Genomic DNA, 115,343 nt, shown 5'->3' with positions numbered 1-115,343 from the left:
CAAAAGATGTTTTAGATGCAATGGTTGCAGATTCTGGAATAAACTTAAAATCACTTCGTGTCGATGGCGGAGCTGTGAAGAATAATTTATTAATGCAGTTCCAAAGTGATATTTTAAGAGTTCCAGTCGATCGACCAGTTGTAAATGAAACAACGGCATTAGGTGCCGCATATTTAGCTGGCTTAGCGGTTGGTTTTTGGTCTGGAAAAGAAGAAATTGCGAAACAATGGCAAAATGAAAAAACCTTCGCTCCTGAACTTGAGGAAACAAAACGCGATGAATTATACAATGGCTGGAAAAAAGCTGTCGCAGCAACAAGAGCATTTAAATAGGTGATGGTGAATCTTTTGCTCCTCCACACCACGCATGTGGAGCTCCCTACCACTTTTGAGCAAAAGATTTCCCATTTTTACGATATGATACTATAATAAAATTAAGTTAATATTGTGGATGCAGAATTAGAGAAACCACATCGCTCTATTTAATAATAATAAATAGGGTCGATTTGTGGTTTCTTTTTTGTTTATCTAGTGTGATTATGAGATTGAAGAGGTAAACATCGTGAAACTTTAAATTGGCTAAGAAGGGAACGATGGCAATGAGATTTTCAAATTTAAGGAGAACGGAAATTAAAAGTAAAATGCACGCCGAGAATTTAGACCTCCTTGTTATTGGTGGAGGAATTACTGGTGCAGGTATAGCATTAGATGCAATCACGCGTGGGATGAAGGTAGGGGTTGTTGAAATGCAGGATTTTGCAGCAGGAACTTCTTCGCGATCGACAAAACTTATTCATGGTGGGCTACGTTATTTAAAGCAATTTGAAATTAAAGTTGTTTCTGAGGTAGGGAAAGAAAGAGCCATCGTTTATGAAAATGGCCCCCATGTTACGACTCCAGAATGGATGATGCTACCGTTTTATCAAGGAGGAACATTTGGACCTTTTACGACAAATGTTGGATTAAGGGCCTATGATTTTCTTGCAGGTGTTAAATCATCAGAGCGTAGAAAAATGTTTAATGCTGAAGATGCTCTAAAGCGTGAGCCCTTATTAAATAGGGAAGGTTTGAGAGGTGCGGGCTACTATGTGGAATATAAAACAGATGACGCGCGCTTAACGATTGAAGTAATGAAAAAGGCCGTGGAAAAAGGAGCACTAGCACTAAACTATTTGAAGGTAACGGAACTTCTTTATGAGAAAGGCAAAATTGTTGGAATAAAAGTAGAAGATCTAACAGACGGTACTACAGAAGATTTTTATGCAAAAAAGATCGTCAATGCATCCGGACCCTGGGTGGATGTATTGCGTGAAAAAGATGGTTCCAAAAAAGGGAAGACGATACAGCATACTAAAGGAATCCACTTGGTATTTGATGCTAGAAGATTCCCATTAAAACAAGCAATCTATTTTGACACTCCTGATGGGAGGATGGTATTCGCGATTCCTCGTGAGGGAAAAACGTATGTTGGTACAACCGATACGGTGTATCAAGGAGATATTGCACATCCGAAGATGACGGTAGCGGATAGAGACTATCTATTAAAAGCAATTGATTTTATATTTCCAGAAATAAAAATTTCTCCGGAAGATGTGGAATCCAGTTGGGCAGGGCTTCGTCCATTGATTCATGAGGAAGGTAAATCTCCATCTGAAATTTCTCGTAAGGATGAGATTTTTGTTTCTAATTCTGGATTGATTTCCATTGCTGGTGGGAAGCTAACAGGATATCGTAAAATGGCAGAAAGTATTGTAGATTTAGTAGCGAAACAGTTACATGAAGAAGGAAGAAATTTCCCAGCTACCCTAACAAAGAATCTTCCGATTTCTGGAGGTGATGTAGGAGGTTCAGAAGGATTAAAGAATTTTCTATCTAAGAAAACACTGGAAGGGCAAGAACTTGGACTAACAGAAGAGCAAGCAAGAGCATTAGTGCAACGATATGGTTCGAATGTCGATGAAGTATTTAATATCTATCAAGACAGTAAAGAAAAAGCAGAAGAGGCAAACATCGATCGAGTTGTATTCGCTATGCTTCGTTATGCATTAGATTACGAATTAGCATATAAGCCAGTTGACTTCTTTATACGTCGAACGGGCGCATTGTTCTTTAATATTCATTGGGTATATGCACATAAGGAAGTAGTAATTTCTTATATGGCAAAAGAGTTTAGCTGGTCTGATGAACGTAAAGAACTATATACACAAGAGTTAGAGCAACTGTTGTATGAAGCTACACAACCAATTGAACAAGAGTGAATATGATTATTCCTACCTGTGTTTTTTGTAAAGAAAACACAGGTTTTTATTTCGGGATATTTTACCCACTTTTTATAATATTTAAGATTACACGGCGATACCCAATGAAGGATTATCGTCTGTTCTTGTTGAAGTATTCTACCAGGGCTGTGGTACACATAAACTTAGGGGGGATACAATTTGAAAAATAGACATCTGTTTATGTTTGGAGGAAGCCCGCCGTTTACTGGACAATCAGCGGAAAAGTTTGCAAGTCACATCAATGGAAAAGTTGCGATTCTTTTTCTTGAACGGGATGGATGGAAGGAATACATGCCGAAATATACATCAGTCTTGGAGAACCAAGGAATACGTGACTTTTTGTACCTGCCACTAACATCAAGTCCAGACCAATCAATTATTAATGAGCTAACAACGTGTTCAGGCCTCATCATTGGCGGTGGAGATACAGAGCTATATCGCGATTATATTGTCGATACAGAAATTGGTGTTCACATTAAACGGATGTACCAACAAGGGATCCCTGTGGCAGGTTTTTCTGCAGGAGCCTTGATTAGTCCTTCATGCTGCGTCATCCCACCAATCGATAATTCGAAAAAGGAACATCTTTTTCTACAAGGATTGGGCCTGTTAGAAGATTGTGTAATCAGTGTACACTACACAAAGTGGAATGAAGAGACAAACTTAAAGGCGGCAATGGCGAAGGTGAAGGCTTCTGTTGGCTATGGGATTGATGATGAAGGGTATGTATATTTTGAAAATGAACAGCTAGTCGAAGCGGAGAAATACTATAAATTTACATAAAAAGGAGGAGCTAATGGCAAAAGGAGCATGGAGAGCGTTAATGTGGATTGGATTATCCGAACTATTTGCGTTAAGTTTGTGGTTTAGTGCATCGGTAATTGCACCCGAACTAATTGAAGTTTGGAAGCTTAACCCCACTACAGAAGCTTGGCTATCTGCATCCGTTCCGTTTGGTTTTGTGATTGGAGCCTTCTGTAGTTCTTATTTTGGGTTTGCAGACCGTTTTAATCCTAGAATATTTTTAGCTATATCAGCATTATTGGGAGCCCTAGTGAACGGTCTATTAATCTTTGTTGATTATGCTTCAGTGGGAATTATGCTCAGGATTTGCACTGGAATCACGTTGGCAGGAGTTTATCCGACGGCTGTGAAGATTCTCTCACAATGGTTTCCAAAGCAACGAGGTCTTGCAATGGGGATTTTAATAGCAGCTTTAACAATGGGGTCGTCTTCACCGCATTTTGTAGTGATGTTTTTTTCATCTTTAAATTGGCAGCTTGTCATCATTTGTAGTTCCGTTTTAGCATTCCTTGCAGCGGTGATTGTATATTGGATATTAGAAGATGCCCCAGAAACGTCAAATAGAATCCCATTTTCTTTCAAGCTTCTGAAAAATGTAGTTCGTAATAAGCCAGTCATGCTTGCCAATTACGGGTACTTTGGACATATGTGGGAATTGTATGCGATGTGGACATGGCTTCCAGCCTTTTTGACTGCTAGTTTTTCAACTTATTCACCAGATATATCTCATGAGGTCCTTGCTCTTTCTTCATTTCTTACAATTGGCATTGCAGGGGCAATTGGATGTGTGATTGGAGGAGCTATTTCTGATAAAATTGGGCGAGCCAACTTAACAATCATCTCGATGGTTATTAGTGGAGTCTGCTCCATCTTAATTGGTTTGACCTTTGGACAATCGATTTGGCTAACGCTTATCTTTGCTATCGTATGGGGAATGTCAATCATTTCTGATTCAGCACAGTTTTCCGCAGCTGTTTCTGAAAAGTCGGAAGTGCAGTATGTAGGGACCGCGCTTACTTTCCAAATGTGCATCGGATTTCTAATCACAATTTTTTCGATTAATCTTATCCCTGTTTTGGAACGAGTTATCGGTTGGGAATGGGTATTTTCCCTATTAGCAATTGGTCCTATACTGGGTATTATTTCGATGGTTAAGTATAAACGCTATGAATCTAGCGAAGTATAATGCAACGCACTTCTTGTTAAAAGGAGTGCTTGTTTTGTTTGTAAAATAATAATATTTTATTGTAAAACGATAAATATTGAGCTAAACTAAATACAAAGATTGGAAATGAGGTGCTTTAATGGAGAGGATGACAACACTTCTTCTAAGAATGGTCATTTATATTGTCGGAATGATTGTGCTAGGATTATGTATTCTTTGGTTACCATATCAGGCGAACTTTTTTGCCGAAATGGCACCTGAATTTGCCCATTTGAAATATCCTTTGTTGTTTGGTATATATGCGACTGCTATTCCATTTTTCGTTGCTCTTTTTCAAGGGTTAAAGCTTTTAAGATACATTGATAAGAAGCAAGCTTTCACTGATTTGTCTGTTGGCTCTTTAAAAAATATTTCATATTCCGCCGCCGTGATCGGCATATTGTATATGGTTGGTATTATTTTCGTGGTTTCTCAAAATGCTGGCCATCCTGGAATAGTGTTGATGGGTCTCGTCATTATCTTTACCATGATCGTTATTGCTGTTTTTGCTGCAGTGCTTCAAAAGCTTTTAAAGAATGTAATCGATCTAAAGTCAGAAAATGATATGACGGTTTGATTTTAGGTGATATAAGTGACCTTGAAGATCTACATTAAAAATGGATTTGCTTGCCAATTTGAATTTAGCTGGAATTTATACTGCATAAGAAGTCAACCCTGGAGTTATTCTTGAATATTATAGTAAGGAGTAAATCTATTTTATTAGAGGTGTAGAATGTTAATCTCAAATATAGAAATTGGGCAACTCACAGATGCTCAAATAACAAAGTTGCTATTCTCGGATATTGAAGACGATGGTGCGAATGGAGATTGTATTTTTGTTGCTGGTAGCAGTAAAGCGATTCAATACCGTTTACCAAAAGCACTGGAATTATATGAGCAGGGAAGAGCAAACAAGATACTATTTTCTGGTGGAGTGAAATGGAATGGAAGTATAGATCCAGAAGCAATTGCTTTGAAAAAAGAGGCGATGGCTAAAGGTGTTCCCGAAAAGGATCTATTAATCGAAGACAGATCGCTCCATACACTTGAAAATGTCTTAGCCTCACTCCTGGTATTAAATAGGGTATTTCATTTGTATAATGTAAAACGACTTTTAGTCGTCACATCCTCTTATCATATGAAAAGATTGTATCTAACATTAAAGACTTATATGCCAGATTGGGTTCAGTTCACTCTATGTACTGCTGATGATCTCAATACGAGAAAGGAAAACTGGTTTTTAAGTGAAATCGGCAGAAACCGTGTTCGATCTGAAGCTACAAAACTTGTAACCTATGTTAAGCAAGGTGCTTTGCGTGATTTAGAAATAGACATATGATGGGCTAATCAAGTTGGAATTTTTCTAGACTAGTTGGTGGCCCATTCAGAGAATCGATATAGGCACCAATAACTTTCATATTCGCATCCCCATCGTCTTCAAAAATGATATGCATTCCACTATCATCTTCTGGATAGATTCGGTATGCCCATAATGTTCTTTTGGGTCCTTCAACAGGAACATCCTCTAAAAATTCCTCGTAAGTAACTTTATATAAAGGAAGTTCGTTACTAAAAAGCTCCAATAATTCAGCTTCTGTTAGGCCAATTAATTTACTATCCAACGGCAGTTTTCCTCCATCTGCATTTGACCAGTGTGTATCAACAATCTGCTTAGCAATATCAGAGTTAATAGGAGCGGCATTAGTTTCTGTATAAAAGTAGACTTCTCTGAGGGTTTCTTTAATTTCTATTTTAGGTTCTTCCATCGCAGTCACACAGCCTGTTAACATAATACAAGCTATAAACACTATTAATCTCTTCACAATTTTTCCCCCTAAATTAACCTAAGTTAATTATACAGAAAATTACAAAAAATAATAAGGTAGAAATGATAAAACGGAAGTATTTTACCCGTCCATATCACTTCTACCTTATTCAATTTACCTATGAGGGCAACATATACACTTCATAAGCAGGGAGCTCTGGAATATGGGATTTTTGTAAACGACCTTCCTCTAAAAGTTCGCTAATCCCTCTTTCGATTTCTGTATAATCGACACCGAAAAGGTCCGCCATTTTGACAGTTGAAAAGGAAACGTATTTGGGGGTTTTAGTAGAAGAAATAATCATCGATTCGACACGCTGAAATAACTGCTCTTTATCCATACAGTCCCATTCTCCTTCCTTCATGAATCCTCTAATTAATCTTTCTCCTTAACATAAAAGTCATGCATGTTTTTTCCACCTTTATGAAAATATAAACAATATTGAACAACTATGAATAATCATCTTAGTGAAAGATGGAGGCGGAGATATGGGATTTCATCAACCGCAGCGTATTGCGGAATTAGCAGTTGAAGCGGGAACTAGAAAAGTAAACTTGCCCCTTGTGAACATGCTTGTATTGGGCTTTCTTGGGGGTGCTTTTATTGCAATGGGCTTTTTGCTTGATATTCGGGTTGTGGCAGGATTGCCCGATGAATGGGGAACGATAAAAGCACTTTTGGGAGCAGCTGTTTTCCCGGTCGGTCTCATCCTATTGATTATCGCTGGAGGCGAACTTTTAACGGGGAACATGATGGCTGTTTCGATTGCCTGCTTGTCGCGAAAGATTAAAGTTCAGCAGCTATTAACGAATTGGTTTTGGATAACGATTAGTAATTTTATTGGTTCTCTTTTTGTAGCTTATTTATTTGGACATGTTATTGGATTGACTGAAGGAGAACCTTATCTGGCCACAACCATTTCCATGGCAGGTGCGAAAATTGACGCCGGTTTTTGGGCAAGTCTAATTTCAGGAATTGGCTGTAACTGGTTAGTTGGACTAGCTGTATGGCTATCCTATGGGGCAGATGATATTGCTGGAAAAATCCTTGCCATTTGGTTTCCCATTATGGCGTTTGTCTCGATTGGGTTTCAGCACGTAGTGGCGAATATGTTCATCATCCCGGCAGCTATTTTTGCAGGAAGCTTTACCTGGGGACAATATTTGAGCAACTTCATTGCTGTTTTCATTGGAAATGCGATTGGTGGTGGCGTTTTTGTTGCGATGGTCTACTGGATTGCCTATATCGGAAACGTGCAACCGGCTTTGTCGGAAGGAAGTAATCTATATGAAATGAAAAGTAAACAGAGGAGGTAGGAGATGGAAAATCGAGCATTTTCTATTGAAATAAACGGGAAGGAGTATCCCGCTAAAGAAGGGCAAACGATTTTAGATGTAGCTCAATCTCAGGATTATGTAATTCCAAGTATTTGCTATCATCCGAATTTAGGTTCAATCCAAACCTGCGATACTTGCTTCGTTCAAGCAAATGGAGAAATGGTACGTGCTTGTGTCACAAAAGCGGAGCCTTCTATGCAAGTAGATACACAATCGCCAATTGTAAAGGATGCTCAATATGAAGCGATGTCTCGTATTTTGAAAAATCACGAACTCTATTGTACGGTCTGTGACAACAATAATGGCAACTGTGTTGTACATAATACAGCTGAAATCTTAGAAATTGAGCACCAAAAGTATGAATTTAAACCAAAGCCATATCCACCAGACAACTCACATCCATTTTACCGTTATGAGCCGGACCAATGTATATTGTGTGGTCGTTGTGTAGAGGCATGTCAAGACTTACAGGTTAACGAAACGTTAACGATTGATTGGAGCAGGGAAAATCCTCGAGTCATTTGGGATAATGATGTCCCAATTGACCAGTCGTCATGTGTTTCCTGTGGACACTGTGTTACTGTTTGTCCGTGTAATGCTCTGATGGAAAAATCCATGCTCGGTGAAGCAGGTTTCTTAACTGGAATTCCACCGAAGGTTTTAGAACCGATGATTGATATGACGAAAGAGGTTGAGCCAGGTTATAAAGAGATTTTTGCTATCTCTGAGGTCGAAGCAGCGATGCGGAAATCGCGTGTGAAGCGGACAAAAACAGTTTGTACGTATTGTGGAGTAGGCTGTAGCTTTGAGGTATGGACGAAGGACCGTCACATTTTAAAAATTGAACCGCAAGCAGATGCACCTGTGAATGGGATTTCTACTTGTGTGAAAGGAAAATGGGGCTGGGATTTTGTTAACAGTGAAGAGCGTTTAACCAAGCCATTAATACGTCAAGGAGACGAATTTGTAGAGGCTACTTGGGATGAAGCTCTAGATTTAATTGCTTCAAAACTTCACAGTATTAAAAGACTGCACGGCCCTGATTCAATCGGCTATATTGCTTCGTCAAAGTGTTCAAATGAAGAAAACTTCTTATTCCAAAAGTTTGCTCGCTCTGTAATGGGCACAAACAATATTGATAACTGCTCCCGTTATTGCCAGTCGCCAGCTACAACTGGACTCATGCGCACAGTTGGAATTGGTGGCGATTCCGGGACAATGAGAGATATTGAGCAGTCTGAATTAATTATTGTCATTGGCGCTAATCCAGCAGAATCGCATCCAGTGTTAGCAACAAGAATTAAGCGTGCTCATAAGCTCCATGGGCAAAAAATCATTGTCGCAGATATTCGTAAGCATGAGCTTGCTGAGCGTGCAAATCTTCATGTCCATCCAAAGCCGAGTACAGACCTTGTATGGTTATCAGCAATCACAAAATATATCTTTGACCAAGGCTGGGAGGATAAAGACTTTTTACAAGGAAGAGTCAATGATGTTGAAAAATATAAAGAATCTTTAGAGAAATTTACGCTTGAATATGCAGAGGAAATCACAGGGCTCACTCGCGAGGAACTGATTCAACTAGCAGAAATGGTGCATGAAGCAAAATCCGTTTGTATCCTTTGGGCAATGGGCATTACCCAGCACTTAGGTGGTTCCGATGGTAGTACAGCGATTTCTAATCTACTACTCGTGACAGGTAATTATGGGCGTCCAGGAACAGGAGCTTATCCATTAAGAGGGCATAACAATGTACAAGGTGCATGTGATTTTGGCACGATGCCTGCTTGGTACCCAGGCTATGAGCCTGTACAGGATAAAGAAGTTCGCGAACGATATGAAAAGGCATGGGGCGTTTCTTTACCAGAAAAGCCAGGCTTGAACAATCATCAGATGGTCGAAGGGATTCAAAAAGGGAAACTCAAAGCGCTGTACTTATTTGGTGAAGATATGGCGATTGTTGATTCAAATTCTAATCATGTACACGATGCTTTTGAAAAATTAGATTTTTTTGTCGTACAGGATGTCTTTTTCTCGAAAACGGCCCAATTTGCTGATGTTGTTTTACCTGCAGCCCCAAGTCTTGAGAAAGATGGAACATTCACAAATACAGAGCGAAGAATCCAAAGATTCCATAAGGTGTTTGAACCACTTGGGGATTCGAAACCTGACTGGTTGATTTTTCAGGAGCTAGCGAACAAGCTTGGAGCGAATTGGAATTATCAGGACCCAAGTGAAATCATGGCAGAAGCTGCATCGCTTGCACCGATTTTTGCAGGGGTTAGCTATGAGCGTTTAGATGGCTGGAATAGTTTGGTTTGGCCAGTACACAAAGACGGTACGGACACACCACTCTTATATGAGGATAAATTCTTTTTCCCAGATGGGAAGGCAAGGCTGTATTCAGTCGACTGGACACCTCCATTTGAGGCAGGTGAAGAATACGATTTGCATTTGAACAATGGCCGCCTCCTTGAACACTTCCATGAAGGAAATATGACTTACCGATCCGAAGGTTTGACTCATAAGGTTCCACATCCGTGGCTTGATGTGTCGGAGGAGTTGGCTGCAGAACGTGGATTAGAGGATGGGGCTCTTGTACGATTAACCTCTCCGTATGGACAAGTTAAGGTGCGGGTAATGGTCACTGACCGTGTACGTGGAAAAGAGATTTATTTGACGATGAATTCAAGTGAAGATTACGAAGCAGTTAATCGCTTAACGAGTAGCTATCACGACAAAATTACCCATACTCCGAATTACAAGGAGATGGGGGTAAAAATGGATGTTCTCGAAGCTACTGGCGAGCCACCTCTACCTAAGGTCAATTTCCGTTTTGGAAACCGGATTCCTCAGTTGAGTGTAAGAGTAGAGGAGAAATGGAAGCGTTCAGACTTTATTCCGATTCAAGAGTTATTTGGCGGAGAGGGGGATGGATATGGCGAAAGCGATCAGGCAAATTAATAAAAGTGTGCGGAACCCTGTAGAAGAACAGATTCAGGCCATTTCAGAATTAACGAAAGCCATTGCGGATAATCGGGAAGCACTGATGACGACTTTGGATATTTTAAAAGGGTTACATGAAATGGGCGTTCTGCCGGCTGTGAAGGCGATGCTTGATAATCGTACTGATATTGGGGCGATTGCGATACAGCAAGCCAATCAACCAAGCATGCACAATATGATTAAAAATGCGATGGGTGCAATTAAATTCTTTGGATCGATTAATCCAAACGAAATGCAAGCAATTTTTAAAGGTTTATCGATCGGCTTCGAGCGTTCCGCGGAGGTTGTGCGTAATGGAGAGCAGAAAAGTCTATTTCAGTTAGGAACTAGTCTCCGCGACCCAGATGTCAAAGCTTCACTCACAACGATGGTGGAGTTCTTGCACGGAATGGGAGAAGCTTTTAACCAAGAAAATGCAGAGGTGAACTAGTGAGGGGGTGCGAAAATTGGCGTCTGGAACATGGAAGCTTGAGGGGGTGAAAACCCAAGAGGATGCGGACAAAGTACTTCAGGCATTGAACTCGGTATGGGGTGTACGAAAAGCAGAGGTCAATGTAAACAGTGGGGAAATGGTTGTGAGCTTTGATGAGAAGGCGGCAACCCATGACGATTTTGCCCAAGCTGTTATTGATACTGGTTACAAAGTGGGAGGGTCGAAGGATGAAGGTTTGTGAGGTATGTGGTGCAGAGGAAATGGATGAGAGTCCTTGGTTTAGAAATAAACCGCAAATGGGCGGATTACATGTCTGTGAAAGCTGTCAGGAAGACAGAAAGCATCCATTTTTTGAAGAGAGTGAATAAGAAAGAGTGAATTATTTCATCCTTTCTCTGCTTTTTTCGAAAGGAGATTAGACGTGAAACCGATTGAAGTCAAACGGCAAACATTACGATTTCAAAATGGAAATGCGGAAGCAACAGAAGATCACGTCGTAACAGAATATCCAGTTACTGTGAAGTTGAATGAACAAGAACTAGTGACATTGGTTTGCACTCCAGAATACATTGAAGATTTGGTGATAGGCTTCTTAGCTTCTGAAGGGATTATTAAAAGGTATGAAGATATTCAAGATTTCTGGGTACAGGAGCGAGAGGGTGTTGTTCACATTAAATGTGATAAGGTCAATCCTTTTTACGAAAAGTTTCAAAATAAACGCTATGTCACCTCTTGTTGTGGGATTTCACGACAAGGATTTGTATTTGTCAATGACGCCTTAACGGTGAAAAAGATGAAGGATTTTCGTATCAAGCTCTCGGTCGAGGATACGTTTAGGCTGATGAATGAAATGCAGATGGCTGCTACTGTGTTCCAGCATACAGGCGGTGTCCATAATGCGGCCTTATGTGATGTGAATGGGATGATTTTATCAAGAATGGATATTGGACGTCACAATGCTCTCGATAAGATCTATGGCTATTGTTTAAAAAATCAAATCCCTATTCAAGATAAGATCATCGTATTTAGTGGGAGAATATCTTCTGAAATCTTGTTAAAGGTAGCGAAAATCGGTTGTGAAATCGTGTTGTCGAAATCAGCTCCAACCGAGCTTGCCCTCGAGCTTGCTGAGGAACTAGGAATTACGACAATTGGGTTTATCCGAGGTGATTCGCTAAATGTTTATACGTATCCGGATAGGATATTGATTGGATGAAATGCTTATGGATAATTTGAATAGAGCTGACGATCATCGGTCAGTTCTTTTTTGCGTTTGTAAAATTTTCCAATATAATTTTTTGCTATACAGTTTTTGAATTATATTAGAAAATAGATATAATTTGAAATTAGTTTGTTCGAAACTATTTAAGAGTAAATAACATGATAGCATGTCAACCCGGAGGGCTCATGAAAATTAATGACTCATTTTTCGATATATTTTCTAATATTTCCGATTGTATTTTCGTCGTTAATGAAAAAGGAATCATCCTGTATATGAATAATCAAGCAGAACTCCTTTTTGACTGGAAAGCGAAGGAAACAATGGGAAGGTCTATTAACAACTTTATCCCTCAATTTCAAATAGAGTTGAGAGAGAATCAAACTTTGAAAGTAGAATGTAAGGGAAATAAACAGCCACATCTAATTCAAGTATATCCACTTATGATGGAGAATGTGAGTATGCTGGTGCTCCATCTCAAAAACATACAGGATCGACAAAATCAAAAAATTGATACTTTGAGTAAGGAATTAGCGAATATAAAGCAAGCACTTGATGAATCTACTATTATTGCGATAACGGATAGAAGAGGTAACATAACAAGTGTTAATCAAAAATTTTGCGCACTATCAAAATATAGCGAAGAAGAACTTATTGGACAAAATCATCGAATCCTCAGCTCAAACTATCATCCTAAAGATTTCTTCCGTGAAATGTGGAGAACGATTGGTAAGGGTAAAATCTGGAGAGGGGAAGTTCAAAATAAAGCGAAGGATGGGAGCTTGTATTGGGTTGATACGACCATTGTTCCTTTCGTAGATGAAACTGGAAAACCTTATCAATATGTGAGTATCCGTAACGATATCACAAAGCGTGTTCAGATGGAAAGAGAATTACAGGAATCCATGATGAATGAATTTTTGGATACAGTAAAAAACCTAAATAATGGCATATTTAAGATGAGAAAAGATGAAACTGGAAAAATGTATTATACCATGGGTGAAGGAATGCTCATGGCTAACTTAGGTGCTACTACTGCCATTTTGTTTAATAAATCTCCTTTCGAGGTTTTTGAAAACGAAGTGGCCAATATAAAGCATTACCACTATGAAAAAGCATTTGCTGGAGAACGTTCCAATTATGAGATTGAACTCAATGAGAAACTCGTTTATGTGGATGTTACGCCGATCAAACATGATGGAAAGGTAATTGAAATTGTCGGATCTGTTCATGATATTACTGAATTGAGGTCCACTCAGAAACAATTAGATGTACACCAACAACAATACCAGTCCCTATATGAACATAGACAGGATTATGTCATTACGTATGGAGTTAACGGTAATGTTTTAGAGATGAATTCTAAAACGATGGAGAAATTCGGGTTTACGAGAAAAATGATTTCAACTCAAACGATATCCAAATTGTTTCCTGAACATAAAGAAATTATAGATGGTTTTTTTGAAGAAGTAATTCATGGGAGTACGATGAAATTTGATTATGAATATGTGGATGAACAGGATGGTTATGTCTGCTTAAACATTCATTTTTTCCCAATTGTCATAGATGGAGAAATAAAAGCCGTCTACTCGATCGGAAAAGATGTGACGGAAGAAAGAAAGACACAAGAAATGAATGCGTATCTGGCCGACCACGATGAGTTGACAAATCTATTAAATCGAAGAGGGATACGCAAAAAAGTTGAAGAATCCCTTCAGTATGCTGAACAAAATAAGAGAGAAACAGCTATTTTGTTAATTGACATCGACCGTTTTAAAAAGGTCAATGATACACTTGGTCACTTTATTGGTGATGAACTAATTAAACAAATATCCGAGCGATTAATTGAAGGATTGAATGGTACTAGTCAATTTGTTGCGCGTATGGGTGGGGATGAATTTTTGCTGTTATGCCCAATCATCCAAAATCGTTGTGAAGCTATTAATCTTGCTAAAAATATATTAGAAAAGTTGAAATATCCCTTCAATATCAATGAGTACGAGTTATTTGTGTCAGCAAGTATTGGCATAAGCATTTATCCTACCGATGGTGCGACTCCGGGAGAATTATTGAAAAAGGCGGATATTGCATTGTACCAAGCCAAGGAACAGGGCCGTAATAGGTATCAATTATATGTCGATTATATGGATGAAAGAAGTTTGCATTCCTTTATGATGGAAAGAGAATTGAGAAAAGCACTATTGAATGATGAATTCACACTTCATTTCCAACCACGTGTAAATGCAAAGACAAAGGATATAGTAGCTGCCGAAGCACTGATTCGTTGGAATCATCCGAAGTTAGGGTTGGTGTCACCAGTCGATTTTATTCCACTTGCAGAAGAGACGGGTCTTATTATTCAAATAGGTAAGTGGGTAAAAAGAAAAGTATGCGAACAACTCGTATTATGGAAAGAACAAGGAATTCCACTAATCCCAATCAGTGTAAATGTAAGTTCTCAGCAATTTATCCTAAGAGAATTTTTAAAAGAGATGAAAGAATTGTTGAATGAATTTCAGTTGGATGGAAAATGGCTCGAAATTGAAATAACAGAAAACTCTATCATGAAAAATGAAGAATATATTTTTCAAACTATGCGCGAATTAAAGGAAATGGGGATTAGAATTTACATCGATGATTTTGGTACTGGTTACTCTTCTTTTAATTATTTGAAGACATTTAAATTTGATGGCATTAAAATCGACCGCTCATTTATACAAAATATCTCAACTCAATCAGATAATGCTTTAATCACCACTACCATGATCAAGTTGGCGCAGCATTTAAAAATGGATGTCATTGCAGAAGGGGTAGAAACCAAGAAAGAGTTGGACTTCCTCCTTGAGCAAAATTGCTATTTAGTTCAAGGATTCTATTTTGAAAAGCCTTGTTCGATTGAAGAATTCGAAAATAAATTTATGCGTGTACGTAAAGTGTAATTGAATATGTGTAACCCTCCAAAAATACTGGAGGGTTCTTTTGCGATTAGTGCACCTTTCTTTCTAATGCTTTCGTCGCTAAAAATAACCCAATCTCTTTATTTCGTTCCCATATTGTAGGAAAAGAACTTAAGGGGAGATTGGTGTCCTCTACTAAGTTGCCAATTTCTACTGTTAAAGCAGGTCTTTTAAATTGCTGGACAAACCAATCTGTATAGCCACCGCCTTGCTGATATGTTTCTGGCTCATCAAGTTCATATTTTGTGAGGTCGGCTACTTTTTCAGCAATGTTGTAATAATCTTCTGTGAACTCGGTCGAATGAGTGATGCCCCAATGATGAAATCCCCAAAAAAGCATATTCCCAGATGAATGATAAGAAGCGACAAGCTGAGGGTTGATTTCGTAGGTGAAGTCAACGAGCACTTTTACTTCTTTTGCTTCAAGAGGCGCCGTTCCCTTATAAAACTGATAACTCGGGTTTAAGCTTACTCCTTTTAGACCATCCCAATTCGCAGGGTATTGCCGATTTAAATCAATGCCTTGGAGGTTTGCCTTCCATCGCTTAAAGTCTTTAGAGCCTTTATTCATTTGGATAAGATTTGAATGGATATAAGCAGGAAAGGCATAGAGACCAAACTGCTGCAGTGTCACCCCATCTGGATTCACCATCGGAACAACCCAAATCGAGACTTGATCTAAAATACTTGTTGGAATATTTTTGACTGATTGGCTAGAATCATATGCTTCGGCATAAGTTTCGATCATTTTCATTAAGAGAGCACTGGTTAACCATTCTCGTGCATGATGAGCACCGTGTAAAAGTATGGTTGTCTCGCCATTACCGAGCTTTAGGGCCCATATTTTTCTTCCGAATCCTGTTGAAGTTAATGATTTGTATGAAATGAGGTTAGGGTGAAGGGATGATAGTTCTTCGATATCTTCTGTTAAGGCTTCATACGTATATAATTCCTTTGTGTTTACAATGCTAGCAAGTCCTAGTGATGGGAATGACCAAAAACATAGAAATAACAATAAAGTACGTTTCATCATAAAGTCCTTTTTAAAATTGTGACGTTACAGGTTATTTTGAGCTAAGCTTGGGATTTTCATGTCAATTTTTACAAAGTATGCACATTGTATGAAACACAACATATATTAACTATTGTGTGAGATATTCGGATGGAAGGAAGTATGAGCAATGAAAGACCAAATCGTTTCTATTAAAAAAGAATGGCCAAAGGGAGGGGCTGGATATAAAGTCGTCAGAGTCGAAGTATCTGACCCTAGTGAAAACCTGTATGCGGTTTGCACGCCAATCAAAAAGCAGTAATTATCTTTTATAAAAGCCATCTCAGCGCTAGATGAATGAGGTGGCTTTTACTATGAATTTTCGCAAAATTTTTATTTTGGCATGAATTGCTATTAAAATATAGTTTCTATGTTCCCTGTTTGTACTTCAATTAGTAAAGAAGATAGAAGACGTAATCTTAACATACTATTTTAGGAACACATAGTTTTTTTCGGAAAATTGTAGCATTTCATATTTGTATTTACATAAAAATTTGCCTGTGCTACTATCAGCATGGTTTTGTAATCAGAGAAGAAAATTTGCAGCAAATTATTTAGCAAGGAGTTATGGGAAATGATAGGGAATGAGGTTCAACCAGCCGAGAACATGGAACTTCTGAGCGAGATTATACAATTAAAAACAGAGAAGAATAAATTATATCGCCAAAGTGGTCCGAATAGTTCGGGTTATCTAGATCTAACGCTTCGACTAAATCTACTTATGACCAAGTACATTGACGAAAAGATCGAAAATCTAGCAAAATAAATAGTAAGAATCTAATGTGTGAAAGCAGCTTTCGATAGGAGAGAGGTGCTTTTTTGTTTTACAAGAAACGGGAAAAAGAAGTTATAAAAGGCAGTAGTACCACGGAAGAGAGCTCTTTTAAGACGTGAAATACCTATTTCAAAAAAACTCCATAAAAATTATTTAAAATAAATTTTATTTTTTTGTAGATATTTTTATTAATTGTTGTTACTATAGTGAAGGAATTATTAATGGAAAGCAGATATTTCAATATCAGGGTCTTTCCAAGCAGATAATTTTTGACCACTTTTTGTATAGAAAAGTTAAGGCCATACGGACAGCCGGGTCAAATGCCGATTGGCAACTTAGTTGCCTTATTGATTGAGTTAAAAGCTCAAATTTTATAAGTTGGTTACTTTACAACCAGTGTGCAAATGCATATCAACTTGTGAAACGGTCAATAAGAGTAGTAAAAGTAATTATTTGCTATATAGACTCTGAACCTATTGATATATTCTAATATTGAAAAGCTCTTTCCATGAAAATTGGGTTACTCTGGTTATATACCAGTACTATGTCTATCATGATGCTTTTCTAAAAATGATTATATCTCAAGCAAGTGGATGCGCATGTCATGCGTTATTTCACTTGCTTTTTTATTGTTTAAATGACCGTGAACAAAACCTTTTTTAAGGGCGACCAGTCGTCTGATGCTTCAAAAATTTCTTTTAAAAGGAGATAGGAAAATGGGAAAAGCGCTTATTATCGGTTGTGGAGGAGTGGCACAAGTAGCCATTCATAAATGTGTACAAAACAGTGAGGTTTTCGAAGAGATTTGTATCGCAAGCCGTACAAAATCTAAATGTGATGATTTAAAAGCAAAATTAGATGGTGGAAAAACGAAGATTACAACAGCACAAGTTGATGCTAACAATGTTGATGAGCTAATTGCTCTAATTGAAGAAGTAAAGCCAGATATCGTTATGAATCTAGCATTACCTTATCAAGACTTAACAATTATGGATGCATGTCTTGCAACGAAGACACATTACATGGATACAGCAAACTATGAGCCTGAAGATACAGCTAAATTTGAATACAAATGGCAATGGGATTACAAAGAGCGCTTTGAAGAAGCTGGAATTACAGCACTTTTAGGAAGTGGATTTGACCCAGGTGTAACAGGCGTATTCACTGCTCATGCTCTAAAGCATCATTTTGATGTAATTGAATACATCGATATTCTTGACTGTAACGGTGGTGATCACGGCTATCCGTTCGCAACAAACTTCAATCCTGAAATCAACATCCGTGAAGTATCCGCTAACGGCAGATATTGGGAAAATGGTGAATGGATTGAAACAAAGCCAATGGAAATCAAGCGCGTGTATGATTTCGCTGAAGTTGGCGAAAAAGATATGTACCTTCTATATCATGAAGAGCTTGAATCTCTTGCGAAAAACGTTCCAGGACTTAAGCGTATCCGTTTCTTCATGACATTTGGTCAAAGCTACCTCATGCACTTAAACGCTCTTGAAAACGTTGGAATGACTTCTATCGAGCCAATCGAATTCGAAGGACAACAAATCATTCCACTTCAGTTCTTGAAAGCTGTTTTACCAGATCCAGCTACTCTTGGACCACGTACAAAAGGAAAAACAAATATCGGTTGTATCTTCCGTGGTAAGAAAGACGGCAAAGAGAAAACTTACTATGTATACAATATTTGTGACCATGAAGCATGTTTCACTGAAGTTGGCTCACAAGCTGTTTCTTACACAACAGGTGTACCAGCGATGATCGGTGCAATGATGGTTATGACTGGAAAATGGAATAAGCCAGGCGTATTCAACATCGAAGAGTTCGATCCAGATCCATTCATGGAAGCATTAAACAAGTGGGGATTACCATGGCAAGAAGATTTCAACCCAACTTTAGTTGATGCAGACGAAGTAAAAGAAGCGGAGCTTGTTCGCTAAAATGCGATTTGAAGAATTACCAACACCTAGTTATGTAGTAGATGAAGCACTTTTAGAAAAAAATCTGAAAATCCTGAGCGGAGTCATGGAACGCACAGGAGCAAAGATTATTCTAGCGCAGAAAGCTTTTTCGATGTATTCCATGTATCCACTGATCGGTGAATATTTAAGTGGAACAGCAGCAAGTGGTTTATATGAAGCAAAGCTTGGTTACGAGGAGATGGGGAAGGAGAATCATGTCTTCTCCCCAGCTTATCGTGAAGATGAGATTGATGAGATTATTTCGTATTGTGATCACATTATTTTCAACTCTTTTTCACAGGTTGAAAAGTACCGTGATAGAGTTTTGAAAGCAGGGAAGAAATTCGGACTTCGTATTAACCCTGAGTGTTCAACGCAAGAGGGACATGATATTTACAACCCTTGTGCAGTGGGCTCTCGTTTCGGGGTTACACGTGACCAATTCCGTCCAGATTTATTGGAAGGAATGACTGGTTTTCACTTCCATACCCTTTGTCAGCAGAATTCGGATGACCTCGCAACTACTCTTGATGCCATTGAAGAGAAGTTTGGTGAGTGGCTTCCTCAGATGGAATGGATTAACTTCGGCGGTGGTCACCATATCACCCGGGAAGATTATGATATTCCATTATTGGAAGACTGTATTCGCCGTATGCAGGACAAGTATGGGTTAAAAGTGTATCTTGAGCCAGGGGAAGCTGTTGCTTTGAATGCTGGTTTCTTGATCACGGAAGTACTTGATACGATGAAAAATGGTATTGATATTGCGATTGTTGATACGTCAGCATCTTGTCATATGCCAGATGTTTTGGAAATGCCTTATCGTCCGCCATTACTTGGTTCTGGTGAAGTAGGGGAGAAAGCTTATACGTATCGTTTAGGCGGACCAACTTGCCTATCTGGTGATTTTATCGGCGAGTATTCTTTTGACGAACCTTTGAAAAATGGGGATCGTTTAGTATTTGGTGATATGGCCATTTATTCGATGGTGAAGAATACAACGTTTAACGGTATGGCCTTACCATCGATTGCAGTACGTGATAAGGACGGTGATTGCCGCGTCTTGCACAAGTTTGGGTATGAAGATTTTAAGATGAGATTGACATAAATTTGTGGGGACCACTTTCTAGGAACAGAAAGTGGTCTTTTTCTACTCAGAGATATTTAGTTACTTTATGACTTGCATAGAACTTGCTATTTCAAGCATCATTTCTTTGCTTATACTTGTACTCAACATTTCTATGATTGTACCATCTTGTGACCAGCGCAATATTCCACCTGTAATAAGTTCGCCTTTTTTGTCAAGCTCTCCACTGTTGCCCCAAGCTGTAAAAAAGCCTCTATTTCCATTTATTTTGACTTTTTCTGTGTTCGGTGTTATGGGTTCTTTTAATTTTGTTGTTTCTTTTTGTTGTTTAATGCCAACATGAAAGTAGGTATCATCTTTATTCATATAATGCAATCGAAAATGGGTAAAATTCTTCACTTCTTCCATTGGATATGTCTTTATCTCCAATGTCCAATCATCAGGTATTTTTTCAGGGGACAGGACCGAAAAATCCACTTTTTCTTTAATCTCTGAAAGCGTAAAACTGTTATGGTTATATTCAATTTCCTTTGCTTGAACGAATAATGGTAGCTGTAGAAAAAAGACTAGTAGAAGTGTTGTTTTTAGAGTCAAGATAAGTACCTCCAGATTTGTCTTAGTGATAGTTTTCCTCAATATGTTTGTATTAGTATGGTCGAGTTAAAGCGCAAGTAATTTATTTGGACTGGGCTTATGGGTCAAGATTATTTTCCTAAAATTAATTGTTATACTTTTTTATAATTTCTAAATAAATTGACTACTATTGGTATATTGTAGTAATTTTTAATGTAGAAGCAGATCGTTATCCATCTATAATTTTTTTGGTAAATGACTACTACGAACGGAGGAATGTAATATGTCAAAGATTCCATCAGTTTTAGAGAATTTGAGAATTCCTGTGATTGGTTCACCACTTTTTATTATTAGTAATCCAAAGCTAGTGATTGCACAGTGTAAGGCAGGGATTGTTGGTTCGATGCCAGCGTTAAATGCAAGGCCAGCATATCAGCTTGATGAATGGTTAGCGGAAATTACGGAAACGCTTGCGGAGCATAATGCAAAGAACCCAGAGCGACCAGCTGCACCATTTGCGATTAATCAAATCGTGCACAAATCGAACGATCGTCTTGAGCAAGATATGGAATTATGTGTGAAGTATAAGGTGCCGGTAATCATTACTTCCCTTGGGGCACGTGAAGAAGTGAATGTGGCTGCTCACAGCTATGGAGGAGTCGTATTTCATGATGTTATCAACAATAAGTTTGCACATAAGGCGATTGAAAAAGGGGCAGATGGATTGATTGCTGTGGCTACAGGTGCAGGAGGGCATGCAGGTAGTAAGAGCCCATTTGCATTGGTACAAGAAATTCGTCAATGGTTTGATGGACCGCTTGCTTTAGCAGGTTCGATTGCAAACGGGAATGCTATTTTAGCAGCACAAGCAATGGGAGCTGATTTCGCTTATATTGGTTCACCATTTATTGCTACACACGAGGCTCGTGCAGCTGAAGAATACAAGCAAGCCATTGTTGACTCTAATTCGGATGATATTGTTTATAGCAATCTATTTACTGGTGTTCATGGAAACTATCTAGCACCATCTATCCGTGCAGCAGGGCTGGATCCAAATGCTCTTCCAGAAAGCGACCCATCGAAAATGAATTTTGGTGGGGAAAGTAAGGCAAAAGCTTGGAAGGATATTTGGGGTAGTGGGCAAGGCATTGGGGTTATTGAAGAAATCACCGGAGCTAGTGAATATGTCGATAAGCTTCATCGAGAGTACATTGAAGCTAGAGAGAATTTGTTGAAGGCAAGTCAGGTGTTTGCTTGAAAATAGGAGGAAATACAATCGTTGTAGCCGTTAAGGGCGTTATTTTACACAAAGGCAAAGTTTTAATTGTAAAACGGGCATTGGATGATTATCGTGGTGGCACCTGGGAATGTCCTGGTGGAAAAATTGATTTTGGAGAAGATTTGGAAGTCGCCCTCATTCGCGAAATTGAAGAAGAAGTAGGGTTAGCTGTTACAGTCGATAAGATTCTATTTGCAACTACGTTCAATACTGAGCCAACTCGTCAGGTTGTTATTCTTACATATTTATGTAGAAGCGAAAGCCAGACTGTCGTTCTATCAGAGGAGCATTCTGAATATCTTTGGGCAATGAAAGAGCAATTGAAAGAAATGCTTGTACCTGAAATCGTTGCGGATTTTGAGAAGAATGAGGTTCTCGATTTGGAAGGACTACTATAGGGGGAACGAATGATACTAGAAGCCGCTTTTCTTCAGGTTAAAAGAGGGATGGAACTAGAATTTGAGGAGTCCTTTCGTAAAGCATGTACGATTATCGCATCTATGAAAGGATATATTTCTCACGAATTGCAAAAGTGTATGGAAGTAGAGGGGAAATACTTGCTGCTTGTTCAATGGGAGAGGCTAGAAGACCACACAGTCGGTTTTAGACAATCTCCTGAGTATCTCCATTGGAAAGCTCTATTGCACCACTTTTATGAACCATTCCCAACAGTTGAACATTTTGAAAAAATTAGTCTAAATGAAATCCTTTAAAAGGAGAGTGAGAAGTTGGATTTATTTATCAATCAATATACCTGGATCCAAAAAACAAGGGAATTATTATTTCGATATTGTGAAACTATGTCACCGGAAGATTATGTGAAGGAGCTTGATTCCTTTGGTGGAGATTCGATCCTTAGTCTGCATGCGCATGTAGCAGATTGTTATCGAGTATGGTTAGGGACTCGTGCCCTCGGGAAATCCCTGAGAGCAATCAGACCAGATTCCATTAATAATGTACAAGAGATGTGCGAAGTGTATAGCAAAACGGATGAACTGGTTCATGAATTTCTTCGTGAGTTTAATGGCAAATGGGAACAGAATGTTCCAGTTACTTTTGAAAACGGTAGTCGTGTAGAGTTCACAGCATTATGGCTTTTCACACATACCATCACTCACGAGTTTCATCATAAAGGACAGATTGTAAAAATCGGAAGACAGCTTGGTTATATCCCTCCGGATACGGACCTTATTGCTCCAAGACATATTTGAAAAAGGGGCATGAACTCGTCGTTCATGCCTCATATTTTTACCCCCAAATCTTCTCAATCAATGTCAAAACAATTTCAAAGAGAATGAGGATGACGATAATCCATTCGACAAAAAGGCCTCGAATCGAATGGCTAATATTGGAAAAGCCACCCATAATATTGTACAGAATTTCCGTTTTATCCTTGAGAATTTTGTAGCGGTCGGATAGCTCAAAAAATTCAAGCATACTATCGTAAAATTCATTGGCAGTATTGATCGTCCATGTAATATCGGGCTTGTCTAAAATCATAATATACGAAATTGTATTATATTGATGACGGATAATCTTTGCCATCGTTCTTGCTAATTCCTTATTGCCAATCCGTAGTTTCCCTTTTTCCAGACGGTCAATCATCGTTTCTAGTCGATCATGAATATTCTCAAGCTGTTCTTCAGTTTTCTCCAGTGCTACTGACTTTGCAAGTACAGTTGAAATGAGCTCAGGGTGATAGTCTTCAAATTCAGGAACGACGACATATTCGTCGGTCAATTCACTTTCGACATCGTTGTTAATATGTAGGCTGTAATCGTCTGAATAGCGGTCCACTTGCGAAAGATTAATTTCAGGTTCAAAAGAGCGGACATACTTGAAAAAGGTGTTCATTTCTTCTTTGTTTGTGATATTAATAAAAACAATACTTCCAAAGGAGAAAACGAGCACTTGTTCAGAGTTAGAGATTTCCTTTTTCAGGATTGACTGCAAAATTTCACCTTTCAGAATCAGTGGTTCTTCCCACGTGAATTTCTTGCGGATACGACAATGAGTTGCGATTTTATTCAAATTGATCTCGTTCGTGATAGCAAAAGCTTTGAAGGAAATGGGGTTCATATATTTCACTCTTTTCCGCTTATTTGTTCTATCTCAATAATATTCTAACACGAGCACGAACATGCTAAAACAGGAAAGAAGTCTTGAAAAACAAGACTTCCTTCTGGTTTAACGATTATCAATTTTTTCAGGGTTTAGATCATGGTTCATTAAGCGGTGCATTGCCATTTCTTCAAATTTAGTGCCTGGCTTTCCGTAGTTGCACCATGGGTCTATTGAGATTCCACCACGTGGAGTGAATTTGCCCCAAACCTCGATATAGCGAGGGTCAAGAAGCTTAATCAAGTCATTCATAATGATATTCACGCAATCCTCATGGAAATCTCCGTGGTTTCGGAAGCTAAATAGATAGAGCTTTAACGACTTGCTTTCTACGATTTTTTTATTCGGAATGTATGAGATATACATCGTTGCAAAATCAGGCTGAGCAGTGATTGGGCAAAGACTCGTAAATTCTGGACAGTTGAACTTTACGAAGTAATCGCGATCAGAATGTAGATTATCTACAGACTCCAACACTTCTGGAGCATAATCAAATGAGTATTTTGTATTTTGGTTTCCTAATAAAGTTAAATCCTTTAAACCTTCTTCAGTTTTACGACCTGACATAATAATCCTCCTCAAATAAAAAAGCCACATCCTTTATGGACATGGCGAATAGTCAATGTTCCATAGTTTTTTATAGAGGGTATAAGCTATGAACCTCTTATGATAATTTCCTCTTCATATATTATAGAAACGAGAGTGAATCGTCAATTATTATTTTGTTGGAAAAAAGGGGGTTTTCAGCAAAAAAATAATGTGTTATGATTTTCAAGTCAATTTCATAAAATCCGTTTGATGCAAACGGTAGAGGTTCTAGCTACCCTCTCTAAAAAACTAAGAAATACAGTTGTGCTTTCTTAGCGGACTGTTTTTTTCTATTTATAAGAGATTTGTTAGGACTTTATATATTGACCAAAAAAACATACAAGAGGTGTCAATTATGAGGGTACTACTTTATTTAATTTCAATTGTGGCAGCGAATGTTGTCACGGCAGCATTTGCACCAATGCAATTAGGCGTTTTTATTGTGCCAATGGGAACATTATTAGTCGGGTTAACTTTTATTTTCCGCGACTTAGTTCAGAACCAATACGGACGTAAGAAGACGTATTTATTCATTGCGATCGCATTAGTGTTATCTGCTATTGTGTCATACATTCTTGGGGATACGCTATTAATTGTAACAGCGTCTGCGATTTCGTTCTTGATTGCTGAGACAACAGATACGGAAATCTATTCACGTTTAAATTTACCGATGAATTTGAAGGTATTATACAGTGGGATTGTTGGTGGATTACTAGATTCTGTTATCTTTGTAATCATTGGTTTAAGTCCACTAGGCGCAGGATTCCTTCCATGGGAAGCTGTTCCATACGCAATCTTAGGGCAGGTTATCGTAAAAACAATTATCCAAGGAATCGGCGCAGCAATGTTGAATCCGGTTCAGTCCATGTTTAAGGCGAAGACAAATTAATTCAGAGGGTTATCTTAGGAGGCAGGTTAAGTGCCTTTTAGGATAACCCTTTTTTGTTGGGTGACAGTGTAAGACGCGAGTGGATTGGTATATTCGATTTGCACGCCACGATGGCTTGAATCAGATTTGAGTTGACCGACAAATTGAGTTTGCACGCCAAGATGGAGTGAATGGAGCCAGAGCTGACCGACAAAAAGTGTTTGTACGCCAAGATGAGATGAATGGAGCCAGAGTTGACCGACAAAAAGTGTTTGTACGCCAAGATGGAGTTGAATCAGGCATGAGCTGACCGACAAATTGTGTTTACACGTCAAGATGGAGTGATTCAGCCCGTGGTTGACCGACAAAATCATTACTCAGTTTTCTAAAAAGTCATTTCTCTTCAATTATCGACATTAGTTAACATAATATTTAATTATGTCCACCACATAGCCCCAACAGAATCTTTCATCAAAATTGGTAAAAGATTTCCTGCTGCTTTGCTCAATCCTTCATCAATCGACATCAATCCGTCCTCGTGCTCAATGCTGACTACATAATCATAACCATACAGACGAAGGGTACTGATGATGTCAGCCCAAAATTTTGCGTCGTGACCATAGCCAACAGTACGGAAATACCATGCACGTTTTTGCATATCAGCGTAAGAAGTCATGTCCGTTAACCCATTTCGGTTCATATTTGGTTGATCAATAATGGTATCTTTCGCATGGAAGTGGTGGATCGCTTTTTCACGTCCCAAAATCTTAATCGCCTCAACTGGGTCAATTCCTTGCCACCATAAATGACTTGGGTCTAAATTTGCACCAATTGACTCACCGCATGCTTCTCTTAATCGTAAAAGGGTAGCGGGTGTGTGTACGGAAAAACCGCCGTGCAATTCAAGCCCAATTTTGACATGATGCTCCTCAGCGAACAAAGCTTTTTCCTTCCAATAGGGAATAATTTTTTCTTCCCATTGCCATTTCAAAATTTCTTGAAAATCGTTCGGCCATGGAGCAACCGGCCAATTTGGATATAAAGCATTTTCATGATCACCGGGACAGCCTGAGAAAGTATTGACGACTGGAACACCGAGCTGATTTGCGAGCTGGACCGTTTTCGTAAAAAGTATATCTGCTTCTTCTGCAATCTTCTTCTGTGGGTGCAGGGGATTGGCATGACAGCTTAATGCACTGATGGTTAGCCCATAGCTCGCAACCTTTTCGAGAAACTCCTGTTGTTTCTTTTCATCCCCTAATAATTCATCAAGCTTACAATGGGCATCTCCAGGATAACCTCCCGTTCCTAATTCAACGGCCTTAATGCCTTTTGCTGAAACAGTTTGCAACATCTCATCAAATGCTTTGTCTGCGTATAACACTGTAAAAACTCCTAGCTTCATGAAACTTACCTCCTTAATGTAATGCATTACATAGCATAATTTTAAAAAATGAAACTATCATATAATAACAGTTTATATGTATGTTCGAATAAGTTTAGTATGCCAGAACTGAACAAATTTGTAATCGATTACAAACAATCGCATATATATGGTATGGAAAGTGGGTTATAGCATGGCAAATATACAAGAGGTCGCAAAAAAAGCAGGAGTTTCTGTAGCAACCGTATCAAGAGTACTTAATCACCATCCATCCGTTACCCCAAAAACTAGGGTGAAAGTTGAGAATGCCATAAGAGAACTTAATTATGAGCCAAGTATGCTGGGGCGCAATCTTCGAAACTCGGAAAGTCGTCTCTTACTCGTATTGATTCCGAGTATCTCAAACCCTTTTTACACAGAAATCATTAATGGCATTCAAACGACAGCGATCAAACATCGTTACAATATCCTTCTATGTGAAACGAATTCAGATTCACGGAGGGAAAATATTTTTTTCAACATGGTAAAAAACAAGCTGGCAGATGGCATTATTTCGATGGACCCGACGATTAATCGGCAGAAATTAACCGAGTTAGCAGAACATCATTCAGTAATCCTGTGCAGCGAATATATGGAAGACGGAAGCATCCCATATGTCACGATTGATAACGAACGAGCAGCTTATCAGGCTGTAAAGCATTTAATTATTTTGGGGAAGAAAAAAGTAGCCCTAATCAATTCAGATGAACGGTTCCTCTACGCTCGCCAAAGAAGAAGAGGCTACGAAAAAGCGTTAATGGAGTTTGGACTTCCCATTACAGATGCATTCATCTACAACACGAATGAATTGAATTTTCATGATGGTGTTCAGGCAATGAGAATGCTCCTACGAACAGTGGAAAAACCGACAGCTGTTTTTGCGGTGTCGGATACGTTAGCCATTGGGGCTCTAAAGGAAATCAATGCTAGTGGCTTAAAAGCACCAGAGGATATAGCGGTGGTCGGTTTTGATAATATTAGCTTTTCCAATATGTCCAATCCTACCTTAACAACTATTGCTCAGCCAATGTACAAAATGGGGGCTACGGCTGCCACAATGTTAATCAATCAGATTCAAAATAAGCAAGTAGAAAGCATAGTCCTGGAGCATGAATTAATTATTCGTGAATCGACTATGGGTTAAAAGGAGGGAGTAAATATGGGCATTTCTGTTGGTATCATTGGATGTGGTTCCATCTCAAGATTTCGGCATGCACCTGAGTATAAGGCAAATCGACATGTTGATGAGATTGTTTTTTATGATAAAAGCTTGGGAAGAGCGAAGGATCTTGCCAGAGAATTTGGGGGCCGAGTGGTAGAAACAGTTGAAGAATTATTAAACGATTCCAGCATAATTGCCATTAGTGATTGCTCATCGAATGAAGCACATCATATCAATACAACACAGGCATTGTTACACGGCAAACATGTTCTCTGTGAAAAGCCTTTGGCGATTAACGTTCAATTTGCTGAGGAAATCCTTGAGGCACAAGCAGCATCTGGGAAAAAGTTAATGGTCGATCACAATCAACGTTTTACGAAAGCTCATCAAAAAGCGAAGGAAATCATTGAAAAGAAAGAATTAGGAGAAGTGTTAACCTTTAAAACGAATTTTGGTCATCAGGGTCCTGAAAGCTGGAGTGTAGACAAGTCAAATGCGACTTGGTTTTTTAAAAAGGGACGCTCCCATTCTGGGGTGGCAGGAGATTTGGGCATTCATAAAATTGATTTGATTCATTTCTTATTGGATGACGAAATTGACGAGGTGCACGCTTTTACCGGAGCCCTGGATAAAATTGATGAAAATGGTATGCCAATTGAGGTTTGTGACAATGTTGTTTGTGCCTTGAAAACGAAAAAGGGTCGAATTGGGACCGCTTCTTTCTCATGGACGTATTATGGTGCCGAAGACAACTCAACAACCATCTATTGTCAAAAAGGTATTCTCAAAATCTATCAACATCCTACGAATCAATTAATTGTTGAGAAAAAAGATGGGGAAGTAATCAAATACGAATTAGAAGCGATTCAAACGAATGATAGCCAAACGAAATCGGGCGTGATCGATGCATTTATCGATTGCATCATTCATGATAAGGAGCCGCCGGTGACTGGGCAACAAGCTGTGGCAAGTCTTCGTGTCATCGAGAAAATCTTAGCTGAAAAATAATCTGACATACAATGTAACGGATTACATATGCTTTAATAGGCATCAATCCGTGTGTAATCCAATAACGATGGGAGGGTTGGGATGTTACACCAGCTTGCAATTAATTCGAATACGTACCATGGTTTTTCATTAGAGGATTGTGTAAAAGGAGCAAGTGAAGCAGGTTTCACACAGATTGAACTTGCCGCTGTAAAGGATCACACCCCACATGTGTTACCCGAAATGTCAGCAAAGGAAATTCACGATATCAAGCTTCTGTTGGAAGAAAACAACATGGTCTGTGTTGGGGTTGGAGCCCACAGTAATGTGATGAAAAAGGAAGGAATTGAAAATCTATTGAGAAGTGTTGACCTCGCAGTGGAATTCAATTGTCCATATCTTATTACAGCAACAGGAGATGCCCATAACGATACAGACGTCATTGAGGATGAAAACATTTTAATGAAGAATCTACAACCGATTCTTGAAAAATGTGAGCAGCATCAGAAAGTACTGGTTCTTGAAACACATGGCAATAATTTTGCCACAGGAACATCTCTGAAAAAACTTGTCCAGTCCCTCTCGAATCGAGTGAAGATCAATTATGACACGGCCAATGTGATGTTTTACGGAAATGTATTTCCTTACGAGGATTTAGAGGCTTCCATCGATGCTGTAGAATTCATTCACCTGAAGGATAAGTTGGGAGCTAATCATGAATGGAATTTCCCAGCAATTGGTGAGGGGCATATCGATTTCACTAGAGTTTTTACTACACTTCAAAAAAACGACTATAAAGGGCCAATAAGTGTGGAGATTGAATTTACCCCTGCAGGGCCATCTGGTCTTGAGGAAGTAAACGAAAGTGTGAAAAAATCTTATGCCTATCTTTCGAGAATTATAGGGTGAGTGGAATGAAGAACATTGCGATAGTAGGTATGGGGTTCATGGGAATGACACACTTACAAGCGTATCAAAAAATGGAGAATGTGCATGTAACAGCTATTGAATCGAATGAATTTGATGAATTATTACGAAAAAAAGTGGATGTGATCGATATATGTCTACCTACATTTTTACATGAAGAGTACATCATCAAAGCTGCACATGCTGGAAAACATATTATTTGCGAAAAACCTTTAACTTTAACAACTGAATCAGCAGCAAGGATTATTGATGCTGTTCAGCAAAATAATGTGAGATTATTTGTGGGGCATGTGCTTCGTTTCTGGCCCGAATACGAACAGATTAAGCTTTATAGCAAAAAAGAAAAATTCGACATCGTCCATGCAAAGCGATTGGGGCAGTTGCCAAAATGGAGTACATGGTTTCAATATCCTGAAAAAAGCGGTGGCGCTTTATTCGACTTGCATATTCACGACATCGATTTCCTTTCCTATGTATTTGGTGAGGTAGAGTCTGTTTTTGCAGTGGGTAGTAAAAATCAGTTTGGGGCCTGGGATCATGTGATGTCGACCCTCTCTTTTAAAAATGGCAGCAAAGCCTTTGTTGAAGGGTCTCATAGGATGACGGGAGAATATCCATTTACCTTTGCCTTTCGTGCACAATCGAGAGAAAGCACAATTGAGCTGAACGTAGTGGCCGGTGAAAACATTGAAAGCATCAGCTCGAACCAATTTTTTCGTTATGATACTGGTAAAAAGAGCTCAATCGAGATAGAGAAAAAAGAGCCGTTCGAGAATGAGCTAGCTTATTTTATCCATTGCTTAGAAGCGGATGAAGAGAATAATGTAATTCTGCTAGAGGATGTTTTATATACACTTCGAATACTAGAGGCAATTCAGCAATCTTTGGAAACAGGCAGGGTAGTCCGTATTTAGTGAAAGCGCTTATATCTAAAGGGGGTATTTGTAATGAAGAAGAGTTGGAAGTTGTTCGTGTTGCTCGTGTTGGTTTTCATACCGTTTTTAGCGGCATGTAATAATTCGGCGACGAATGAAGAGCCAGAAGAAGAACCAGCTACACCGACGGAAAACGAGACAGATACAGAAAAGCATAAGATTGGGATTCTTGCACCAGCTGTGACACATGGTTGGGTAGCAGCAGTGGCCTATCATGCAGAAGCACGGGCTAAAGAATTAGGAGATGAGATTGAGTACCAAATTCAAACAAGCACCAATGCAGAGGAAATGACATCACAACTAGATGATTTAATGACATGGGGGGCAGAAGCCATTGTTGCCTTTCCGCAATGGGAAGGGATGGAGGTGCCAATTCAAAGGGCATTAGATGAAGGTGTCAAGGTAGTCAACTTTGATATAGCCATTAATGCTGATGGTGTGTACCGTGTTTCAGGTGACAACGAGGACATGGGGATTCAGGGCGCCAACTACATTGTTGACAAGATTGGAACAGAAGGGAATGTCGTCATTCTTGAGGTACCTTCGTCTGGATCCGTTTCTGAGCTAAGGAAGAAAGGCTTTGTAGAAACGATTGAAGAAATCGCTCCAAACATGAATTTAATCACATACGCTACTCAGTTCACACGAGAGGATGGCTTGAAGGATTTTGCTGATATTTTAACAAGTAACGATAAAATTGATGCCGTTTATTCAATGGATGATGAAACGTCTATCGGAGTTTTACAGGCGATTAGAGAAGCGGGTAGAACAGATATTAAAGTAGTTACAGGTGGCGGCGGAATGCAGGAGTATTTTAACATGATGCCTGAAAATGAGGATATTTGGATTCAATCAGCCCTGTATAGCCCTGCGATGGTTAAAGATGCTGTTGATGTAGCATTGAAGGTTCTTAATGGAGAGACAGTAGATGAGGTCACAATTATCCCGACTACGATTGTAGACAGAGAGAATTATGAAGAATTCCTTGATGAAGGTTCGCCTTATTAAGAATAGAAGAGAGGGTATGGCGCAGCTGTAGCCTCTCTTTCTACCATTACGAAGTGGAAGTGATGGCATGCTTGTTGATATGAAGAACATTGTAAAATCCTTTGGAAGCAATCACGTGTTAAAAGATGTTTCCTTTACAATCAAAGGTGGAGAAATATGTGCCTTACTTGGTGAAAATGGGGCTGGTAAGTCTACATTGATGAATATCCTGGGTGGGGTGTTCAAGCAAGATTCAGGTTCGATTTCTGTAGATGGGGAACTGGTTGAATTCAATGTTCCTGCCGATTCTCAGAAAGCGGGTATTGCTTTCATCCATCAGGAATTGAATTTAATCAATGATTTACCGATCTATGAAAATATGTTTCTTGGCAGAGAGAAGAAAACCAAAAGAGGAAGCTTGAATCTTAATGGAATGGTAGAAGAAACGGAGCAGATGTTTAAGAGAATGAATGTAGAGCTCGATCCGAAAAGGATGGTTCGGGAGTTGGATGCATCTTATAAGCAAATCGTCGAGATCTGCCGGGCAATGATGACCAATGCTTCTATTATCATCATGGATGAACCGACAACCTCTTTAACTGAGCAGGAAACAGCTAGAGTGTTTGAGATGATGAAGAAGCTAAAAGATGAAAATGTAGGGATTATTTTTATTTCTCATAAATTAAACGAAGTGCTAGAGGTTTGTGACAGATACGTTGTCCTTAGGGATGGGAGCTTAGTGGCAGAGGGAAACGTGAATGTAGTTACAACGAATGATTTAGCACGTTTTATGGTTGGATACGATGTGCGAACAGAGTCTTTACGAAGAGAGAAGCACTTAGGAGAAGAAATCATAAGGGTAGAAGACCTCAGTTCCAATTCAAGATTTAGAGATATTAGCTTCTCGATTCGTGCAGGAGAAATTGTCGGTGTGACAGGACTTCTCGGAGATGGTCGGAGTGAACTTTTTCAAGCGATATTTGGAGCGGAACCTGTTACTTCAGGGAAAATCTTTTTGAATGGAGATCAAGTGAAGATTAGGAGTACTACCCAGGCCATCGTAGAGGGAATTGCCTATCTGCCACGGAACCGAAAAGAGAATGGGATTATTAAAGATCTGAATATTATTGAGAATGCCTCGATTGTCACATGGTCGAGATTCTCAAAACGCGGTGTTATTAATTCCCGAAAACATGAGGCGGTCTATGAAGAGCAAAGAAAGTCTCTAAGGATCAAGATGGATAAGCATACGGATCGAATCACCAGTCTTTCTGGTGGAAATCAACAAAAGGTAGTTTTAGCAAAATGGTTAGCTGCCAACCCAAAACTACTCATCTTAGATAATCCGACTCAAGGGGTAGATGTAGGGGCTAAAGAGGATATTTACGATATTATATTGAAGCTGGCAGATGAAGATATTGCGATTGTGGTTTTATCAAGTGAAGCACAGGAAATCATTCGACTGTGTGACCGGGCGATTGTCATGTATCATGGCGTCATTCAAGGGGAAATGGCAGGAGAACTGATGAATGAGCACACCATTATGAATCTCGCAACTGGTGGTGTATTGACGAAGGAAGGGAGGGAGATCCATTGAAATTTTTGACGTGGTTCAAAACGAAATGGAAGAACGAGCCACTTTTCAGCACGGCGATTGCACTCATCATAATGATTATTTTACAGACATTTGTGTTGGGCTTTGATTATGATTCTTTCGGTAGTTGGTTTGAATCTTGGACAAACAATTGGATTAACATTTTGCGAAATAATGCGGGGATTGGCATTATTGCGTTAGGGATGACCTTTGTCATTATGACTGGTGGTATTGACTTAGCAGTCGGCTCGACTTTGGTTGCCACTGGTGCTTTTACGATGATTCTTCTCGATACAGGCACAAAAGGTATTCTAGGTATGCTTGGGATGACAGGAATTCCTGCGTTTATCTTAACAATTATCATCGTATTGATTTTGGGCTATCTATTAGGCGCGCTCATTGGGGTTACAATTACGAAAGGAAATGTACCTCCGTTTATTGTCACATTGGGAGCGATGCTTATCTTTCGAAGTGTAACCCAGCACTTTATGCAAGGCTACAATCCAAAGGTGCCAATGGAATTTTTAGAGATTGCAAGCTTTAGGTTTGGCAATTACATGATTATGCCTATCATTTATTGGGCTGTCATTGCTTATATTCTCTACTATGTTTCGAAGCGAACCACATTTGGAAGACAAATAATTGCGGTCGGTTCAAATGAAAGAGCAGCAAAGCTATCAGGTGTGAATGTGAATAAAGTGAAGTTAAGGGTATATGCACTAATGGGTCTTCTTGTATCGATTGCTGCGATCATTCAGGTTTCACGTGTGGGTTCTATGGACTTTTCGAATGCTGGAAGGGGAATGGAAATGGATGCCATTGCCGCAGCGGTAGTCGGTGGAACGAGCATGGCAGGGGGAAGAGGTTTTATCCTTGGGACAGTATATGGAATGCTGATTATCGCTGTCATGAATAATCTTTTAAACTTATTCGGTGTGCCTCCATTTTTACGAGAAGCATTTAAGGGATTGATTGTGATTGGAGCCGTGTTGCTGCAGAGGAAAGAGAAAACATCCTGATTTAGGAAGGCCGTTCTCAGTATATTTGGGATCGGCCTAGTTATTTGGTATTACAGGGTATGACTTCAGATATTGAGTGGTCAGAAGTTCTCCTTGATAATTACATATCAAGGCACCATTTTATACAGGTGCCTTGAATTGCCTATTTTACTTCTGTTGACAGTTGCCAAATGATGCCGAACTTGTCTTTGACTTGACCATACGAAGGGCTCCAAGGTGTTTCTTGGAGTGGCATGATTGCTTCTCCACCATCTAAAAGTTTCTCATAAACTTCTTTTGATGTCTCTACATCATTGAAAAGGACAGCAACATCTACTTGTGCTCCTGTTTGATATGGTTGACCCGGAAATGTATCTGAGATCATTAGGAATGTATTACCGATTTTTAATTGTGCGTGTAGTACACGGCTTTTTGCCTCTTCAGGAAGAGGAAATTCAGGGTTTTCCGGCATGTCTCCGTAAGTTTGAACTCCTAAATTTTCTGCATTCAAAGCATTTTCATAGAATTTTACAGCTTCTTTCCCATTGCCATCCAGTCTAAGATAAGGATGAACTCCTAAAATCATTAAACACACCTTCTTCTTGATTTTTGTTATGTATCCACTAAAAAGGGAACATACATTCTTATTATATAATACATTTCATATAAATGGAAATACCAACTTAAATTATCCTAACCATATTCGGAGTGAATTATCCTTCCAGTAAATAAATTTAAGAATTTTTCCTTTCCAGATCCTTTCGCTTACTAAGTAAAAGAAGAATTCAGTATATAAAGCCAGATTTTTTAAGAAGGACATATGTTGAATAAGCTCGAAGAATTTCTTTACTTTTTTCAGATTTCAAGTGCAATTTAATTGTTATCTTGATAGGGAGGATTAGCACAGTTTTTGGTGAAATTATATATTAGTCAGACAAATGAAAGGAAGTTGGTTATGATATATATCGCGTTACTTCGCGGAATTAATGTTGGTGGAAAAAACAAGATTGATATGAAGAAGCTTAAACAATCATTCGAACAAGCAGGAATGGAGGATGTGGTGACTTATATTAATACAGGGAATATTATTTTTTCAAGCAAGAGTCAGTCAAAAAATGAGTTGTCAGACATTTTGGAGGAAGCAATACATAAGGATTTCGGTTTGAATATTAGAGTAGTTGTCCGTAGTTTTGATGACATTAAAAGAATAATTAGTGCCATCCCAGCTACATGGAAAAATGATAATGAGATGAAAAGTGATGTTCTTTTTTTATGGGACGATATAGACGAGGAATCTGTACTGGAGAACCTGACCATTAAACCGAATATTGACACAGTAAAATATGTGCCTGGAGCAATTCTTTGGTCGGTTGAAAAGAAAAATGTGACCAAGAGTGGGGTGTCAAAGATAATTGGTACAAAAGTATATAAGCATGTGACAGTGAGAAATGTCAACACGGCTCGGAAGATCTATGAATTGATGAGCAAACTCTAAGTGTATATATTAGATGATATATATAATAATAGCTAAAATAAGGTTTGGAGATCCGATTAGTGTCATACCCATTATCATCTTATTACGACTATTTCTGTCTTCAGAGGATTCAGTAGCATAATTAGCGCGCATACTGTCTCCGCTTACCATAGTGCCGGAAAAGATCATGGATAAGCCAATTAATATGATACAAATGGCACCTGGTATGATATATGATTGATCCATTCCCCATAAAAGTAAGGATATAAAAAAACCGATAGTAGCTAGAATACATCCGATGAAAAAATGTCTCAATTTAATCATCCTTCTCTTCGTTTTAGAAGCTTTTCTTTAATTCGAACAGATTTGTTCAAATGTAAAAAATTATGTCTAGTAGCTGGCATTAGAAGTAAACCTGCAATGTTCTTTTTGCTCCAATAATCAGCTAGCCATTTCGACTTTTCCATTACAGCATTTTCTTTAAATAATCGTTGGATCTTGTTTTGGTCAATGTCTAAATTGAAATCTCCAGGAGTTAGGGAAGAAACAATTTCTCGTGTTCGTATTCCAACAGCTCTACGGTAAGTCAATAGTGATTCAAAATCTATATTTGAACTCAATAAAGCAATTTCTTCTTCGGACATATCATTGCCAGAATGTTTAAAGGGAATGCTCATACTGTCTGAATACTGGGAAGTATCTAGGACTTGTTGTTCATTCGCAATTAAAATATTTGTCGTCATATCCTCAATTCGAGTAATATGCCATAAATGCCAGGCAATAGAGTTTTTCGTATCTGGATTTGAAACGGGATACTCTCTGAATATCGCTTCTTTCAAATTACTTAATAATGAGTCTTCTAGTGTTGTCTGGTTTGTAGTACTGATAGAAGAACTGTGTACCAAAGAGTGTTGAGTTAGGAATAGTTGAACAGCTTTTGAATGTTTATCAGGCTTACAAATAATTTCTTTCATTTTTTTGTGGTTTTCATTCCATATCCTTCGTTGGATCATATCCAAAGAACATCCCCCCCATAAATTAAACGATTCCTCTTCAAGAAGAATCGCCACTGTTATTTATATCTTTTAATACGCTAGTAAAAAGGAATAGGTTTCACAATTAACTCTTATTGTTTTGCAATCAAATGCTCCGTTGCCAGAGGTAACTTAGTTAAGGCCGTTCTCAAAAATTCAGGATACAGTTCTACCTCTTGAAGTTCTGTAATCGGTATCCACTGATAAATCAATCTTTCACCTTCATTGCCATAAAAAGGGGAATTGATAAATTCAAATGAATTTATCTCTGATGATACGAGATAATACATCCCAATTTCGTGAAAATCTTTGCCCCTATATTCAAAAAAGTTTTCTACTACCCAAGCTAATCTCTCAATTCTAATGTCTAAACCAAGCTCCTCTTGAAACTCTCTTATTATACTTGTTGTTGAATCTTCAGCTAATTTAACTCTGCCACCAGGGAGGGACCAGATCTCTTCGTTCACGTCCCTGTGTAACAGGACATGTCCATTTTTGATCCAAACTCCAGCCACACGATAATTAAAAATGGCTATGTCTGTATTAAATACTACATCCAATGAATGTCAACTCCTTTAGATGGAATAATTCGACAAATATTAAAAAAATCCTTTCTGTTTATTTAAGGTTCGATTTTCTTCGAACTGTGAAAAATAAAGTTCCTTCCTTATGGAAATAGTAATATTTATCATTACGTAAGGAGGGTGTTTTTTATGAAAAAACAACTAGAAAATCAGGTTGCATTCGTAACAGGTGCCGGTTCGGGGATCGGCAGGGCAGCTGCTCTTAAGCTTGCTCAAAATGGTGCAAAGATTGCACTCGTCGATTTACACAAAGAACACGTGGAGGAAGTTAAAACAGAAATTGAAGAAATGGGCAGCGAAGGGCTTGTATTAGAAGCAAACGTTGCTCACCCTGATGAAGTTGAAGCCTGTTACCAAAAAACTTTAAAGCAGTGGGATAGATTAGATATCGTATTTGCAAATGCCGGAATTAATGGTGAGGTAACGCCAATTGAAGACCTAGAACCGAAGGATTGGGAATTGACCATTTCTAATAATCTAACAAGTACTTTTTTTACCGTTAAATATGCCATTCCTCATTTAAAAACAAATGGAGGAAGCATCATTATTACAAGTTCTATCAATGGAAATCGAATATTTAAAAATTTTGGAATGTCCGCGTATAGTACATCCAAAATTGGTCAGATGGGCTTTGGAAAAATGGCAGCCCTTGAACTTGCTCAATACCATATTAGAGTGAATATTATTTGTCCTGGTGCCATTGAAACGAATATTAGTGAAAACACGTGGAAAGAAAAAGAGAAGCTAAAAAAGGTGGAAATACCAGTTGTATATCCGGAAGGAAACCAGCCACTGGAACACAGCGCGGGAAAGGCAGAACAAGTGGCTGATTTGGTCCTATTCCTTGCTTCTAGTCAATCTAGTCACATAACGGGGAGTGAAATTTTTATCGACGGAGCAGAATCTTTATTGTAATACAACAATTAGTAGGAATTGTTACATATTTAGCCGGGCATAAACACTTATGCTCGGTTTCCTTTTAAGCTTTTTTCATCTGCAGTGTACAGATTGTGAATGTTTGTCAGGATTTATGATAATTTCTTTTAGTTTCTTGTGGTTTTCATTCCATATCTCTCACATCCTTATTAATCTCATATATAGCATTTCTACTTAATATCAAAATTTCCTTCTAATTCTTCAATGAGGAAATAGAAATCTAGCTAAGCTAGTAAATATCTAGATAAAGATTTAATTATTAATATTTCAAAGGATTTTGGGGCATTTTATACACGTATGTGTTATATCATTTAAAGGGTGTTTGCGATGTACATTGCTATATTTGCCTTAATTGCGTGGATCATTATCGTTGTTTTTATCTTGGTGCCTAAAAGATTAACGATTACTGAGATGATCTTTTTATACTTTATAATTGGAATCCAAACCGTTACCCTATTTACCCTACTTGATGTTAGTTTACAATGGGTACCTGTCACAAGAGATGTGGAAAAATCATTAGCATTACATATATGTCGCTTTATTATCATACCGCTCCTGCTTATTCTAGCTGCAGGTATTCTTAATTCTCCTTTAAGATTCAAATGGAGATGGGGAATAGGCGTTTCAATCTTAATGCTATTGTTGGTGGATGATTGGCTCATGCGACATTTTGAAATGATTATCTTTCGTCATTGGAACTATTTGTATGCGCTTATTATGTATGCGGTGTTTATTGGTGCTCTAACTTTGATTTCTAGGTGGTTTATCCGCTTAGGCAGAGGAGGATTAAAGCAAACTTGAAGGTAATTCACTATGACAATCATTTTAATGGGAACGAGTGGTTCGTAATCATTTCAATCGTGGTTGGATTATTAGCAGTATTAGTCATCCCAAAACGTTTTACGAAAAAAACATCTACTATCTATCTGCTTACTGGCGTTTTTTTCGGTTTTTTCTTCGACCACACGTTAAGCGTGATTCCAGTTAGTTATTACGATTTAAATGATACCTCCTTATTTGAATTGACCGATTTTTTATCCCATGTAATGTACTCATCCTATAGTTATTTTTTCTTCTATCTGTATGACTATTTAAAAGTCAAAGCTCGTAATTCACCGCTGTATATTTTGATATGGACCTTTATTAGTGTAGGGATTGAGAAAATAAGTGCAATTTTAGGGGTCTATCACTATAAGCATGGGTATACGATCTTTTACTCCTTCGTCATCTATTTGATCGTTCATAGTATCTGGGTAGCTCTTTACTATGTTATTGAACGACATGGTGAGAAGGAGTATTAGTAATTCGAATCCTTTTATATGCCATAAAAGGGTGGTCTATTCTAAATAAGCTATCAAAAAAAGACCAAACTGGTCTTTAATAGATTCAAACTTTTTTAAGAAAAACATAGCTGACCTTGTCATATTTCATTTTATGCTCATAAAAGCGATGGGCATCGATTCGTTGTAATCCTGATGAAAGGGAGACAATATCATAGCCATTCTCTTTTGCCCAGTTATGTACATAATTTAGAAGTGCTTCACCATAGCCTTTTGAACGATGATCTGAATCTGTCACTAAATCACAAACCCAAATGAACCTTCCGTTATATAAGGTAATCATCGGCATAAATCCTGTTACGGCCACAATTTTGTCGTTATCATATAAAGCTACGATTTTATAAGATTCCTTCTCTGTAGATTCATGCACTAATTCGATGAATTGTTCTATGCTCAAATGAGTTCGCAATTGTTTCATAACTGGAAAGGCTTCTTTCCATTCCTTCTCGTTTTTTAGTTCCTTTATTTTAATCATTTAAATTCATCTCCTTTACGAAATATTTAAACATATTCTGGTATAATCAAAAGAACCAGATGGGAGTATTTTGATGGTACCAGATTATATATGGGAGATTGACCATGATCGAACTAACACCAATTTTAGACAGTAAAAATAGAAGCCCGTTGTACATGCAACTAGCTGATTATATTAAAACAGAAATTATCGCTGGCCGAATAAAAACGCATGAAAAATTACCTTCTAAACGACATTTATCAAATCACTTAAGACTAAGCCTAAATACGATTCAAGCATCTTACGATCAACTATGTGCGGAAGGGTATGTAGAAAGTAAACCTCGAAAAGGATTATTTGTCACCACTCTTAACCAAGACTTAATCATCAACCAACAACAGGTAAAACAATTTGAGTCAAAACCCAATAGGGCACAAGAAAATATCAAAATAGATTTTAATTCGGGAAAAGTTGATTTGGAACATTTTCCTTATTCGATTTGGAGAAAACTCACTGTTCAATCCTTATATGAGGACCAAGGAGAATTATTCAATATTGGAAATCCCCAAGGGGAAGAGAATCTTCGTGAACAAATAGCAGCCTATCTCTATGCCTCCAGAGGAGTTAAATGTGATGCCGAACAAATTATCATTGGTGCTGGTACACAAGTGCTAATTGGTTTAATGTCTCTAATAATTGGGAAAGAACATACTTATGCGCTTGAGAACCCCGGCTTCCATAGAACGAGAATCGTTTTACAAGATATAGGCGTTCGTACGATTCCGATTTCTCTCGATGGAGAAGGAATAGATATAAGACAATTAAAAAAGTCAGATGCAAATGTTGTGTATGTTACTCCATCTCATCAATTTCCGAATGGAATGATAATGCCCATTTCAAGAAGGATGGAATTGTTAAAATGGGCAGAGGAAAGAAACGGATATATAATTGAAGATGACTATGATGGGGAATATCGTTATAAAGGGAAACCAATCCCGTCTATGCAAGGACTGAGTGCAAATGAAAGTGTCATCTATTTAGGAACGTTTTCCAAATCACTAATTCCATCTTTCCGAATCAGTTACATGGTTTTGCCAACGCCGCTCTTAAAAAAATATCAAGAGCACTTTACGATCTACAAACAGACGGTTTCTCGTATTCATCAGGATACCCTTTATCGTTTTATGAAGGATGGATATTGGCAAACTCATTTAAACAAAATGAGAACTCTTTACCGTAAAAAACAGAGTGCTTTGATGCTAGCGATTGAACAATATCTTAGAGGGAATGTTACCATTATTGGTGAAAAATCTGGTCTTCATATTGTTTTGGAAGTAAAAAATAATTTGGGTGAAGAAGAGTTGATTGAGCGAGCAAAGAATGTTGGAGTCAAAATTTATCCATTATCCATCTATTATCATGGTAAATCAGACGAGGTAGGTTCTCGAGTTTTATTGGGATTTGGAGGATTAACGGAATCGGAAATCGATGCGGGAATTAAGCTTTTGAAAGACGCCTGGGAGCTTTCATAGCAAAAGGAAATGCTTTTTTTAACTGATAAAGAAGGACACGACAAATTATGTGAAGAATATAGTCTATTGAATAGGTTCCATAAATGGAGGCTAAATGTGAGAATTCAAATCAGACTTGAAGCTTAATTGTTATAAAAGTGTTGAAGAACTGTATGTTGAGACATGAAATGAATAAAACGGATAAGTATTAAAGAGTGTAAGGGGACTAGTTTATGAATAGTTTTATGGAGCCAACGATTGAAGAATTAAAGAAGGAACACGGTGGACATATTTGTTATATATATGAAAATCATACCAAGTACATCGAAACAGTTGTTGCATTTATCGTTTCAGGGATTAAACAAGGTGAACACGTTATTTTAATAGAAAATGAAAGAAACATGATTCAGATCTATGAGCAATTAGATACGCATTTGAATCAGCTTCAACGCGAGAACCTACATACGATTAATAATTTTGATTTCTATTGGGCAAATGAAGATTTTCATCCTCGTACGATATCAAACTATTTTTCAAAAAAGGTCGATTCCTTCACACCAAATGGGGAATCGGTACGGACATGGGGACATGTTGAATGGGGAGACCCAAAAAGCCTAAATGATAAGCTCGAAGAATATGAAAAAATTGCAGACTGCCTCATACACGAAAAAGGAATCATTTCTGTATGTGCCTATGATGCTAACAAAATACCAGCTACTTGGACTTCCTTATTAATTAATTGTCATGGTGTGACGCTTTCAGATCGAGAAGTCATACATAGTTCTTGAATTCTAAGCTGCCATTTCAAAAAAAACCGAGCACAATTCCTCATGCTCGGTTTGCTTATTATGCTTTTTTTACCTGAAATTCATTAACTTCGACTTTCGTTTTACGTTCCCAAGGTCGGCTCTGCCAACGTCGTAAAGCAAGAATTCCACGAATCCATTCATCCAATCCTTGGGCAATCCAGACGCCAAGTAGTCCTAAGCCAAAATGAATACCGAATAAATAACTAAATACAACGGAAACGCCCCACATAAAGATGATCCCGACGATCATAGGGAAACGAACATCTCCAGCTGATTTCAATGTATTCATTAAGACGATATTCATTGCTCTACCAGGTTCGATAAAAACAATCGCCCATAAGACTGGAATCCCGATAGCAATGATACTTGAATCATCTGTAAAGAAGTTTAGAACAGGCGAGCCAATTAATGCAATAATTAGCGATACAGTTAAGGAAGCGATCATAGCAATTTTTAAAGTGCGAATCCCACGTTGAAATGCCTTTTCATACAGCTTTCCGCCAATGTATCGTGCAACTAACATTTGAGTTCCCATCCCAATCGCCATTGTAAACAAAAAGCAAATCATTGAAATATTGACAATATACACACGTGCCGTTAATGAAGATGCCCCCAGTGTTGCGATAATTCCAGTAATGATCAACTGCGAAAATTGATACGATAGATTTTCACCAGCGGATGGAATTCCGATTGAAAGGAGACCACGAATATCTTCTTTTTTGATCTTAAAAATATGTTCGAATTTAATCGAAATCGATAAACGCTGATAGACAAAATAGAGAAGGATAAGCACTGCAATTCCTCTTGCAGCTACAATCGCCCACGATACGCCTGTTACTCCTGTAATAGGAAGGCCGAATAATCCAGAAAGGGCAACAATATTTCCGATAATACTGATCACATTCATGAACACTGTTACAAACATGGATTCCTTTGTAAATCCATAGCTTCGAAGTACAGCACTAAGCGCAAGAGACAAAGATTCTAAGAAAAGAGATAGTCCACAAATTTTCATAAAAATGAGACCGTACTCGTAAATTTGTCCATCGACATCAAAGAGTCTTAGAAAATATTCACCAAAGAAAAAGACAATCACAGCTACGATGACTCCAAACCAGAAATTCATTCCGAAAGCGGATTGAGCCATTTGTTTCGCTTCTGCAATTTTTCCTGCACCAAGTTTTTGCCCGATTAAAATCGTCGCCCCGACTGACGTGACGTTAAAAACGAGAATAAAGATGTTCAGTAATTGATTGGCCACCCCAACGCCTGCAGCAGCATCATCGGAATAATGTCCAAGCATGAAGGTTGCAATAATCCCCATCGTCATATGTAAGGCAATTTCGATGAAAAGTGGCCAAGTTATTTGAAAAAGAGTTTTTTCTTGATATTGATTTTTTTCTTCCGTCATGGAATCTCCTCCAGTACTCCCTGCTGATTACAATATTTCTATTCTAATCCTTTTCTGGTAAAAGTAAAGAGGAAAAAAGCATGTTCACGTGAACTTACGAAAACGTTCCGTTTTGTCCCAAATTGGGTCGTCGTCTGAACGTTTTAACTTAATTTGAAAGTACAGTCCTCGGATAAGCAAAATGAGCCAGAGCTGTGCGTAAGTAAAGTACATAAGGAAAGAGATAGCCAAATCACGTAAACCAACTCTTTTATCCATCACTTGGGAAGAAACAAGCTGGATGAAATAGATAAGCCATGATTCAAACCAAAGGACAAGGAGCGGGACACTAGCAGAGCTTTCCGCGATACCAAACATACCGAGGAAAAACCAAATATCTGAAACGATTAGGAAGAAGACGAAACAAACATAGACTGCAAGTAATTGAACAGAGTGGATGAGGTTTCTCCCTCTAAAGTAAACAGGATTTTGAAGTGTTTTTTCAATTAAATAGATATTACCCTGCATCCATCTTGTTCGCTGCTTAAGCCACACTCGAAGCGTTTCGGGTTCTTGTTCCCAAGTCTTTGCTTCCGGAACAATAGGTAACAATCCACCTTTTCCAGTAAGAGCAAGTGTGAGGTCAGCGTCTTCTGCTAACGCTTTTGGGTCATACCCGCCAGCATCAAGAAGGGATGAGCGTCTAACGAGCATATTCGTTCCAGTAAGGGAGCCGAGCTTAAACAACTTCCACCGTCCAGCTTGCATCGTAAGTTGAAAAACGGAAAATTCTAAGGCGATCATGCGTGTAAGACTATTCGTCGTTTCATTGATGGTCTTGACGTAGCCAACTGCGCCTACCGCATCAGGTGTTGTTTCTGCTGCTTCAACGAGAAGTCGGAGGGCATCAGGTTCTGGTTGATTATCAGCGTCATAAACGCAAATATATTCTGAGTCAGTCATGTTGAGTCCGTAATTAAGAACTCTTGATTTTCCGCTCGGCTTTCGAGGGGGAACATGAATATGATAGATGTTTTTATACATGTCAGCATAATAATCAGCAATTTCACCGGTATCGTCTTTAGAATTATCGTTAAGTAGAAATATTTGCAGCTCACCTGGATACTGAATTTTTGTCATCGCAAAGAGCGTATCTGCGATGACGACCCCTTCATTATGAGCAGGGATCAGAATGGTGACACTTGGATATGAAGTTAATGGAGCAGTGAGCTTTTTTTGTCCACGAAAAATTAAACCAAAAATCGTTAGAATGGAGTAATAGACCAATAATAGCCAAAAACTAATTGCGATAATCGTCAGTGTGACTACCAAAATGTTCACTCCTTATAAAGACTTTCAGCTGCTCTCGAGTTTCATTCCAATTTTCAGGGACGCGAGCAATTTCAAAAGAGATGGATTGCAAACTAATGTGATCTAGCTTTCCTTTTAGCCTTTCCATGACAATCTCGACTCCTTGCTCAGTCGTATTATTCAGGTAAAGAATGATAGCACTTGGGTGCAGCTGGCCAGCTAAATCGTATTTTGCACGAATGGATTCTAATACGGCTTTGGATAATTTGTCTCTTAAGATTCTCTGTTTGTATTCCTTACTCTCTTTTATAAGGATGTGGACAAGAAAGCCAGTTTCCTTTCTTCTTTTCATTCCTGTAAAAAGGATTTCCGCTTGTTCAAGAAACTCATTTAAGGTAAGAATGCCTGTATGTTCTTCGTACTTTCTTAATCGTAAAAGTTCGGAGTTTAATGCTTGAAGTACTTTGCTATTTTTCCGAACTGTATAGCCATAGATCCATGCCATCAAAGCAGCAAATGAAAGTAGCGCTTGCACAGCAATATTGATTCCTTGCTTACTTATGTCCCAAGCGAAATACCATGAAGTACCTACATTGTAGAAAGCTAATCCGAGAATGATGGCAATTAGTATGGCAAAGGAATACATGGTACGCATGAAGATACTAAGAAGACCCATGATCATCATGAGTACAATCATGCCGATAAAGTAGGAACGTGATTCAATGATAAGACTCCCTAAAAGAATGGAGCCTAACAGCCCAATATAGATAAAAAGTTGGTTCGTTAATCTTTCCATTTGAAACCCTCATTGTTTTCCAAAATGTATTCAATTTAGTATTTGGGTGGAGAGTAGGAAATTATTTGATATAAATAATGGTAGATTGATGTGTCCGAAAAGAGGTACAATGGAAGAGGAATTCTAGATCAGGTATATATCCAATTCTTATTGTAGAAAATAGAAATTGATCTAAAGTTTAATAAATGATGAAAATGAGGTTTTAACACGTAATGATTAAAATTGACATTCCGAATCCAGACGTCTCGATTACTGAGCGTAAGCAAATTCGAGAGAATGATGAACCAATTATCAAATCTATTGAGGGATTCATCGACCTTCATAAAATTCCTAGAGATAAGGGTGGAATCATCTTATTTTACAATATTAATGATGAGCTGCTTTTTGTCGGGAAAGCAAGAAAACTACGCCCAAGAGTGAAAAAGCATTTGGAGGACAACGTGTCTCCACTAAATGGGCACAGAGATGAAGTTTACAGAATAGATGTTTGTATCGTTGAGGATCCAATGGAAAGAGAGATTTACGAGACGTACATCATTAACACGCTTCAAGCAAAATATAATGTAGAAAAAGTTTTCTACAAATAAGAGAGAAAGGGAAACCGAATTGGTTTCCCTTTTATACGTTTAGTTCTACGGATTTTCTTTTTCCATTAGAGTAGAGTAGGACTGCCAGACATGTTAGGATCAGGGTTCCGTGAAAAGCCAGCACCATTTTCGGTAGTGATAAGGCTTCTAATAGAATGGGTGCCACGAAGAATCCTAGGGCAAATCCTAGCGATTTTAACAGCATACCGACCCCAAAAATTCTTCCTCGTATATGATTGTCTGTTTTTTGAAGCACAGTAGCATGCAAGGTCGTAAAAAAGGCATCAAATATACCTGTAAAGAAAGCAAATGTTAAGACAATCCATAGGTTTAGGCTTGAGAAAAATGTAATGAATCCAGTTGACATTAGCATGGCTGTGATAAAGCATGCAAAGTATAATCGATTTCCGTGTAAGAATTTCAGCCTTGGTAAAATGATCGTTGCGAGTACAGAACCAATTCCCCAAACTCCCCAAATCAAGCCATAATACAAGCTTTGACGATTGGCATCAATATTTTCTGCTAATAATGGAATCCCCAAATTATGTGAAGCACCAGCAAATGCGCCAACTAGAAATACGACGTTGACGAGTAGTAACATCGGTGCGATTAAAATGTAGGAATAGACTTCTTTTAAATCTTCTCCGACGCTAATAAGCTTATCTTTGATACCGCTTGTAATAGCAGGTTTTCTGTCCGATATGCTAGTTTCCCATTTCATCGCGAGTAAAACTAGGGCAGAAACGAAATAAGTTAGTGCGTCAATGACGAGCGTAATTTCATAACCAAGGATATCTGTGATAATTCCTGCTCCGATAAAGCCGATCACTAAGCTAATTGAAGTTAAGCGTGCGATAAGTGCATTCGTCTCTAGGACTTTATCATGTCCGTAAATTTGTGGGATTTCAGCACTGTAGCTAACAGCAAAAAAACTAGAAAAGAGCCCAATTAAGAAACAGACGACAAGAATCATGATTGGGTTTGGAAAAAAGACGAGCGTCAAAATAATGATGGCTCGGAATACATCGGTCCAAATCATGATTTTTCTTCGGTCAAAGCGGTCAGCGAGCACCCCTGAAAATAAACTCGATAATACTCCACCAAGGGTCTTAACCGCCATAGTGAAAGCGAGCCAAGCCGAGCTTCCTGTAGCAACATACATCAAAACGTTGATGGCAATCATATCCATAAACGTTCCTAAATCTGAAAATGCTTTTACATATAAGAAAATTTTACGATTCATGGTTTCTCCTTGGTTGCGTAATCTTTTGTTTTATTTTAAAGATTTCGAAAATATTTAGCAATACGAAATTTTGTGTTTTGTTTGGCTTTCACTCCAAGATTGTTGAAACGATGCATGAGCTGACCGATAAATGTAGTTTGTACGCCAAGATAATAGTGAAGAAGTTTGTGGTGACCGACAAATAAGATTTGCACGCCAAGAAGGCTGAGAATACGCTAGAGTTGACCGACAAATAAGGGTTGTACGCCAGGATGCTAGTGAAAATGCTTGTGGTGACCGACAAATGTTTAGAGAATATGTAAAACTCGACCGCTAAAAATGCAATGTGCTAACTTTCAATATAGCCTATTAAAAAGCTTAATCCAAAGCCGTTTTGGAAACGAAAAACTCTATCAATAATTTTGCATTCTGCTAAAATAGATAGGTAAATAGATTAATAGATAAAAAGGGGAATATTTTTGAAAGAGAAAATTATGATGATTGTTTTGATACTTATTCTAATCGTACTAATTGGCCTAGGTGTTGCTGGTAACTATTTTTACGGCGTGGCGGTAAAACGTGGTGAAGAAGGACCAGCATTACATGGTGGTGGTAGCAGTGAGGTCGCTGCTACGATAGAGGGAACAGAAGAACAGCAAGCCAAAACAGCGGCATTAATGGAGTGGACAGCAAATCAAGACTTTGAAATTGTCCAAATCGATTCATTCGATGACTTAACATTAAAGGCTCGATTTTTAAAAAATACGAATTCGAATGGAAAAGCAGTGATCATTGCCCACGGCTATCATGGTAGTGGAGAAGATATGCAGGGGATTACAAAATATTACTATGATCTAGGGTATGACATTCTAAAGCCTGATGCACGAGGACATGGTATGAGTGGTGGCGATTATATTGGTTACGGCTGGCATGAGCGCAAAGATTATGTGGATTGGGTCAATTTTTTAATCGATGACAAAAAGGAAAACACGATATTCCTACATGGATTTTCGATGGGCGCTGCCACGGTTATGATGACTTCTGGTGAAAAACTTCCGAACGAGGTAAAAGGAATTATCGAGGATAGCGGTTATACAACTGTGAAAGCAGAATTAACTCACCAAATGAAATATTTGTATAATCTCCCGGCGTTTCCAATTATGGAAGTTACGAGTGGGATTACAAAATTAAGAGCAGGTTACACGTTTGGTGAAGCATCCGCAATTGAAAGTGTGAAGAAAAATAAGCTGCCATTGTTTATTATTCACGGCGATCAGGATGATCTTGTGCCAACTGAGATGGCGAATGAAATATTCAAAGCAGCAACTAGTGAAAAAGAACTTTGGATTGTTCCTGGTGCAGGTCATACGGAAGCTTATACTGTTGCAGAGGAAGAGTATCAAAAGCGCTTAAAAGCATTTTTAGACAAAGCAATTACTCAATAAAGTGTAAAAGGACGGAATTAAGATTAAGTATTCAGTTTTCGTGGAGAAACACTGTAAATATCCTACGAATTAGCAACCCTTTTAGGATAGTAAATTGCAGAACTGTTTTCGTTGATATATCAATATTTTATAAGAAAACAACAACAAAATAGCATAACAAATAGCACCCATAATAACATCTTGACAATGGCTATTGTCATCGTGCGAATTGGGGTGCTATTTTACTTGTTAATTGATGTGTGAATATCAGTATATTGTGAGAAAACTTAAGGATTTATAGAATTATTTGGTAAAATATACATAAATAATATGAAAATTCAATTCTTCATCTAACGAGCAAGAATGTTAATGAAAATTGGGGGTTTTTAAATGAAGAAAATTATTATGGTTTTACTTTCAATTTTTATTTTTGTTGTGGGGGGATTTGTGGTTATTAGTAGTGGTTTTCTGGAAAAAGATAACGATAGAGATATTATCAAATATGAGGGGCGAATTTATTCTAATATAACCGAAGTTGATTGGTTTGAAAAAGAAAAAAGTAGGTATCCGAAAGTGAAAAGAATTGGGGCAATTAAAAGACTTTCAAAATCTTCATTTCTGTTGTGGAATTTTTCAGCAACAAAATTACCAAAAGGAACCGTTTTGTATGACACAGTTACAAAAGAAGGAATAAGACCAATGATAATTTTAGCTGAAACGGAAAATGGAGAATTTTTATATTATAGATGGCTACCTAAAGAGTAATCAAAATGAACTTATTTTATTTCTTTAATATCAAACCATTTTATATGTAATTACTAAACTAAAGGTGAGCTTTAATTGAATAAAAACATCATATTTATAACAAAAAGCTTGGGAAATCACAAGCTTTTTGTTGTGTGTTAATTGTATTGTTAATTTACTTGTTATTTATGCTACGAAAACATTTGTTATTTGGACTGAGATTTTAAATTTTCTCCACGTTATTGGAACTACTTAAATTAAGATGGCCGTCCTTTTTTTGATCTGGTTGTGAATATCCCCCTCCATTTTCTAATATGATCAAAATGGGAAGGGGAGATGCGCTTGAAAAAAGAAATCTTGTTAACAAGAGAAATGCTCGCCCATTATGTTGAGTTGAGTAGGAAGAAGAAGGATATTGACACAGAATTAGATGAATTGAAGAAAACGTTTAACGAATTTTTTGATGAAACCGTTGGGAAGAGAGTTAAAGGCGAAGTAGTATTAAAGGATTACAAATTGCAACGGCAGATCCGAACGACGGAAAAGTATGATACCGAAACGACTGTAAAAAGGCTAGAAGAACTTCATCTAAATGACCTCATTCAAAAAAGTCCAGATGAAAAGAAAATTAAATCCGCGATTCATTTAGGCATTCTAAAAGAAGAAGAGCTGGCTGAATGCAAATCGGTGAGTACTTCGCAGGCGATTTATGTGAAGCATGTGGATTAATAGGTACCTATACTACTCGTCAAATTTGACGAGTTTTTTTGTTCTTAAAAGATAGTTGCAGGGATTTGATTATAAATGTAGAAACACTATATATCTCTTACAAGGTGGAATCAGTAAAATGACAGCTGATATTTTAAAGCAAAATAAGGACAGTTGGGATAAAGTAGCTCATCACTTTAATGGGATAGATGCATTGCCCAGTTATGGTCCCTTTACTCAATCAGAAGAAGAACTCAATCTGTTTGGCCAAACGATAAATCAGAAGGTACTTGATATTGGATGTGGAAGCGGCCATTCGTTATTGTATATGGCTGAAAAGGGTGCAAGCGAATTATGGGGTGTTGATCTGTCAGAGACTCAGATTGAACAGGCAAAAGTAACATTAAAAGACTTCGCTGCCCAATTGTATTGTGCACCAATGGAACAGGATATTGGTTTACCGAAAATATACTTCGACACAGTGTATTCTATTTATGCAATTGGATGGACAACCGATTTGAAATTAACCTTTGAACTCATCCATTCCTATTTAAAGCCAGGAGGAAATTTCATCTTGAGTTGGGATCACCCGCTTTATGTCCACTTGAAAAGTCAAGACGGTCAAATCTATCTGGATGGTTCGTATCAAGATGAAGGAAGTATAACCTACGCAAGATTTAAAGGAGAAAAGGCTCCCGTCACCATCCCAAAAAGAAAAATGAGTACTTATATCAATGAATTGATAAAAGCTGGATTTACGATCGAATGTGTTATAGAAAGTGATGTTTCAACTTACTTTGATTCCATCAAAGAGGAAGTATCTGATCGTTATTATTCCTTATATAAAGCACGAAGATTTCCAACTACGATGATTATTAAGGCTAAGAAGATGAACGAATAGACGGGTGTTCATCTTAATAACTTCAGCTGAAAGAAAATCAAAATTCCAACTGGAACACAACGTGAAAAGATAATTTCAGAGAGCATAAAAAGGACCCCAAAAATGAGGTCCTTTTAACATATTATCTAAATCGCAAATGCATGATTATCAATCTTCTTAATCACTTTACGTGAACGAATCCAATTATCAGTGGCGATGTCTGGATTATAGAAGTAGATGGCATTGTTTAAATTATCAGGGCTAGCGACTGCGTCATCAACCGCTTCTTTAGTTTCTTCAGATGCAGGTTTGTTAATTTCACCATTTTGAACAGGTGAGAATGCATAGGCATCACCAGTTGTTTCGTACACGACTTCCTTCACTGTATCTGGGAATTCTGGTGACTCTACACGGTTTAGCACGACTTCAGCTACGGCAACCTTTCCTTCATATGATTCACCTTTTGCTTCCGCTTCGACTAAGCGAGAAAGTAATTCCTTCTCTTTATCTGAAATCTTTTCTTCTACATTTTCTTTTATAATTTCATGATTTATTGGTTTTTCCGGAATTTCAATTTTATCTTCAACTTTTTCTTCAGCAAATACAATGCTACTTTGCAAACCTAAAAAAGCTAAAGTAGCCACACATGCTGCAGCTATTTTTTTCTTATAGATGTTTTTCATGGTGTGCTACCTCCTTGTTTTGTCTGTAATAACCCTAACATGGTTTATCATCCTTTTTTAAGAACAGAAAGGTTACATTTCTTTTTAAATTGATATAAAAGATTGCAGGTTCGATCGGAATATGACAAAATACCCTAAATTTCTTCATAATCCATCCAGTTTTTGACGAAAAGAGGGAGAAAGTGCCAGCTGATCCAATGCAGATTCTCGATGCAACCCAAGTACAGTGGCAATAAGGACCTAGAAGTTAAAAATACACGAAGCTTGAGGGAGTAAGAGAATGGTACTTTTCTCATATAGTCCTTAGTTAATTTATCGTGATAGAGTAAGGAATAATGAAAATCAATTCCCAAAGGGGCAATAAAGATGAGTTTGGAAGAACAATTAATCAATAAACAATACTTTGAAAATTTAATTGAACATAATGGAAACAATCCGGTAGAAGTACTAGGGGAACTTTTTTTCGAGGAACAAAAGCAGGAGGTCTACGATTTATCGTACATACGTTTTGCGCAAGGCGAGCTTTATTATCGCTTTAAGGACTATGAAGCAGCCATCTATAAATGGGAAAATATTAAAAATGAGTTTGAGCCATGGGCAAAAAAGAATATGGCGGATGCTTATGTGGAACTAGGTCTTTATCCAAATGCCGAGTCGATTTATACATCAATTGTGACAGACTCGGTCATCCTAAATACAGAAATCGGTCTACAGTTATTTTCTCTTTACGTTAAGCTAGGTACTCTGGAAAAAGCAGACAGCACGATTAAAAAGGTTGTGACCATTAATCCGGATTATCCATCTGTGACAGCTCTAGCACGCACGTTCTATGAAGAGAATGAAGACTGGAAGAGTGCGGTTGAGCTTGCTGTAAGCGAAGGCAAAAGACAGGATTCGATGCAATGGTTTTCGGTCTTAAAATCTTACATTGATCAAGGATATGCAGAAAAGTTTACGCCTGAATTCTTTGAGGAACCTTTATTGACGGTAAAAGTCATTAGCCATCCACAGTTTGGACAGTTGCTGTTCTCATTATGGAAGCACTATGTAAACGATAAGCAATATTTAGAATGGGTGAATAGTTTTAATCATCTATTTAAGGAAATGGAATTGCTTGACGAAGAGCAATGGTACGAAACGAATAACCTCTTTAATGAAGTGTTCTTTAGCTTAATAAACGGGAAGTACTACATTCATGAAATCAAACCTTTAATCCCTGGGCTTTTACACAATTGGACAAAAATCGCTGAGTTTTCCAATGCTACCCTTGTTTCAGCTGCAATTCTAGCATGGAATGACCATTTCCCTGAAGCACTTGAACAGACAATGGTGGAAAAAGCAGAGTACTCGATTAGTCGTGAATCCCATTCAAATGATACGGTTGAAGACGGATTACAGCTTCTGACGGATATTTTAAAATGGGGAGAAAATGAACCTGTGAAGCTAGAGTGGGAAGGAGAACCACTCTTCATAGAAGGACAAAATGATGTGAAGGATTTCCTTCAATCCCTTCAAGAGATGAAGCAGAGTGAAAAGTTATTAGTGCTGATTAAGAATTTACTCGATACCCTTTTAGCGAAGAAAGCGGAACAAAAGGGCGAGCTTCGTGAATCGATCGCTTGGAATGAAGAAGTCCTTTCGAAGTTGAATGGTGCAGTGAATCAATTAGATGATTTGCAGTTCACAAAAAACAATGTCATTACAAAGGCATTCCAAAGCAGGAAGAATGAAATGAGAGAGACGATTCAATCGAAAATTCCAGAAATTCTTCAGGGATGTGCGGAGTTGGTTCATGAGGACAGTGATTTCAAAAACCTTCATGTAAAAATCAATCATGAAATGAATCAACGTATCCAGCTGTATTTAAATGAAACAGCCATGCCATTGTTAAAGGTGAAATTTAAGGAATGGTATAGAAAGGCTGAGCTAGAATTTAATGAAAGCAAACGATTTATGGATGAAATGTCAGATGGCTTAAACCAGCTATTTGGTGATGATATGTTAAAATTGCAATGTGATTTCCAAGTGTTGAACGATTGGAAGCGAGATATGGAACGGATGACGAGCTATGCGGCTTTTGAAAAGGAGAATATTTTCCTACGCTTTACACCTTCTCAATTTCTATTAAAAAGTGCTGGCAAGTTATTCGGAGGTTTATCACAAAATAAAGGTTTCTTGGTAAGCCAGTACCAGAAGGCAATTGAAAACGAAGATTTTACTGAAGTTGCCGAACGGATCGCTAACCGCTTTTTACAGCAGCTTGATCTATTCGAACGCACACTTGAACGAGATGTTAGTATGTTCTTCGATAGCCCGATGGATGTGTTAAAAGTATCCGTTGAGAAGTTGAAAAAGGAAAAAGAAGGGAACGAGAAAGAACTTCATATGCTGAACTCGAGCCCAGAGAAGTTCTATGATCCAGTGACTCTATTCCAAATTCGCCATCGTCAATTGGAATGGCTCAATATTCGTCATGCATCAACATTAATTGATCCTGCATAATAAATGGATAGACTGAGGAATGCTAGGTTCCTTAGTCTATCCTTTTTGCATTTTAGAAGAATTATAAGTTCTAGCATGCTATACTTGGCTCTAGTAATAGATATATAGGAAAAGGTTGGGGATTCTCGATGGAAAATCAATTAGCAGAAACATTGCCGGCGAAAAAGGAAAGACAGATTGGCATGATACTGGTGTTAGGATTTTTATCCGCACTCGCTCCATTTGCGATGGATATGTATCTTCCTGCCTTGCCAGCTCTAGCGGGAGATTTACAAGCGAGTACTTCGTTAACGCAATTGAGCTTAACGTTTTGCTTAATCGGACTCGCTTTAGGACAACTAATTGCTGGACCGATAAGCGATGCACGTGGACGTCGTGGTCCGTTAATCATCGGAATGATTATTTTTATAGTATCCTCTATTTTATGCGCATTTACGAGCTCGATTATCGTACTCATTTTATTGCGCTTGATTCAAGGTCTCGCAGGATCAGTGGGTCTTGTCATTTCTCGTGCGATTGTCCGTGATTATTATTCCGGCAATGCGATGACCAAATTCTTCGCGGTACTGATGTTAGTGAACGGGGTTGCACCAATTGTCGCACCTGTTTTCGGCGGTCAATTACTTCGTTTCACACCTTGGAATGGAGTCTTTGTCGTTCTTGCGGTTATTGGGCTATGTCTTCTTTTAGGTGTAATCTTTAAATTGCCAGAAAGCTTACCAAAGGAACGTCGGAAGACTGGTGGATTAAAAGACACTTTTTCATCATTTCAAGGGATTATAAAAGACCGTGTGTTTATTGGCATGTGCTTGTCTCAAGGATTTGTTTTTGCGGCAATGTTTGCTTATATATCAGGTTCGTCGTTTGTTTTCCAAGAAATATACAACGTGTCCCCACAGGTATACAGCGCCATTTTTGGAATCAATAGCATTGGAATTGTGCTCGCGTCCCAGCTAAGTTCAAGGCTAAGTGTACATTTTGGCGAAAAGCGAATTCTTGTTATCGGTTTAATTACGGCTGTTTGTGGTAGCTTAACATTATTGTTGATGATTCAGATGCAAGCAGGCTTAATCGGGGTGCTTGTGCCATTGTTTGTTGTCATTACAAGTGTGGGTCTTGTTGCACCAACTAGCACGTCATTAGCAATGGAGCGACAAGGACGAAATGCAGGCAGTGCTTCAGCTTTAATCGGTTTATTGCAGATGGGGCTAGGTGCAATTGCCACTCCAATTGTCGGCATTGGGGGAAGTTTTACGGCCACGCCTATGGGTTTGGTGATGGCAGTAAGTACGGTTTGTGCGATACTTAGTTATTTGTTGCTAGCACGAGGTAAATAATAGTTGGATGAAAATCATAGCTCGTCTAATAGGGGGCTATGTTTTTCAGATATTGAAATGTTGGGCTGTGCTGGAAAAACGAAAGAATTAGGGAAGAGGATCCTTTTATGTTAGATATTAGAACGATGAACGAAGAGTTTGCGATTGAAATATTAAACTGGAAATACGAGGCACCATACAATTTCTATAATAATGAATTAAATCCACAAAGTTTAAAGGAACTCTTGGAAAACTCGTATTATGTAGTTGTTGACGAAAACAATCAACTAATCGGGTATTTTTGTATTGGAGATTGTGCAAAGGTTCCGATTGGAGTGCATTTTGGAGCATATATTGAGGACTTTATCGATATAGGGATTGGAATGAACCCGGCCTTAACTGGAAAAGGATATGGAACTACATTTTTTTCTTTTATACTAAGTTTTATCAAAGAGAATTTTGTGAAGGTCCCATTTCGCTTAACAGTTGCAAAATTTAATAATAGAGCGATTCATTTATATGAAAAGTTTGGGTTTGTAAAGGAGATGGAATTTGATAGGGGAGAAACTACGTTCATGACGATGGTTAAGAGAACAATGTCATAAAGAAATCTGCCGAGTTGAACTGAAAGTATTTTGGTGGAAGCTAAAAAAAGGAAAGTAATGAACTTTCCCTGAACTTTCCTAGGTGGATGGATCATAATTTATTGATCTTGTCTTATTAGGATTCTTCTATTCCTAATAATTCAGCTCGATATTTTTTTACAAGCTGTACATACAGATGATTACTTTGTAATTCAAATATATTTATCGCTTTGTCAAAAGCAGAAATTGCTTTTTCCTTTTCACCCATTCTAGCATAATTGGAACCACATTGATAATGTAGCTCACCTAGTACATAAAGCGTTTCTAATTGTTTGCAGAGACGAATTCCTTTTAAACTGTAATCCAAAGATTCCTGGTATCTTCCTGTATCTGTTAGTAGTTTTGATAAACCATAGATTATCCTTAACTCGATCGAAGGATTTGTTATTTGTGGAGTATTTTTAAAAGAGTCTAAGGCTTTCTTGAAATCGTCCTCTGACTTAGTGTACAATTTCGTCTCAGTTTCAATAATTGAAATACTAATTAATATTTCTATCTCTTGTTCAGTATAGTATTTCCTATTATTCGTCATCTGAAGTGCCTTATTTAGCATTTCTAGGGCTCTTGTTGATTCTTTCTTTACGTAATGAATACAAATCGCTTCATGCCACAAAAGAAACTGTAAGTTTTCAGTTTCCTGATAGTAGGGGTGTTTCTTTTCTGAAAGTATAGTGTTATATAAATTTTCATAATCTCTAATTCGAATTGATTTTCGAATATACTTTTTGCTATTTTGCAGATATTCAATCTTATGCGACTCTTGCATTTCGAAGAAGTAATTCATATCTACGCCCAATTTAGTGGCAATCTGGTTTAACAGCATAGCAGAAGGGGTTGCATTATTGTTTTCTAGATTTGAAATTTGCGCTTGATTACATATACCAGAAGCTAATTCTTCTTGACTTAAACCTACAGCTTGTCGTAGATCTTTGATAGCTTGACCTATATTAAACATTTAATAAACACACCTCTTTGTAACTCGATCATCATTTAATCTTCTGCTACTAACAACTCTAGTTCATTCTCTTTCACCAATTTAACATATTCCTGATTATCCTGAAGCTGAAAAATTAGGCAAGACTTATTAAATGACTGTCTTGCTTCAGTTTCCTTCCCCATCTTTGCAAGGTTTTCCCCAACCTGATATTGGAAATGACCTAAAAGATAAAGGGTTTCTAATTCATTGCAAAGTTTTATTCCTTTTTTACTGAGTAGGAGGGAGTCTTGAAATCTTTCTGTTTCTGTATATAGCTGAGCTAATCCAAAAAGTATTTTTAGTTCGATGTTCTGATCAGTCAATTTTGGAAGCTGCTTTAAAAGCTCCAAGGCTTTATGGAAATTGCTTTCCGATTCTTCATTAATCCCTAATTCCTTTTGCAAGACTGCAAGGCTAGTTATGATTTGAATATCAACTTCTGTATTGAGTTTTCCATTTTCCCAAGGATTCAATTGCAATCCCTTTATTAGTAACTCCATCGCTTTTAAGGAGTTTTTCTCAACATAATGAATGCAAATAGCCTCATGCCAAATAAGAAATTTATAATCATCACCTGATTGGAAGAGGGAATTCTGTTTTACTTTTTGTATAAGTTTGTGTAATGAAGAGTAATCATTCTCTTTCTTTAACTGATAAACATCATTCTTAACACTATTGATATACTCGATTTTGTGCGATTGTTGTATATCAAAAAAGTAATTCATGTCGACGCCGAGCTTCTTTGATATTTTATTAAGAATTATTGCAGATGGAATCTCATCATCCTTTTCGATCTTGCTGATTTGAGCTTGAGAACATATTCCTGCAGCCAGTTCTTTCTGACTCAGACCAGCTCTTTTTCGTATATTTTTCAAAGATTCTCCAAAGGGTAAAAACTCCATGTTGTTGCTCCTTTAATTTAATACAATTAAATAATATATTTTACAAAGTTTTTCAGATTGAACTCTAAGAATTTGTTCACACATGTCTTTACAACTTTATAATAACACTATTATTGTGGGTGTAAATATACAGAATTGCTTATGGAGATAAGTAAAAATCTTATAAAGAATAACGATTTTTCCAATATTAGAAAAGTAAGCGAATGCAGGGAAATCATGGGTGGATATAGAATTAAAATATAAGTCTATATTTATAAAGGAGCCAACCCAATGATGGAGTATAATGTGAACACCTACCTAGAAGCTATTGATGTGATTGAAGAGGTGGGATTACTCCCACTAGCTACCTTAATCCCTGATTATCCTTCATTAAATACGATTACTATGTCAGAAAATTGGTATTCGGACACGGAGTATGATCCATGGATTTGGAGAACAAAATTTTCGTCTGATGGTGTTGCTGGATACGGCAAATTTATTAAAAAGAAATCAATATTGGTATCCCGTCAACTGCTGCCATATGTAAAAAGCATTTTAGGCTCTAATTATTCTGTTGAAGAACGTTATTCCAATGGGAACATATCGAAAGAAGCATTAGAAGTTTATCAATTAATAAGCAAAGAAGAAGGAATTGATACGAGGGCGCTTAGAGTAAAGGCAGGTCTTAAAGAAAGCCATAAAAAACGGATTTTTGAGAATGCCCTATTGGAATTGCAAGGGGCAATGGATATCGTCATCTCAGGAATACAGGAAAAGAAAAATGTAGACGGGGAGAAGAATGGCTGGAACAGTACGTCATATGAAACGTATGATTCGTGGGCTAGTAGAAATAATATAGAAACTTTTGAACAAGACAGAGAAGAAGCGAAGAAAATACTTATGATTCATTTTTCAAGTTTTTGTAGCAATGAAGTAGTGAAGAAACTAGAAAAAATATTTAAGTGAAGGTTCGATGCTTAGTTAATGACATCGTCTTTTTATGAATTCGGAGGAAAATCGGTGAAAAAATTTGGACTACCCGTTCTCATCTTAGTAATGGGCATTTTGTACATCTTTGTTATCCCAAACAATCCAGAAGCACTCAAAACATTATTTAAACTCATCCCGATGTGGCTGATCTTAATTTATGCCTATAAACGGATGCCTGCTAAAACATCACGTCCACATTGGATTATATGGTGCGGCCTTTTTTTCTGTATGCTCGGAGATGGATTGCTAAGATGGTTTGTAATTGGATTAACGGCCTTTCTGATAGGGCATATCTTTTATACAGTGGGATTTTCGCGATATCGACAGCTTTCAAAGCAAGCTTTGTTTATCCTTATCCCGCTTGGATTGTACGGTTCGCTCATAGGGTATTATGTGATTGGTGCACTGCTACAAGAGCAAAACTATCCATTACTCGTACCGGTGCTTATTTATCTTGTAGTCATCTTGCTTATGTGTTGGACCGCATTTCTTTCTAGGAATAAATGGACAATTATCGGAAGTATTCTATTTGTCATTTCAGATTCATTGCTGTCGTGGAATATGTTCGTCTCGGATATTCTATATTCAGACATATTGATTATGACGACCTACTATTCGGCACAATTTTTGATTGCACATAGCTTGCGCTTTTTCGAAGCTACTCCGTAATGTCACAACTGTTCTTTGAGCAGTTGTATCTTTTTGGCATTATTATACCTAGATTTTCTATGTATACTTTTGTATAATGGCAAATGAAAGGGGTGCTTTTGTTGAAAAAATGGATCCTATCTTTATCTGGAGGTTTGGTTATTGGCATAATTATTAGCACGATTATGTATGAAAACCAAACCCATGTTGCCGTACCACAGTCGAATTTACCGAAAGTAGAACAAGAAAACGCTCAACAAAATCAGACTAATGGATTGCGGCCAGTTACATATGAACAGATTAGTTATTCCTTACAAAACGAAGAATTAAACATTACATACAATAAAGGTGAAGATTGGGTACGGGTTCCTATTGAAAAAGATTCGCTATTTGTTGGAGAGTACAACGGTAGCAAAGACGAATTGATTCCAGGAAGCTACATCTTTTCCGATGCACGAGTTGGGTTTATATACGGGACGGATTCCATATTATTTAAGTTTTCACGCGACCACGGGGTGACGTGGCAAGAAGGTGTCATCAGCAAAAACTTCCCTTATGTTCGCTATAGAAAAGTCGATTTCTTAAATGACCAGTTTGGCTATGCAGTACTTACTGGCGACCGAACGATGTCTCAGGAGTTTTCCGCTGTCTTTTTAACTCATGATGGGGGCATAACTTGGGACGAGACAACAACGCCTCCTTCAACAAGAATTATCGCGGATGGTGGATTTATCGATGAAAACACAGGATTTATGTCGTATGGGACGATTAACCCAGACAAACCGGATCTGTATGTGACACAAGATGGTGGACAAACTTGGCATGCATCTGTTATTGAAATTCCAGAACAATATGATCTAATCTTTGTTCAAGCGGAGTTACCAATAAGAGAAGAGGATCATTTATCTCTTCTAATTAATCAAGGTTCCAATGGTGATTATGCTGGAGGGAAAGTGAAAGGGAAATTTATCTCAAAGGATAATGGGTTAACATGGTCTTTTGCAATGGAGGTGCAACCGAATGAAGCAGAATAAAAATTTGATTACTGGATGGATTCTATTACTTTTCGCGGCTGCGCTATTCTGTTTGCAACTAACTTATTTTTTTGCCCATGCAAAGTACCAGGTTGAGTATACAGATAGTCGATTATTTTACGTTGTCAATATTTTATGTCTGCTATTTCTATACATTGGTCTGACACTGCTTTTAAGAAAACTCACGAAAATCGTACTGGGTGTATTGGCAGCACTTCTTTTAGTTCAAATAGGATTGCTTGTTCATATGAACAAGGAAGTTAGAAACATTACGAGTATATCACCGAATAAACATCACGTATTTTCGGTGAAGGAAAATCTAAAGAGTGGTGAGGTCGTATATTATCGAACACACTACGGTATTTTCGCTCGTCCTAAAGAAGTTCTTCCAAATAAGATTATTGGTGAAGTCAAAGTAGAGTGGCTGGCAAATGATATCGCTGCCTTTACTTATCAAACAACTGATTATAAGATTGACCATTTTGTGGCAACATACGGGGACAGGAAAAATGGAATATCTTATTATAATGTCGGTCCGGAGATCCAAGGAGTATGGAAAGGGAATGGAGTTGAGGTGGTCAGTAATACAGAAGGGATTTCGATCAAAGAGAATAGTGCAGCTGAGTTGTTCAAGTGGGAAGACATTCAACAATATGGCACATTAGCTGTTGTTTTAAAAAGAAAAAACGAACCGATTTGGACCATCTCTTTGAATGAGAATTTTGTTGTTCACTCCGATTCAACTGAACCTTTGGTGGGAAACATAAGTTTATACAAGGTAACAATGGAGCAGAATCAACCTGAAACTCTCCGATTTGCCCAATAGAAAGCGTTTCTTTCATGCTTAGAAATAGTACAGCTAAGAGTGGTGATTACGATGCGGAGAAGTAGATTAGATCATAGTATATTGTTATTCCTTTTAGCGTTTCACATCATTTTGTTAATTCCGATTTTATTAAGGAAACCCCCGATTAAGGATTGGCTACTTGTCTATTTTTACAATGCTACTACTAATTTATTTATTGATAAGATATTATCAAGCTTCAAGATCGTTAAGTATCCAAATCGTATACTTCCGAATTTATTCCAAACGCATATACTATTTGATTTATTAATTTATCCAACGATTACGGTGCTTTATAATCAACTTACATTGAAAGGCAAACCGATTGGAATCATTTTCAAAGTCTTTTTCTTTACGGTTCCTATGTTATTGATTGAGCTTTGGGCTGAAAAAACTTCCAAGCTAATTGAGTGGAGCAGTAAATGGAAATGGTATCATACTTTTTTGAGTCTGACTTTCAAATCGTTACTAACGAGAACATTTATAGCCTTTGTTCGGAAATTGGAAGAGAGACAGAGACGCAAGAGACCTAATGTAGTCTTTTAGAATCATGGAAAATATGAAGGAGCGATAATCAGGATTATCGCTCTTTTTGTTGAATTTTTTCTGGGGGAAGCAGATTTTTAAGGATGCTGTATATCGTCTGGCCATGCGTATATTGCTAAATGAGTGTGTTTTAACTCTACCAAATGTCCAAAAAAACTGGGTAAGTAGAAATTAACACATTTAAATAAGAACAGAGAGGAAAATATGACCAAAATTAAACGTAGTATTTTTGTAGTAAGTCTGCTTTTCATCTTCGCCATACTTTTAATTGTAATTTGGGCTTTTAATGTCAATGTTATTGAGGGCGATTTTGATAAATTAACGATTACAGAAACGGGTGAGACAATTAAGGTCATAACGAATAAGGATGAAATTGAGCATGTAATTGAACTGATCAATACAAGTCCGCGAAGTCTTTTTCTTTTTGACACGGGTCTCAAATATGATTATTTGCCTCATGGAATGTTCATTTTTGAAAAAGATCGAGAGAAATTAGAAATGGGATTTGTATTGACCGAAGAGAATGAGCTGAATGTACTTGCAAACCATTGGGAGATTGAAATGGAGCACGAAGTTCTCAAAATAAAATAAGCATGAGGTTAGTTTGTAAGTACAGCATAAACATTTAATCGACAGAAGGTGGAAGAATTATGGGCTATATTACTGAACTAAGGAAGTTGATTGGCACCCAACCAATTATTAGTGTTGGAGCAACCATAATTGTAGTAAATGAAAATAGTGAGATTCTTTTTCAACATCGTTCAGATACTCTGGATTGGGGGTTGCCTGGTGGAGGAATGGAACTTGGTGAAACACTTGAAGAAGTAGCTTCTCGTGAATTAAATGAAGAAACCGGACTTATTGCGAATGAATTTAAGTTAATTGGTGTGTTCTCTGGTCCAGATTATTATTTCCGTTATCCAAACGGTGATGAAACATATAGTGTCATCAACTTATATCATGCAATAGATGTGAGTGGGAAGCTAGAAATGAAGGATGGAGAGAGTTTGAAACTTGAGTATTTCAGTAGGGAAAATCTTCCGGATAACATTGAAAAAAGAGCAAAAGCTCTCATAGATAGTTTAGGAGACAAGCTGTGGGGACTGACTCCATCATTTTCAAAAAGTTCGAAACTCTAGAATATGAATTCGGTAAGAACTTGAATTGTGGAAGGTATATAAAGAATTATTGATTATGGATGTCCTTAAATACCTACTACCATCATTAATCGAAATGAATTCGATTGATGGTCGTGTTGGTAACTTATTGGGTAAAGGAAGGGTTTCAAATTCCTCCAGAGGAAGCGGCAGCCGAACTGGTGAAAATAGGGGTAACAGATTGGTCGACATTTAGTAGCGGGATAAAGATTCGAAACATTCTGGAATGAATATGTTAAAATTTAACAAAGGTGGTGCGTAGATAATGGAAATTAAGTCAGTCATTCTACAGTCTAATCATATAGAAAAAATGAAACAGTTTTATGTAGAACGTTTTGGCTTTCCTTTAATTAACGAGGATGAAAATAGTTTTCGGATTGTCGTTGGGACCAGTGAATTGGAGTTTACATCCCAACAAGTGGAAGGGAATCCCTATTATCATTTTGCTTTTAATATTCCTTCTAACTTATTTGCGGAAGCAAAAGAATGGGTCAAGGAACGAGTTGCTTTAAATATAGATTTTGACAATGATGAAATCTATTTTTCAAATTTTAGTGCTTACTCTTTCTATTTTTATGATCCAGCTGGGAATATCGTTGAACTAATTGCAAGACAATCGTTAGCAGAAGTGAGGGAAGGATCTTTTTCAATAGAATCGATAATGAATATAAGTGAAATCGGACTTACGGTAGATGATGCGATAGATACATGTAATAGGTTAATGGAGATTGGGATTCACGAGCGAGAACACGGAGATTTAACTTCGACGTCGCTAAATTTTATGGGTGAAATATCAAAAGGAGTCTTCATTATTGTCAATCAACCAGGTAGAAGATGGATTTTCTCTGATAAGAAGTCTGCTATTTATCCACTTGAAATTACGACGACGAATGAGAGAAGAATTGTTGTCAATTCAGATAGACAGTTGGAGATCTTCTAAAAATGGAGGGACTGATCGTATGAAGGAAGAGAAAGAACCTATGAATGATGCCATCGACCACCTAAATAAGATTGAGGGAAATGTTGGGAATCTTGTTCAGACTGATTTAAAAAAGTTGCCGAAACCGATTAGGTATTTTGGATATTTTATGTTTAGTTTCTTCTCCATCACCATATTGTTACTACTTGTTTTACAGTTCATTAAATGAGGGTCATATTTAAGTTAAACCTTCTTTGTCATAGCAGATAATTATTTGAATTGGAGTGACAATGGATGATTTATGTAATTAGACATGGACAAACTGATTTTAACAAAGAGCGACGGTTGCAAGGTAGAGTTGGTTTGCCCCTTAATGAAGTTGGTATAGAACAGGCAGTAAAATTAAGAAATCACCTTAATGAGATAGCTTTTGATTATATATTCTCGTCTCCGCAGGAAAGGGCAATTCAGACTGCAGAAATAGTGACAGGTAAAAAAACAATTACTGATAGGAGACTCGATGTCTTTGATTTAGGAGAAGCGGACGGATTAAAGATAAGTGAAGTGAAAATGTCCGGTGCAATACCTGATTCAAATTTTTACAAAGGTGTAGAAGAAACAGATACATTTGTTAAAAGAGTTTTTGATTTTATGAGTGACTTAGAACATGAATATGGTAATAATGAACTCAATATTTTAATATCAGGACATCGATGCACGACTGGATGTATTGGAGCATTTTTTGAGGGAATACCACAAGACGGCAATATTTTAAAATACTCCTCAGAAAATGGTTATTTTAAGAAATATATTTTTAAATTGTAATATGCATAACTCAAATAAAAAGAATGGAATTAGTAAATCGGAATTTTTGGTTTTCTTTTGTGAAAGAACAATGTTTAAGGACCAATTTGGTAAGTTGGTTCTGTGTGATAGCAAAAAGAATAGGTGGATTTGATGTTCATTATACTTCAGTCGAAGGATTAGAATATTTCGAAGAGACAAACGGAATAACAAGGCAAATCTCTAATTCTGAAAAATGGCTAAGCAGATTAAGGCTTAGTTTAATCATAAGTGAGTCAGCAATTAAGACAGGGAAGTGATTAGGGAGGAGTTCTTTTGATAAAGAGAAGCCTTAAGGCTATCAAAGTGATGATTAATGGAGAAGGACTAGAGGAAAAGTTTGAAAGTGTAATGGTTGAAGGTGTTTCGATAGATTCAAGAACCGTTAAAAAGGGTAACTTGTTTATACCTATTATAAGAATTAAGGATGGACATAATTATGTACTCGAAGCAATGAAGAATGGTGCAATTGCTGCCTTATGGGAAAAAAATCGTTCAAATCCTCCTAAAGATATTCCGTTAATTTTTGTTGACAACACATTGCTAGCTTTACAATCTTTAGCATCCTCATATCGAAATCAACTGTCCATTAAAGTGATTGGAATTACAGGCAGTAATGGGAAAACGACTACAAAGGATATGGTCAATTCGATTGTTAGCACATCCTTCAATGTCCATAAGACAAGAGGGAACTTAAATAGTCAAATTGGTTTACCATTAACCATTTTAGAGGTATCCGAAGATGATGAAATAGTGGTACTTGAAATGGGGATGAGTGAAAGAGGGCAAATTGAACAGTTATCAAAAATTGCCCAACCTGACATCGCAATTATTACAATGATTGGGTTATCACATATAGCAACATTAGGTTCCAGGGAGGAAATCGCAAAAGCAAAACTAGAAATATTAGCAGGTCTGAAAGAAAATGGATTATTCATTTTTTACGGGGATGAACCACTTCTTAATGAAGTTAAATATACATACAATACAAGTCGTATTCGGTTTATAACTTTTGGTGTGAGCACAGATAATGATATTTACGCTAGTTCGGTTTTTGAGGAATCTGGAGAGTATAAATTTTTCATAAATAATCGTAATGCATCACTTTATACTGTACCGTTAATGGGTAAACATAATGTCCAGAATGCCTTAGCAGCTATTTCTGTTGGGAAAGAACTTGGAATTAAAGAGGAAAATATTGTTAGTGGTTTGAAAAATTTAACGATTACAGAAATGCGTATGCAAAAACTGATTTCAAAGAGCGGATATACCATTATTAATGACGCATGGAATGCGAGCCCCAACTCTGTCACAGCTGCTATAGAAGCTTTTCAGGAATTGAGACACTATAATAAGAAAATTATAGTTTTAGGAGATATGTTGGAATTAGGAGCCAAAGAAGAAGATTATCACAAAGAAATTGGACAGATAATTGATCCAGACAGAATTGACTACCTTATTACATATGGACCTCTGTCCAAACACACTGCAAATGAAGCCAAAAAAACCTTTGGTAAAGAGAGAGTGAAACATTTCACCGACAAAAAGGAAATTGTGGAACTTATCAAGGACATAACTATGGAAAACGACATTATATTGGTTAAAGGTTCACGTGGAATGGCTCTAGAGGAGATTGTAAACTTGTTATTATAGTTACTAATTTGGGTCTTTTTGGGGTTAAAAATTGAAACAAATACGTAATTGGTTGATAAAATTCAGCATTAATTTTTAGTTGTAAAGAAATATAGAACTGTGATTGATGCTCAAACTACGTCAATTTGAAAGTAAAGTAAAGAGCATGGCAACACCATGCTCTCTTAATACTATATTATTCACTAACGTCCATTGCATTTTCACTGACTTCAGTAGGTATGGTAAAATCTTTTAACTTGTTCACATTCGTATACTTCACATCGGCAGTTGTGGCCATTTGTACTTTTTCGCCTTCAGCCGTTACTTCTAAATCTAACTTTGCCAAAGCGGATGTTAGCAAGTATTCTTTATCAAGCGTTAGTGTATAATCAAAGGCATTAATTTTTATATCTTCATACTGTACATCCTGAATGGAATCTTTTAGAACTTCTTGCACTAAGGCGAATTCCTCTTCAGTCGCATCTTCTTTTAATTGTACTTTTAACTCATAGCCATCTTCAACACTTTCAAATGTAAAAAGATCCTCAAACTTCTCAAGTTTATCAAGGTCTTCTTGGATGGATTGACCTTCTGCAAGTTCTGCAAGCTCCGCTGTATCACTAGTTGGTGTCTTCATCCAACCGTCCATACCAGGTATAAACATATAGGCGTTATCCTTGTCGAGATACATTTCGATATCTCCTTCAACAGTGCCCATTTTAACGTAAGTAAGGAAAGGATCATCGGAATATTTCACAGACAAATCAATGGATTGCTCCGTATTTTCTCCGTTTGAACCTAATTTTACATCAACTTTCCCGGTTACTTCGGCACTATTAATCTTGGCATTTAACGCTTTACTGACGACATCTTCTTTTGAAACGGATGTGCTTCCGCACCCAGCTAAAACAATCGCCATGGCTGCTACGAGAAAAAATAAGATCTTTTTCATATTGACCCCCAATATTAGACTTAATCATAGTTTACTATATTCTTACTTATAGGAAAATAATTACTTTTCATTTAATGATTTCCATTTTAAAAATGGATGTGAAACATAAAAGTTAGATTGTCGTCTAATTGAAGAGGTGATTTACATGTTACTAAGTCTTATGGGGCTAACTCTAGTTATCCATTTAGTTGATACATTGGCCTATTCTGTTCGATTAAATTCAGTCAAAAGCGGCAAGTTTGCGCTATCGATGTCGCTTTTTAATATATTTGTGCTCGTCTCGAGAACTGCCAATATGTTTCAAGCACCACTCATTGGTGGGCTTATTGGTTTTAGTATCATCAAAGGAATTGATCCAATAAACGATATTCGACTCGTTATATTATCATCCACAATCGGGACTATTTTGGGAATTGTCCTAATTCCAACGTTCTTAAAAATATTTTCGAAAGCAGTTGATCGCTTAGAGGTAAAAGGTTCAGTACCATCTATCGTAGTTGAAGCCTTGAGTATTTCCAATATAAAACGTATCGTGAAAAACACGACCAAGCCACGAAAAAAGATGTTTCATAGCTTAAGATACCGAGAGATTCCGAAGCGGCTTTTGCTTTTAAACACAATGATTACTGCAATTTATACAATTGGCGTTCTATCGGCTTACTATGCTGCTTTTTTTATCGACGCTGAATATCAATTAGCAGCATCGGCATCCTCTGGAATGATTAATGGGATAGCTACCATACTCTTGACATTATTAGTGGACCCACAGTCTGCCATTATTACGGATCAGGCCATGCGCGATAAACGTCCGTATGGGGATGTTAAAGCATTGGTCATTATGTTAATTGGAACGAAGCTACTCGGTACACTGATTGGACAAGTTCTGATTTACCCAGCAGCTATAATTATTGCGAAGGTTTATTCTTAAAAAGGATTTTTACTGTCTTTGGTGAATTCATTATACAAATGAAAATTCGGAGGTTTTCAAGTATTGCACACGTTTAATCTAGATAAAATTTCATTCCAATTAAAAGAGAATCGTAGTTTTAAATGGTTAACAGATTTAGGAGAAGTATTCACTGTTTTTGATGAACAGGATCCAGGAAATCTATGTTTTGGAATCGAAAAAGATGGGCAGAAAAAGTTCGTGAAGTTTGCTGGTGCGAAGACGATGGAATATGAAGGTGAACCTGAGGATGCCGTAATCCGGTTGAAGAATTCGGTATCGACTTATGAGAATCTACAGCATAAGCAATTGATAAAATTAGTAGATCATTTTGAGGTAGACCACGGCTATGTCATGATTTTCGATTGGTTTGATGGGGAATGTCTGCATTCTCATTGGTCATTTCCACCGCCGCACAAATATACTCACCCTGATTCACCATTTTATCGTTATAAACATTTGCCGATAAAACAACGGTTGGATTCCTTTAAAAATATATTGGAGTTTCATGTACATGTGGAAAAGAAAGGATATGTAGCTGTTGATTTTTATGATGGAAGTATTCTCTATGATTTTAAAAATAATGTGACAAAGATATGTGATATCGATTTCTATCAGAAAAAACTTTTTTTCAATAATATGGGCAGAATGTGGGGTTCTGAGAGATTTATGTCTCCTGAGGAATTCGAATATGGTGCTGTGATTGACGAGAGAACCAATGTATTCAATATGGGTTCGATAGCATTTGGGCTTTTGGGTAGAGAGCTAGATCATTCCTTCGAAAAATGGGATGCAAGTCAGGATCTCTATGATGTAGTGATCAAGGCAGTTCAAAAAGATAGAGGTCATCGATATGCTTCGGTAGAGGAATTCTACAATACATGGTTAAAAGTAGAAAACTATGGATAAATATAATGAATTTCTTACTATCGCGAAAACACTTAATCAAGAATTGAAAATTATCCCTGTTTTGTATGGCTCATTAGGATTGAGTAGAGTGGCAAAAGTTGATTTTTCTCCACAAGACATCGACATTCTAGTACCGTTCATTTTTCTAAAAGAGAGATGGCCAGAACTGAAAACAACTATCGAAGGATTAGGCTATGAATTGACTGATTTGCATGAGCATGAATTTAGGAAAGCTGAGTTTAAAATTGGTATTGCTTATTTGGAGGATTTAAGACTATTTGCGGATGTGGATTACAAGAGCTTATTAAAAAATGTAGACGATCGTGCAGTGTATTACACGCTCTCTATTTCCGATTACAAAAAAGTTTATAGTAAATCTTTACTTGATGGCTATCGCCGAAATAAAAACAACAATAAAGACCAGCGAAAACTCGATTTTTTAAATGAATTTGAACAAAAAGGACATTAATCTTCCGAGATTATGTCTTTTTTAATTGAATTGTGATATTATTGTAAAAATTTCACCATCGGAGAATGTGTACTTAATGAATATTAGAAAGGCAATTTTAACCGATGCAAGCGATATTGCTAGAGTACATGTTGATAGTTGGCGTACTTCCTATAAAAATATCATTCCAGATGAATTCCTCAAGAAATTATCCTATGATCAACGAACTGACTTATGGACTCGTAATATCAATAAAGAAGGTAATTATGTTTTTGTCGCAGAAAATGATGATGGTGAAATCGTTGGATTTGCTGACTGTGGAAAAAGAGAAACAAATCATGTTGAGCATTCTGGTGACTTAACCTCCATTTATATTCTTGAAGAATATAAAGAGACAGGTATAGGAAAACAATTGATGAAGCAGCTCTTTATTCAATTTAGGGAACTTGGTTACCTGAAAGTTTTTGTTGAAGTATTGGAAGACAACAAATCTCGATATTTCTATGAAAAATATGGTGCAGAATTAATTGGAACTCAAAGTATCACTCTAGGTGATGCAGAATTGAGTCTATTAATCTACGAATGGAATGATCTTAGTGAGGTAATATCAAAGCTATGATCGAATAGGAGGAAAATATGATTAGATATCCAATTTTAGAAAAAGGTGCAACGATAGGAGTTACTGCTCCGTCATCAGGTGTACAGAGTCAATTACATGAGCTTGTAAAGACGGCAGGAAATCGGTTAGAAGAACGAGGATTTAACGTTGTTTGTGGTGAAACTGTGTGGACACAGGATAAGGCAAAGTCTGCTCCTGCAAAAGTAAGAGCGGCAGAGTTGAATCAAATGATGGCAGATGAAAAAATCGACTTGATTATCCCGCCTTGGGGTGGAGAACTACTTATCGAAATGCTAGAATACTTAGATTTTCATCGTCTACAGGATAAGTGGATACTTGGCTATTCCGATATTAGCTTGCTAATGTTAGCAATCACATTAAAAACAGGTATTGCTACTGCACATGGTACAAATTTGGCAGATTTAAGAGGTGAATACTCTGATGAAACGACAGCCATGTGGCAGACTGTTTTATCTACGAAAAGAAATGAATCTATTCTCCAACATTCATCAGAAAAGTATCAAAAAGAATGGAAGCATGATACTCCCTCACCTTACGTTTTCCATTTGACTGAAGAAACATATTGGAAAACAGTAGATAGTAATAGAGTTCATATAAAAGGCCGTTTACTTGGCGGCTGTGTCGATGTGATTCGTCATCTAGTTGGTACACCTTATGGAGATGTACGAACCTTTTCAGAGAAGTTCATCGAAGGTGAGTCTATCATTTGGTACCTCGAAAATTGTGAGTTATCCACGACAGACTTGCGTCGTTCACTCGTTCAAATGAAGTTAGCTGGTTGGTTTGAAAATTGTAGTGGAATCATGTTTGGCCGAAGTCCAGCAAATATGCCGGTCGATAATTATACGGCGGAGGATGTCTATCAGGAACTTTCTGAAGAACTTCGTATCCCAATTATCTATGACATTGATTGCGGACATGTGCCGCCTCAAATTACGTTTGTTAATGGTGCCTATGCTGAAGTTGAATCGGAGAATGGAAAGGGAAGAGTATTCCAAACTTTTAAATAAACTAAGAAGTAAAATTCAAGGGAGCGATATAATTTGAAAATGAATTTAGCACTGCCTTTTGAATATGTAAAGACAACCAAATTAGGTATGAATGCTAATAAAGTAGAAGAATTTGATGAGTATTGTCAAAAAGAAGAATCTGATGAGTTCTTAATTATTTCAAATCGTAAAATGTACTATAAAAACTATTCCTCTACAACAGAGGCTATTCATTTGAATTCGCTCACGAAAGTGTTTGCTGGAATCGCAATCGGTCTGTTGCTTGATGAAGGCCAGATTGAGTCTCTACATGTCTCTATAGCAGAATATTTTCCAACTCTCAAGAATACGGAAAAGGAAAATGTTACAATCTGGCATATCTTAACCCATACCTCTGGAATTAAAACATTGGGTCATGATGCAGAACTAGGTACTGCAGAAGATTGTATTGAATATGTTTTAGCACGGGAATTAGAAAACAGTCCAGGGACTGTATCTACTTATAACAATGAAGCTGTGACATTACTTGCTGGAATTGTGAAAAAGGTTAGTGGAGAGGAACTGGATACATATTTATCGACAAGATTATTCAAACCTTTAAATATCACGAACTGGAGCTGGGCTAAAGATAAAAAGGGTACATCGTATGCATATTACGGTCTTTCATTAACTGCAATAGATTTGGCTAAAATTGGTCAATTGTTTATCGATAAAGGATTGTGGAATGGTAAACGTGTTCTAAGTGAAAAGTGGATAGAGGAATCAACTCATTCAACTCAAAACATTGAGCCAAATTGGGGTTATTTGTGGTTTACAGTCCAAAATAGGCAGGAACAGTACATTGGATTTGGGATGAGCGGCTCTGACGGCAAATTTTTATTGGTATGTCCTAACCAGCAATTCATAGCCATCAGATTGGTTCATCGTAAAAAAGAAGGACCAACTCCGTACGCAGAACATTTTTTCAAATACGCAATGGACTTAGTAGCAGATAAGGAGTGATAGCTATGACTAGAATTTGCTTGGTTCGTCATGGTGAAACGGATTGGAATGCATTAGGTATGTTGCAAGGGAAAACAGATATACCTCTAAATCATAAGGGAATTAACCAAGCGAAAGAATGTGGTGAGTTTCTAAAATCTGCTACTTGGGATGTAGTCGTGACAAGTCCATTAACTCGAGCGAAGCAAACTGCTGAAATAGTGAGTAGTTTTATAGATAAACCGTTGATTGAAATGGCAGAGTTCATTGAAAGGGACTATGGAGATGCTGAAGGAATGACAGTAGAAGAAAGAATGACGACATACCCAAATAAGAACTATCCAAACCAAGAAGATAGACTATCACTGACAAAAAGGATTATGAAAGGTTTGGAACAAATCAGGCAGAAATGGGAAGGAAAGAGCGTTATTGTCGTGGCACATGGTGCAGTCATTAATGCGATATTAGGCGAATTATCTAATGGAGAAATCGGCTCTGATAAAACAAGATTAAGGAATGCGTGTTTGAATAATATTGAACATGTTGATGATGTGTGGAACATAAAGGACTTTAATTTGGTAGCTCATCTCACTAAATTATAAAGATATAGTTCGATAAAAAGTCGATTATGGAGAATACAGGATGCTGACTATGATAGAGAATGAATTTTATGTTTATCATATTGTGACCAATAAGATAATGAGTCTTGGACAGGTAATTCACTTTGATGAGAATCAACCCAATACTTTATATCGATTCTTTTTCGAAAAAGAAAAATTGAATTCAGCAGGTGAAGATTTCATTCAGATTTTATACAGTCATTACACAAAGGATGGCTTGAATTTAAATCAGGAGAATGGAAAGGTTGTTTTCGATTATGTTGGACAAACGATCCGAGCAATTAGAGAAGTGATCGTAGAAATGGTTCGACTTCAAGAACATCCGGAGTATCCATCGAGATTGTCGTGTCTATATGCTGCTAAATCCTATGGAGATGCATTAAAGTGGAAAGAACTATTTGATTCTTACAATAGAAAGGTGCTGCAAATCGTTAAACTACGGGTAATTGGGAATTGTTTCGAAGGTGATGGAACCCTTTTACCTAAAGAAGATGGTGTTCCTTTCTCTCGAAAGATTGAACAGGCTAGAGAATATTGGAATGGGAACATCAAGAATGAACTTCCTGAGCTTTTGATCAATGGAAAAATTGAAGTGGCTGAGATTATTGATGATTTTACTATTTGACGGACGCAATAAATCTAGGATTTATTGTGTTTTCTTTATTTTGAAACCGATTTTCTTTCAGTTTTGTCTAAATCAAAGAGAGGAGGTTAGATATTGAACAAAGAAGAGAGGGAGCAACTTTTAAATGATGCCATGGAACAGCATGGAGATTATTTGAAGCATTTGATATATACATACGTAAAAGATATTCAGAAAACGCAGGACATCATACAAGATGTTTTCATCAAATTTTATAAAAATCTTGATCATTTTGAAAATCGTTCTTCCATAAAGACTTATTTATATCGAATTGCCGTGAACGAGTGTAAAAATTATTTGCGAAGCTGGCATTACAGAAAAATGGAAGTTACTGAAAAAATATTTATGTGGAAGAATCAAATATCAATAGAATCAGAGTACATACAAAGGGAAGAAAAGCAAAATATTGCTCAACTAGTAGGGAAGCTATCTGTAAGATATCGAGAGGTGATTTGGCTATATTATTATCTTGAATTATCGGTAACTGAAATAGCTGATGTGTTAAACTGCTCCGTTAATACGGTAAAAACACGATTAACAAGAGGAAGGAAATTAATGAGGTTAACTATTGAGGAGAGTGAGGGAGAGTATGAATATTAAAAAGGAATTAGAGAATTCTCTTCCTACTAATTTAAAATTTACCGAAAAAGAGAAGGCATCAATTCGATATCAAGTACAACGGTTATCCTATACAGCCAAATTCAAGTTTAAATCGGTAATCTTAGCCGTCTTTTTTATTACGATAGCAAGTTTTTTTGTTTTATCTATGACATTACCAAATTTAATAGAAGAGAATGCTTTGAACGATAGGATAATCGGTAATACAACTCATTCCTCTGGAGAAACGTTTGAAAGTTTTTTTCATCGAAAAATGAAGGAAATGCATCAAGATGAAGAAAATTTCACGTATTCATTAGTTCATACAGAAATGAATGCTGTTCACAAAGATGATATGATTGCGGTGTTCAAAGAGCGTAACAGCCATAGTGAAGAGAAGATTTATATTGCTTATATAGAGAAAGAAGGTAGTCAGTGGGAATGGAAGCGAACAAGAGGGGCTGAATGGGATTCACCTGTTAAGTGGAGTTCTATGGATAAAATTCCTTATATTTATTCAGGTGCAATTCGTGATAATTCGATTGTAGAGGTGTACGCAGGTGATGAAAAAGCCATAATTATTGACATTGTAAATGATAAGAGATTTTGGTACGTGATTAGTCCGGTAAAGGATGTACAAGTAAAAATGGTTAAAAAAGATGGTACTGAAGAAGTAATTAAAAGCTTAAACTTTGAGGAGTAGTGACATGTGAGCAGGTGTTATATAAGCAGTTGATTTGCCTCCTAATTCTTTATTTAAAGAAGAGAGTGATAGATTTTCTAGCGGATTACGGCAGCTTTTTCAGTTGATAATCCATTAAGTTTTATCAAATAACATTCTTTACTCGAATACTATCTTGAAATTATTTTTGCTGTTTATGGTAAAATTGAATGTGAAAGATTATTCGAAGAGAGGTATTTGATGAGGAACATAAAAAAACAGAAGCCTAAAACACTTAAATTGATTATGCGAGGGATATTAGTTATCCTTGGTGGATTTATAGCAGCATATGGACTTGAGACTGTACTAATCCCAAATAGCGTATCTGATGGAGGGGTCACGGGTCTCAGTATCGTAGGTTCACAATTATTTAACGTACCGTTAGGCGCACTAATCGCACTTCTTAACTTACCTTTTATCTGGTTAGGGTACAAACAAATCGGAAAAAGCTTCGCTGTTTTTTCGATTATTGGTATAGCTTCATTAGCTGTTGGGACAATCGCGATGCATCACACACCAGCAATTATTGAAGGGGATACGTTGTTAGTGACTGTTGTTGGTGGTATTATCCTTGGTTTTGGAATGGGGTTAGCCTTGCGAAATGGCGGTGCACTAGATGGAATTGATATGCTTGCAGTACTACTTTCTCGAAAATTACCGTTTGGGACAAGTGATTTGATTCTATTCTTAAACGTATTTGTATTTATCATCGTTTCCACCGTTTTCGGTCTTCAAGGGGCAATACTTTCGGCCATTGCTTACTTTATTGCTTCTAAAGTCATACATATTGTTGAGGAAGGCTTAAGCGGCTCAAAGACTTTCCAAATTATCACTTCTCAACCTGAATTAATGGTAGATACCATTCGTGATCGTTTAGGTCGAAGTGCAACATATAAAGAAGCTTATGGCGGTTTTACACACGAAAAATTTGTAGAAATTACATGTGTCATCAATCGCTTAGAAGAAACGAAATTAAAGGAAATCATTAGTGAGATTGACCCTAAATGTTTTGTTACAGTATATGATGTAGCAGAAGTCAAGGGCGGCAATTTTAAAAAGAATGATATTCATTAAGATGTAAAGAAGGCACTCCAACGAGCAGGAGTGCTTTCTTTTTTTAAAAAATTGGTTGACACTTCCAGCGTATTACACATATAATACAGTCAGAAGGTGTATTATATGATTAATACATATTTTTTTGGTACAGAGTGTATTAAGTAATTGATACGCATTATTTTTTGCTTTATGTGTATTAACTGTTTAATACATATTATTTTAATCAAGGTGTATTAACCACTAGATACAGAAATTATGCTTTTTAGGAGTTGGACCGATGAATGTGAAGTTTAATAACCGGGATCCTGTATATGTGCAAGTGATTCAGCATTTTAAGGAGCAAATTGCAACAGGAATATATGAGCCAGGTCAAGAAATTCCGTCTAGAAGAGAACTGGCCAATCAGCTTAAGATAAATCCAAATACTGCGCAGCGGGCGTATAAAGAGATGGAGGAACAAGGCTTGATTTTTACAGAGGGGAATTTACCTAGCCGCATTACGAGTGATGAGAAAGTATTCCAACGGGTGCGTGAGGAATTGATTTTAGAAGCAGTCGGTGCATTTGTGGATTCGATCCGAACAATCAATGTGCCGTTGAACGAAGTATTACAATTAGTCGAGCAAAATTATCACAAAAAGGGGGATTCGCTGTGATTGAAGTCAAAAACGTTGCCAAAAAATTTGGTCGAAAGAAAGTGTTAAAAGGCGTTTCTTTTACTGCTGAAAAAGGGCAAATTACTTGTTTAATAGGAATTAATGGTGTGGGAAAGACAACCTTACTAAAAGCAATTATGGGATTGACGCCATTTGATAGTGGTGAAATTCTGATTAATGGTGAAAAAATACATCCAGGTACATATGAAAAAATCACGTTTATTCCAGATACAATCACGATGCTACCAAATATGAAAATTCGTGAGGCATTTACCTTTATGGCGGATTTTTATAATAGCTGGAATGCTGAACGCGCTGGTGAACTTCTGAAGTTTTTTAGACTGAACGAAGATGACCGTATTTCTGACCTGTCAAAGGGAAATGCAGCAAAGGTGAATCTTATTCTTGGATTGGCTTTGGATGTTGATTATGTCTTAATGGACGAGCCTTTCTCAGGAATCGATATCTTTAGCCGTGAGCAAATAGCCGATGTGTTTACGAGCCATTTGATTGAGGACAGAGGGGTAATCATTACGACACATGAAATCAACGATATTGAACATTTGATCGACAAAGCCGTGTTACTCGACAATGGCGTGATTTTAAAAGAATTCGATACAGAAGAAATTAGAGAAAATGAAGGCAAGTCTGTTATTGATGTCATGAGAGAGGTGTTCCAGGCGTGAAACGTTATTTGAAGCTTGTCAATTTTGAGTTTAATAGATTCTTTAAATTATATCTTGTGCTAATTGGGATTACGTTTGTTGCACAAATGAGCGGTGTCATCGTTGAATCAAAGTCTTATCATAATCAGGCGAATGAGATAATGCAAGAGGATTTGTTAACTCAAAGTGAATACGTCCAACAATATGGCCCGATGTCCTTCTTAAATATTTCGGAATCGATTTGGTTCTTAGGAACGATTGCTCTTTGTGCAGTTACGTTAATCATTTATGTCTTCTTTATTTGGTATCGTGATTGGGTAGGGAAAAACAATTTTAGCTATCGTTTGTTCATGCTTCCTAGCGTTCGCCTCAATATTTATCTAGCGAAAGCAACAACAATTCTTTTATTTGTATTGGGCCTCATCGCCTTACAATTATTACTTCTACCCTTTGAAAATCAGGTGTTTAAATGGATTGTCCCTGAAGTGTTTCGTACGGATCTTTCCGTTCTGGAAATCACGAATCTTTATTATTTAAATCTATTGATTCCGAAAAATATACTCGAATTTATTCTCTTTTATGGTGCTGGTATGACAGCGGTTATGATAGTATTTACAGCCATCCTATTCGAACGTTCCTATCGATTAAAAGGAATTTTCTATGGGATTGTCTATTGTGGCGTTTCTATACTAATCTTTCTTGCACCATTGTTACTACAAGCTTCACTTCTAGAAAACTATTTTTATCCAATGGAGCTATTATTTCTTGAAATTGCTGCATGTGTCCTTGTGTTAGCTGGAGCCATTTGGATAGGCAATATGCTTATAAAGAATAAAGTTAGGGTGTAATGGAGGGATAGAGATGAAACGATATTGGAAAATAGTATTACTTTCAATAATTACGCTAGTCGTGATTGGGAGTTTCTATATACAAGCAAGTTTGGCAGCAAAAGACACACTTCAATTAGAACTTGAAAAAATAAGTGGTAATGAGGACGAATTAAAAGGTTTAACCATTCATGGGGACTATGGGACAGGAAATCTTACGAAGAATTTTGTTCATGAAGTAAATGGTGAAACGATATTGTTGAATAATCGCTCCGTCATCGAAGAGTTAACAACGGATATAAACTCACATATTATGAAGAAATTAATCGAAGAGCATCGAAATTTTATGCGAGGAAAGGACTTATTTCCAGATTACTTTTTCGAAAATGAAAGTCTTGTCGTCTATGCTGGTGTAAAAAGAGACTATAAATTTAATTCTATTGATTTCTCGTTTGATATCGACGTTTTAGACAAAAAATCAAATGAAATAAAGAGTATTCCATTAGATTTACCAGATACTGAGACATATGGTTGGTACGATGTAGTCGATGTAGAGGTAGTCGATGGGCAAATTATCCTCCTTACACGTTCTAGTCTAGTAAACGGTGGCGAGGAAGTAAATGAATATACATTTGATCTTGAAAACCAAAAACTATTAAGTACAGAAAAGCTCATTTCTACAATTAGGACGGATAATAGTTGGACGGAACTAAGTGTTATTCACGATTCTTCGATTGATCCAGAAAAATATATTTTATTTAAAACAAGTACCTTAAAAGATGTCGAAAAAGACGGATATTTTGTTCAAGAAGTCACAGGAAACGAGGTACAGGTTTACAACATAGAAACGAAACAGCTTAAGAAGATTGATTTTCCTGATGAACTAGTAGACGCTATCGATTTATCTACCATAATTGATTCAACTCTGTATGTTTCTTCTCGAGTGGATAGTGGACTTGAACTATCACAATATGATCTTGAAAAAGATGAATGGGGCGAAAAGAAAGCTGTTGACTTACCAAAGTATAAAAATGGATATGAATCTATGTATACGAATTTAATGAATGGAAAAATCTATACCGCCTATTTAACAGATGAAGGATATGAATTATATATTGGCGATTTAAGAACTGGTAAATCCCTATATGAGGGAAAAATAAAGGTAAGCAACACATCAAGCAAAACAGATGAACTCTATATCCATTTAATTGAGTAAGAAGAACAAACGGGAATAAGAGTGGATGAACCTCTTATTCCCATATCATGATAGGTTTTGGTGGTAAAAATGATAGATACTGAAAAGGTAACGCAATTCGATACAATTGTCCAAACATACAGTCTCGAGATCAAAAAGTTAGCATGGAGTTACACGATGGACCCTTACTTAGCTGAAGATATTGTTCAAGAGGTTCTGTTGAAGTGTTATCTTCACCAAGAACAATTAGAAGGGCTCCGTTCTGTGAGAGCATGGCTGTATACAATCACGAAAAATCAATGTAAGGATTATTTAAGAGGAAGTTACCATCAAAGAGTAACGCCAACCTGTGAATTCTTTCTTGCGAATCATCACACCCCAGAATCAGAAATGCTATGTCAACAAAGCTGTAATGAAGTTTACAGGCAGATCGAGAATCTTCCAGATATTTATCAGGAAGTGTTGTATCTTTCGTGTGTAAAAGAATTGAAATTGAAGGAAATTCAGCAACAATTAGATATTAATATTTCGACAGTGAAGACTAGGCTCTTTCGGGCTAAACATATGCTCAAGGCAACAATGATGTAATCATGACAGGCATGTTAAATAGGGCGTTAATCCGAGGATTAACGCCCTATTATTGTTAGCTTTAACTTTTAAGAACACTCTCATATTCTCTTTAGGTCATCGTTTATTTTACGCACTTGATTTTTGAAATAGAGATAAAAAGAGATCCAAAAGAGGGTATATACAACAATAGCAATCACGAGAGTTAACAAAATACTATTAATCGAAAATGGAATCCAACCAATCGCGATTGCAAGTATTAAGTATAGAATTATGACGGTTAGAAAATGAAGAATCGTTTGTTGTGAGAGTTTCAGTTTTCTGATTTCGAAATACATAGGACTAACGGTAAAAAACCAACCGCAGATTAAAGAACCAATGGAGTTTTTTAAAAATAAGCTTCCATCTATCGTTTGGAAGTCTCCGAAAAGGACATTTAAGTTAACGAATACAACTGCGATAAAACCACCAAAGAAAATCCCAATTAGACTACGAAATATAAATGCTTTCATTCTACTTTCCTCCTATTTAATTTTAGAGATTCCTTTATTACCGGCACATAGGTTCGAGATACATATTCCTTCTTACCAGATTTGAAATAAACACAGAGTGTACCATTGAATGACGCTTCAAAATGACTTAACTCATGTAAATTAGCAATAACAGATTTCGACAGACGAATAAATTTTTTGGAGGGAAGCATTTCCTCGAGTTCGTATAATTTTTCCTTTAAAATATAAGAATCCGTTTCCGTTACAGCGATCACATGGTCGTTTTCGGTATGAAAATAGTGGATGTCTTCATGTTTAAGAATGTGTTGCATTTCTCCTTTTTTTCCAATCAGGAATTGTTGCTCCCTTCCATGGATGAAATCAATAAGTTCCTGAATATCATTATCAACAATGGGACCTTCGATTGTAATCTTTGTTTCTTTAAAGACTTTATCTATATTAAGGATAAGTTTCAAATTTCAAACACCTCTTTTCATATTAAAAGTATAATGGCTTTACTTTCTGATGTATGGCTTTTTCACCTTTCTCTTAATGACAATTGTATGATGAATTTCTGTTTAAATCTTCATAAATTCAATAACTTGCATCGAATGCATGGGTATCTTGTGGGAAATCGAAGGTAACTTACATGGGTTAGAGCACCGTTGGGAGAAGCGAGATATTAGAAAACCACCTATATTGAATCTAATTAAAAAATACACCTTTCAAAAAGGAACAAAATAAAAAACCTCTACAAGTGGAGGTCCTAAATGATTTCTATTCACAATATACGGAAATAAGAGGCAAAAAACCATTTTCCTCCATCACTACTGTACTGTTGTTTTTAATACATGTTTGTGAAGTAACTAAATTCGCTTGGTAATGGATATGTATTTGATAGACTCTAAAAACAGTCAAAGTAAGAATTGTTACGATTCCAGCGAATAAAACAACCGTATTATTTTTCTCTTATTCAAATTAGATCGCTCCTTTCATGAAATATTAACATTAAATGATGAAAATTCAAACTATTTAGATTATCTTTAAATTATACATTTTGCTTATTGTTTAACTTTCTGGAGATTTTAAATTGGTCTATTACTGTCATATTGTTAATATTGGTAGTCTATTTTACTAAATATATGAATTTGTCCAATCAGTATTAGATTTCGCTTTTTGTCAGAATTTGTCCCACGAATAATTTTTAGAAAAAAAGGAATTTTAGGGAAAAATGTCAAAATAATAGGTAAAAATACTTAAATGAGGGATTGGATGGACAAACAGATTGAGTATATTGCTGCGAAGATTAAGAGACTGAACAATGAAATCATGCAGGCGGTGTGTGAGGAAAAATTGTTTGATAGTCGCTGTTGTGAAGCATTGGATATTCCGGAAGAAGCATTAGAACATTTATTCCATCATATCGGGGATTTCCTCGTTCATCAAGACGACATTCGCACCCATGAACTCATTCGCTTTGTTGGAGGATTTGGAAGAAAGCTAATACATTCAAAAATCCCGTTGGATCAATTGATTGATTTTGTTTATCTTACTCGCTTTTCAATTCTAAATTTAGTTGAACAAGAATTGAAAACCGAAGAGCTTTCGATTCAAAGCTATCACAAATTAATAAAAGCTGTCGAAACAGTTTACCAGACAATTACGAAAAAAGTGTTGGAAATGTACAATGAGGAAATGTCTTTTATTAAACATGCCCTAGAGGAATCAAACGAGAATTTGAAAATGACACTTAGAGAGCTTGCTGACCTTGAGAGGGCATTAAACGAAGCGACGATTTTTGCCATTACGGATCATGAAGATAAAGTCCTATATGCGAATGATAATTTTTGCCATATATATAAATACTCAAGAGAAGAAATATTAGGGAAAAAACATGACATGTTCTCTTCAAATTTTCATCCATCTTCGTTTTTTCGTCATGTATGGGATACGATTGAAAGCGGAGAGGTTTGGAAAGGGGAAATCCTCAATCAGGCGAAAGATGGAACAAAGTATTGGCTCGATACAACAATCATTCCATTTGTGGACGGGAACGGAAAGCGATATAAGCATATTTCTATTCAGTACGATATTACGGAAAAAAGGAATACCGAGGAAACATTACGAAAAACAGAAAAACTTGGGATGATTGGGGAGTTAGCTGCAGGGATTGCACATGAAATAAGAAACCCATTAACCACAATTCGTGGATTCGTCCAGTTGATGAACGAAAAGGAAATCGCTTCACAATATGGTGATACGATTTTAGATGAAATCGATCGAATTAATTTTATTGTGAGTGAGTTCATGATCTTTGCGAAACCACATCAAATTCAGTTCACTGACTGTCATTTAACGAGTATATTAAGAAGTGTTATCAAATTTCTAGAACCAGAGGCGCTTCTACGAAATGTCAACATTGAATATGATTTTCCAAGAGAGGAAGTCTGTATTTCTGGTGAAAAGAATCAGTTAAAGCAAGTCTTTTTGAACCTGATTAAAAATTCGATTGAGGCCATGCCTTCAGGTGGAAATATCACGATCGTGGTTGAAAAAACGTATGAGAGGATCTCCATTACGATACAAGATGAAGGGGTAGGTATGAAATCGGAGCAGGTTAAAAAACTGGGAGAACCTTTTTTTACAACAAAAGAGAAAGGTAATGGTTTAGGGCTAATGGTGAGCTATAAAATCATTCAAAACCATAACGGTATGATTCATGTAAGCAGCGAACTGAATGAGGGGACAACTTTCCATATTTCATTTGAGAATCCGGAAAGGAGTATGTTGAAAGCATGAGAATCGACTATTTGCCGTTTACCTACAATGATTCTGACATGGCCCAAATCGCGGAGCTCTATTGTAGGATGTTTTTAGATGAGCAGGAAAATGTGCTTCAAAACATCAACAAACATGCTTGCTATGAGGGGTTTAAAGGACTTAAGGCAAAAAACTTAGAGGGTGAAATTGTAGGGTTTGCTTATGGCTACACCAGTTCAGCCGAACAATTTTATCATCAAAAAATGGTTAAGCACTTTTCTGAGGATGAGGTAGGTACTTGGTTGTCTGATTGCTTTGAGTTTGTTGAGTTAGCTGTGAGACCAGACTATCAGCGTCGAAGTACTGCAAGCCAATTGCATGACTTATTATTAGAAAATAATATACAGAGAACTAGCGTATTGACGACAGGAATACGGAATGAAGCGGCGATTCATTTTTACGAGAAAAAGGGTTGGGAACGGATTAAGGACAATGTGCCAGTTCTTTCTGAGAGCAATTTGCAGGTGATCATGGGGAAAAACATATGATTATGCGTTTTGAACCTTGACCGTATATAATGATGATGTATACATAGTGGGAGGTAGATGGAAGATGGAATACATAAGAATTACCAATATAAACGATCCTTTGTTCGTACAGATGCATGAATTAATGAAGGATATCTTTCCCCCAGAGGAAGTTTTGGAGTTTGAATTATGGGCTGAGCCATTAGAGGACCCGGGTATTCGTGTGTTTGTCGCTGTCCATGAAGGAAAAGTAGTTGGAGCTACAGAATATCGTTATTACGAGGATTTCAATGTAGCAATGACAGATTTCACGATCATTGGACAAGCAGGTCTCGGGATCGGGCCATTTTTAGCGAATAAGAGGGCAGAGGACCTGAAGGCGTTAGCTGAAGCAAATGGAAAAGAACTGTTTGGTATGTTCGCGGAAATTTATGATCCTTACCGTGTTGGGCACCATGAGTTCGGTGGGGTGAAACCGATGGACCCTTACGTTCGTCGTGAAGTCTTGGCTCATTTGGGCTATCGACGCTTAGATTTTCCATATGTTCATCCTTCCTGGAACAATGATGGGGAAGCGGTAGAAGGGTTGGATTTATCTTTCCTAACAATCGATCCAGATGTGAAGGAAATTGATGCTGATTTGGTTGTGAAATTTTTAAAGCGATATTATACAGTTTTATCGAACAAACCTTTGAAGTGGGTCGAGATGATCGAAAGTTTGGAAGCGAAAGAAACGATTGAATTGAAGCCATTCTAATAAAAATGAAGACCTTCCTGCAGATGGGAAGGTCTTTATTTTTAGCATCTTACGTATTTTCTCTTGAATCCAAGAATTCCTCGATTTAAATCTTTTTGAATTCTTTCAGAAACGAGAGAAACACTTGGCTTTTTCTTACCCTTCGAAATTTCAACGGGACCAATTGCATTGGCTGTTTCAACAGCCTTGTCATGTAGTGGAACATAAGAGATAGCAACAGTGTAGACAAAGTTATTCATTGCTGATTTCACAGTGTCTGGTGAATCATGAATCGTGTTTTTTACTTGGTCGAGCATTTTGGAAAGCTTGTCTGTATCAAACTCTGAGTCTTTTCGATTTCCTAGAAGCCAGCAGTAGCAGCTCCAACCGCCAGACATTCTTAGTTCTTCGCCGGAGGCAATCCATTTATCAGCTACTTGCTGTGCAATATCTGCTTCAGCCAAGGTGACGGCTACAACGTAATCAGAGATCATAAAGAAATAAGCTCCATCCATCCAACGGTCAAAATCCTCTTCCGTCATAGCCTTTGGGTCGGCAATGACCCCAGCAAAATACATCGCATCGTAGTTTCCAGTCGCGTAAAGTTCATCGGCCAATGCCTGATCTTTCTTAATTATCTTTCTCATTGGTTTCATTGCACCTGTTGCTACTCCGAAAACTGGTTCGTGTGCGCCGTTATTTATGTACATCTTTTTCAGTCGTTCCTTACCAAGTGCTTCTAGTTCTTGCATAACCGTTTGAGCATCCATGGTTTTAAACATCCCTTCTTATATATTTTATTCTAGAACGTATATTCGTTATCGTATCATATTTTAAGTATGAAGGGAATGTGGGTAGATATGTTCTTGTAACACCTACATGAATTTTTCTATTTTAGAAAAAATAAGCATAAGGAGGGATGCCAACAATGGCACGTAAAAGACGGAATCGAATACTAGTCCCAGAAGCAAGAGCTGGACTTGACCAACTAAAAGCAAAAGTAGCCGGTACAAGCAACCCTGACCAAGCTAAATTTGAAGCAGCGAAGGAAGTAGGTGTTCCTTTAGAAGAAGGATACAATGGAAGATTAACTTCTGTAGAAGCAGGGAAAGTAGGCGGGCGCTTAGGCGGAGGTATGGTCAAGGAACTTGTGAAAATGGCGCAGGAGAATTTGAGTAAAAATAAGTGAGTGCCGGTAGGAAGACAGCTGAAATTTTAATGTCAATTTCAGCTGTCTATTATGAACAAAAATCAATCAACAAATTCAACTATTTCAAGCTGGTTTCCAGAATTATCTTCAATCACAAAAAAGTATCCAGGAGGGCATGGCTTAGGCTCGTCAAAAAGAATCTTCACACCTTTGTCTTGAAGCTTTTTGAAGTCTTCTTGTATATTGCTTGAGTTAATAGCAAGCAAGACGGAAGAAGAGGATGGAACATTTACCTTTTCTGCTTTCTCTAAAATCAGCGGTAGCCCGTTATGCTCAAGACTGATGATATTCTCTCCATATTTCTTTGCGACGCTAAAGTCTAGAACTTGTGTGTAAAAGTCTAAAGCTTCCTCCATATTTGTGACTTTAATGGTTAAAACGCATACTTGATTTAACATATTTAATCCTCCTAAATTTGATTATAGGATGTATGTGTGTACTTAAGGGGTGTGTTTGGGCTGGAATATGTAGGTACATGAAGAAGTATACTTGTTAATACATTCGATAAATGTTAAAAAATACCTTTTTATTATTTTCCTTTACCCCCAAGCACATTACGTGTAAAACATAAAATCACCCCGTATACTATAGAAGAATAACGAATAGGGGGTACATATATGCTACAGATTGAAATGTGGACGGATTTTGCTTGACCGTTTTGCTATATTGGCAAAAAGCGTCTGGATGGCGCTATTAAACAGATAAATGCTCCAGTCGAGGTAACCTATCGTTGCTTCCAATTGGACCCAACAATGGGAACTGATATAAAAGAAAACATGCATGAACTTCTAGCGAAAAAATATGGGATGAGTATTGAGCAAGCAAAAGCAAGTAATCAGAACATGACGAAGATGGCGAAGGAAGTCGGGCTTGATTATCACATGGATACGCTCATTTTGACGAATACCTTTGATGCCCATCGTCTCACGATGTTTGCGAAAACGAAGGGCTTAATGTCTGAGATGACCGAACGTATATTATGCGCCTATTTCACTGAGTCTAAACATATCGGCGACCATAAAACGCTAGTAGGATTGGCTGTTGAAGTCGGATTAAGTCGTGAAGAAGTTGAGAAAATGCTGGCAAGCGATGAGATGACAAAAGAAGTAAGAGCTGATCAGCGATTGGCACAACAGTACGGAATTCGTGCAGTTCCATTTTTCCTTCTGAATAAAAAATATGCTCTCACAGGTGCTCAACCAACTGATGTGATGATTCAAGCACTTGAAAAAGTTATGGAAGAGCAATAATGTCAAAAGAACTATTTTCTCCGGAAGATAGTTCTTTTTTCTGTGGGTATGAAACTCCGAGAATAATCAAGTATTACAAAAATTATTTTAAACAAGTATAATCGGATCTGGGAGTTGAGACAAATTGAATAAAAACGACATCGCTAATATCCGAAAACAATTTAAACTTAACAGCAAATACATGCAAATCCGTGACATCTTCAATGTTTATGTAAAAAAAGAAACTGGTGAGATTTACACGCACGTTAGCCAACATTTTGATATGTTGGAAAAAGAAGCACAGGAATTATTTTTAGCCAATTTTAAAAAGGTCCTAACTGGGCAACTTGATACGAAATTATTTGAGCTGAAATTCACTCCAGACGTGGAGAACAGCACACAATCCATTCTTTATGAAGGACTACAATTTGAATTCCTGGATGACTGGAAAGAGTCGATGCTACAAATCGTCGAGAAAATGTTTAAGGTATCGGTCTATGAATTCGACACTGTTGTTACCTTCATTCGCGGTGAATACCAGAAACCAGCGAGAAAGCGCGATCCTGAATCAGAAGAAGGCGGAGATGATGAAGTTTATACAAGCCAATTCGTGTTCTGTAGCTTGAATAAAACGGATCAACCGAAGAAGTCCCTAACTTTTGATTATATTGAGAGAGAATTCAAGCCAAATACGAATCTTGATCCGATCATCAATTTAACTGCACCGTTGGCAGGGTTTATGTTCCCGGCATTTAGTGAAAATGCAGCGGACGTGAATCACATATTATATAGTGCTGCAAAATCGAATCAACCGGATTATCGTTTTATCGAGGATGTACTAAATTGTGAAGAGATTATTACAGCAGAGGAAGACAAAGCGACCTTTGAAATTATTTTACAAAAAGTAATTGGTGACGAAGTCGATACAGAAATCATCTCGAATGTGTATGAAGAAATCGATAAAATCGTGATGGTATCTGAAGAAAGCGAGGAAGCTGAAGAGCCAAGACTCGATTACAAGGATGTCGAACGAATTCTAACAGTGAGTGGCGTTGAAAATATCGACACAGAAAAAGTAGAATTCGCCTTTAAAGACATCATTGATGATGAAACGCGTGAATTCAAAGCTACGAACCTAGTACCGAAAAAGATTAAAATCAACACACATGTCGCTGACCTATCCATCAATCCAAAGGAAATGAAAAAGGTCAAATACATCATGTTCAACGGGAAAAAATGTTTGTTACTCGAAATCGATGAAGATGTGTTGTTGGAAGGATTCAAGCTGGAGACAGTGGAGTTGTAATTTAGAAATAGTACTAAAGGGCATATCAATTTAATGGTATGTCCTTTTACTGTTTCGGTGAATAAAATGTATTCACTAAGATGGAATATTGGTTGTTAGATAATACATTACGTTTAATATGACAAGGATGACTACAACTACGATTAAAATTTTCTTCATAGCTATTCCTCCTAGTATCCTTTTTGATAAAATCTATTAAAAAGAAATAGGAAATATGCAATAAATCTCTATATTAATACGTAAAAGAATCGATAATTTGAAATGCTCTTCTTATTTAAGATTAAACTTATGTTACACTAAACCTAACAAAAGGTGGTTTTAGTGATGCAGCACTTACAATATGAATCGTCTTGGGACAAAGCATTGTCAACCCAGGACAGAATTAATATCGAGAGAATCTTTAATGACACAAAACATCAAAACGATTCCAAGATACTTTTTACTCCAATAAGAGAAGCGATCAATCATAATCAAGATCTTCTTGTGACGGTTCTAGTTCATAATCTCACTAGCGAACCGTTCTTATTTCAGAACAATCGATTACGATACAGTATTCACGGAGAACTAGTCGGGGAACACATATTTCATCTACCGAGACTAAAGATTCCAGCTCAAGTTAGTATGCCATGGACGTTCATTTTTCCGAAGGGAAATTACAGAACACGGACATCTATAGAAAATGGTCGATTAGAAGTTTCGGAGAATGTCTAGGATAGTAATTATTGGGTAAAAAGATAGTGTTTTTCCTATCTATAGATAGTGTAAATGTAGTAATATACCTTTAGATAATCTATTTTCGGAGCAGGTAAAAGTTAAAAGAAAACCGACAGTTTTTGGAGGTAACGACATGGAAACTATAAAAGACTATTTAGCAGGGATTGACCACCCAGATCACCGTGAACGATTAGAGGAAATATTCGATTGGATATCAGAGAAATACCCACATTTGAAATCTGAAATCAAATGGAATACACCGATGTTTACCGATCATGGTACCTATATTATCGGAATTTCCACAGCTACAAACCATATAAGCGTTGCACCTGAAGAAGTCACGATTGCCCGATTTGCTGATGAGATTGCGCAAGCTGGCTATGGTTCTACCAAAGGCTTGTTCCGCATTACTTGGAAAGATCAAGTAAATTACGACTTGCTTACAAAAATGATTGATTTTAACATAGAGGATAAAGCTGATTACCAGAATTTTTGGCGTTAATGGATAGAAAAATGGAAGAGGAGTATTACTAGATGACAAATAGTAAAACAAATCCGAAGGTTGAGGGATTTTTAAGCAAAGCTACATCGTGGAAGGAAGAATTTGTGAAGCTGAGACAGATTGTTCGTGACTGCGATCTAACTGAAGATTTTAAGTGGATGCATCCTTGTTACACGTTGGATAATAAAAACATTGTCTTAATTCATGGTTTCAAAGAATACTGTGCGCTTCTTTTTCACAAAGGTGCCTTGTTGAAGGATCCTCAAGGGATTCTCATTCAACAAACGGAAAATGTTCAGTCGGCACGCCAAATTCGTTTTACCAATATACAACAAATCATTGAGATGGAATCCGTTATCAAAGACTATATAAAGCAAGCGATTGAGGTTGAAAAAGCCGGTTTACAGGTGGAAATGAAAGAGAAAAACGATTACGACATGCCAGAAGAACTTCAAGCGAAGTTGGATGAAATGCCAGAATTGAAAACCGCATTCGAAGGGTTGACGCCAGGGCGACAAAAAGCCTATATTTACAATATTTCTCAAGCTAAACAATCTAAAACTCGTACAGATAGGGTTGTAAAATACATACCGAAAATTCTCGCTGGGAAGGGAATCAATGATTGCACATGTGGCCACTCCAAAAGGATGCCGAACTGCGATGGCTCCCATAAGAATTTTGAATAAGAATAGATAAAAGCGTACCGAAAGGCTCTTAGCTGAAAAGGTATGCTTTTTTTATTTGTGTGCTTGAAAAGAACAATCTTAAGCTTTGTTTTAAACATCTCTTATGAACAATCTCTGGTCAACTAAAGGATGGGCGATTGTCGATCGTTTGTGAGTGGAAAATAAAATAGAAATGGATAGGGCTATTCTTCGAAAAGGAGGATAGTTTTTTTGTCAAATAGTAAATTTATACAAAAATTGGTTTTGTATGCAGGAAGTAAGTTTCCTTTTGGTGAAATATTATAGAAGGAAATAATTGAAAGAGGTACGAAGTTTTGAAACTTTTTAAAAGAATTCTATTAGCTATACTCGTTATAAGCGTATTTGTTGTGACACGATTGTTCATTCAAGATGTCAAACCACTGTTTAAAAATTTAGTGGACGAAACTATCGCGAATCCATTAGACAAGGATTTTCTTACGGAGAAATTTGAGGGATTAACGATTAAATATGAAAAAAATGATTACTCCACAGTTGAAACGATCAAAGCACTCTATCCAGAGGCAAAAGAAGAATTAGATAAGTTGTATGGGGATAATTCGGACGAATTGACGATTGTTGTGTATGAGAAGCTGGAGGATTTTAATGCTGCATCTAAGTCTGAAAATTTAGGTGGATATTATATCCCAATTAATGACTCAATTCATTTGAAAAGTGAAGAGCTAGTTGGGGACTTCCCATTAGAGGATACCTTTTTTCACGAATATACGCATTATAGAACAGACAGTTTCCTAGAAAAGCATGGATTGTCGGATGAAGACTTGCCTCAATGGTTTAACGAGGGAATATCCGAAGTGATAGCCAAACGAGACACAGATGTTGATATCGATTTGGTGGAAACAATCGATTTTAATGAACTAGATTCGAATACAGAATTTTTAAAGGGAAGGCAAGGAGATGTAGATCCCTATCTACAAAGCTATTTCACAGTTAATGAGCTTGTCTATCAATATGGACTAGAGATCCTACCAGAGATTTTGCTGGCTTTAAAAGATAAGGATATTTATAAGGTACTTGATGATATAGTTGGTACTAATTCTGATGAACTATTAAGTAGTTATATAGCAAGAAGAGAAGTCGTTAAAGAAATGGAAGCTCAAGCTCATGAGTATGAGCTAAACGCAAATTATAAAAAGGCTTTGGAAGTTTACGAAGAAATTCTCCACTTGCACCCTAGTAACGTTTCTGCAATTGGGGCTATGCCTCATTTACTTGTTAAGCAATTTCAGTTTACTAAAGCAATGGATACGTTGAAAAATAGAACGGATCTCTATGTATATGAGTTGAAGATGCTAGCAGAACTGTCTCTCCTAACTGATTTGAATGAATCTCTTAAGTATACGGAAATGTCCGAAGAAAAACTTAAAGTGAATATTAATGATAGCAGCTATAAATCTCCAATCGGAGAGATAATTCGGAATAATTCAGATGACCCCGTCGGTGTATTTCTGGAATTAATGAAAGAAAACCTAATTACTTATGAAGAAATTAAGTTACAGTTGGAAGAAAATCTGAAGAAAATGTATCCCGATGATCCGCGTGTACAAAATCTTTAAAGGATAATTCATAAAGGGAGCTATAAAATGAAAAATACATTGCAAATGCGAATAGACCCTTCATATACCTTGAATTTTTTGATTTATATCCAAAATATTTATCAAAATAGGGATGCACAGAACGAAAAATTGAAATTTCCATACACCCCAACAAAGTATCAGTTTCATAAGGACTTTGAATTGAATTTTAAAGAGATTTGGTTCGAAGTCACGATGAGAATTTCCGAAAATCCATTAAATGATCAAGAAATATTCTATGATGAAAAGCACTTATTTTATCATGGACTATTCGCAGAAAATAATGAAACTCTTCGACAATATAATGAATTGCATCAATCCTTTCGAGTATGGTGGGCCAGCCTTGCTGGACATTATTCAGTTGAAAGAGCCATTGATGAAAAAGTACATAAGATGTATACAGAACTAGCGGACATACTTTTAGAAAAGAGGATTAAACCTGAAAAGCCATTAAATATCTCCTTAATATATGATGATTGTATATTAGTTGCTCTAGAACCAGACTCATATTTTGCCGTTATCTCGATCTGGGATTGTATTCTGGATTATAAAAAGCTGATTCAAAGACTTCAGTTGTGTATTCATTAAAAAGGAGTTGATGGCTTGAATAATACTAAATTAAGAGTGGTATGGATTATTCCAAATATTTTCTGCTATTTCATGTTTCTTTGGATTTCAACCTTTGTGATAATCAATTGGGATGGTCTATTAGAAATAAAAGAATTGGGAAAATGGGTAATGTTAGATATCCTTTTGTTCTCTATTAGCATTTTCGGCAGTTATCGCATTTGGAGATGGATAAAAGATGGAAGGCTATAAAACGCTTAGGATAAAAAATATCCTAAGCGTTTTATTAATTTTAGTTAATGTTTTACTAAAATTCATTGACCGTTTTTACTTAAGGTTCTACAATAGAGATAAATAGATCGCATAATGGAGGTATACAACGTGGAAATCAATCAACTCGTCAAAACATTTCAAACACTATTTAATGTAAACGAATACAAGTCGTTCTTCGCACCAGGAAGAATCAACCTTATCGGGGAACACACCGACTACAACGGAGGACACGTTTTCCCAGCATCCATCACCAAAGGAACCTATGCAATAGCACAAAAACGTACGGACAAGAGAATCAGAATGTACTCGATGAACTTCGCGGAACTTGGAGTAATAGAATTCGATCTCAACAATCTAGACTACGATAAGAACCATGATTGGGCGAACTATCCGAAGGGAATGCTTCGTTATTTAATGGAAAAAGGGTATTCGATCCCTACAGGCGTAGACGTTCTGTTCTACGGCAACATTCCAAATGGTGCTGGACTCTCGTCATCAGCCTCAATAGAACTTGTTTCCGGAGTGATGTTTGAGAACCTATTCGAATTAACAATTGACCGAGTGGAGCTCGTGAAAATTGGCCAACAGGTGGAAAATCATTTTATTGGTGTCAACAGTGGGATTATGGACCAATTTGCAATTGGAATGGGAAAAGAGAATGCAGGTATTTTCCTAGATTGTGAGACTTTGAAATATGAATACGCACCACTTGATTTGCAGGACCATCTCATTTTAATCATGAATACAAACAAGCGTCGCGAGCTTGCGGATTCAAAATACAACGAGCGACGAAGTGAGTGTGAGGAGGCACTTAAGCTATTACAGCAGGAACTAGATATTGGAGCGCTTGGTCAAGTAACCTCTGAAGCATTTGAACAACATAAGCATCTGATTGCGAATGACATTTTACGAAAACGTGCTAAACACGCAGTCTATGAAAATGAACGAACCATACAAGCATTAGCTGCCCTTAAAGCAGGCAAACTCGATGAATTTGGTCGTCTCTTAAATTCCTCTCACCGTTCCTTACGAGATGATTATGAGGTAACAGGAAACGAGCTGGATACACTCGCTGAAGCAGCATGGGCACAAGACGGGGTCCTGGGTGCAAGGATGACTGGTGCAGGATTCGGTGGATGTGCAATTGCCCTTGTGGAAAGGAATAAGGTAAAAGCTATTATCGAAGCAATCAGTAACATTTACGAAGATAAAATTGGCTATAAAGCTTCATTTTATGATGTAAGCGTTGGTGATGGAGCACGAGAACTAAAACAATTGGAGAGGTGTTAATCATGAGTATTTTAGTATTAGGTGGAGCAGGTTATGTCGGGTCTCATGCAGTTTATCAATTGATTGATGCAGGTAAGGACGTTGTCGTTGTCGACAATTTACAGCAAGGGCACGAAGCAGCCTTACATCCGAACGCGACATTTTACAAGGGAGATATTCGTGACCGTTACTTTTTACAATCTGTTTTTGAAAAAGAAACGATTGACGCTGTCATTCATTTTGCTGCTAATTCACTTGTTGGTGTCTCAATGGAAACACCACTTGAGTACTATGACAACAATGTTTTCGGAACGCAGGTTGTTTTAGAAACGATGAAAGCCAATAACGTGAAGTACATCGTGTTCTCATCGACAGCAGCAACGTATGGGGAGCCTAAGCAAGTGCCAATTACAGAGGATATGCCAACGGTACCTACGAATACTTATGGTGAAACGAAGCTGGCAATGGAAAAAATGATGAAGTGGACTGAAATTGCACATGGAATCAAGTATGTGTCACTCCGTTACTTTAACGTGGCGGGTGCTAGAACAACGGGCGAAATTGGTGAGGATCATAATCCAGAAACTCATCTCATTCCTGTTGTTTTACAAGCAGCTCTTGGAACACGTGAGTTTATCACCATTTTTGGCGAAGACTATGATACGCCTGATGGAACGTGTATCCGGGACTATATCCATGTAGAAGACTTAATTGATGCGCATATTCTTGCTTTAGAATACTTGCAAAATGGCGGCGAAAGTAACATTTTTAATCTCGGAAGCAATAGTGGATTTTCTGTAAAAGAAATCGTGGAAACGGCAAAAGAGGTTACACTACGTGAGATTCCAGTGAAAATCGGTGAGCGTAGAGCTGGTGACCCAAGTACGTTAATTGCATCTTCTACTAGGGCAAAGGAAGTCCTAGGTTGGGAACCGAAACATACGGCGATTCAAGACATTATTAAGGATGCGTGGAACTGGCATGTCAACCACCCAAATGGGTATGAAAGCTGAGGGTTAATGATGAACATCCATGACACAGTGCAACAGTTTACTAATCAAGCAGTAAAGGTGCAATTAATCGAGCAAGGAGACGTGGTCTATGGACGGAATCAAATCCTTTCCTTGCTTGGGCTCGAGAGTTTTGAGCCGACTGAGGTGACGTTCGCTGAAAAAGAAATTCCCACACTCCTGGAGAATCTAATAGAATATGCGATTGCGAATGGCATTTGTGATGATTATTTTGATGCAAAAGAAATCTTTGCAAGCAAGATTATGAATACGATGATGCCACTGCCGTCAACGGTTACTAGACGTTTTTATGACCTTTACAAATACGACCCGGTTGCTGCAACAAACTTTTTCTATGAATTAAGTAAAAATAGCAACTATATTCAAATGCAGCGAATTGAAAAGAATATTGAATACAGGGTTGATACGGAGTACGGCGAACTCGACATCACGATCAATTTATCGAAGCCTGAAAAGGATCCGAAGCAGATTGCGTTGGAAAGAGAACAGAAACCAAAGGAAACGAACTATCCCAAATGTCTACTTTGTGTGGAAAACGAAGGCTATGCAGGACGAATTGGTCATCCTGCTCGTTCGAATCATCGTATCATTCCAGTAGAAGTTGCGGAGGAAAAGTGGTTTCTGCAGTATTCTCCTTATGTATACTACAATGAGCATTGCATTTTGCTTTGTGAGGAACATCGAGATATGAAGATTAGTAGAGAAACTTTTGCAAGACTACTAGGATTTGTTGAACAGTTTCCTCATTATTTTATCGGTTCAAATGCCGATATTCCGATTGTAGGAGGCTCGATTTTAAGCCACGATCATTACCAAGGTGGAAACTACGAGTTTGCCATGGCAAGGGCAGAGGATGAGTTTACATTTGAATGGACTCGTTTTCCGGCTGTGGAATTTTCAACGGTAAAATGGCCGATGTCTGTGTTGCGCTTGAGAAGTGAAGATATACGGGAATTAGTTGAAGCGGGAGATGCGATTTTACAGTCATGGAAAAAATACAGCGACCCTGACGTAGACATCTACGCATTTTCTGGTGAGACGCCACATAACACGATTACGCCTATAGCACGAAAACGTGAAGAGAAGTATGAGCTTGACCTCGTTTTACGAAATAATCGTACGAGTGATGAGCATCACCTAGGAATCTTTCATCCACATGCGGATGTTCACCATATTAAGAAAGAGAACATTGGACTTATTGAAGTCATGGGGTTAGCTGTTCTTCCTGCTAGACTCGAGACCGAGTTGGTAGAGGTTGAACGATTTGTACTGGATGAGCCAAACTCGATAGACCCAATTCATCTACCCTGGGCTGAGGAATTAAAGCGATCTTTTTCGGGAACAAGTGACGATATCCAGGATTTTGTTAAGCACGAAGTCGGCAAGAAATTCCTACGTGCACTAGAAGATGCTGGTGTATACAAACGAGATGAGAAGGGCCAGGCTGGCTTTAGAAGATTTATCAACACTAGCGAGAAGACTCCTTCCTCAACAACGTAGGGAGGAGATGAATCGCTCTTTGTGTCTAATTTCGGAATTAAATGAAATTTAAAGGACGACGTTTTGAGAATTTGATAAAATAAAATTAAGAACAGATGTTCCTTTGTGGGGTGGTTGAGAAATGAGGAAAACCTATTTTTCTACTCGTGTATACAAAAATACATTACCTGAAAAATATAACGACTCTATTTCTCATACCCTTCTTTTGTTCAGTCGTTCTAAACACTTCGCATTTCAAACACAAGTATTAGAAAAACGGTCTAGTGAATCGAAAAGGGAAAAATCTTTGCACCTTACTGTAAAGGAACGGTTTCAATTGAATGATCATTATGCAGGTAGTGCTATTCAAGAAGCGAACGCCCTAATCAAATCTCAAAATGAACTTAAAAAAATGTATATCGAAAACAAAGAAGTTCAAATCACTTCGGTTAAAAAGAAAATGAAATCAACCAAATGGCATTTAACGACTCTTTTAAAAATAAAACAATCTTTTGTAAACGGAATTCCAAAATTCAATCAAACCTCCAGAGAACAACAAGTTGGACATTTTTTTGTGGTGAAATTTAAATTTAGATCTGACATATACTATCATGCTTACCAATTTGAACATGTCTATTTAGATGTTCAAATCGCTCATTTCAAAAATAGATTAGGTAGATTGGAATTCAGAATAGATAGGTTGCAAAAACAGATAAGAAGTTTGAAAAATAATAGTAACAGTGTAGTTTTTGGCACGAAGAAGTTATTCAAGGCTCAACACACCATAGAAAATTATCAAAACGACCATCAACAATGGCGAAAAGATTGGGAACAAGCTCGCTATCATCAAATGACCATTATTGGCCGAAAAGATGCCAAAGTCGGCAATTTCGTGTTTTGTTATATTCCAGAGACGAGAGAACTTAATTTCAAGACTACGAATGGGACTCAGATAAAGATTGAAAATCTTGCATTTCCACATGGTCAAGAACAGGTTAATCATGCAATTGAAACACAGATGAACTGCAAAAACAAAAAGAAATACGGCAAACCCATTGCATGGTCTGTCGAAGACCATGGGGACTATTATATTTTCAAATGCATAGTCGATGTGCCAGAGAATCCTCATAAAAATCATAGTCGGGCAGACGGCTTATTAGGTCTGGATTTAAATGTAGACCACATCGCATGGTCCAATATTAATGCAAAAGGTCAACTGATAAAATCAGGTGTGTTTTCTTTCGGTTTGGAAGGAAAAACATCTGAACAAATCACAAAAATCATTGAAAACAAAGCAGTAGTTATTGTTGATTTAGCGATGAAGTTGAATAAACCTATTGCTTTGGAAAAGTTAAATACCACCCAATCAAAAGGTTCTCATCCATACGGCAATAGAAAAGCCAATAAAGCGATGAGTCAATTTGCGTACAATAAAATGATTTCTGCCATTAAAAACCGGGCAGAGAAAATGGGTGTAGCCGTGTTTGATGTGAATTCCGCTTATACCTCCCAAATTGGCAAAATCAAATACATGAAGCGATTGGGAATTTCGATTCATCAAGCTGCTTCTTATGTGATTGCACGACGTGCAATGGGTTTCAAAGAAACGCTTCCACCAGTGTTGCATTCCCTGTTACCAGAGAAGATAGCAGGTCTACATCACTGGGCGCAGTGGAAGTGGGTTTCATCATGCCTATCCGATGTTCGTAAACACGCGTTCTATCGGATAGAACTTTTCGCCTGCGACAAGATTGACTCGATGAATCAACTCTTTCCTCAAGGGGCTCTTTCAGACTTGGAGGCAAAAGGTTTGTCAAAGGTGAGAAGTAGAAAACCCATTGCCTAGTTGAACGGGCGATGGTCTACTAAACTCTTTAGTAGCCTTTTTAGGAATCCCCTTCCTCAAAAATCCAATTGGATTTTTAGGTGGGGGTAGTTCAAAGAACATCTGATTGGATAATCGGTTTTGATTGATAAGATTCCCAGAAAAGAGACTATTCTTGTCAATCAAACAGCGTAATCACTTAACAAGCTCTGAAAGGACGGATACAAATGAATGTAACCAAAACGATTTTTGGAGAAATCGATAACCGAAGGGTAGAATCTTATACCATTACAAACAATCATGGTATGACGGTCAAATTCATCAATTATGGCTGCATCATCACAGATATCATGGTTCCTGACCGTGAAGGGAAGCTTGAAAATGTCGTGCTTGGCTATGATACCATTGAAGAGTATCTGAATGAACGTGCTTATTTTGGTGCTATTATTGGTCGTGTAGCTGGACGAATCACTGGTGCTCAATTCGAACTAGATGGCGAAACGTACACCCTCGAACAGAATGAAAATAGCAATCATTTGCATGGAGGGTTCCATGGATTCAATCGAGTTATATGGGATGCGGCCATTATTGAAGAGCAGGACACAAAGGGTGTCGAATTTACCTATGTTAGCCAAGATGGTGAAGGTGGCTATCCAGGCACTTTGAAGATGTCGGTAAAATATTTACTAAATAACGAAAATGAATTCACGATACACATAACTGGTCTTTCAGATAAGAAAACCATCTTAAATTGTACGAACCATTCGTACTTCAATCTTTCTGGTGACATTAAACGAGATATATTAGACCATACCTTAACGTTAAAGTGCGAAAAGTTTTTACCAATAAATGAACAACTACTTCCAACTGGTGACTTAGCGGATGTTGCTGGTACACCATTCGATTTTCAAAATGGGCAAAAAATCCGAGAAGGCACGCGTACAGAGTATCCGCAAAATCTTTTAGCGGGAAAAGGCTATGATCACCCATTCGTATTAGACGCTAACCAGGATCAAGAAATTTTACTAGAAGACCAAGAATCAGGTAGAATGTTAATCGTTGAAACGAATCAGCCTGGCGTGGTTATTTATACGAGTAATCAATTACAAGGTGATTTCAAAATTAGAGGGGTACAAGCTCAACCGTATCTCGGAATTTGTCTGGAAACACAAGGTCTTCCGGATGCGATTCATCACCCTCATTTTCCTACGATTGTTCTTGAAAAAGAAAAACAATATAACGCAATAACGAAATATAGATTTGGTGTAATTTAATCGAAAGGAGACAGAAATGGCTACCATTAAAGATATCGCAGAAAAAGCCGGTGTCTCAATTGCAACCGTATCACGGGTTTTAAACTATGATTCCAGTCTATCCGTGTCAGATGATACGCGAAAAAGAATTTTTGAAATCGCAGAAGAATTGTCTTATAAGAAGAAATCATTAAAGAAAACAGCTACCACGAAAATTGGGATTATTCATTGGTATACGGAAAAAGAAGAGTTAAACGACCTGTATTATATGTCGATTCGTTTAGGGATCGAACAGCGTTGTGAGCAACAGGATGTTCAGGTATTGAATTACTATAATAATATTGAAGCGATTAAATCGGAGGACTTACAGGGTATCATTGCGGTTGGGAAGTTCAGCCATCAACAGGTCGAAGAATTGACTTCGATTACAAGCCATGTTGTTTTTGTCGACTCCAATCCTGATGAGGATCGATTTGATGCAATCATCATTGATTTTGAAAAAGTAACGAAAAACGTTTTACATCATTTTGTGAAGAATGGCCATAAAAGGATCGGTTACCTCGGTGGTCGAGAAACCTTTAAGGACCAAACAGCGACAATCGAGGATATGCGCGAGAAAACGTATAAAGCATATATGATCGATGCTGGAATGTATGATGAAAGACATCTCCATATCGGTTCCTTTTCCGTTGATGATGGCTTTAGCTTAATGAAAAAGGCGATCAAAGAATTAGGAGAGAGTCTGCCAACTGCTTTTTTTGCAGCCAACGATTTATTGGCAATCGGCGCATTACGAGCGCTACATGAAGAGGGAATCGCAGTACCGGAAAGAGTAAGCGTTATTGGAGTTGATGACCTTAGTGTGTCTAAATACGTCTTTCCGCCGTTGTCTACGGTTAAGGTGTATACAGAAGTCATGGGAGAGACAGCAGTTGATACATTGCTCGAAAGATTGTCGGGTCGAAAAATCTCCAAAAAAATTTACATCGCAACGGATTTAGTGATTCGGAATAGTAGTTTCTAAGAATTTCTTAAGACCTGTCTCATATACATAGAGGCAGGTCTTTTGATATTTAGAGGACCGTGTTTAGTTATTGTACTTTAAGGAGAGTTTATCTAAAAATGCAGCAAGCACAATTCCCACGGTATAGCGAATCAAATCGACAAGTAGAAATCCTTTGCCTAGTATCAATGCTCCAAGAATGGTTGCTCGAAGTTGATTAATCCAGTCTGCCTGATAGAGTTGACTGAATTCGATACCGAAACTGAATAAAAAGCTTAGAGACACAGCTGTAAGAATTCTTTTACCTACAAAAAGTAAGCGGAAGCCGAAATAGACCATCATCGCCCAAAGTGTGTCGCCTGCATTTTCGGCTAGAAATGTGGGGAGGAAATTGCTGTATTTCCTAGACGCCAGTCCTAAAATAATTACAAGGACTACTGCTATAAAATAAACGAATTGTCGTTTTGTATTCAATTGAATCACTCTTGTATTTTGACTTGATTAAATTGTATTATATCGCCAAGAAAATACAAGTCATATAATCGAGGTTAAGACGAATATCATTATAATTGACAACGCTTTCATAAAGTCGTATTTTAATAGCAAGTACATACTTTCACGGAGAACTGGAGCTTACTTGGAGATTTATTAGTAGGCTCCGTTCTTTTTAAAGGGGGGAGAAAAGGTCGGTCTCGTATTTATTTTTAGAAAATTCCACGAAAAAGGAAGGCGATGAGAATGCCACTTGAGCCAAAATCAAAATTTGTATTGGATCAAATCAACGCTGTAGAATTGCCACCTCTTGAAACGTTAACCGCTGAACAACTTAGGGCCTCACAATCATTACCAAGAAATCAAGATGCCGAACCAGTCGGCAAAGTAGAAAACCGTACGATTCCTGGTCCTGCCGGGGACCTTCCAGTACGCGTCTATTATCCAAAGGAATTACAATCAAGCCATCCTGGACTTGTCTATTTCCATGGAGGAGGATGGGTAATCGGGGATCTTGATTCCCATGATAGTGTCTGCCGCGCTTTAACGAACCATGCGAACTGTGTGACGATTTCTGTTGATTATCGACTTGCGCCTGAGCATAAATTTCCGGCCGCAGTCGAGGATGCCTACGCTTCTGTTCAATATGTTCATGATCATGCAGAAGAATTTCAAATTGACCCTGCACGAATCGCTATAGGAGGCGATAGTGCTGGAGCGACCTTATCAGCAGTTGTGACGAATCTCGCGAAACAGGATAATGGTCCAGCCCTGTGTTATCAAGTGTTATTTTACCCAAGTACTGCAGCAGGTGTGGATACGCCAACGGTTTCCAGTGTGGAAAATGGAGAAGGATATTTTCTCACGTCAGGGTTGATGGATTGGTTTATGAATTGCTATTTAAACAATAAAGAAGAGAAACAAAGTCCACTGGTGACACCTATGTTTTTTGAAGATCTTACAGGACTTCCACCGGCCATTGTTATCACTGCTGAATATGATCCATTACGTGATGAAGGGGAAGCCTATGCTGAAAAGTTAAAAGAAGCGGGTGTTGAAGTGGAATGCATTCGTTTTGACGGAACGATTCATGGATTTGTCAGCATGTCCCAAGTGATTGACTTTGGGAAAGATGCTCTTGAAAAAGCGGGTAAAGGACTGGCGAACGCTTTTAATAAGACATTAACGAAATAGATGAGAATAGCCTGACTTCCAATCAATTGGGGTCAGGCTAATATAGGTCAAATATAGCTTCAGCAGGCATGACACTTTTGATAAATGAGATATCTCCTTCAGTTGCATTAGGGACATATAATTCGGTGCTCCAGTGACCTGAATGAAACACAGAAGCTATATTCAAATACAAATTAAGCGTAAACCATTTGAACTCTCCAAAACGATTCAGGTGTTCCTTCAAGAGATAATCCGTAAGAACAGAATCGTTTTCTCCTCTGAAAATCGTTAAGTTCTCCTCATATTTTTTTTCCTCAAATAGAACTTCAACATCTTTTATAGTCTCTATTTCATCATTCCAACAATGAATTTCAATTGTATCTGCCTTTGGTAAAAAATATTGAATTAGTGCAGTCCAATAATCATAATTTCCACATATCGGAAGTCGAATGGCTGAATCAACAGTCGTATAGGTTGGGAGCGAACAAATGAGTTGAAACTGATTCATATTCCTATTTTCCTTTCTTGAAAACGAATTGTATCTATTATAAACTCCTAGAAAACTTATGAGACAAAAAAATTTCTAAACAGATCTGTCCTTTTTGTTCCTTAACCCATATATATATAGATTGCCATCAGTATCTACTAGAATATGTGATTGTAAAAGGGAAGCAGGTTGTATTTTTTCGCAAAATGAAGAAGGAGAACGATAGGTTTCCAGCAGTGGTTTGTCATTTGAGAAGGCATAGTCTGAAATAGGTACAGACCAAAATAAAACACAGGTGAAAGTAAACTGTTCAGAAAATACTATTTATCTAAAGCAGTTAAACGCGTAACGATTGATCTTGCTTGATAGACAGCAAGTTGAGACCAAGGTGAAAGATTTTCATGTATAATTTCTTGATAGTCAGCTTGCTTTCTCATATTCTTAAGAGATTTTCCTATGTTTGCAATGATTTTTTCCTTAGGACCTAACTTTGACAATGCATTCCAAATTTCTTCATGAGAATTACCGTTAAATTTTTTCGGTAGGTTACCGGTAGATTTAAGATATTTTCTCGTAAGGATAAATGCCCCATAATAAGCACGACTTACTGCAGAGCGTTTATAAGCTTCTTCATTCCTTTTAACCCATTCTTCCGCTTGATAGATATACTCATTAAAATCAAATATCATAATGAAAAATCAAGATTTACAATAAATCTTTCACTCAAAGTAATTTCATCGTATATTGAGTTTAGAGATTCAATATCTTTGTCAAGGTCAGATAGGGATTGAATAAGAAAATACAGGACATCTTCACCATTTTCCGGATCAGGACGAAGCTCTAATTTAAGTCTGCTATTCGGGAATTCTTGTTTTACTAGTTCATGGGCTTTTTTTATCTGGTCGGCAATAAGAATATTGTCCAGGACACATAAAAAGGTACTAATTGCCTCTTTATTCTGAAGCTCTAAACCATCCAGAGTAAATACTTGGGTATGTTTTTTTAACAAATCTATTACCACTTTGAAAATTAATTCTTCGGACGGAAAAGTAATAGAACCATCAGATTCGACTATCCTTTGAATTAAATGATTAACTTTCGGATCAAAATTTTTGCTAGCTTCTTCAGCAATTTTTTCAATCTGTTCTGGTAACAAATGAATCATCTCCTCACCCCCTATTTTACCATATTTACGATGAAGAATGGTTAATTATACCAACTCAATATATTGTATTTTATTAGTTTAACTAGTTTAAAGAAAACTTAAACTTTATGTATGAGATTCAATTCAGTGTTCTATCATTCGTTTTTCGTTTATCATAAAAGAAAAACGACAGGAGCATCCTTATGCCACTCGAAATTGTCCGGAATGATATAACGAAAATGCAGGTAGATGCAATCGTGAACGCAGCGAATACCCAATTGAAAATGGGCGGTGGTGTTTGTGGAGCAATTTTTCAAGCAGCAGGAAGAGAGAAACTTCAAAAAGCCTGTGATGCAATTGGTCATTGTCCAGTAGGAGATGCAGTAATCACAGAAGGATTTAAGCTTCCGGCGAAATACATCATTCATACTTCCGGTCCCGTTTGGAACGGAGGAACTCAACACGAAGCCGATCTACTTAAGGCTTCCTACATCAATTCACTAGAGCTTGCAAAAAAGAATGAATGTGAATCAGTCGCATTTCCACTCATCTCAACTGGGATATACGGTTATCCGAAGGAAGATGCCTTGCAAATTGCTGTTTCAACCATTAGCCAGTTCCTTATGAGTTCGGATATGAAGGTCTATCTCGTTGTTTTTGATAAAAAATCGTTTGGCCTTAGTAAACAGCTTTTTGCTTCCATCAATGAATATATCGATGAAAACTATGTGGAAGAATTAGAAATTCACTTCCATCGCCTTCGGGAAGAACAGATAGTCTTTAATGAAGCTCCATCTGAAAGTAAGTACAGCTTAGTAGACATCATGGAAGATTTAGAGGAAACTTTTTCCCAACGGTTACTTCGATTGATTGATGAAAAGAACATGACGGATGTCGAGACATATAAACGCGCGAACATTGATCGTAGGCTCTTTTCTAAAATTAGATCTGATGACGATTATATGCCCAAAAAGAAGACAGTTATTGCATTTGCGATTGCCCTAGAACTGGACGTTAGCGAAACCAATGATTTACTGTCTACAGCGGGCTACACACTTTCACGTAGTAGCAAATTTGACGTAATCATCGAATATTTTATTAAAGAGCGAAGCTACAACATCCATCAAATTAACGAAGCCTTATTCTCCTTTGACCAACCGTTGTTAGGCGCATAAAAAAATGTCGCTTTCAAAGCGACCAATCCAAATCTTCATCTTGCTATCCTTAGTTCATAAACATACGAATGGAGGACATTAGAGATGAAGAAAGATTTAACAGAATTAGTATTTATTTTAGACAAGAGTGGTTCGATGGCGGGCCTTGAGGGCGATACCATAGGTGGTTATAATTCCATGCTAAAAAAACAGCAAGGAGCTGAAGGGGAAGCTGTTGTAACCACGGTTATCTTCAACCACGATTATGAATTATTGCATGACCGTATCAACATCAAAGGCATTTCTCCAATAGCGGAAGAAGACTATGAGGTATCAGGTACAACAGCGTTGTTCGATGCTATTGGATTTTCGATTCAAAAAATCGCCAACGTCCAGAAGAAAACGAAAGAGGAAGAACGTGCTGAAAAAGTACTTTTTGTCATCACCACTGATGGTATGGAGAATTCCAGTAAGGAATACAATGCAACGAAAATCAAAAAGATGATTGAGCACCATAAAGAGAAGGATGGCTGGCAGTTTATTTTTCTCGGAGCGAATATTGATGCTGTAACAACCGCGGCTCATTTCGGTATTAGTGAAGATTATGCAGTTGATTATCATGCCGATGAAAAAGGAACTCAGCTAAACTATGAAGTTCTGAATGAAGCCGTTACGAATTTTCGTAAAGAGAGTAAGATTGATCGCAACTGGAAGAAGGGAATTGAGGAAGATTTCCATAGTCGGTCCAAATAAAGTTATAAAGAGCACAAATCAGTAAGTTGATTTGCGCTCTTTTCATTTACAAAGTTCTGCATGAAATAGAAAATTCTGTTAAAATATTGAAAGAGGGGGTTGGGATTTTGGGTTCAAGAATCATGCATTTAATTATCGGAAAGAAAATAGCAGATGCTTTATCAATAGAAGATAAGACATCATTTTTACTCGGAAGCATAGCTCCTGATGCTGTCTTTTCATTTGAAGAGAAAAATGCATCTCATTTTTTTATAGGTGAAGTAGAGGATTATACAAGAAGTGTTGATTATAATGTTTTTTTACATAAATATGATTCGGATGAAGAACATCCTTATCTTTTAGGCTACTATACTCATTTAATAGCCGATGATATTTGGCTAAGAGGGTTTAATCTTTCTTGGTTAAGAAACAGAATGGATGCTGACGAAGGCTTATATAAGCTATATCATCAAGATTTTCGATTACTCAATGGAAAATTATTAGAGTACTATGGGTTTTCAGATGAATTTAGAAATATACTAAGTAACTTTTCGAAAGTGTTAGATTTAGAAGAGGTTAAGTCCAAGGATGTTGAAAATTTCACTCGGTTCGCATTAGAGGATTTGGAGTATGATAAGGAAGCTTTAGATGAACCACTTCATGTCTTTACCTTTGATCAGATCGTCGGGTATATAGAGACTTCCATAGATTTAGGTGTACTGAAAACAAAAAGATTGATCAGTGAGGGAAAAAGATGAAATTTATATTTAGTTTTCTTCTACTTTTGATACCAGGTAGCATTTTATTAGGTACAACAGTTGATAACTCCATACTAGCGAATATAATCGTCAAGATTCTTGCTGCATTATTGATATTGGGTTTTGTGAAAATTAACGCTAAAAAGAATCCTAGTATGTAAGAGTCTATTAAATTATCGTAAAGTAGGGGGTTCATATGTTCAAACCTTTGAAAATCATTTTTGGTGTCATTACTTTGTCTTTAGCAAGTTATGGATTGATTACGAAGAATTTTGAGTTTCAACCAGTTATGACTTTTTTTATGGGGTTATTTATATTGATAATAGGGATAGAAGAATTCAAAAAAGGACGAAGAGGATTTGGTATTTTATCTATAGCCGTTTGTCTGTTTGCTATTTTCGTTTCATTTCAAGGGTTTCTATTGAACTAAGAGCATTAATCCAATATGGGTTAGTGCTTTTTTGTTGGGAAATCTGGACAGAATAGACATCATAATGAGGGGTGAAAAACGTCAAGATGAATCTTATAAGTACACTTCCTACTTTAATTATAGCACATGAGAAATACGCATTATAGACTGTTTATTCACATTTACTGCTGTTAGAATCAATAGAGCATAAAGGGATAGGAGCGATGTGGAATGGGTTCTTTGGTTATTGGATTTGAAGAAATGGATAAAACGCAGCTTGGGCTCGTTGGCGGAAAAGGTTTAAATCTAGGTGAATTGTCAAAAATCGAAGGAATACACGTACCTGAAGGATTTTGTGTAACAACAGTCGGTTTTCAAAAAGCAATCGAACAAAACGAAATGTATCATGCTTTATTAAATCAACTCGAATCTTTAAAAACGGAAGACAGAGAACAGATTGGCGAAATAAGCAGTAAGATACGTCAAATCCTAATGGAAGTCACCATTCCTGTGGATGTGGAAAAAGAAGTAACTTACTATCTTACTCAGTTTGGCGAGGAACATGCTTATGCCGTCCGGTCTAGTGCAACGGCTGAAGACTTACCTCATGCTTCTTTTGCGGGCCAACAAGACACTTATTTAAATATTCTTGGCGTTGACGCGATCCTACACCATCTAAAAAAATGTTGGGCTTCTCTTTTTACAGAGCGTGCCGTCATTTACCGTATACAGAACGCGTTTAACCACAGTCAAGTTTACCTATCTGTTATTGTTCAAAAAATGGTTTTCCCACAAGCATCCGGAATTTTATTTACGGCTGATCCGATTACCTCTAACCGAAAAGTACTTTCAATCGATGCTAGTTTTGGACTTGGAGAAGCGTTGGTCTCAGGCTTAGTTTCTGCCGATAATTACAAAGTCAAGGAAGATACCATTGTCGATAAGATGATCGCGACGAAAAAATTGGCTATCTATGGACGAAAAGAAGGCGGTACAGAGACTCGGGCACTAGATTCCGAACAGCAACAGTCACAAACACTGTCCGCCGAACAAATTTTACAATTAGCGCGATTAGGAAGACAGATTGAGGCCTATTTTGGTAGTCCGCAGGATATCGAATGGTGTCTAGTAGACAATACATTTTACATTGTCCAGAGTCGTCCGATCACTACTCTTTTTCCGATTCCTGAAGCGAACGACGAGGAAAATCATGTCTATGTATCAGTTGGACATCAACAAATGATGACCGATCCGATAAAACCATTGGGACTGGCTTTTCACCTATTAATCACTCCTGCACCTATGCGTAAAGCGGGTGGATGGTTGTTTGTGGATGTTACACCGATGTTGGCTTCACCTATCACTAGAAATATATTAGTAAATAATATGGGACAACACGATCCTCTTATGAAGGATGCCCTCATGGCCATCATCGAACGAGATTTTATAGAAACGAAACCAGTTGCTCAAAAAGCACCGAGTGCTAACATTAATAACACAGATGTGCGACACAAATCGAAAACAATCCAACAATCGTTTCTGATTTGATTAAGAAAAGCCAAACTTCGATAGAAGAGCTAAAACAAAACATTCAATCAAAATCAGGAACCGATTTATTTGATATTATCCTTGAAGATATTCAGGAATTAAGAAAGATTCTATTTGATCCACAAAGTACAGCTGTATTTATGACTGCTATAAATGCTACACATTGGATCAATGAAAAAATGAATGAGTGGTTAGGTGAAACAAATGCAGCAGATATTCTTTCACAATCTGTACCGAACAATATTACGTCGGAAATGGGTCTAGCATTAATGGATGTAGCAGATGTGATTCGTCCTTATCAACAAGTCATTGAGTATTTACAAAATGTAAAAGATGAAAACTTTTTGGAGAAAATAGTTAAGCTTCATGGCGGACAGGAGGCTCATGACGCAATAATTGCTTTTCTTAATAAATATGGAATGCGTTGCAGCGGAGAGATCGATATTACGAAAACTCGTTGGAGCGAAAAACCAATTACGCTTGTCCCGATGATTCTTAGTAATATTAAAAACTTTGAGCATGGTGCCGGTAAGTTGAAATTTGAACAAGGCAAACAGGAGGCGTTGAAAAAAGAACAGGAATTATTAGATCGATTGAAACAATTGCCGGATGGTGAAGAAAAGGCAAATGAGACAAAACGCATGATCGATCGTATCAGGAATTTCATCGGGTATCGTGAATATCCAAAGTACGGCTACATTAATCGCTACTTTGTTTATAAGCAGGCATTGCTGAAAGAAGCTGAACGACTGGTACATGCGGGTGTTTTACTTGAAAAAGAAGATATCTACTATCTTACTTTCGAAGAACTTCGTGATGTTGTACAAACAAATGAGTTGGATTACGCGATTATCACCAAACGAAAAGACGATTACAAAGGATATGAAAAACTGACTCCGCCACGTGTACTAACTTCTGAAGGTGAAAGGCTCTTCGGTAAGTATGAACGAGAAAATCTTCCAGCTGAAGCATTAGCAGGACTAGCCGTTTCTACCGGTGTAATCGAAGGACGTGCTCGTGTTATTTTAAATATGGAAGATGCTAATTTTGAAGATGGAGATATTTTAGTAACTGCCTTCACGGACCCAAGTTGGACACCATTATTTGTTTCCGTAAAAGGTCTTGTCACTGAAGTCGGTGGGCTAATGACCCACGGTGCGGTTATCGCACGGGAATATGGTCTGCCAGCTGTTGTCGGAGTAGAAAATGCAACCAAATTGATACAAGATGGGCAGCGAATCCGTGTTAATGGAACAGAAGGATATATCGAAATATTATAAGGTTAATTACTAGCGCGGATTTCGATTGGATTTTTGATAAGCATACTAGGTAACAAAATGAGGCGTTGATCACTATAGTGTTCAACGCCTTTTTGGTATGGAAAAAACGAAACAGGTTAATGGAAAAGTATGATAAAATAAAACAGAAAATTTAAAAAATTTATCAGAAGCTTTAAATCTAATTCCAAACTGTCCTAAGGGGGTAATCAAAGACATGGTAAATATCAACGTTGATTTAGTTCAAAGTTTAATGAAAGAACAATTTCCAGAATGGTCCAATTTAGAAATAAAGCCAGTTGAAAATGGCGGTCACGACAACAGAACTTTTCATTTAGGGGAATATATGAGTGTAAGATTGCCAAGTGGTGATGGGTATGTCTCTCAAGTTGAAAAAGAACATAGATGGCTACCAGTGTTATCCAAGCATCTTTCGCTACCCATTTCTAAACCACTTGCCAAAGGTAAACCTAATAAGGATTATCCATACCCTTGGTCCATTTACAAATGGCTAGAGGGTGAGACAGTGACTCATGAAAATATAGTTGATATAAATCAATTTGCAAGAGAATTAGGAGAATTTTTAGTAGAGTTACAGTCTATCGATGCGAGTGAAGGTCCTTTTGGGGGTATCCATAATTATTATCGAGGGTGTCCATTAACCGAATTTAAATTCAATGAATGGGCTTTATCTTCTCTTGATACTCTAGGGAATTTAGTAGACCGGGAAAAGTGTCTTAAAATTTGGGATAGAGCATTATCAACTAAGTGGATGAATGAACCTGTCTGGATACACGGGGATGTTGCTCCTGGCAATCTTCTTGTAACGAATGGTAGATTATCAGCAGTCATTGACTTTGGAGTTATGGCAGTAGGGGACCCAGCGGCAGATCTTGCCATGGCTTGGACATTTTTTGAGGATAAAAGTAGAGATATTTTTTTGAACACAATTGGATTAGATAAAGATACAGAAGACAGAGCAAGGGGATGGGCTCTATGGAAAGCACTTACTACCTGCGTATGGGAGCCCAAGGAGTCAGAAGCTGTTAAAAAAGCTAAGAAAGTTATAGAAATACTGGTTAATGAATAATTTGGGAATTTTAGAGTGAAAAAAATCGTTTGAAGGCAATAGATATCATCATATAGTAGAGATGTCATTTACGTTCCTATTTGAGATAGGGACGTTTTTCTTATGTAAGTTGAGGAAAGTATGCCTTAAAATGTTAACTTTGTTATAATGTTCAAAATGACATTAATTAAAAACAGGAAGTGAATTATGGAGAACAATGTTTTTGAAGAGTTGGCAAAAAGATATGATACAGCAGAAAGAATGGAAATAGCGAAAGTAATCGTTCAGGAAGTAAGACCAGAATTAGAAAATAGTAAATCAAAATCTTTAATCGACTATGGCAGTGGTACTGGTTTAGTGAGCTTAGAGTTATCAGATTTACTAGAATCCATTCTATTGGTGGATTCATCTGAACAAATGTTGAAAGTTGCTGAAGCTAAAATTTCACAAAGAGGACTTACTAACGTAAAAGTGCTCCATTCAGATTTTTCACAAGAAACGCCTGAACTTAAGGCAGATATCGTTTTGATGTCGCTAGTCCTTCTTCATATTCCCGAAACTACAAAAATTCTACAGGAATTGTTCAATATTTTAAATGATGGTGGCAAGCTCATTATTATTGATTTTGACAAAAATGATAAAGTCAGTCATCCGAAAGTACATAACGGTTTTTTACATGAAGAACTAAAGGATAGATTATCCGAGGTTGGATTCAAATCAACGGATATAAAGACATTCCATTACGGAAATCGTATCTTTATGAACCAAGATGCGTCCATGTTCATTTGTAATAGTATAAAATAAACTCATTTTAATTAGGTGTTTCAATGCTCCAATTGAGGGATAGTTTAGCTGTAGATAGGGTCAACGCTATTGTTGAAAAGAACAACATGCCTTCCGTAAGAATTCTTGAAAACTCGCGAATGGAATTTATAAGTGAATATGAAGAAGAGGATACGAATAATATAGTGAGATTATACACTTTAGATGAAATGGCTTAATATCTATTAATTATAAATTGGATAGTTTTGTTAAAAGAACTGCGATTTTTTTACGCAGCAATATTATAATAATACATATATAGAAAATTCTAGGGTTAAGGAGGAAACGATGACAAACAAAACTGAGTTCAGTAAATCCTTAATACATAATGCAGAAAACATCGCTAGACAACTACTTGATTACAGCCTGAATGCATTGCCTTTCGAGGTTCCTCAAGCAGTCATAGACAGAAACCTGAAGTACCAGACGGAGTTTGTATCTTTCCTTGGAAAAGCCATGGAGATTGAGACAGAAGAAATGGTTTCGAAAGAATTTAGCGAATGGCATAAGATATATGTTGAAGAAGCGACCTTTATGCTCGATAAAGTGTCAAGTTTGGTCGCGCCGTATCCAGCGTTCAGACTCTTTTTCCAAAAGAAGCTCATGGAGATAATGGAAGAGATGAACCTTTCAATAAAGGAATGTTTCTTTATAATTGGACGATTTAATTATGTACTAGATATTAGCTTAGCAGATTCCATTATTGCCTATGACCGCTATAATAGCGACAAACACAATCGGATTAAAAAAGAATTACTTGAACTTGCTTCACCTGTGGTTCCATTACGAAACGGAGTAGCCGTTCTTCCTTTAATCGGCTCTATCGACCTTGACCGCACAGAACATTTACTTGAATATACGGTACCAAAAATCGGAGGTATGGATGTTACTACCCTTATTTTGGACTGTTCTGGGATCTATACAGTGGACACAGAAGTCACCACCTTCGTATTTCGTATGAATGAAGTGTTAAAACTATTAGGAATCCAAATGATTTTAACTGGACTTAGACCTGAGTTGGCTCAAAAAATGGTTCAGATTGGAACCGATTTTTCTTCCTTAATCACATTTTCAAGTGTTAAAACAGCACTGGATGCATGGATGTCATAAGCAGCCTTCTATTATATAGGAGGCTTTTTACGTTATGGGTTATTAAAAATATTCGAGGGAGCGCTGTCTTTTATGAAAGAATTTATAAATGATGAAATCAAGTTGGTTATCGGCGCAGGCGAATATGTGAATAATCCTGGATGGATACATACTCAGGAAGACGAATTAAACCTATTAGAAGAAAATACGTGGCAGAAGAGGTTTAATAAACATTCGATTACAGCTATTTTGGCAGAACACGTATGGGAGCACCTTACATATGAAGAAGGTTTAAAGGCAGCAAAAATCTGTTACGAATTTCTAAAACCTTCAGGCTATATTCGTTGTGCCGTACCAGATGGTTATTTTCCTGATGAAGATTACCAAAAGATCATTAAGGTAGGTGGACCGGGACCTATTGAGCATCCAGCTTCTAGTCATAAAATAGTTTATAATTATAAGTTGTTGACGCAATTGTTTGAAACGGCTGGATTTGAGGTTAAGTTGTTAGAGTATTGTAATGAAGATGGGATATTTTATCAAAACGAATGGGATGGAGTAGATGGAGTCATTTTTCGTTCCAAAAAGTATGATCCTCGAAATCAAGGAGAAAAACTAGTGTTTCCATCATTGATAGTCGATGCTGTAAAACCATAATTTCATCCATGAAAATACCCATTTTACAGTAATCTTTTATTTGTCAAAGCAATCAGAAAATAAACAGATCTGAATACTCAGCGATGCTTAAAGGAGCGTCGCTTTTTATATTTTGGGTAGTATTTCTAAAAAATTGAGAGATGTAATCATTTCTAATAACTGATTGGTCTCGATTTTCTTTCTCAATATTGCGGCGTATACAATCATCGTATATTCTAGTATTCAGCCCTTTGGTTCATCAACTTAAACGAATCAACTAATTGCGGGAGGTTATGGATTATGAATAAACAGGAACACTTAAATATGATCAAAGAAGATTTTTTAAATGCTCAAAAAGTACTTTTGGCGATTGGTGATGAAACCCGTCAATCAATCTTGTTAGTTTTAATGGGAACAGATTGTCAAACAGGATTACGAGTTGGTGAAATCACTGAACAAACACATCTTTCCAGACCGGCTGTATCACATCATCTTAAAATATTGCGAGAAGCAGGGGTTATATTGATGCGTAAAGAAGGAACGAAAAACTTTTACTATATAAATGTTCGTACAAAGTTTGAGCTGTTAAAGACTCTTGTGTTAGATATTGAAAAATTTATGAAGGACTTTTATTGAAAAAATAGAATTAAATTCGGAGGAATAAGGAATGAAAGCAATGATTATAGAGCGCTACGGGAAATTCCCAATGCGTATGACAGAAATCCCAACACCTAAAATTGATGAATATGAGGTACTTGCAGAAATTCATGCAGCAAGTATAAACCCGATTGATTTTAAAATACGCGATGGCAAAGTGAAAATGCTTCTTAATTATAAAATGCCTCTGATCCTTGGAAATGATTTTTCTGGAGTGATTGTTAAGGTAGGTTCAAAAGTGACTCGTTTCAAAGTTGGTGATGAAATATATGGCCGTCCACGTAAGAATAAGATCGGTACTTTTTCAGAAAACATCGCCATTCATGAAGATGACATTGCTTTGAAACCGAACAATTTAAGCTTTGAGGAAGCGGCATCTATCCCTTTGGTGGGATTAACTTCCTATCAAACATTTCATGACATCATTCGATTAAAAAAAGGTCAAAAAATTTTCATTCAAGCAGGAGCCGGTGGTGTTGGTACCTTCGCAATTCAACTGGCAAAATTAATGGGGGCAACCGTAGCAACAACAACAAGTGAAGCTGGGACAAAATTAGTAGAATCTCTTGGAGCAGATGAAATTATTAATTATAAAGTTGAAAACTTTGAAGATAAATTGAGAAATTATGATGCAGTATTTGATACACTCGGGGGAAAGAACCTAGAAAGATCTTTCGAGGTTTTAAGAGATGGTGGAAAAATAGTTTCTGTATCTGGTCTGCCCAATGCTCGTTTTGCTAAAGAATATGGTTCAGGATTTTTAAAACAGATGTTGTTTTCTCTAGCAAGTAGTAAACTTACTG

General features: G+C 37.3%; 128 protein-coding genes, 1 pseudogene and 2 riboswitches (2 of these 131 running past the window's edge). Of the genes and pseudogenes, 101 read left to right on the top strand and 28 right to left on the bottom strand.

The genetic code is table 11. The features are described from left to right. From glpK to FAR12_RS07635, 6 genes are all read left to right on the top strand, one after another. Positions 1 to 332, top strand: the end of a protein-coding gene (glpK, locus tag FAR12_RS07660; protein WP_126407975.1) for a glycerol kinase GlpK. Its footprint begins 1,159 nt before the window's first position; 332 of the gene's 1,491 nt are visible here — the last part of the coding sequence; its start codon lies off the left edge, out of view; its stop codon occupies positions 330 to 332. Between the two features lie 266 nt (positions 333 to 598). After that, on the top strand, positions 599 to 2,257 hold the full coding sequence (locus tag FAR12_RS07655; RefSeq protein WP_126408043.1) for a glycerol-3-phosphate dehydrogenase/oxidase: 1,659 nt from the start codon (positions 599 to 601) through the stop codon (positions 2,255 to 2,257). Between the two features lie 180 nt (positions 2,258 to 2,437). Next, positions 2,438 to 3,061: a Type 1 glutamine amidotransferase-like domain-containing protein gene (locus FAR12_RS07650; protein ID WP_126407973.1), complete on the top strand. Its 624-nt coding sequence runs from the start codon at positions 2,438 to 2,440 to the stop codon at positions 3,059 to 3,061. Positions 3,062 to 3,074: 13 nt separating this feature from the next. Beyond that, positions 3,075 to 4,268, top strand: coding sequence for an MFS transporter (locus FAR12_RS07645; protein WP_126407972.1), 1,194 nt, complete (start codon positions 3,075 to 3,077; stop codon positions 4,266 to 4,268). 118 nt (positions 4,269 to 4,386) lie between these two features. After that, positions 4,387 to 4,863, top strand: coding sequence for a DUF2975 domain-containing protein (locus FAR12_RS07640; protein ID WP_126407970.1), 477 nt, complete (start codon positions 4,387 to 4,389; stop codon positions 4,861 to 4,863). A 156-nt stretch (positions 4,864 to 5,019) separates the two neighbouring features. Continuing rightward, a complete protein-coding gene (locus FAR12_RS07635) occupies positions 5,020 to 5,625 on the top strand; it encodes a YdcF family protein (protein WP_126407968.1) in 606 nt (201 codons plus the stop codon). A 4-nt stretch (positions 5,626 to 5,629) separates the two neighbouring features. Here the strand turns inward: FAR12_RS07635 and FAR12_RS07630 are convergent, their stop codons facing one another. Further along, positions 5,630 to 6,109 carry a hypothetical protein gene (locus FAR12_RS07630; RefSeq protein WP_126407966.1) on the bottom strand — a complete coding sequence of 160 codons (480 nt, stop codon included), beginning with the start codon at positions 6,107 to 6,109 and terminating at the stop codon, positions 5,630 to 5,632. A 121-nt stretch (positions 6,110 to 6,230) separates the two neighbouring features. Beyond that, a complete protein-coding gene (locus FAR12_RS07625; RefSeq protein ID WP_246010332.1) occupies positions 6,231 to 6,476 on the bottom strand; it encodes a pectinacetylesterase family protein in 246 nt (81 codons plus the stop codon). Positions 6,477 to 6,600: 124 nt separating this feature from the next. Between FAR12_RS07625 and FAR12_RS07620 the strand changes: the two genes are divergently transcribed. From FAR12_RS07620 to FAR12_RS07595, 7 genes are all read left to right on the top strand, one after another. Then, positions 6,601 to 7,428, top strand: a complete 828-nt coding sequence (locus FAR12_RS07620; protein ID WP_126407963.1) for a formate/nitrite transporter family protein — start codon at positions 6,601 to 6,603, stop codon at positions 7,426 to 7,428. A gap of 3 nt (positions 7,429 to 7,431) precedes the next feature. Then, positions 7,432 to 10,413, top strand: coding sequence for a formate dehydrogenase subunit alpha (gene fdhF / locus FAR12_RS07615; protein ID WP_126407961.1), 2,982 nt, complete (start codon positions 7,432 to 7,434; stop codon positions 10,411 to 10,413). Next, positions 10,388 to 10,885: a helical membrane plugin domain-containing protein gene (locus FAR12_RS07610; protein WP_170972131.1), complete on the top strand. Its 498-nt coding sequence runs from the start codon at positions 10,388 to 10,390 to the stop codon at positions 10,883 to 10,885. The genes fdhF and FAR12_RS07610 overlap by 26 nt, the downstream gene beginning before the upstream one ends. A 16-nt stretch (positions 10,886 to 10,901) precedes the next feature. Further along, entirely contained in the window at positions 10,902 to 11,129 is a 228-nt protein-coding gene (locus tag FAR12_RS07605; RefSeq protein WP_170972130.1) for a heavy-metal-associated domain-containing protein, read from the top strand. Then, positions 11,116 to 11,256, top strand: coding sequence for a hypothetical protein (locus FAR12_RS23360; RefSeq protein ID WP_158318792.1), 141 nt, complete (start codon positions 11,116 to 11,118; stop codon positions 11,254 to 11,256). The genes FAR12_RS07605 and FAR12_RS23360 overlap by 14 nt, the downstream gene beginning before the upstream one ends. Positions 11,257 to 11,309: 53 nt before the next feature. Beyond that, positions 11,310 to 12,104 (top strand): formate dehydrogenase accessory sulfurtransferase FdhD, encoded by a 795-nt coding sequence (gene fdhD, locus FAR12_RS07600; protein WP_126407955.1) that lies wholly within the window; start codon positions 11,310 to 11,312, stop codon positions 12,102 to 12,104. A gap of 191 nt (positions 12,105 to 12,295) precedes the next feature. Next, on the top strand, positions 12,296 to 15,046 hold the full coding sequence (locus FAR12_RS07595) for an EAL domain-containing protein (protein WP_170972129.1): 2,751 nt from the start codon (positions 12,296 to 12,298) through the stop codon (positions 15,044 to 15,046). 46 nt (positions 15,047 to 15,092) lie between these two features. On the opposite strand, the gene FAR12_RS07590 is transcribed toward FAR12_RS07595, so the two are convergent. Beyond that, positions 15,093 to 16,094: a M14 family metallopeptidase gene (locus FAR12_RS07590; RefSeq protein WP_246010331.1), complete on the bottom strand. Its 1,002-nt coding sequence runs from the start codon at positions 16,092 to 16,094 to the stop codon at positions 15,093 to 15,095. A 151-nt stretch (positions 16,095 to 16,245) separates the two neighbouring features. Between FAR12_RS07590 and FAR12_RS23945 the strand changes: the two genes are divergently transcribed. The 4 genes from FAR12_RS23945 to nspC all read left to right on the top strand — a co-directional run bounded on the left by FAR12_RS23945 (position 16,246) and on the right by nspC (position 19,968). Continuing rightward, the gene (locus FAR12_RS23945) at positions 16,246 to 16,377 is read left to right on the top strand and encodes a hypothetical protein (RefSeq protein ID WP_281275646.1); all 132 of its coding nucleotides are present in this window, start codon (positions 16,246 to 16,248) and stop codon (positions 16,375 to 16,377) included. Positions 16,378 to 16,689: 312 nt separating this feature from the next. Further along, positions 16,690 to 16,881 (top strand): hypothetical protein, encoded by a 192-nt coding sequence (locus tag FAR12_RS07585; protein ID WP_126407948.1) that lies wholly within the window; start codon positions 16,690 to 16,692, stop codon positions 16,879 to 16,881. Positions 16,882 to 17,606: 725 nt separating this feature from the next. Continuing rightward, complete coding sequence (locus FAR12_RS07580) at positions 17,607 to 18,839, top strand: saccharopine dehydrogenase family protein (protein ID WP_126407946.1); 1,233 nt, start codon at positions 17,607 to 17,609, stop codon at positions 18,837 to 18,839. A gap of 1 nt (position 18,840) precedes the next feature. Beyond that, on the top strand, positions 18,841 to 19,968 hold the full coding sequence (nspC, locus tag FAR12_RS07575; RefSeq protein WP_126407944.1) for a carboxynorspermidine decarboxylase: 1,128 nt from the start codon (positions 18,841 to 18,843) through the stop codon (positions 19,966 to 19,968). Between the two features lie 60 nt (positions 19,969 to 20,028). Here the strand turns inward: nspC and FAR12_RS07570 are convergent, their stop codons facing one another. After that, the gene (locus FAR12_RS07570) at positions 20,029 to 20,541 is read right to left on the bottom strand and encodes a DUF4367 domain-containing protein (protein WP_246010330.1); all 513 of its coding nucleotides are present in this window, start codon (positions 20,539 to 20,541) and stop codon (positions 20,029 to 20,031) included. A gap of 262 nt (positions 20,542 to 20,803) precedes the next feature. On the opposite strand from FAR12_RS07570, the gene FAR12_RS07565 reads away from it, so the two are divergent. The 4 genes from FAR12_RS07565 to FAR12_RS07550 are packed head-to-tail and all read left to right on the top strand — an operon-like array spanning position 20,804 to position 23,010. Beyond that, entirely contained in the window at positions 20,804 to 21,778 is a 975-nt protein-coding gene (locus FAR12_RS07565; RefSeq protein ID WP_126407942.1) for an NAD(P)H-dependent flavin oxidoreductase, read from the top strand. After that, positions 21,775 to 22,197: an NUDIX hydrolase gene (locus tag FAR12_RS07560; RefSeq protein ID WP_246010329.1), complete on the top strand. Its 423-nt coding sequence runs from the start codon at positions 21,775 to 21,777 to the stop codon at positions 22,195 to 22,197. The genes FAR12_RS07565 and FAR12_RS07560 overlap by 4 nt, the downstream gene beginning before the upstream one ends. A gap of 9 nt (positions 22,198 to 22,206) precedes the next feature. Next, positions 22,207 to 22,512: an antibiotic biosynthesis monooxygenase family protein gene (locus FAR12_RS07555; RefSeq protein WP_126407940.1), complete on the top strand. Its 306-nt coding sequence runs from the start codon at positions 22,207 to 22,209 to the stop codon at positions 22,510 to 22,512. Between the two features lie 15 nt (positions 22,513 to 22,527). Next, complete coding sequence (locus FAR12_RS07550; protein WP_126407938.1) at positions 22,528 to 23,010, top strand: DinB family protein; 483 nt, start codon at positions 22,528 to 22,530, stop codon at positions 23,008 to 23,010. A 37-nt stretch (positions 23,011 to 23,047) separates the two neighbouring features. Here FAR12_RS07550 and FAR12_RS07545 read toward each other — a convergent pair whose 3' ends face one another. Both FAR12_RS07545 and queF read right to left on the bottom strand, forming a co-directional pair. Further along, positions 23,048 to 23,878: an RMD1 family protein gene (locus FAR12_RS07545; RefSeq protein ID WP_126407936.1), complete on the bottom strand. Its 831-nt coding sequence runs from the start codon at positions 23,876 to 23,878 to the stop codon at positions 23,048 to 23,050. A gap of 108 nt (positions 23,879 to 23,986) precedes the next feature. Further along, positions 23,987 to 24,487, bottom strand: a complete 501-nt coding sequence (queF, locus tag FAR12_RS07540; RefSeq protein WP_126407934.1) for a preQ(1) synthase — start codon at positions 24,485 to 24,487, stop codon at positions 23,987 to 23,989. A gap of 56 nt (positions 24,488 to 24,543) precedes the next feature. Further along, a riboswitch (PreQ1 riboswitch) is annotated at positions 24,544 to 24,590 on the bottom strand. A 134-nt stretch (positions 24,591 to 24,724) separates the two neighbouring features. Further along, a riboswitch (PreQ1 riboswitch) is annotated at positions 24,725 to 24,767 on the top strand. Between the two features lie 96 nt (positions 24,768 to 24,863). Between queF and FAR12_RS07535 the strand changes: the two genes are divergently transcribed. Both FAR12_RS07535 and FAR12_RS23940 read left to right on the top strand, forming a co-directional pair. Then, positions 24,864 to 25,397 carry a VUT family protein gene (locus FAR12_RS07535; protein WP_126407932.1) on the top strand — a complete coding sequence of 178 codons (534 nt, stop codon included), beginning with the start codon at positions 24,864 to 24,866 and terminating at the stop codon, positions 25,395 to 25,397. A 166-nt stretch (positions 25,398 to 25,563) separates the two neighbouring features. Next, a complete protein-coding gene (locus FAR12_RS23940) occupies positions 25,564 to 25,686 on the top strand; it encodes a hypothetical protein (RefSeq protein ID WP_281275645.1) in 123 nt (40 codons plus the stop codon). Positions 25,687 to 25,812: 126 nt separating this feature from the next. Here the strand turns inward: FAR12_RS23940 and FAR12_RS07530 are convergent, their stop codons facing one another. Next, the gene (locus FAR12_RS07530; protein ID WP_126407930.1) at positions 25,813 to 26,781 is read right to left on the bottom strand and encodes a sugar phosphate isomerase/epimerase family protein; all 969 of its coding nucleotides are present in this window, start codon (positions 26,779 to 26,781) and stop codon (positions 25,813 to 25,815) included. Positions 26,782 to 26,953: 172 nt separating this feature from the next. Here FAR12_RS07530 and FAR12_RS07525 point away from each other — a divergent pair, with 172 nt between their 5' ends. The 7 genes from FAR12_RS07525 (at position 26,954) to FAR12_RS07495 (ending at position 34,410) form a co-directional block, all read left to right on the top strand. Beyond that, complete coding sequence (locus FAR12_RS07525) at positions 26,954 to 27,943, top strand: LacI family DNA-binding transcriptional regulator (RefSeq protein WP_126407929.1); 990 nt, start codon at positions 26,954 to 26,956, stop codon at positions 27,941 to 27,943. Between the two features lie 15 nt (positions 27,944 to 27,958). Beyond that, entirely contained in the window at positions 27,959 to 28,969 is a 1,011-nt protein-coding gene (locus FAR12_RS07520; RefSeq protein WP_126407927.1) for a Gfo/Idh/MocA family protein, read from the top strand. An 81-nt stretch (positions 28,970 to 29,050) separates the two neighbouring features. After that, complete coding sequence (locus FAR12_RS07515) at positions 29,051 to 29,857, top strand: sugar phosphate isomerase/epimerase family protein (protein WP_126407925.1); 807 nt, start codon at positions 29,051 to 29,053, stop codon at positions 29,855 to 29,857. A 5-nt stretch (positions 29,858 to 29,862) separates the two neighbouring features. Next, positions 29,863 to 30,789, top strand: coding sequence for a Gfo/Idh/MocA family protein (locus tag FAR12_RS07510; RefSeq protein ID WP_126407923.1), 927 nt, complete (start codon positions 29,863 to 29,865; stop codon positions 30,787 to 30,789). A gap of 33 nt (positions 30,790 to 30,822) precedes the next feature. Next, on the top strand, positions 30,823 to 31,818 hold the full coding sequence (locus FAR12_RS07505) for an ABC transporter substrate-binding protein (RefSeq protein WP_126407921.1): 996 nt from the start codon (positions 30,823 to 30,825) through the stop codon (positions 31,816 to 31,818). Between the two features lie 79 nt (positions 31,819 to 31,897). After that, on the top strand, positions 31,898 to 33,394 hold the full coding sequence (locus FAR12_RS07500; protein WP_246010328.1) for a sugar ABC transporter ATP-binding protein: 1,497 nt from the start codon (positions 31,898 to 31,900) through the stop codon (positions 33,392 to 33,394). Then, on the top strand, positions 33,391 to 34,410 hold the full coding sequence (locus tag FAR12_RS07495) for an ABC transporter permease (RefSeq protein ID WP_246010327.1): 1,020 nt from the start codon (positions 33,391 to 33,393) through the stop codon (positions 34,408 to 34,410). The genes FAR12_RS07500 and FAR12_RS07495 overlap by 4 nt, the downstream gene beginning before the upstream one ends. A 142-nt stretch (positions 34,411 to 34,552) precedes the next feature. Here the strand turns inward: FAR12_RS07495 and FAR12_RS07490 are convergent, their stop codons facing one another. Then, entirely contained in the window at positions 34,553 to 34,975 is a 423-nt protein-coding gene (locus FAR12_RS07490; protein WP_126407915.1) for a VOC family protein, read from the bottom strand. A gap of 369 nt (positions 34,976 to 35,344) precedes the next feature. Here FAR12_RS07490 and FAR12_RS07485 point away from each other — a divergent pair, with 369 nt between their 5' ends. Further along, complete coding sequence (locus tag FAR12_RS07485) at positions 35,345 to 35,884, top strand: DUF1697 domain-containing protein (RefSeq protein WP_126407913.1); 540 nt, start codon at positions 35,345 to 35,347, stop codon at positions 35,882 to 35,884. 9 nt (positions 35,885 to 35,893) lie between these two features. Here the strand turns inward: FAR12_RS07485 and FAR12_RS07480 are convergent, their stop codons facing one another. The 3 genes from FAR12_RS07480 to FAR12_RS07470 form a co-directional block, all read right to left on the bottom strand. Continuing rightward, positions 35,894 to 36,109, bottom strand: coding sequence for a DUF5316 domain-containing protein (locus FAR12_RS07480; protein ID WP_212734382.1), 216 nt, complete (start codon positions 36,107 to 36,109; stop codon positions 35,894 to 35,896). Positions 36,110 to 36,183: 74 nt separating this feature from the next. Further along, positions 36,184 to 36,876 carry a DinB family protein gene (locus FAR12_RS07475; protein ID WP_342772296.1) on the bottom strand — a complete coding sequence of 231 codons (693 nt, stop codon included), beginning with the start codon at positions 36,874 to 36,876 and terminating at the stop codon, positions 36,184 to 36,186. Between the two features lie 113 nt (positions 36,877 to 36,989). After that, positions 36,990 to 37,457 carry an NUDIX hydrolase gene (locus FAR12_RS07470; RefSeq protein ID WP_126407907.1) on the bottom strand — a complete coding sequence of 156 codons (468 nt, stop codon included), beginning with the start codon at positions 37,455 to 37,457 and terminating at the stop codon, positions 36,990 to 36,992. 153 nt (positions 37,458 to 37,610) lie between these two features. Here FAR12_RS07470 and FAR12_RS07465 point away from each other — a divergent pair, with 153 nt between their 5' ends. From FAR12_RS07465 to FAR12_RS07455, 3 genes are all read left to right on the top strand, one after another. Further along, entirely contained in the window at positions 37,611 to 38,396 is a 786-nt protein-coding gene (locus tag FAR12_RS07465) for an SDR family oxidoreductase (RefSeq protein WP_126407905.1), read from the top strand. A 348-nt stretch (positions 38,397 to 38,744) separates the two neighbouring features. Beyond that, positions 38,745 to 39,218 (top strand): hypothetical protein, encoded by a 474-nt coding sequence (locus FAR12_RS07460; RefSeq protein WP_126407903.1) that lies wholly within the window; start codon positions 38,745 to 38,747, stop codon positions 39,216 to 39,218. Continuing rightward, entirely contained in the window at positions 39,215 to 39,718 is a 504-nt protein-coding gene (locus FAR12_RS07455; protein WP_126407901.1) for a hypothetical protein, read from the top strand. Before FAR12_RS07460 ends, FAR12_RS07455 begins: the two co-directional genes overlap by 4 nt. A gap of 85 nt (positions 39,719 to 39,803) precedes the next feature. Here FAR12_RS07455 and FAR12_RS07450 read toward each other — a convergent pair whose 3' ends face one another. Then, positions 39,804 to 40,232: a GNAT family N-acetyltransferase gene (locus FAR12_RS07450; RefSeq protein ID WP_126407898.1), complete on the bottom strand. Its 429-nt coding sequence runs from the start codon at positions 40,230 to 40,232 to the stop codon at positions 39,804 to 39,806. A 104-nt stretch (positions 40,233 to 40,336) separates the two neighbouring features. On the opposite strand from FAR12_RS07450, the gene pdxR reads away from it, so the two are divergent. Next, a complete protein-coding gene (gene pdxR / locus FAR12_RS07445) occupies positions 40,337 to 41,743 on the top strand; it encodes a MocR-like pyridoxine biosynthesis transcription factor PdxR (RefSeq protein WP_126407896.1) in 1,407 nt (468 codons plus the stop codon). Between the two features lie 212 nt (positions 41,744 to 41,955). Further along, positions 41,956 to 42,510, top strand: coding sequence for an MEDS domain-containing protein (locus FAR12_RS07440; RefSeq protein ID WP_126407894.1), 555 nt, complete (start codon positions 41,956 to 41,958; stop codon positions 42,508 to 42,510). Between the two features lie 58 nt (positions 42,511 to 42,568). Here the strand turns inward: FAR12_RS07440 and FAR12_RS07435 are convergent, their stop codons facing one another. The 3 genes from FAR12_RS07435 to FAR12_RS07425 form a co-directional block, all read right to left on the bottom strand. After that, on the bottom strand, positions 42,569 to 43,942 hold the full coding sequence (locus FAR12_RS07435; protein ID WP_126407892.1) for an MATE family efflux transporter: 1,374 nt from the start codon (positions 43,940 to 43,942) through the stop codon (positions 42,569 to 42,571). A gap of 84 nt (positions 43,943 to 44,026) precedes the next feature. Next, positions 44,027 to 45,253: a glycosyltransferase family 2 protein gene (locus FAR12_RS07430; protein WP_342772294.1), complete on the bottom strand. Its 1,227-nt coding sequence runs from the start codon at positions 45,251 to 45,253 to the stop codon at positions 44,027 to 44,029. Then, on the bottom strand, positions 45,222 to 46,028 hold the full coding sequence (locus FAR12_RS07425) for a hypothetical protein (RefSeq protein ID WP_126407886.1): 807 nt from the start codon (positions 46,026 to 46,028) through the stop codon (positions 45,222 to 45,224). Before FAR12_RS07425 ends, FAR12_RS07430 begins: the two co-directional genes overlap by 32 nt. A gap of 212 nt (positions 46,029 to 46,240) precedes the next feature. Between FAR12_RS07425 and FAR12_RS07420 the strand changes: the two genes are divergently transcribed. After that, positions 46,241 to 46,615 (top strand): nucleotide excision repair endonuclease, encoded by a 375-nt coding sequence (locus tag FAR12_RS07420; RefSeq protein ID WP_126407884.1) that lies wholly within the window; start codon positions 46,241 to 46,243, stop codon positions 46,613 to 46,615. Between the two features lie 31 nt (positions 46,616 to 46,646). Here the strand turns inward: FAR12_RS07420 and FAR12_RS07415 are convergent, their stop codons facing one another. Beyond that, positions 46,647 to 47,858, bottom strand: a complete 1,212-nt coding sequence (locus FAR12_RS07415; RefSeq protein WP_126407882.1) for an MFS transporter — start codon at positions 47,856 to 47,858, stop codon at positions 46,647 to 46,649. 458 nt (positions 47,859 to 48,316) lie between these two features. Between FAR12_RS07415 and FAR12_RS07410 the strand changes: the two genes are divergently transcribed. The 4 genes from FAR12_RS07410 (at position 48,317) to FAR12_RS07395 (ending at position 51,614) form a co-directional block, all read left to right on the top strand. Further along, entirely contained in the window at positions 48,317 to 49,282 is a 966-nt protein-coding gene (locus tag FAR12_RS07410) for an alpha/beta hydrolase (protein WP_212734380.1), read from the top strand. A gap of 369 nt (positions 49,283 to 49,651) precedes the next feature. After that, positions 49,652 to 50,026 carry a hypothetical protein gene (locus FAR12_RS07405; RefSeq protein ID WP_126407880.1) on the top strand — a complete coding sequence of 125 codons (375 nt, stop codon included), beginning with the start codon at positions 49,652 to 49,654 and terminating at the stop codon, positions 50,024 to 50,026. A gap of 321 nt (positions 50,027 to 50,347) precedes the next feature. Further along, complete coding sequence (locus FAR12_RS07400; RefSeq protein WP_246010326.1) at positions 50,348 to 50,734, top strand: hypothetical protein; 387 nt, start codon at positions 50,348 to 50,350, stop codon at positions 50,732 to 50,734. 118 nt (positions 50,735 to 50,852) lie between these two features. Beyond that, complete coding sequence (locus tag FAR12_RS07395) at positions 50,853 to 51,614, top strand: class I SAM-dependent methyltransferase (RefSeq protein WP_126407878.1); 762 nt, start codon at positions 50,853 to 50,855, stop codon at positions 51,612 to 51,614. 125 nt (positions 51,615 to 51,739) lie between these two features. On the opposite strand, the gene FAR12_RS07390 is transcribed toward FAR12_RS07395, so the two are convergent. After that, positions 51,740 to 52,276: a cell wall hydrolase gene (locus FAR12_RS07390; protein ID WP_126407876.1), complete on the bottom strand. Its 537-nt coding sequence runs from the start codon at positions 52,274 to 52,276 to the stop codon at positions 51,740 to 51,742. Positions 52,277 to 52,642: 366 nt separating this feature from the next. Between FAR12_RS07390 and FAR12_RS07385 the strand changes: the two genes are divergently transcribed. The 3 genes from FAR12_RS07385 (at position 52,643) to FAR12_RS07375 (ending at position 56,699) form a co-directional block, all read left to right on the top strand. Continuing rightward, positions 52,643 to 54,778 (top strand): tetratricopeptide repeat protein, encoded by a 2,136-nt coding sequence (locus FAR12_RS07385; protein ID WP_126407874.1) that lies wholly within the window; start codon positions 52,643 to 52,645, stop codon positions 54,776 to 54,778. Positions 54,779 to 54,906: 128 nt separating this feature from the next. Then, the gene (locus FAR12_RS07380) at positions 54,907 to 56,115 is read left to right on the top strand and encodes a multidrug effflux MFS transporter (RefSeq protein ID WP_126407872.1); all 1,209 of its coding nucleotides are present in this window, start codon (positions 54,907 to 54,909) and stop codon (positions 56,113 to 56,115) included. 107 nt (positions 56,116 to 56,222) lie between these two features. Further along, positions 56,223 to 56,699 (top strand): GNAT family N-acetyltransferase, encoded by a 477-nt coding sequence (locus FAR12_RS07375; RefSeq protein WP_246010325.1) that lies wholly within the window; start codon positions 56,223 to 56,225, stop codon positions 56,697 to 56,699. A 115-nt stretch (positions 56,700 to 56,814) separates the two neighbouring features. Here FAR12_RS07375 and FAR12_RS07370 read toward each other — a convergent pair whose 3' ends face one another. Together FAR12_RS07370 and FAR12_RS07365 are read right to left on the bottom strand one after the other, a co-directional pair. Beyond that, positions 56,815 to 57,693 (bottom strand): helix-turn-helix domain-containing protein, encoded by an 879-nt coding sequence (locus tag FAR12_RS07370; RefSeq protein WP_126407870.1) that lies wholly within the window; start codon positions 57,691 to 57,693, stop codon positions 56,815 to 56,817. A 35-nt stretch (positions 57,694 to 57,728) separates the two neighbouring features. Beyond that, positions 57,729 to 58,616: a helix-turn-helix domain-containing protein gene (locus FAR12_RS07365; RefSeq protein WP_126407868.1), complete on the bottom strand. Its 888-nt coding sequence runs from the start codon at positions 58,614 to 58,616 to the stop codon at positions 57,729 to 57,731. Between the two features lie 270 nt (positions 58,617 to 58,886). On the opposite strand from FAR12_RS07365, the gene FAR12_RS07360 reads away from it, so the two are divergent. From FAR12_RS07360 to FAR12_RS07310, 11 genes are all read left to right on the top strand, one after another. After that, a complete protein-coding gene (locus FAR12_RS07360; protein ID WP_126407866.1) occupies positions 58,887 to 59,561 on the top strand; it encodes an AlkZ-related protein in 675 nt (224 codons plus the stop codon). Positions 59,562 to 59,615: 54 nt separating this feature from the next. Then, complete coding sequence (locus FAR12_RS07355; protein WP_126407864.1) at positions 59,616 to 60,254, top strand: lysoplasmalogenase; 639 nt, start codon at positions 59,616 to 59,618, stop codon at positions 60,252 to 60,254. A gap of 101 nt (positions 60,255 to 60,355) precedes the next feature. Further along, the gene (locus FAR12_RS07350) at positions 60,356 to 61,267 is read left to right on the top strand and encodes a WD40/YVTN/BNR-like repeat-containing protein (protein ID WP_246010324.1); all 912 of its coding nucleotides are present in this window, start codon (positions 60,356 to 60,358) and stop codon (positions 61,265 to 61,267) included. Continuing rightward, entirely contained in the window at positions 61,254 to 62,093 is an 840-nt protein-coding gene (locus FAR12_RS07345) for a hypothetical protein (RefSeq protein WP_126407860.1), read from the top strand. The genes FAR12_RS07350 and FAR12_RS07345 overlap by 14 nt, the downstream gene beginning before the upstream one ends. Positions 62,094 to 62,144: 51 nt before the next feature. Beyond that, positions 62,145 to 62,657, top strand: coding sequence for a CBO0543 family protein (locus tag FAR12_RS07340; RefSeq protein WP_126407858.1), 513 nt, complete (start codon positions 62,145 to 62,147; stop codon positions 62,655 to 62,657). A gap of 204 nt (positions 62,658 to 62,861) precedes the next feature. Then, positions 62,862 to 63,248 carry a hypothetical protein gene (locus tag FAR12_RS07335; RefSeq protein WP_126407856.1) on the top strand — a complete coding sequence of 129 codons (387 nt, stop codon included), beginning with the start codon at positions 62,862 to 62,864 and terminating at the stop codon, positions 63,246 to 63,248. Positions 63,249 to 63,307: 59 nt separating this feature from the next. Beyond that, a complete protein-coding gene (locus FAR12_RS07330; protein WP_126407854.1) occupies positions 63,308 to 63,796 on the top strand; it encodes an NUDIX hydrolase in 489 nt (162 codons plus the stop codon). Positions 63,797 to 64,079: 283 nt separating this feature from the next. Then, on the top strand, positions 64,080 to 64,754 hold the full coding sequence (locus FAR12_RS07325) for a VOC family protein (protein ID WP_126407852.1): 675 nt from the start codon (positions 64,080 to 64,082) through the stop codon (positions 64,752 to 64,754). A 19-nt stretch (positions 64,755 to 64,773) separates the two neighbouring features. After that, positions 64,774 to 64,962 (top strand): amino acid transporter, encoded by a 189-nt coding sequence (locus FAR12_RS07320; RefSeq protein WP_126407850.1) that lies wholly within the window; start codon positions 64,774 to 64,776, stop codon positions 64,960 to 64,962. Positions 64,963 to 65,027: 65 nt separating this feature from the next. Then, positions 65,028 to 65,558, top strand: a complete 531-nt coding sequence (locus tag FAR12_RS07315) for a histidine phosphatase family protein (RefSeq protein ID WP_126407848.1) — start codon at positions 65,028 to 65,030, stop codon at positions 65,556 to 65,558. A gap of 294 nt (positions 65,559 to 65,852) precedes the next feature. Continuing rightward, a complete protein-coding gene (locus FAR12_RS07310; protein ID WP_126407846.1) occupies positions 65,853 to 67,229 on the top strand; it encodes a UDP-N-acetylmuramoyl-tripeptide--D-alanyl-D-alanine ligase in 1,377 nt (458 codons plus the stop codon). Positions 67,230 to 67,404: 175 nt separating this feature from the next. On the opposite strand, the gene FAR12_RS07305 is transcribed toward FAR12_RS07310, so the two are convergent. Then, positions 67,405 to 68,160: a DUF6612 family protein gene (locus tag FAR12_RS07305; RefSeq protein WP_126407844.1), complete on the bottom strand. Its 756-nt coding sequence runs from the start codon at positions 68,158 to 68,160 to the stop codon at positions 67,405 to 67,407. Positions 68,161 to 68,305: 145 nt separating this feature from the next. On the opposite strand from FAR12_RS07305, the gene FAR12_RS07300 reads away from it, so the two are divergent. The 16 genes from FAR12_RS07300 (at position 68,306) to FAR12_RS07225 (ending at position 80,640) form a co-directional block, all read left to right on the top strand. Continuing rightward, positions 68,306 to 69,088: a lipid II flippase Amj family protein gene (locus FAR12_RS07300; RefSeq protein WP_212734379.1), complete on the top strand. Its 783-nt coding sequence runs from the start codon at positions 68,306 to 68,308 to the stop codon at positions 69,086 to 69,088. 63 nt (positions 69,089 to 69,151) lie between these two features. Beyond that, on the top strand, positions 69,152 to 70,015 hold the full coding sequence (locus tag FAR12_RS07295) for a protein kinase domain-containing protein (RefSeq protein ID WP_126407840.1): 864 nt from the start codon (positions 69,152 to 69,154) through the stop codon (positions 70,013 to 70,015). Further along, the gene (locus FAR12_RS07290) at positions 70,008 to 70,484 is read left to right on the top strand and encodes a hypothetical protein (protein WP_126407838.1); all 477 of its coding nucleotides are present in this window, start codon (positions 70,008 to 70,010) and stop codon (positions 70,482 to 70,484) included. Before FAR12_RS07295 ends, FAR12_RS07290 begins: the two co-directional genes overlap by 8 nt. Positions 70,485 to 70,560: 76 nt before the next feature. After that, a complete protein-coding gene (locus tag FAR12_RS07285) occupies positions 70,561 to 71,082 on the top strand; it encodes a GNAT family N-acetyltransferase (protein WP_126407836.1) in 522 nt (173 codons plus the stop codon). 17 nt (positions 71,083 to 71,099) lie between these two features. Then, entirely contained in the window at positions 71,100 to 72,113 is a 1,014-nt protein-coding gene (locus tag FAR12_RS07280; RefSeq protein ID WP_126407834.1) for a S66 family peptidase, read from the top strand. 39 nt (positions 72,114 to 72,152) lie between these two features. Beyond that, positions 72,153 to 73,094 (top strand): serine hydrolase domain-containing protein, encoded by a 942-nt coding sequence (locus FAR12_RS07275; RefSeq protein ID WP_246010337.1) that lies wholly within the window; start codon positions 72,153 to 72,155, stop codon positions 73,092 to 73,094. A gap of 5 nt (positions 73,095 to 73,099) precedes the next feature. Further along, a complete protein-coding gene (locus FAR12_RS07270) occupies positions 73,100 to 73,675 on the top strand; it encodes a histidine phosphatase family protein (protein WP_126407830.1) in 576 nt (191 codons plus the stop codon). Between the two features lie 49 nt (positions 73,676 to 73,724). Then, positions 73,725 to 74,318 carry a DUF2441 domain-containing protein gene (locus FAR12_RS07265; RefSeq protein WP_126408029.1) on the top strand — a complete coding sequence of 198 codons (594 nt, stop codon included), beginning with the start codon at positions 73,725 to 73,727 and terminating at the stop codon, positions 74,316 to 74,318. A gap of 93 nt (positions 74,319 to 74,411) precedes the next feature. After that, complete coding sequence (locus FAR12_RS07260; RefSeq protein ID WP_126407828.1) at positions 74,412 to 74,936, top strand: sigma-70 family RNA polymerase sigma factor; 525 nt, start codon at positions 74,412 to 74,414, stop codon at positions 74,934 to 74,936. Beyond that, entirely contained in the window at positions 74,926 to 75,636 is a 711-nt protein-coding gene (locus tag FAR12_RS07255) for a hypothetical protein (protein WP_126407826.1), read from the top strand. Before FAR12_RS07260 ends, FAR12_RS07255 begins: the two co-directional genes overlap by 11 nt. A 219-nt stretch (positions 75,637 to 75,855) precedes the next feature. Next, positions 75,856 to 76,728 carry a YitT family protein gene (locus tag FAR12_RS07250; RefSeq protein ID WP_126407824.1) on the top strand — a complete coding sequence of 291 codons (873 nt, stop codon included), beginning with the start codon at positions 75,856 to 75,858 and terminating at the stop codon, positions 76,726 to 76,728. 259 nt (positions 76,729 to 76,987) lie between these two features. Beyond that, on the top strand, positions 76,988 to 77,365 hold the full coding sequence (locus FAR12_RS07245; RefSeq protein ID WP_126407822.1) for a GntR family transcriptional regulator: 378 nt from the start codon (positions 76,988 to 76,990) through the stop codon (positions 77,363 to 77,365). Further along, on the top strand, positions 77,362 to 78,051 hold the full coding sequence (locus FAR12_RS07240) for an ABC transporter ATP-binding protein (protein WP_126407820.1): 690 nt from the start codon (positions 77,362 to 77,364) through the stop codon (positions 78,049 to 78,051). The genes FAR12_RS07245 and FAR12_RS07240 overlap by 4 nt, the downstream gene beginning before the upstream one ends. Then, complete coding sequence (locus FAR12_RS07235; RefSeq protein ID WP_126407818.1) at positions 78,048 to 78,878, top strand: hypothetical protein; 831 nt, start codon at positions 78,048 to 78,050, stop codon at positions 78,876 to 78,878. Before FAR12_RS07240 ends, FAR12_RS07235 begins: the two co-directional genes overlap by 4 nt. Before the next feature lie 13 nt (positions 78,879 to 78,891). Then, positions 78,892 to 80,073: a hypothetical protein gene (locus tag FAR12_RS07230; protein ID WP_126407816.1), complete on the top strand. Its 1,182-nt coding sequence runs from the start codon at positions 78,892 to 78,894 to the stop codon at positions 80,071 to 80,073. Between the two features lie 69 nt (positions 80,074 to 80,142). Continuing rightward, positions 80,143 to 80,640, top strand: coding sequence for an RNA polymerase sigma factor (locus FAR12_RS07225; RefSeq protein WP_126407814.1), 498 nt, complete (start codon positions 80,143 to 80,145; stop codon positions 80,638 to 80,640). An 80-nt stretch (positions 80,641 to 80,720) separates the two neighbouring features. Here the strand turns inward: FAR12_RS07225 and FAR12_RS07220 are convergent, their stop codons facing one another. Together FAR12_RS07220 and FAR12_RS07215 are read right to left on the bottom strand one after the other, a co-directional pair. Continuing rightward, positions 80,721 to 81,131: a DUF3021 domain-containing protein gene (locus tag FAR12_RS07220; protein WP_126407812.1), complete on the bottom strand. Its 411-nt coding sequence runs from the start codon at positions 81,129 to 81,131 to the stop codon at positions 80,721 to 80,723. Continuing rightward, positions 81,128 to 81,586: a LytTR family DNA-binding domain-containing protein gene (locus tag FAR12_RS07215; protein WP_126407810.1), complete on the bottom strand. Its 459-nt coding sequence runs from the start codon at positions 81,584 to 81,586 to the stop codon at positions 81,128 to 81,130. Before FAR12_RS07215 ends, FAR12_RS07220 begins: the two co-directional genes overlap by 4 nt. Before the next feature lie 796 nt (positions 81,587 to 82,382). Between FAR12_RS07215 and FAR12_RS07210 the strand changes: the two genes are divergently transcribed. The 3 genes from FAR12_RS07210 (at position 82,383) to FAR12_RS07200 (ending at position 85,154) form a co-directional block, all read left to right on the top strand. After that, on the top strand, positions 82,383 to 83,909 hold the full coding sequence (locus tag FAR12_RS07210) for an ATP-binding protein (RefSeq protein ID WP_126407808.1): 1,527 nt from the start codon (positions 82,383 to 82,385) through the stop codon (positions 83,907 to 83,909). Further along, positions 83,906 to 84,418, top strand: coding sequence for a GNAT family N-acetyltransferase (locus tag FAR12_RS07205; RefSeq protein ID WP_126407806.1), 513 nt, complete (start codon positions 83,906 to 83,908; stop codon positions 84,416 to 84,418). Before FAR12_RS07210 ends, FAR12_RS07205 begins: the two co-directional genes overlap by 4 nt. A gap of 64 nt (positions 84,419 to 84,482) precedes the next feature. Next, positions 84,483 to 85,154, top strand: a complete 672-nt coding sequence (locus FAR12_RS07200) for a GNAT family N-acetyltransferase (protein ID WP_126407804.1) — start codon at positions 84,483 to 84,485, stop codon at positions 85,152 to 85,154. A 41-nt stretch (positions 85,155 to 85,195) separates the two neighbouring features. On the opposite strand, the gene FAR12_RS07195 is transcribed toward FAR12_RS07200, so the two are convergent. Beyond that, the gene (locus FAR12_RS07195) at positions 85,196 to 85,903 is read right to left on the bottom strand and encodes a DNA alkylation repair protein (protein WP_126407802.1); all 708 of its coding nucleotides are present in this window, start codon (positions 85,901 to 85,903) and stop codon (positions 85,196 to 85,198) included. A 158-nt stretch (positions 85,904 to 86,061) separates the two neighbouring features. Between FAR12_RS07195 and FAR12_RS07190 the strand changes: the two genes are divergently transcribed. Beyond that, the gene (locus FAR12_RS07190; RefSeq protein WP_126407801.1) at positions 86,062 to 86,322 is read left to right on the top strand and encodes an alpha/beta-type small acid-soluble spore protein; all 261 of its coding nucleotides are present in this window, start codon (positions 86,062 to 86,064) and stop codon (positions 86,320 to 86,322) included. A 62-nt stretch (positions 86,323 to 86,384) separates the two neighbouring features. On the opposite strand, the gene FAR12_RS07185 is transcribed toward FAR12_RS07190, so the two are convergent. Further along, positions 86,385 to 86,741 (bottom strand): VOC family protein, encoded by a 357-nt coding sequence (locus FAR12_RS07185; protein ID WP_126407799.1) that lies wholly within the window; start codon positions 86,739 to 86,741, stop codon positions 86,385 to 86,387. Positions 86,742 to 87,008: 267 nt separating this feature from the next. Between FAR12_RS07185 and FAR12_RS07180 the strand changes: the two genes are divergently transcribed. From FAR12_RS07180 to FAR12_RS07115, 14 genes are all read left to right on the top strand, one after another. Continuing rightward, entirely contained in the window at positions 87,009 to 87,593 is a 585-nt protein-coding gene (locus tag FAR12_RS07180; protein ID WP_126407797.1) for a DsbA family oxidoreductase, read from the top strand. Positions 87,594 to 87,717: 124 nt separating this feature from the next. Then, the gene (locus FAR12_RS07175; RefSeq protein WP_126407795.1) at positions 87,718 to 88,878 is read left to right on the top strand and encodes a DUF4317 domain-containing protein; all 1,161 of its coding nucleotides are present in this window, start codon (positions 87,718 to 87,720) and stop codon (positions 88,876 to 88,878) included. Between the two features lie 324 nt (positions 88,879 to 89,202). After that, complete coding sequence (locus tag FAR12_RS07170; RefSeq protein ID WP_126407793.1) at positions 89,203 to 89,589, top strand: SLAP domain-containing protein; 387 nt, start codon at positions 89,203 to 89,205, stop codon at positions 89,587 to 89,589. Between the two features lie 136 nt (positions 89,590 to 89,725). Continuing rightward, on the top strand, positions 89,726 to 90,094 hold the full coding sequence (locus FAR12_RS07165) for an iron chaperone (RefSeq protein WP_126407791.1): 369 nt from the start codon (positions 89,726 to 89,728) through the stop codon (positions 90,092 to 90,094). 32 nt (positions 90,095 to 90,126) lie between these two features. After that, positions 90,127 to 90,780 (top strand): DUF1801 domain-containing protein, encoded by a 654-nt coding sequence (locus FAR12_RS07160; RefSeq protein WP_126407789.1) that lies wholly within the window; start codon positions 90,127 to 90,129, stop codon positions 90,778 to 90,780. A gap of 314 nt (positions 90,781 to 91,094) precedes the next feature. Next, the gene (locus FAR12_RS07155) at positions 91,095 to 92,375 is read left to right on the top strand and encodes a hypothetical protein (protein WP_126407787.1); all 1,281 of its coding nucleotides are present in this window, start codon (positions 91,095 to 91,097) and stop codon (positions 92,373 to 92,375) included. A gap of 27 nt (positions 92,376 to 92,402) precedes the next feature. After that, positions 92,403 to 92,981, top strand: coding sequence for a hypothetical protein (locus FAR12_RS07150; protein ID WP_126407785.1), 579 nt, complete (start codon positions 92,403 to 92,405; stop codon positions 92,979 to 92,981). Between the two features lie 15 nt (positions 92,982 to 92,996). Further along, positions 92,997 to 93,212, top strand: a complete 216-nt coding sequence (locus FAR12_RS07145; protein ID WP_126407783.1) for a hypothetical protein — start codon at positions 92,997 to 92,999, stop codon at positions 93,210 to 93,212. Between the two features lie 129 nt (positions 93,213 to 93,341). Continuing rightward, entirely contained in the window at positions 93,342 to 94,523 is a 1,182-nt protein-coding gene (locus tag FAR12_RS07140) for a galactokinase (protein ID WP_246010323.1), read from the top strand. Positions 94,524 to 94,525: 2 nt separating this feature from the next. Continuing rightward, positions 94,526 to 95,515, top strand: coding sequence for a UDP-glucose 4-epimerase GalE (galE, locus tag FAR12_RS07135; protein ID WP_126407779.1), 990 nt, complete (start codon positions 94,526 to 94,528; stop codon positions 95,513 to 95,515). A gap of 9 nt (positions 95,516 to 95,524) precedes the next feature. Next, entirely contained in the window at positions 95,525 to 97,033 is a 1,509-nt protein-coding gene (gene galT, locus FAR12_RS07130) for a UDP-glucose--hexose-1-phosphate uridylyltransferase (RefSeq protein WP_126407777.1), read from the top strand. Positions 97,034 to 97,154: 121 nt separating this feature from the next. After that, positions 97,155 to 98,858, top strand: a complete 1,704-nt coding sequence (locus tag FAR12_RS23765) for an IS200/IS605 family accessory protein TnpB-related protein (RefSeq protein WP_246010322.1) — start codon at positions 97,155 to 97,157, stop codon at positions 98,856 to 98,858. Between the two features lie 206 nt (positions 98,859 to 99,064). Beyond that, the gene (locus FAR12_RS07120) at positions 99,065 to 100,111 is read left to right on the top strand and encodes an aldose epimerase family protein (RefSeq protein ID WP_126407775.1); all 1,047 of its coding nucleotides are present in this window, start codon (positions 99,065 to 99,067) and stop codon (positions 100,109 to 100,111) included. Between the two features lie 16 nt (positions 100,112 to 100,127). Then, entirely contained in the window at positions 100,128 to 101,114 is a 987-nt protein-coding gene (locus FAR12_RS07115) for a LacI family DNA-binding transcriptional regulator (protein WP_126407773.1), read from the top strand. A 63-nt stretch (positions 101,115 to 101,177) separates the two neighbouring features. Here the strand turns inward: FAR12_RS07115 and FAR12_RS07110 are convergent, their stop codons facing one another. Next, the gene (locus FAR12_RS07110) at positions 101,178 to 101,576 is read right to left on the bottom strand and encodes a ribosomal maturation YjgA family protein (protein ID WP_126407771.1); all 399 of its coding nucleotides are present in this window, start codon (positions 101,574 to 101,576) and stop codon (positions 101,178 to 101,180) included. A 255-nt stretch (positions 101,577 to 101,831) separates the two neighbouring features. Here FAR12_RS07110 and FAR12_RS07105 point away from each other — a divergent pair, with 255 nt between their 5' ends. Continuing rightward, positions 101,832 to 102,779: an alpha/beta hydrolase gene (locus FAR12_RS07105; protein ID WP_126407769.1), complete on the top strand. Its 948-nt coding sequence runs from the start codon at positions 101,832 to 101,834 to the stop codon at positions 102,777 to 102,779. 37 nt (positions 102,780 to 102,816) lie between these two features. Here the strand turns inward: FAR12_RS07105 and FAR12_RS07100 are convergent, their stop codons facing one another. The 3 genes from FAR12_RS07100 to FAR12_RS07090 form a co-directional block, all read right to left on the bottom strand. Further along, positions 102,817 to 103,266, bottom strand: coding sequence for a hypothetical protein (locus tag FAR12_RS07100; protein ID WP_126407767.1), 450 nt, complete (start codon positions 103,264 to 103,266; stop codon positions 102,817 to 102,819). A 299-nt stretch (positions 103,267 to 103,565) separates the two neighbouring features. Then, positions 103,566 to 103,934 carry a hypothetical protein gene (locus FAR12_RS07095; protein WP_126407765.1) on the bottom strand — a complete coding sequence of 123 codons (369 nt, stop codon included), beginning with the start codon at positions 103,932 to 103,934 and terminating at the stop codon, positions 103,566 to 103,568. After that, positions 103,931 to 104,410 carry a hypothetical protein gene (locus FAR12_RS07090; protein WP_126407763.1) on the bottom strand — a complete coding sequence of 160 codons (480 nt, stop codon included), beginning with the start codon at positions 104,408 to 104,410 and terminating at the stop codon, positions 103,931 to 103,933. The genes FAR12_RS07095 and FAR12_RS07090 overlap by 4 nt, the downstream gene beginning before the upstream one ends. A gap of 182 nt (positions 104,411 to 104,592) precedes the next feature. Between FAR12_RS07090 and FAR12_RS07085 the strand changes: the two genes are divergently transcribed. From FAR12_RS07085 to FAR12_RS07035, 11 genes and pseudogenes are all read left to right on the top strand, one after another. Further along, positions 104,593 to 105,564 (top strand): macro domain-containing protein, encoded by a 972-nt coding sequence (locus FAR12_RS07085; RefSeq protein WP_126407761.1) that lies wholly within the window; start codon positions 104,593 to 104,595, stop codon positions 105,562 to 105,564. A gap of 84 nt (positions 105,565 to 105,648) precedes the next feature. After that, the gene (locus FAR12_RS07080) at positions 105,649 to 106,296 is read left to right on the top strand and encodes a vWA domain-containing protein (RefSeq protein ID WP_126407759.1); all 648 of its coding nucleotides are present in this window, start codon (positions 105,649 to 105,651) and stop codon (positions 106,294 to 106,296) included. Positions 106,297 to 106,403: 107 nt separating this feature from the next. Then, the gene (locus FAR12_RS07075) at positions 106,404 to 107,033 is read left to right on the top strand and encodes a zinc dependent phospholipase C family protein (protein ID WP_126407757.1); all 630 of its coding nucleotides are present in this window, start codon (positions 106,404 to 106,406) and stop codon (positions 107,031 to 107,033) included. 196 nt (positions 107,034 to 107,229) lie between these two features. Then, positions 107,230 to 107,463, top strand: a complete 234-nt coding sequence (locus tag FAR12_RS07070) for a DUF3953 domain-containing protein (protein WP_126407755.1) — start codon at positions 107,230 to 107,232, stop codon at positions 107,461 to 107,463. 210 nt (positions 107,464 to 107,673) lie between these two features. After that, positions 107,674 to 110,270: pseudogene (ppsA, locus tag FAR12_RS07065) on the top strand (phosphoenolpyruvate synthase). Between the two features lie 214 nt (positions 110,271 to 110,484). Next, the gene (locus tag FAR12_RS07060) at positions 110,485 to 111,357 is read left to right on the top strand and encodes an aminoglycoside phosphotransferase family protein (RefSeq protein ID WP_126407753.1); all 873 of its coding nucleotides are present in this window, start codon (positions 110,485 to 110,487) and stop codon (positions 111,355 to 111,357) included. Between the two features lie 186 nt (positions 111,358 to 111,543). After that, positions 111,544 to 112,140, top strand: a complete 597-nt coding sequence (locus FAR12_RS07055; protein WP_126407749.1) for a class I SAM-dependent methyltransferase — start codon at positions 111,544 to 111,546, stop codon at positions 112,138 to 112,140. A gap of 306 nt (positions 112,141 to 112,446) precedes the next feature. Beyond that, on the top strand, positions 112,447 to 113,268 hold the full coding sequence (locus FAR12_RS07050; RefSeq protein ID WP_126407746.1) for an STAS domain-containing protein: 822 nt from the start codon (positions 112,447 to 112,449) through the stop codon (positions 113,266 to 113,268). A gap of 72 nt (positions 113,269 to 113,340) precedes the next feature. Further along, on the top strand, positions 113,341 to 113,904 hold the full coding sequence (locus FAR12_RS07045) for a class I SAM-dependent methyltransferase (RefSeq protein WP_126407744.1): 564 nt from the start codon (positions 113,341 to 113,343) through the stop codon (positions 113,902 to 113,904). 279 nt (positions 113,905 to 114,183) lie between these two features. After that, entirely contained in the window at positions 114,184 to 114,519 is a 336-nt protein-coding gene (locus tag FAR12_RS07040) for an ArsR/SmtB family transcription factor (protein ID WP_126407741.1), read from the top strand. A 31-nt stretch (positions 114,520 to 114,550) separates the two neighbouring features. Further along, positions 114,551 to 115,343 carry the 5' portion of an NADP-dependent oxidoreductase gene (locus FAR12_RS07035; RefSeq protein ID WP_126407739.1) on the top strand. Its footprint extends 206 nt past the window's final position, so the window shows 793 of its 999 coding nt (coding positions 1-793); it begins with the start codon at positions 114,551 to 114,553; the stop codon falls past the right edge of the window.

Source organism: Bacillus yapensis, assembly GCF_005280205.1.
GTDB classification, from domain to species: domain Bacteria; phylum Bacillota; class Bacilli; order Bacillales; family Cytobacillaceae; genus Robertmurraya; species Robertmurraya yapensis.
This window is presented reverse-complemented; position numbering and strand designations above follow the sequence as displayed.

What these genes read in the sequence shown, in the direction of transcription:
- FAR12_RS07425 (WP_126407886.1), bottom strand. Translation starts at nt 46,028, where the DNA reads ATGGAAAGATTAACGAACCAACTTTTTATCTATATTGGGCTGTTAGGC.
- FAR12_RS23360 (WP_158318792.1), top strand. Translation starts at nt 11,116, where the DNA reads ATGAAGGTTTGTGAGGTATGTGGTGCAGAGGAAATGGATGAGAGTCCT.
- FAR12_RS07095 (WP_126407765.1), bottom strand. Translation starts at nt 103,934, where the DNA reads ATGATATTTGATTTTAATGAGTATATCTATCAAGCGGAAGAATGGGTT.
- FAR12_RS07050 (WP_126407746.1), top strand. Translation starts at nt 112,447, where the DNA reads ATGACAAACAAAACTGAGTTCAGTAAATCCTTAATACATAATGCAGAA.
- FAR12_RS07520 (WP_126407927.1), top strand. Translation starts at nt 27,959, where the DNA reads ATGGGCATTTCTGTTGGTATCATTGGATGTGGTTCCATCTCAAGATTT.
- FAR12_RS07435 (WP_126407892.1), bottom strand. Translation starts at nt 43,942, where the DNA reads ATGACGGAAGAAAAAAATCAATATCAAGAAAAAACTCTTTTTCAAATA.
- FAR12_RS07225 (WP_126407814.1), top strand. Translation starts at nt 80,143, where the DNA reads ATGATAGATACTGAAAAGGTAACGCAATTCGATACAATTGTCCAAACA.
- FAR12_RS07620 (WP_126407963.1), top strand. Translation starts at nt 6,601, where the DNA reads ATGGGATTTCATCAACCGCAGCGTATTGCGGAATTAGCAGTTGAAGCG.
- FAR12_RS07070 (WP_126407755.1), top strand. Translation starts at nt 107,230, where the DNA reads ATGTTCAAACCTTTGAAAATCATTTTTGGTGTCATTACTTTGTCTTTA.
- FAR12_RS07505 (WP_126407921.1), top strand. Translation starts at nt 30,823, where the DNA reads ATGAAGAAGAGTTGGAAGTTGTTCGTGTTGCTCGTGTTGGTTTTCATA.
- FAR12_RS07265 (WP_126408029.1), top strand. Translation starts at nt 73,725, where the DNA reads ATGATAGAGAATGAATTTTATGTTTATCATATTGTGACCAATAAGATA.
- nspC (WP_126407944.1), top strand. Translation starts at nt 18,841, where the DNA reads ATGCGATTTGAAGAATTACCAACACCTAGTTATGTAGTAGATGAAGCA.
- FAR12_RS07230 (WP_126407816.1), top strand. Translation starts at nt 78,892, where the DNA reads ATGAAACGATATTGGAAAATAGTATTACTTTCAATAATTACGCTAGTC.
- pdxR (WP_126407896.1), top strand. Translation starts at nt 40,337, where the DNA reads ATGATCGAACTAACACCAATTTTAGACAGTAAAAATAGAAGCCCGTTG.
- FAR12_RS07555 (WP_126407940.1), top strand. Translation starts at nt 22,207, where the DNA reads ATGATACTAGAAGCCGCTTTTCTTCAGGTTAAAAGAGGGATGGAACTA.
- FAR12_RS07530 (WP_126407930.1), bottom strand. Translation starts at nt 26,781, where the DNA reads ATGAAGCTAGGAGTTTTTACAGTGTTATACGCAGACAAAGCATTTGAT.
- FAR12_RS07535 (WP_126407932.1), top strand. Translation starts at nt 24,864, where the DNA reads ATGAGGGTACTACTTTATTTAATTTCAATTGTGGCAGCGAATGTTGTC.
- FAR12_RS07375 (WP_246010325.1), top strand. Translation starts at nt 56,223, where the DNA reads ATGTTAGATATTAGAACGATGAACGAAGAGTTTGCGATTGAAATATTA.
- FAR12_RS07420 (WP_126407884.1), top strand. Translation starts at nt 46,241, where the DNA reads ATGATTAAAATTGACATTCCGAATCCAGACGTCTCGATTACTGAGCGT.
- FAR12_RS07280 (WP_126407834.1), top strand. Translation starts at nt 71,100, where the DNA reads ATGATTAGATATCCAATTTTAGAAAAAGGTGCAACGATAGGAGTTACT.
- FAR12_RS07395 (WP_126407878.1), top strand. Translation starts at nt 50,853, where the DNA reads ATGACAGCTGATATTTTAAAGCAAAATAAGGACAGTTGGGATAAAGTA.
- FAR12_RS07100 (WP_126407767.1), bottom strand. Translation starts at nt 103,266, where the DNA reads ATGAATCAGTTTCAACTCATTTGTTCGCTCCCAACCTATACGACTGTT.
- FAR12_RS07205 (WP_126407806.1), top strand. Translation starts at nt 83,906, where the DNA reads ATGAGAATCGACTATTTGCCGTTTACCTACAATGATTCTGACATGGCC.
- FAR12_RS07305 (WP_126407844.1), bottom strand. Translation starts at nt 68,160, where the DNA reads ATGAAAAAGATCTTATTTTTTCTCGTAGCAGCCATGGCGATTGTTTTA.
- FAR12_RS07465 (WP_126407905.1), top strand. Translation starts at nt 37,611, where the DNA reads ATGAAAAAACAACTAGAAAATCAGGTTGCATTCGTAACAGGTGCCGGT.
- FAR12_RS07190 (WP_126407801.1), top strand. Translation starts at nt 86,062, where the DNA reads ATGGCACGTAAAAGACGGAATCGAATACTAGTCCCAGAAGCAAGAGCT.
- FAR12_RS07080 (WP_126407759.1), top strand. Translation starts at nt 105,649, where the DNA reads ATGAAGAAAGATTTAACAGAATTAGTATTTATTTTAGACAAGAGTGGT.
- FAR12_RS07330 (WP_126407854.1), top strand. Translation starts at nt 63,308, where the DNA reads ATGGGCTATATTACTGAACTAAGGAAGTTGATTGGCACCCAACCAATT.
- FAR12_RS07185 (WP_126407799.1), bottom strand. Translation starts at nt 86,741, where the DNA reads ATGTTAAATCAAGTATGCGTTTTAACCATTAAAGTCACAAATATGGAG.
- FAR12_RS07625 (WP_246010332.1), bottom strand. Translation starts at nt 6,476, where the DNA reads ATGAAGGAAGGAGAATGGGACTGTATGGATAAAGAGCAGTTATTTCAG.
- FAR12_RS07580 (WP_126407946.1), top strand. Translation starts at nt 17,607, where the DNA reads ATGGGAAAAGCGCTTATTATCGGTTGTGGAGGAGTGGCACAAGTAGCC.
- FAR12_RS07200 (WP_126407804.1), top strand. Translation starts at nt 84,483, where the DNA reads ATGGAATACATAAGAATTACCAATATAAACGATCCTTTGTTCGTACAG.
- FAR12_RS07115 (WP_126407773.1), top strand. Translation starts at nt 100,128, where the DNA reads ATGGCTACCATTAAAGATATCGCAGAAAAAGCCGGTGTCTCAATTGCA.
- FAR12_RS07270 (WP_126407830.1), top strand. Translation starts at nt 73,100, where the DNA reads ATGACTAGAATTTGCTTGGTTCGTCATGGTGAAACGGATTGGAATGCA.
- FAR12_RS07210 (WP_126407808.1), top strand. Translation starts at nt 82,383, where the DNA reads ATGGACAAACAGATTGAGTATATTGCTGCGAAGATTAAGAGACTGAAC.
- FAR12_RS07510 (WP_126407923.1), top strand. Translation starts at nt 29,863, where the DNA reads ATGAAGAACATTGCGATAGTAGGTATGGGGTTCATGGGAATGACACAC.
- FAR12_RS07485 (WP_126407913.1), top strand. Translation starts at nt 35,345, where the DNA reads ATGATATATATCGCGTTACTTCGCGGAATTAATGTTGGTGGAAAAAAC.
- queF (WP_126407934.1), bottom strand. Translation starts at nt 24,487, where the DNA reads ATGTCAGGTCGTAAAACTGAAGAAGGTTTAAAGGATTTAACTTTATTA.
- FAR12_RS07220 (WP_126407812.1), bottom strand. Translation starts at nt 81,131, where the DNA reads ATGAAAGCATTTATATTTCGTAGTCTAATTGGGATTTTCTTTGGTGGT.
- FAR12_RS07565 (WP_126407942.1), top strand. Translation starts at nt 20,804, where the DNA reads ATGTCAAAGATTCCATCAGTTTTAGAGAATTTGAGAATTCCTGTGATT.
- FAR12_RS07170 (WP_126407793.1), top strand. Translation starts at nt 89,203, where the DNA reads ATGCAGCACTTACAATATGAATCGTCTTGGGACAAAGCATTGTCAACC.
- FAR12_RS07045 (WP_126407744.1), top strand. Translation starts at nt 113,341, where the DNA reads ATGAAAGAATTTATAAATGATGAAATCAAGTTGGTTATCGGCGCAGGC.
- FAR12_RS07525 (WP_126407929.1), top strand. Translation starts at nt 26,954, where the DNA reads ATGGCAAATATACAAGAGGTCGCAAAAAAAGCAGGAGTTTCTGTAGCA.
- FAR12_RS07475 (WP_342772296.1), bottom strand. Translation starts at nt 36,876, where the DNA reads ATGATCCAACGAAGGATATGGAATGAAAACCACAAAAAAATGAAAGAA.
- FAR12_RS07085 (WP_126407761.1), top strand. Translation starts at nt 104,593, where the DNA reads ATGCCACTCGAAATTGTCCGGAATGATATAACGAAAATGCAGGTAGAT.
- FAR12_RS07500 (WP_246010328.1), top strand. Translation starts at nt 31,898, where the DNA reads ATGAAGAACATTGTAAAATCCTTTGGAAGCAATCACGTGTTAAAAGAT.
- FAR12_RS07380 (WP_126407872.1), top strand. Translation starts at nt 54,907, where the DNA reads ATGGAAAATCAATTAGCAGAAACATTGCCGGCGAAAAAGGAAAGACAG.
- FAR12_RS07585 (WP_126407948.1), top strand. Translation starts at nt 16,690, where the DNA reads ATGATAGGGAATGAGGTTCAACCAGCCGAGAACATGGAACTTCTGAGC.
- FAR12_RS07345 (WP_126407860.1), top strand. Translation starts at nt 61,254, where the DNA reads ATGAAGCAGAATAAAAATTTGATTACTGGATGGATTCTATTACTTTTC.
- FAR12_RS07450 (WP_126407898.1), bottom strand. Translation starts at nt 40,232, where the DNA reads ATGATTAAAATAAAGGAACTAAAAAACGAGAAGGAATGGAAAGAAGCC.
- FAR12_RS07590 (WP_246010331.1), bottom strand. Translation starts at nt 16,094, where the DNA reads ATGAAACGTACTTTATTGTTATTTCTATGTTTTTGGTCATTCCCATCA.
- FAR12_RS07335 (WP_126407856.1), top strand. Translation starts at nt 62,862, where the DNA reads ATGACCAAAATTAAACGTAGTATTTTTGTAGTAAGTCTGCTTTTCATC.
- FAR12_RS07460 (WP_126407903.1), top strand. Translation starts at nt 38,745, where the DNA reads ATGTACATTGCTATATTTGCCTTAATTGCGTGGATCATTATCGTTGTT.
- FAR12_RS07120 (WP_126407775.1), top strand. Translation starts at nt 99,065, where the DNA reads ATGAATGTAACCAAAACGATTTTTGGAGAAATCGATAACCGAAGGGTA.
- FAR12_RS07480 (WP_212734382.1), bottom strand. Translation starts at nt 36,109, where the DNA reads ATGGATCAATCATATATCATACCAGGTGCCATTTGTATCATATTAATT.
- FAR12_RS07515 (WP_126407925.1), top strand. Translation starts at nt 29,051, where the DNA reads ATGTTACACCAGCTTGCAATTAATTCGAATACGTACCATGGTTTTTCA.
- galE (WP_126407779.1), top strand. Translation starts at nt 94,526, where the DNA reads ATGAGTATTTTAGTATTAGGTGGAGCAGGTTATGTCGGGTCTCATGCA.
- FAR12_RS07595 (WP_170972129.1), top strand. Translation starts at nt 12,296, where the DNA reads ATGAAAATTAATGACTCATTTTTCGATATATTTTCTAATATTTCCGAT.
- FAR12_RS07055 (WP_126407749.1), top strand. Translation starts at nt 111,544, where the DNA reads ATGGAGAACAATGTTTTTGAAGAGTTGGCAAAAAGATATGATACAGCA.
- FAR12_RS07370 (WP_126407870.1), bottom strand. Translation starts at nt 57,693, where the DNA reads ATGTTTAATATAGGTCAAGCTATCAAAGATCTACGACAAGCTGTAGGT.
- FAR12_RS07165 (WP_126407791.1), top strand. Translation starts at nt 89,726, where the DNA reads ATGGAAACTATAAAAGACTATTTAGCAGGGATTGACCACCCAGATCAC.
- fdhF (WP_126407961.1), top strand. Translation starts at nt 7,432, where the DNA reads ATGGAAAATCGAGCATTTTCTATTGAAATAAACGGGAAGGAGTATCCC.
- FAR12_RS07635 (WP_126407968.1), top strand. Translation starts at nt 5,020, where the DNA reads ATGTTAATCTCAAATATAGAAATTGGGCAACTCACAGATGCTCAAATA.
- FAR12_RS07090 (WP_126407763.1), bottom strand. Translation starts at nt 104,410, where the DNA reads ATGATTCATTTGTTACCAGAACAGATTGAAAAAATTGCTGAAGAAGCT.
- FAR12_RS07415 (WP_126407882.1), bottom strand. Translation starts at nt 47,858, where the DNA reads ATGAATCGTAAAATTTTCTTATATGTAAAAGCATTTTCAGATTTAGGA.
- FAR12_RS07285 (WP_126407836.1), top strand. Translation starts at nt 70,561, where the DNA reads ATGAATATTAGAAAGGCAATTTTAACCGATGCAAGCGATATTGCTAGA.
- FAR12_RS07060 (WP_126407753.1), top strand. Translation starts at nt 110,485, where the DNA reads ATGGTAAATATCAACGTTGATTTAGTTCAAAGTTTAATGAAAGAACAA.
- FAR12_RS07490 (WP_126407915.1), bottom strand. Translation starts at nt 34,975, where the DNA reads ATGATTTTAGGAGTTCATCCTTATCTTAGACTGGATGGCAATGGGAAA.
- FAR12_RS07160 (WP_126407789.1), top strand. Translation starts at nt 90,127, where the DNA reads ATGACAAATAGTAAAACAAATCCGAAGGTTGAGGGATTTTTAAGCAAA.
- FAR12_RS07250 (WP_126407824.1), top strand. Translation starts at nt 75,856, where the DNA reads ATGAGGAACATAAAAAAACAGAAGCCTAAAACACTTAAATTGATTATG.
- FAR12_RS07610 (WP_170972131.1), top strand. Translation starts at nt 10,388, where the DNA reads ATGGCGAAAGCGATCAGGCAAATTAATAAAAGTGTGCGGAACCCTGTA.
- FAR12_RS07255 (WP_126407826.1), top strand. Translation starts at nt 74,926, where the DNA reads ATGAATATTAAAAAGGAATTAGAGAATTCTCTTCCTACTAATTTAAAA.
- FAR12_RS07645 (WP_126407972.1), top strand. Translation starts at nt 3,075, where the DNA reads ATGGCAAAAGGAGCATGGAGAGCGTTAATGTGGATTGGATTATCCGAA.
- FAR12_RS23945 (WP_281275646.1), top strand. Translation starts at nt 16,246, where the DNA reads ATGAAAGACCAAATCGTTTCTATTAAAAAAGAATGGCCAAAGGGAGGG.
- FAR12_RS07440 (WP_126407894.1), top strand. Translation starts at nt 41,956, where the DNA reads ATGAATAGTTTTATGGAGCCAACGATTGAAGAATTAAAGAAGGAACAC.
- FAR12_RS07040 (WP_126407741.1), top strand. Translation starts at nt 114,184, where the DNA reads ATGAATAAACAGGAACACTTAAATATGATCAAAGAAGATTTTTTAAAT.
- FAR12_RS07195 (WP_126407802.1), bottom strand. Translation starts at nt 85,903, where the DNA reads ATGGATGCTCAAACGGTTATGCAAGAACTAGAAGCACTTGGTAAGGAA.
- FAR12_RS07275 (WP_246010337.1), top strand. Translation starts at nt 72,153, where the DNA reads ATGAATTTAGCACTGCCTTTTGAATATGTAAAGACAACCAAATTAGGT.
- FAR12_RS07545 (WP_126407936.1), bottom strand. Translation starts at nt 23,878, where the DNA reads ATGAACCCCATTTCCTTCAAAGCTTTTGCTATCACGAACGAGATCAAT.
- FAR12_RS07360 (WP_126407866.1), top strand. Translation starts at nt 58,887, where the DNA reads ATGATGGAGTATAATGTGAACACCTACCTAGAAGCTATTGATGTGATT.
- FAR12_RS07405 (WP_126407880.1), top strand. Translation starts at nt 49,652, where the DNA reads ATGAAGAAAATTATTATGGTTTTACTTTCAATTTTTATTTTTGTTGTG.
- FAR12_RS07245 (WP_126407822.1), top strand. Translation starts at nt 76,988, where the DNA reads ATGAATGTGAAGTTTAATAACCGGGATCCTGTATATGTGCAAGTGATT.
- FAR12_RS23765 (WP_246010322.1), top strand. Translation starts at nt 97,155, where the DNA reads ATGAGGAAAACCTATTTTTCTACTCGTGTATACAAAAATACATTACCT.
- FAR12_RS07390 (WP_126407876.1), bottom strand. Translation starts at nt 52,276, where the DNA reads ATGAAAAACATCTATAAGAAAAAAATAGCTGCAGCATGTGTGGCTACT.
- FAR12_RS07640 (WP_126407970.1), top strand. Translation starts at nt 4,387, where the DNA reads ATGGAGAGGATGACAACACTTCTTCTAAGAATGGTCATTTATATTGTC.
- FAR12_RS07365 (WP_126407868.1), bottom strand. Translation starts at nt 58,616, where the DNA reads ATGGAGTTTTTACCCTTTGGAGAATCTTTGAAAAATATACGAAAAAGA.
- FAR12_RS07320 (WP_126407850.1), top strand. Translation starts at nt 64,774, where the DNA reads ATGAAGGAAGAGAAAGAACCTATGAATGATGCCATCGACCACCTAAAT.
- FAR12_RS07385 (WP_126407874.1), top strand. Translation starts at nt 52,643, where the DNA reads ATGAGTTTGGAAGAACAATTAATCAATAAACAATACTTTGAAAATTTA.
- FAR12_RS07105 (WP_126407769.1), top strand. Translation starts at nt 101,832, where the DNA reads ATGCCACTTGAGCCAAAATCAAAATTTGTATTGGATCAAATCAACGCT.
- FAR12_RS07290 (WP_126407838.1), top strand. Translation starts at nt 70,008, where the DNA reads ATGGATAAATATAATGAATTTCTTACTATCGCGAAAACACTTAATCAA.
- FAR12_RS07325 (WP_126407852.1), top strand. Translation starts at nt 64,080, where the DNA reads ATGGAAATTAAGTCAGTCATTCTACAGTCTAATCATATAGAAAAAATG.
- FAR12_RS07300 (WP_212734379.1), top strand. Translation starts at nt 68,306, where the DNA reads ATGTTACTAAGTCTTATGGGGCTAACTCTAGTTATCCATTTAGTTGAT.
- FAR12_RS07340 (WP_126407858.1), top strand. Translation starts at nt 62,145, where the DNA reads ATGCGGAGAAGTAGATTAGATCATAGTATATTGTTATTCCTTTTAGCG.
- FAR12_RS07655 (WP_126408043.1), top strand. Translation starts at nt 599, where the DNA reads ATGAGATTTTCAAATTTAAGGAGAACGGAAATTAAAAGTAAAATGCAC.
- galT (WP_126407777.1), top strand. Translation starts at nt 95,525, where the DNA reads ATGAACATCCATGACACAGTGCAACAGTTTACTAATCAAGCAGTAAAG.
- FAR12_RS07150 (WP_126407785.1), top strand. Translation starts at nt 92,403, where the DNA reads ATGAAAAATACATTGCAAATGCGAATAGACCCTTCATATACCTTGAAT.
- FAR12_RS07315 (WP_126407848.1), top strand. Translation starts at nt 65,028, where the DNA reads ATGATTTATGTAATTAGACATGGACAAACTGATTTTAACAAAGAGCGA.